83 protein-coding genes and 1 riboswitch (2 of these 84 cut by a window edge) are annotated in these 115,343 nt (G+C 42.5%); of the genes, 29 read left to right on the top strand and 54 right to left on the bottom strand.

Features of this window, described 5'->3' with window-relative positions; genetic code table 11:
- Positions 1-95: the end of an MCE family protein gene (locus J0L60_11780; protein ID MBN8546799.1), read on the top strand. 970 nt of this gene lie to the left of the window's left edge; only the last 95 of its 1,065 coding nucleotides appear in the window; its start codon lies off the left edge, out of view; its stop codon occupies positions 93-95.
- Positions 96-202: 107 nt separating this feature from the next.
- Here J0L60_11780 and J0L60_11785 read toward each other — a convergent pair whose 3' ends face one another.
- The 8 genes from J0L60_11785 to J0L60_11820 all read right to left on the bottom strand — a co-directional run bounded on the left by J0L60_11785 (position 203) and on the right by J0L60_11820 (position 16,524).
- Entirely contained in the window at positions 203-724 is a 522-nt protein-coding gene (locus J0L60_11785) for a hypothetical protein (protein ID MBN8546800.1), read from the bottom strand.
- Between the two features lie 84 nt (positions 725-808).
- Positions 809-1,876 (bottom strand): hypothetical protein, encoded by a 1,068-nt coding sequence (locus J0L60_11790; GenBank protein ID MBN8546801.1) that lies wholly within the window; start codon positions 1,874-1,876, stop codon positions 809-811.
- 1 nt (position 1,877) lies between these two features.
- Positions 1,878-4,028: a TonB-dependent receptor plug domain-containing protein gene (locus tag J0L60_11795; protein MBN8546802.1), complete on the bottom strand. Its 2,151-nt coding sequence runs from the start codon at positions 4,026-4,028 to the stop codon at positions 1,878-1,880.
- 103 nt (positions 4,029-4,131) lie between these two features.
- A riboswitch (cobalamin riboswitch) is annotated at positions 4,132-4,321 on the bottom strand.
- A gap of 131 nt (positions 4,322-4,452) precedes the next feature.
- Positions 4,453-4,644 (bottom strand): hypothetical protein, encoded by a 192-nt coding sequence (locus J0L60_11800; GenBank protein ID MBN8546803.1) that lies wholly within the window; start codon positions 4,642-4,644, stop codon positions 4,453-4,455.
- 13 nt (positions 4,645-4,657) lie between these two features.
- Complete coding sequence (locus tag J0L60_11805; protein ID MBN8546804.1) at positions 4,658-10,195, bottom strand: hypothetical protein; 5,538 nt, start codon at positions 10,193-10,195, stop codon at positions 4,658-4,660.
- Positions 10,196-10,786: 591 nt separating this feature from the next.
- Positions 10,787-10,981 carry a hypothetical protein gene (locus J0L60_11810; GenBank protein ID MBN8546805.1) on the bottom strand — a complete coding sequence of 65 codons (195 nt, stop codon included), beginning with the start codon at positions 10,979-10,981 and terminating at the stop codon, positions 10,787-10,789.
- A gap of 16 nt (positions 10,982-10,997) precedes the next feature.
- Positions 10,998-16,235 carry a hypothetical protein gene (locus J0L60_11815; protein ID MBN8546806.1) on the bottom strand — a complete coding sequence of 1,746 codons (5,238 nt, stop codon included), beginning with the start codon at positions 16,233-16,235 and terminating at the stop codon, positions 10,998-11,000.
- Positions 16,236-16,329: 94 nt separating this feature from the next.
- Positions 16,330-16,524 carry a hypothetical protein gene (locus J0L60_11820; protein MBN8546807.1) on the bottom strand — a complete coding sequence of 65 codons (195 nt, stop codon included), beginning with the start codon at positions 16,522-16,524 and terminating at the stop codon, positions 16,330-16,332.
- A 640-nt stretch (positions 16,525-17,164) separates the two neighbouring features.
- Here J0L60_11820 and ppk1 point away from each other — a divergent pair.
- The 8 genes from ppk1 (at position 17,165) to J0L60_11860 (ending at position 25,014) form a co-directional block, all read left to right on the top strand.
- On the top strand, positions 17,165-19,279 hold the full coding sequence (gene ppk1, locus J0L60_11825; GenBank protein ID MBN8546808.1) for a polyphosphate kinase 1: 2,115 nt from the start codon (positions 17,165-17,167) through the stop codon (positions 19,277-19,279).
- Between the two features lie 9 nt (positions 19,280-19,288).
- Positions 19,289-20,398, top strand: coding sequence for an Mrp/NBP35 family ATP-binding protein (locus tag J0L60_11830; GenBank protein ID MBN8546809.1), 1,110 nt, complete (start codon positions 19,289-19,291; stop codon positions 20,396-20,398).
- On the top strand, positions 20,388-20,624 hold the full coding sequence (locus tag J0L60_11835; protein ID MBN8546810.1) for a NifU family protein: 237 nt from the start codon (positions 20,388-20,390) through the stop codon (positions 20,622-20,624). Before J0L60_11830 ends, J0L60_11835 begins: the two co-directional genes overlap by 11 nt.
- A 60-nt stretch (positions 20,625-20,684) precedes the next feature.
- Positions 20,685-21,320, top strand: a complete 636-nt coding sequence (locus J0L60_11840; GenBank protein MBN8546811.1) for a cobalamin-dependent protein — start codon at positions 20,685-20,687, stop codon at positions 21,318-21,320.
- Between the two features lie 180 nt (positions 21,321-21,500).
- Complete coding sequence (locus J0L60_11845) at positions 21,501-22,262, top strand: ABC transporter permease (protein MBN8546812.1); 762 nt, start codon at positions 21,501-21,503, stop codon at positions 22,260-22,262.
- Positions 22,255-22,992 (top strand): hypothetical protein, encoded by a 738-nt coding sequence (locus tag J0L60_11850; protein MBN8546813.1) that lies wholly within the window; start codon positions 22,255-22,257, stop codon positions 22,990-22,992. The genes J0L60_11845 and J0L60_11850 overlap by 8 nt, the downstream gene beginning before the upstream one ends.
- 1 nt (position 22,993) lies before the next feature.
- Positions 22,994-24,055 (top strand): MCE family protein, encoded by a 1,062-nt coding sequence (locus J0L60_11855; protein ID MBN8546814.1) that lies wholly within the window; start codon positions 22,994-22,996, stop codon positions 24,053-24,055.
- On the top strand, positions 24,052-25,014 hold the full coding sequence (locus J0L60_11860) for a hypothetical protein (protein MBN8546815.1): 963 nt from the start codon (positions 24,052-24,054) through the stop codon (positions 25,012-25,014). Before J0L60_11855 ends, J0L60_11860 begins: the two co-directional genes overlap by 4 nt.
- Here J0L60_11860 and J0L60_11865 read toward each other — a convergent pair.
- From J0L60_11865 to metG, 8 genes are all read right to left on the bottom strand, one after another.
- The gene (locus J0L60_11865) at positions 25,004-26,464 is read right to left on the bottom strand and encodes a glutamate--tRNA ligase (protein MBN8546816.1); all 1,461 of its coding nucleotides are present in this window, start codon (positions 26,462-26,464) and stop codon (positions 25,004-25,006) included. The two genes, J0L60_11860 and J0L60_11865, sit on opposite strands and share 11 nt — an antisense overlap.
- Positions 26,465-26,494: 30 nt before the next feature.
- Positions 26,495-28,867, bottom strand: a complete 2,373-nt coding sequence (locus tag J0L60_11870; GenBank protein ID MBN8546817.1) for a response regulator — start codon at positions 28,865-28,867, stop codon at positions 26,495-26,497.
- 83 nt (positions 28,868-28,950) lie between these two features.
- Positions 28,951-29,928: a MoxR family ATPase gene (locus J0L60_11875; GenBank protein MBN8546818.1), complete on the bottom strand. Its 978-nt coding sequence runs from the start codon at positions 29,926-29,928 to the stop codon at positions 28,951-28,953.
- Between the two features lie 10 nt (positions 29,929-29,938).
- Positions 29,939-31,213 (bottom strand): peptidylprolyl isomerase, encoded by a 1,275-nt coding sequence (locus J0L60_11880; protein MBN8546819.1) that lies wholly within the window; start codon positions 31,211-31,213, stop codon positions 29,939-29,941.
- Between the two features lie 25 nt (positions 31,214-31,238).
- Positions 31,239-33,230, bottom strand: coding sequence for a peptidylprolyl isomerase (locus tag J0L60_11885; protein MBN8546820.1), 1,992 nt, complete (start codon positions 33,228-33,230; stop codon positions 31,239-31,241).
- Between the two features lie 151 nt (positions 33,231-33,381).
- The gene (locus tag J0L60_11890; protein ID MBN8546821.1) at positions 33,382-35,133 is read right to left on the bottom strand and encodes a S8 family peptidase; all 1,752 of its coding nucleotides are present in this window, start codon (positions 35,131-35,133) and stop codon (positions 33,382-33,384) included.
- The gene (locus J0L60_11895; protein ID MBN8546822.1) at positions 35,133-36,857 is read right to left on the bottom strand and encodes a S8 family peptidase; all 1,725 of its coding nucleotides are present in this window, start codon (positions 36,855-36,857) and stop codon (positions 35,133-35,135) included. The genes J0L60_11890 and J0L60_11895 overlap by 1 nt, the downstream gene beginning before the upstream one ends.
- Positions 36,858-36,865: 8 nt before the next feature.
- Complete coding sequence (gene metG / locus J0L60_11900) at positions 36,866-38,923, bottom strand: methionine--tRNA ligase (protein ID MBN8546823.1); 2,058 nt, start codon at positions 38,921-38,923, stop codon at positions 36,866-36,868.
- A gap of 352 nt (positions 38,924-39,275) precedes the next feature.
- Here metG and J0L60_11905 point away from each other — a divergent pair, with 352 nt between their 5' ends.
- The 5 genes from J0L60_11905 to J0L60_11925 all read left to right on the top strand — a co-directional run bounded on the left by J0L60_11905 (position 39,276) and on the right by J0L60_11925 (position 45,992).
- Entirely contained in the window at positions 39,276-40,145 is an 870-nt protein-coding gene (locus J0L60_11905; GenBank protein ID MBN8546824.1) for a hypothetical protein, read from the top strand.
- Entirely contained in the window at positions 40,142-41,071 is a 930-nt protein-coding gene (locus J0L60_11910) for an ABC transporter ATP-binding protein (GenBank protein MBN8546825.1), read from the top strand. The genes J0L60_11905 and J0L60_11910 overlap by 4 nt, the downstream gene beginning before the upstream one ends.
- Positions 41,071-41,907 carry an ABC transporter permease subunit gene (locus J0L60_11915; protein MBN8546826.1) on the top strand — a complete coding sequence of 279 codons (837 nt, stop codon included), beginning with the start codon at positions 41,071-41,073 and terminating at the stop codon, positions 41,905-41,907. The genes J0L60_11910 and J0L60_11915 overlap by 1 nt, the downstream gene beginning before the upstream one ends.
- 11 nt (positions 41,908-41,918) lie before the next feature.
- Positions 41,919-42,593, top strand: a complete 675-nt coding sequence (locus J0L60_11920) for a hypothetical protein (GenBank protein MBN8546827.1) — start codon at positions 41,919-41,921, stop codon at positions 42,591-42,593.
- A gap of 81 nt (positions 42,594-42,674) precedes the next feature.
- Positions 42,675-45,992 carry a CHAT domain-containing protein gene (locus J0L60_11925; GenBank protein MBN8546828.1) on the top strand — a complete coding sequence of 1,106 codons (3,318 nt, stop codon included), beginning with the start codon at positions 42,675-42,677 and terminating at the stop codon, positions 45,990-45,992.
- 15 nt (positions 45,993-46,007) lie between these two features.
- Here J0L60_11925 and glnA read toward each other — a convergent pair whose 3' ends face one another.
- The 10 genes from glnA to J0L60_11975 form a co-directional block, all read right to left on the bottom strand.
- Positions 46,008-47,435 (bottom strand): type I glutamate--ammonia ligase, encoded by a 1,428-nt coding sequence (glnA, locus tag J0L60_11930; GenBank protein MBN8546829.1) that lies wholly within the window; start codon positions 47,433-47,435, stop codon positions 46,008-46,010.
- Between the two features lie 37 nt (positions 47,436-47,472).
- On the bottom strand, positions 47,473-47,919 hold the full coding sequence (locus J0L60_11935) for an Lrp/AsnC family transcriptional regulator (GenBank protein ID MBN8546830.1): 447 nt from the start codon (positions 47,917-47,919) through the stop codon (positions 47,473-47,475).
- 156 nt (positions 47,920-48,075) lie between these two features.
- Entirely contained in the window at positions 48,076-48,885 is an 810-nt protein-coding gene (locus J0L60_11940; protein ID MBN8546831.1) for a glycosyltransferase, read from the bottom strand.
- Between the two features lie 6 nt (positions 48,886-48,891).
- The gene (locus J0L60_11945; protein MBN8546832.1) at positions 48,892-50,106 is read right to left on the bottom strand and encodes a peptidase C1; all 1,215 of its coding nucleotides are present in this window, start codon (positions 50,104-50,106) and stop codon (positions 48,892-48,894) included.
- A gap of 109 nt (positions 50,107-50,215) precedes the next feature.
- Complete coding sequence (locus J0L60_11950) at positions 50,216-50,515, bottom strand: 4Fe-4S dicluster domain-containing protein (GenBank protein MBN8546833.1); 300 nt, start codon at positions 50,513-50,515, stop codon at positions 50,216-50,218.
- Between the two features lie 248 nt (positions 50,516-50,763).
- The gene (locus J0L60_11955; GenBank protein ID MBN8546834.1) at positions 50,764-52,767 is read right to left on the bottom strand and encodes a TonB-dependent receptor; all 2,004 of its coding nucleotides are present in this window, start codon (positions 52,765-52,767) and stop codon (positions 50,764-50,766) included.
- A 39-nt stretch (positions 52,768-52,806) separates the two neighbouring features.
- On the bottom strand, positions 52,807-53,349 hold the full coding sequence (locus tag J0L60_11960; GenBank protein MBN8546835.1) for a hypothetical protein: 543 nt from the start codon (positions 53,347-53,349) through the stop codon (positions 52,807-52,809).
- A complete protein-coding gene (locus J0L60_11965; GenBank protein ID MBN8546836.1) occupies positions 53,349-53,945 on the bottom strand; it encodes a thymidine kinase in 597 nt (198 codons plus the stop codon). The genes J0L60_11960 and J0L60_11965 overlap by 1 nt, the downstream gene beginning before the upstream one ends.
- A 127-nt stretch (positions 53,946-54,072) precedes the next feature.
- Positions 54,073-54,468: a cytidine deaminase gene (gene cdd, locus J0L60_11970; GenBank protein ID MBN8546837.1), complete on the bottom strand. Its 396-nt coding sequence runs from the start codon at positions 54,466-54,468 to the stop codon at positions 54,073-54,075.
- Positions 54,469-55,875: a YfcC family protein gene (locus J0L60_11975; protein MBN8546838.1), complete on the bottom strand. Its 1,407-nt coding sequence runs from the start codon at positions 55,873-55,875 to the stop codon at positions 54,469-54,471.
- 93 nt (positions 55,876-55,968) lie between these two features.
- On the opposite strand from J0L60_11975, the gene J0L60_11980 reads away from it, so the two are divergent.
- From J0L60_11980 to ruvA, 3 genes are all read left to right on the top strand, one after another.
- Positions 55,969-58,035, top strand: a complete 2,067-nt coding sequence (locus J0L60_11980; GenBank protein ID MBN8546839.1) for a T9SS type A sorting domain-containing protein — start codon at positions 55,969-55,971, stop codon at positions 58,033-58,035.
- Positions 58,036-58,183: 148 nt separating this feature from the next.
- Complete coding sequence (ruvC, locus tag J0L60_11985; protein MBN8546840.1) at positions 58,184-58,717, top strand: crossover junction endodeoxyribonuclease RuvC; 534 nt, start codon at positions 58,184-58,186, stop codon at positions 58,715-58,717.
- Entirely contained in the window at positions 58,717-59,301 is a 585-nt protein-coding gene (gene ruvA / locus J0L60_11990; GenBank protein MBN8546841.1) for a Holliday junction branch migration protein RuvA, read from the top strand. Before ruvC ends, ruvA begins: the two co-directional genes overlap by 1 nt.
- On the opposite strand, the gene J0L60_11995 is transcribed toward ruvA, so the two are convergent.
- The 4 genes from J0L60_11995 to J0L60_12010 all read right to left on the bottom strand — a co-directional run bounded on the left by J0L60_11995 (position 59,302) and on the right by J0L60_12010 (position 66,174).
- Positions 59,302-59,958: a fumarylacetoacetate hydrolase family protein gene (locus tag J0L60_11995; protein ID MBN8546842.1), complete on the bottom strand. Its 657-nt coding sequence runs from the start codon at positions 59,956-59,958 to the stop codon at positions 59,302-59,304. It abuts the gene before it with no gap.
- Positions 59,959-59,966: 8 nt separating this feature from the next.
- Positions 59,967-62,396, bottom strand: a complete 2,430-nt coding sequence (locus J0L60_12000) for a carboxypeptidase-like regulatory domain-containing protein (protein MBN8546843.1) — start codon at positions 62,394-62,396, stop codon at positions 59,967-59,969.
- 6 nt (positions 62,397-62,402) lie between these two features.
- Entirely contained in the window at positions 62,403-64,448 is a 2,046-nt protein-coding gene (locus J0L60_12005) for an O-antigen ligase family protein (GenBank protein MBN8546844.1), read from the bottom strand.
- A 91-nt stretch (positions 64,449-64,539) separates the two neighbouring features.
- Positions 64,540-66,174 (bottom strand): alkaline phosphatase family protein, encoded by a 1,635-nt coding sequence (locus tag J0L60_12010; protein MBN8546845.1) that lies wholly within the window; start codon positions 66,172-66,174, stop codon positions 64,540-64,542.
- 92 nt (positions 66,175-66,266) lie between these two features.
- Here J0L60_12010 and J0L60_12015 point away from each other — a divergent pair, with 92 nt between their 5' ends.
- Together J0L60_12015 and J0L60_12020 are read left to right on the top strand one after the other, a co-directional pair.
- On the top strand, positions 66,267-67,031 hold the full coding sequence (locus J0L60_12015; protein ID MBN8546846.1) for an SDR family oxidoreductase: 765 nt from the start codon (positions 66,267-66,269) through the stop codon (positions 67,029-67,031).
- Positions 67,032-67,705: 674 nt separating this feature from the next.
- A complete protein-coding gene (locus J0L60_12020) occupies positions 67,706-69,052 on the top strand; it encodes a phosphomannomutase (GenBank protein ID MBN8546847.1) in 1,347 nt (448 codons plus the stop codon).
- 58 nt (positions 69,053-69,110) lie between these two features.
- Here the strand turns inward: J0L60_12020 and J0L60_12025 are convergent, their stop codons facing one another.
- The 15 genes from J0L60_12025 to J0L60_12095 all read right to left on the bottom strand — a co-directional run bounded on the left by J0L60_12025 (position 69,111) and on the right by J0L60_12095 (position 85,500).
- Positions 69,111-71,360, bottom strand: coding sequence for an FHA domain-containing protein (locus J0L60_12025; GenBank protein ID MBN8546848.1), 2,250 nt, complete (start codon positions 71,358-71,360; stop codon positions 69,111-69,113).
- On the bottom strand, positions 71,357-72,259 hold the full coding sequence (locus tag J0L60_12030; GenBank protein MBN8546849.1) for a hypothetical protein: 903 nt from the start codon (positions 72,257-72,259) through the stop codon (positions 71,357-71,359). Before J0L60_12030 ends, J0L60_12025 begins: the two co-directional genes overlap by 4 nt.
- Positions 72,260-72,272: 13 nt before the next feature.
- Complete coding sequence (locus tag J0L60_12035; protein ID MBN8546850.1) at positions 72,273-72,995, bottom strand: M48 family metallopeptidase; 723 nt, start codon at positions 72,993-72,995, stop codon at positions 72,273-72,275.
- Between the two features lie 10 nt (positions 72,996-73,005).
- Positions 73,006-73,368: a hypothetical protein gene (locus J0L60_12040; protein MBN8546851.1), complete on the bottom strand. Its 363-nt coding sequence runs from the start codon at positions 73,366-73,368 to the stop codon at positions 73,006-73,008.
- A 1-nt stretch (position 73,369) separates the two neighbouring features.
- Entirely contained in the window at positions 73,370-75,043 is a 1,674-nt protein-coding gene (lnt, locus tag J0L60_12045) for an apolipoprotein N-acyltransferase (protein MBN8546852.1), read from the bottom strand.
- Complete coding sequence (locus J0L60_12050; protein ID MBN8546853.1) at positions 75,030-75,524, bottom strand: 2-C-methyl-D-erythritol 2,4-cyclodiphosphate synthase; 495 nt, start codon at positions 75,522-75,524, stop codon at positions 75,030-75,032. Before J0L60_12050 ends, lnt begins: the two co-directional genes overlap by 14 nt.
- Positions 75,525-75,526: 2 nt before the next feature.
- The gene (locus J0L60_12055) at positions 75,527-75,799 is read right to left on the bottom strand and encodes an acylphosphatase (protein ID MBN8546854.1); all 273 of its coding nucleotides are present in this window, start codon (positions 75,797-75,799) and stop codon (positions 75,527-75,529) included.
- A complete protein-coding gene (locus tag J0L60_12060; protein MBN8546855.1) occupies positions 75,792-76,718 on the bottom strand; it encodes a DMT family transporter in 927 nt (308 codons plus the stop codon). Before J0L60_12060 ends, J0L60_12055 begins: the two co-directional genes overlap by 8 nt.
- 8 nt (positions 76,719-76,726) lie before the next feature.
- A complete protein-coding gene (gene era, locus J0L60_12065; protein MBN8546856.1) occupies positions 76,727-77,635 on the bottom strand; it encodes a GTPase Era in 909 nt (302 codons plus the stop codon).
- Between the two features lie 40 nt (positions 77,636-77,675).
- Complete coding sequence (locus J0L60_12070; GenBank protein ID MBN8546857.1) at positions 77,676-78,980, bottom strand: NCS2 family permease; 1,305 nt, start codon at positions 78,978-78,980, stop codon at positions 77,676-77,678.
- Between the two features lie 37 nt (positions 78,981-79,017).
- Positions 79,018-79,965 carry a hypothetical protein gene (locus J0L60_12075; GenBank protein MBN8546858.1) on the bottom strand — a complete coding sequence of 316 codons (948 nt, stop codon included), beginning with the start codon at positions 79,963-79,965 and terminating at the stop codon, positions 79,018-79,020.
- Between the two features lie 70 nt (positions 79,966-80,035).
- The gene (locus J0L60_12080) at positions 80,036-82,909 is read right to left on the bottom strand and encodes a serine hydrolase (GenBank protein ID MBN8546859.1); all 2,874 of its coding nucleotides are present in this window, start codon (positions 82,907-82,909) and stop codon (positions 80,036-80,038) included.
- 13 nt (positions 82,910-82,922) lie between these two features.
- Entirely contained in the window at positions 82,923-84,203 is a 1,281-nt protein-coding gene (locus J0L60_12085; protein ID MBN8546860.1) for an MFS transporter, read from the bottom strand.
- 98 nt (positions 84,204-84,301) lie between these two features.
- On the bottom strand, positions 84,302-85,222 hold the full coding sequence (locus J0L60_12090) for a hypothetical protein (protein MBN8546861.1): 921 nt from the start codon (positions 85,220-85,222) through the stop codon (positions 84,302-84,304).
- An 89-nt stretch (positions 85,223-85,311) separates the two neighbouring features.
- Positions 85,312-85,500 (bottom strand): hypothetical protein, encoded by a 189-nt coding sequence (locus tag J0L60_12095; GenBank protein ID MBN8546862.1) that lies wholly within the window; start codon positions 85,498-85,500, stop codon positions 85,312-85,314.
- Between the two features lie 105 nt (positions 85,501-85,605).
- Between J0L60_12095 and J0L60_12100 the strand changes: the two genes are divergently transcribed.
- A complete protein-coding gene (locus J0L60_12100) occupies positions 85,606-87,072 on the top strand; it encodes an aminotransferase class V-fold PLP-dependent enzyme (protein MBN8546863.1) in 1,467 nt (488 codons plus the stop codon).
- Between the two features lie 8 nt (positions 87,073-87,080).
- Here the strand turns inward: J0L60_12100 and J0L60_12105 are convergent, their stop codons facing one another.
- Complete coding sequence (locus J0L60_12105) at positions 87,081-89,228, bottom strand: S9 family peptidase (GenBank protein MBN8546864.1); 2,148 nt, start codon at positions 89,226-89,228, stop codon at positions 87,081-87,083.
- Between the two features lie 182 nt (positions 89,229-89,410).
- Here J0L60_12105 and J0L60_12110 point away from each other — a divergent pair, with 182 nt between their 5' ends.
- The gene (locus J0L60_12110) at positions 89,411-90,397 is read left to right on the top strand and encodes an SUMF1/EgtB/PvdO family nonheme iron enzyme (protein ID MBN8546865.1); all 987 of its coding nucleotides are present in this window, start codon (positions 89,411-89,413) and stop codon (positions 90,395-90,397) included.
- 121 nt (positions 90,398-90,518) lie between these two features.
- Positions 90,519-92,024 (top strand): PAS domain-containing sensor histidine kinase, encoded by a 1,506-nt coding sequence (locus J0L60_12115; protein ID MBN8546866.1) that lies wholly within the window; start codon positions 90,519-90,521, stop codon positions 92,022-92,024.
- 45 nt (positions 92,025-92,069) lie between these two features.
- Here J0L60_12115 and J0L60_12120 read toward each other — a convergent pair whose 3' ends face one another.
- Positions 92,070-93,938 carry a T9SS type A sorting domain-containing protein gene (locus J0L60_12120; protein ID MBN8546867.1) on the bottom strand — a complete coding sequence of 623 codons (1,869 nt, stop codon included), beginning with the start codon at positions 93,936-93,938 and terminating at the stop codon, positions 92,070-92,072.
- A 273-nt stretch (positions 93,939-94,211) separates the two neighbouring features.
- Here J0L60_12120 and J0L60_12125 point away from each other — a divergent pair, with 273 nt between their 5' ends.
- On the top strand, positions 94,212-95,612 hold the full coding sequence (locus tag J0L60_12125) for a T9SS type A sorting domain-containing protein (GenBank protein ID MBN8546868.1): 1,401 nt from the start codon (positions 94,212-94,214) through the stop codon (positions 95,610-95,612).
- Between the two features lie 119 nt (positions 95,613-95,731).
- Here J0L60_12125 and J0L60_12130 read toward each other — a convergent pair whose 3' ends face one another.
- Complete coding sequence (locus J0L60_12130) at positions 95,732-96,454, bottom strand: pyridoxine 5'-phosphate synthase (GenBank protein MBN8546869.1); 723 nt, start codon at positions 96,452-96,454, stop codon at positions 95,732-95,734.
- A gap of 247 nt (positions 96,455-96,701) precedes the next feature.
- On the opposite strand from J0L60_12130, the gene J0L60_12135 reads away from it, so the two are divergent.
- On the top strand, positions 96,702-97,565 hold the full coding sequence (locus J0L60_12135) for a hypothetical protein (protein MBN8546870.1): 864 nt from the start codon (positions 96,702-96,704) through the stop codon (positions 97,563-97,565).
- Positions 97,566-97,657: 92 nt separating this feature from the next.
- On the opposite strand, the gene J0L60_12140 is transcribed toward J0L60_12135, so the two are convergent.
- Both J0L60_12140 and J0L60_12145 read right to left on the bottom strand, forming a co-directional pair.
- Positions 97,658-98,608: a hypothetical protein gene (locus tag J0L60_12140; GenBank protein MBN8546871.1), complete on the bottom strand. Its 951-nt coding sequence runs from the start codon at positions 98,606-98,608 to the stop codon at positions 97,658-97,660.
- A gap of 86 nt (positions 98,609-98,694) precedes the next feature.
- A complete protein-coding gene (locus tag J0L60_12145; GenBank protein MBN8546872.1) occupies positions 98,695-99,405 on the bottom strand; it encodes an endonuclease III in 711 nt (236 codons plus the stop codon).
- A 226-nt stretch (positions 99,406-99,631) separates the two neighbouring features.
- On the opposite strand from J0L60_12145, the gene glmM reads away from it, so the two are divergent.
- The 3 genes from glmM (at position 99,632) to J0L60_12160 (ending at position 104,195) form a co-directional block, all read left to right on the top strand.
- The gene (glmM, locus tag J0L60_12150) at positions 99,632-100,981 is read left to right on the top strand and encodes a phosphoglucosamine mutase (protein ID MBN8546873.1); all 1,350 of its coding nucleotides are present in this window, start codon (positions 99,632-99,634) and stop codon (positions 100,979-100,981) included.
- 143 nt (positions 100,982-101,124) lie between these two features.
- On the top strand, positions 101,125-102,972 hold the full coding sequence (locus J0L60_12155; protein MBN8546874.1) for a M1 family metallopeptidase: 1,848 nt from the start codon (positions 101,125-101,127) through the stop codon (positions 102,970-102,972).
- An 80-nt stretch (positions 102,973-103,052) separates the two neighbouring features.
- Positions 103,053-104,195, top strand: a complete 1,143-nt coding sequence (locus tag J0L60_12160; protein MBN8546875.1) for an aminotransferase class I/II-fold pyridoxal phosphate-dependent enzyme — start codon at positions 103,053-103,055, stop codon at positions 104,193-104,195.
- 232 nt (positions 104,196-104,427) lie between these two features.
- Here the strand turns inward: J0L60_12160 and J0L60_12165 are convergent, their stop codons facing one another.
- Entirely contained in the window at positions 104,428-105,321 is an 894-nt protein-coding gene (locus J0L60_12165) for a hypothetical protein (GenBank protein MBN8546876.1), read from the bottom strand.
- Positions 105,321-106,949 carry a bacillithiol biosynthesis cysteine-adding enzyme BshC gene (gene bshC / locus J0L60_12170; protein ID MBN8546877.1) on the bottom strand — a complete coding sequence of 543 codons (1,629 nt, stop codon included), beginning with the start codon at positions 106,947-106,949 and terminating at the stop codon, positions 105,321-105,323. Before bshC ends, J0L60_12165 begins: the two co-directional genes overlap by 1 nt.
- Before the next feature lie 180 nt (positions 106,950-107,129).
- On the opposite strand from bshC, the gene J0L60_12175 reads away from it, so the two are divergent.
- Positions 107,130-110,900 (top strand): T9SS type A sorting domain-containing protein, encoded by a 3,771-nt coding sequence (locus J0L60_12175; GenBank protein MBN8546878.1) that lies wholly within the window; start codon positions 107,130-107,132, stop codon positions 110,898-110,900.
- Between the two features lie 348 nt (positions 110,901-111,248).
- Here the strand turns inward: J0L60_12175 and tnpA are convergent, their stop codons facing one another.
- On the bottom strand, positions 111,249-111,695 hold the full coding sequence (gene tnpA / locus J0L60_12180; protein MBN8546879.1) for an IS200/IS605 family transposase: 447 nt from the start codon (positions 111,693-111,695) through the stop codon (positions 111,249-111,251).
- Between the two features lie 594 nt (positions 111,696-112,289).
- Here tnpA and J0L60_12185 point away from each other — a divergent pair.
- Entirely contained in the window at positions 112,290-112,877 is a 588-nt protein-coding gene (locus J0L60_12185; GenBank protein ID MBN8546880.1) for a c-type cytochrome, read from the top strand.
- A 58-nt stretch (positions 112,878-112,935) separates the two neighbouring features.
- Here the strand turns inward: J0L60_12185 and J0L60_12190 are convergent, their stop codons facing one another.
- Positions 112,936-115,343 carry the 3' portion of a xanthan lyase gene (locus J0L60_12190; protein MBN8546881.1) on the bottom strand. 547 nt of this gene lie beyond the right edge of the window, so only the last 2,408 of its 2,955 coding nucleotides appear in the window; the start codon falls outside the window, past its right edge; the stop codon is at positions 112,936-112,938.

Below are 115,343 nucleotides of genomic sequence, written 5' to 3' on the forward strand. Positions count from 1 at the left end.
ACATCGAGCAGATCAACAACAAAATAAAAGACCTCGACGACAGAATCAAAACCCTCAAAGACCTGGAAAAGAAAACCAGCTCAGCGAAAAAGTAAATGACCGCTTAGCTGAATTATTGCATTATTGGATTACTGCATTATTGCATTAAAAAAAGGCCGCCCCTTCACAGTGACAGCCTTTTTTATTTAATATCTGTATGGTTTTATGCTTCTATAAAAGCAGGAACCTTTGCTTTTGCGAGTTCGAAAGCTCCGAACATCACGCCTGTGTAGAAAAGATCACCAATTACACTGTACTGGAAGAATGGTATCGCTGCTGTATAGCACTGAACCAGACCTGTCATGTCCATGGAGTAAAAACCGCCTGCAAGCCATACTGCAAAGTTGGTAACAACAAAGAAAAGTATGCTTGATGCAAGTGCTGCTCCCGCTGTTTTTACAACCGAGTTTTTGTCACGAAGCAGGAAGCCAATCCCAACTATCGCTGCAAAGCTCAAATAGACCGCCCACATTGTGCTGTGAAATCCAAGTACCAGATCAGAAAGAATCATGGCAAGAAACGGTACCGCAAATGAAAGCTTTTTATCGCTGAAATATGCCCCACCGAACAATGCCATCGCAGCAATTGGAGTAAAGTTTGGGAAGTGTGGTACCAGACGCATTCCGGCTGCCATCACTACCATTACAATCGCTAAAATCAATTTGTTTTTGTTTTCAATTTTCATTTTATCTCCGCTATCTCAATAAATTCTTTTATCGTAAAGATGTAATTTAAACTAATTTATTCTAAAAATAAAACTAAATTCAAATTATCTGTAATTAATTATGGCTATGCTTCCGGGATTCAGTCCCGTATCAAACCTTCTGATTTCATTTCCCTGCAAATCAAAAACCGCCACTTCACCATTTTGTGTAAAATCCTTCGGATTACCGAGATACAACAGCCTGTCGATCGGGTCGAAACTCATCGAATAGATGAAGCCATAAATCGTATTAACACGCATCCCTTCAATTATCAAAGAGGAACCTGCGGACAAATTGTTCAGATCAACTTTCAAAACACCCAAATTGTTCGTCACAAACATTATGTTTTCAGGAGCTACGACTGCATCCTCGGGGTTCTGAGTAATAACAAGGGAATCCATAACTTCGAAACCCGATGGATCAATTTTATAAAGAGCCCCGCCAATATTGCTGGAATCATACCTTCCTTTGCAAACGGTATAAATAAAATTGTTGTTGTCTTTCACAAGGTTTATCGGATTTGTTCCGACTTTTATCGTTTTTACTACAGCATCGGTAGCCATATCGATTACAGAAACAGAATTTCCGCCTCCAAGACCTGAATTGGCAACGAGAAGTTTACCATTGTGCTCAAGTATTCCTTCCGGGAAACTGCCGACTGGAATTTCCTTCTCAATCGAAAGAGATTGTGTATTTATTTTATATACTTTTCCTGAAAAACCTGTAATGTAGGCTATCACCGAATCTTTTGCGTAAATTCTGCGTGGTCCCGAAAACGCTCCCAAATCGATGCTCCCCTTTGATTTAAAGGTATTAACATCAATTATCTCAACTTTGTTCGAAACATTTACGGTAATAAATCCGGTCTTTCCGCTGATTATGATTTCATTTCCGGTATCACCGAGTGGTTTCCCGGTATTTGCAGTCTGGAATACATTCTGAAAAACCTTTTTCGATGTGAGTTCATAAAATGAGAGCGACGAGTTGTTCTGACTGTAGAGCCCCTCATTCAAAACATAAACCCCTTTGTTTACCTGCTCAACGGGCACAACGGGATTTGTCGAAGTGTCGCTGCAACCGGTAATGGTTAAAATCACCACGATTAAAAAAGGTATAAAAATTATTTTCCTCATGTTAGTCCTGTATTTTTGTTGTCAATGAAAAAACGATAGATCTTAGCGGCATCGGATACGACTGAATTATCTTGTAATTCTCGTTAAACAGATTGTAAAACGAAATACTTAATGCCTGCCGTGTATTTAATAAATTAAAAAATGTTGTGAAGTGGAAGTCGAACACACTGTGATTTTGAATAACGAAGTAAGGGTCGTTGTCGGAGGTGAAAAATGAACCCCCGATAAACCTGTGATCCACCACCACTTTAAAAATGTCCGAATGATAAGACAAGGAACTGATCAGTCTCTCCCTCGGAGTATAAACAAGCTGTTTTCCGTCGCTCTTGTCACCACTTCCAAAATTTGAGACATTTCGGGCAGACAGCCACGAAAAAGCGAATTCAGCCCTGAGAGCATCACCAAAAAAGGCAAGGGAAAGAGCCAGGTCGACCCCCTCGGACTTGACTTTCGAAATATTTCTCGGTATCTGCAGCGCAATTATCGAAGGCACCCAGATTATCTTGTCAGCAGTCTCAAGATTGTACCAGATCGCCGAAACACTCCTGACAAAGGGAATTAGATTCCGGATTTCAAAGCCTGCCTCAAATCCGTCTGTCTTTTCAGGATTCAGGCTCCCCGTCGAAAGAAGTGAAGAGTAGTAATATTCGTTGTAGGAGGGTATCCTGTTGGTCGAGAAGTAATTGAATTTCAATCTTAGGTGGTCATAACCTGCCGGAGCAAAACTGAGGCCCCCGTTCCAGTTGATGCCGTTTTCATTTCTCTCACCAATCCCCTCCTGACTAAAGAACTCCCCGTTTACACCTCCCGTGATGAAGAGACCGGCAAAAACTTCGGGCAGAATCGCAGGCTCCCAGTCAACCTTAGCGAGCAACCTGTTCACCCTTCTTTTCACAAATGATTCTTTTCTGTAGTTTGAGAGCACCGTCTTGATATCTGCGAGCTCACCCCCTTCGAACCCGTAACCACCGCTGAGGGTTACATTTCCAAGTTTTAACCAGCTTTTCGCATTGAAAGAGAGGTTGTTCAGGGTTGAATTGTCGGCACCATTTACCTTGTAGTAAGCCCTGTTCGGGTCATCAAAATTGAGGCGCTGGTGGCTGAATCCGAGTGAAGATTCCAGTCCCGCGTTTTCTGCAATCGCAGTGGATAATCTCAAAATTGTGAGCGTCCCTTCGGTGGTGTTCGTTGCCCCCGATGAGGAAGTGTTGTTCGAAACCACAAATCCGGGAACTCCAGCCTGATAAAATCCATAGTTTGAATAAAAATCGATTGCAGTACTTTTTTCTGTGTAACCGGCTAACACAGATATGAATGACCTGTTGTAATGGGCGTTTTCGCGGGTCAGTTTCATGCCGTTAAACTCATAGTCAAATCTGTTTGGTGACCAGACTCTTTCGGCTGAAATCCCCGCATAAAATTTGCCAAAAGCGACATTTCCACTCCCTGAAAAGGACACCATCCCGGCATCATCAATTTTTTCTGTTGAAATAAAGGAATAATCCCTCTTACCCCGTGTCTCGAGAGTAAGCACACCTCCCGCGGAAATTTCACCGTCTCCCGAAGTGGAAGTCGAAAACTCTGCAGCCCGCAACTCATCTGAGAATACACCCGAAAGATCGAATCCACCTGTTCTTATGTCATTCACTCGTACACCGTTGAACAAAACCAGACTGTTTTCGGCACTCATCCCCCTGAATGAAATCTGCTTCAACGAACCCGATCCGCCGTAATCTTTTATCGATATCCCAAAATTTCTGCTGATTATGTCTGCAAGTGTTCTGTATCCCTCCCCTTCCTTTATTTCCAAATCGATTTTTTTTGTGAAGCCTCCCCCCTTTTCACCGGCACCCGTTATCACTACCTCATCCATTACAGAGGAGGCAGCTACAAGTTTTACCACATGGAGTTTCTCCCCGGGAACGATTCTGAATACAGATTTGAGCCAGGATACATGCGTTACCGTCACTTCCAAAGAGGGATCGAAAGATGAAATGTCTGCAATTCCCTCTTCACCCGTCGCAACACTTTTTGCACCGTTGCTTACAACAGCACCTGCTACGGGAGCACCACTGACGGAATCAACCACCAGGACAGAGGTCTGGGCAAATAAAATATTCGCACAAATAAAAAAGAAAATCAGATATTTCATGTTTTTGGGGGTGGAACGGGGAGTATAAAGAGGTGTAAATAAGCAGGAGCCGTAACTGCATACAAGTATACAGCGAACCAATAACGACCTTTTACGCGAAGGTTGTTACCTGTTTATTTACGGCAGGTCTCCTGGCTCGAGGTAAATTGCCAAGCCTTCCCAATATATCATGGTGGCTTAAATGGCAAACTGGAAATGCTATATCCTCACACAGTTGCGCGACAGCGCCGGATTCTCACCGGCTTCCCTATTCTTTCTGCTCCCTGCAGAACACCGTAAATTGTTTTTAAGAACTTCACAAATGTACAACCTTTTTGGGAGAATACAATAAGTAGCCCAGAGCTTCAGAGATGCAGAACCTCAGTACCCCAGAGTTCCGAGGTTCCGGGGTTCCGGGGTTCCGAGGTTCCGAAGTTCTGAAGTTCTATTTACCTGCGGCATATGCAAGCACTTTGTAGAATACCTCATATGCCAGGAATGCGGCTCCAATCCATAACATGGTTTTGACTAACTTTTCCCTCCTTCTCCCTTTTCGATAGAGTTTGTTATAGTCGCTGTTGTTATGGTTATAATCACCACTTGTTATTGTCCAGTTTTGATAATCGTTATTTTGCATCTTTATCCCCTTTTTATCTGATCAATGAAAGTTTTTTCGTTGAAACGAAATTCTTACCCGATGCGTCAGTTGCTATCATTCTATAGAGATATACCCCTGATGACAAATGATTTGTCTGTGAATCTATCATCATCGAATAGTAGCCTGCCTCAAGTTCCTGACTGAGAAGTGTTGCCACTTTCTCACCCGTTATGCTGTAGAGTTCTATTGTAACCTTTGCATCCATTGCGAGTTGATAATCAACCTTGGTAGATGGATTAAACGGATTCGGATAGTTCTGGCTCAGTGCAAACTCAGTTGGTACATCGATTGTAACTTCCACTTCATCACTGTAGGAAGTGGTACCATCGTTGTCTATCTGTTTCAGTCTGTAGTTGTGTTTGCCTGATGAAAGTTTCTTATCCTCAAAGGCGTAATACTTTGGAGAGTTTGAAGAACCGAATCCCTCTACGAAACCGATCTTCTTCCAGTCGCCGTTTTTGTCTTTTCTCTCAACTTCGAAACCGGAGTTGTCAGTTTCTGTTTTGGTTTCCCAAGACAAGATTACATTTCTGTTTTTTGATTTAGCGCTGAAATTAACGAGTTCAACGGGCAGGGGTGCATCCAGATCATTCAGAACAAAATCAGAAAAAGAAGAAAGACCGGTTACAGTTACTGTGTTGTTTACTGTATCCACTGTAGCTGTAATAAACTGCCATGTGCTTCCATCCCATTTTGCAACATTGATCTTGTTTTCAGGAACATTTCCCAGGTCGGAATCTTCATAATTCAGGGTTAAGTCGTAAGTAAATGCTGTTCCTCCTGTTTTTGTTATTGTCCAATAACAATTTGAACCTCCTCCTGCATAGCCCATAGGATGTTGTTTGCCGCTGTAGAATTTGACTGTAACTGCAGATGGCAAACCGGCACCAAACCATGTAATGGCGGCTTTGTTCCTGCCATTCACAGAAATTGTGGTTGGGGTTGATGTTGACGGTGCACCCGAGAGAGTAGCATCAGGTGGAGCTGGCAGACCCGCCAGAGAGAACTCATGTGAACCGATACTCGTCTTTCCACCTGTGACAATCATACTTCTCGAATTGCCATTGTAATCAATATTGGTCAGCCCCGCTATTCCCAGTTGAACACCCTTACCTGCCACAAGCCAGGCTTCCTGATTTGTAGGGATGATATTAAGATTTCCTGTTGCAACATCCGTAAAGAGGTTTGCGACGGTTAGTGCTGATGAATTAAGGGAGTATGAATTTGCATCTTTTCCGCTACCCGTGAATGCAGCTTTATACTGGGCAAAGGTTTTGGCGGTATTACCGAGTACAAAGTTTGATCCAAGAGTGGCACCATTTCCGATAAAGACATTGTTGTCAGAAGTCATGTCCGTGATTGATGCAGTACCATTGTGTCGTGCAGCATAGTGACCACCCGTACCTCCCGTCCTCGCATTCACGAACAGATTGTTTTTCAATACATCAGTAGAGGCAACAGAGCCATCATCCCATCCATAGGTTGATGTTGTTCCTGAGCCTGTCCCACCGATATATACACTGTTGTAATAAACATAACTCGTAGTGCTGGTAGAATTTCCGTCCCTTATTCCATATACACCCTGGTCGTTTGTAAATCCCGGAATAATTGAAATCTGATTATTAACAATATAACTTGTCGAATTTGAGCCTCCGACATTATTAATTCCGTACAAATAGCCCGTCGACCCGCTTGTACTTGGGAAATTATAAATTCTGTTTCTTGCAACAGTAACCGTTCCGGTGCCCTCAATATAAATACCGTAAGCATAACTGCTGGTGTTAATATCCCTGATAATATTTTGAGAAATATTATTGGAATTACCGAGTGAATAAAACCTGATACCGAAAACAATTGCTGAAGAGGGAGAGGTTTGATAAATCGTATTTCCGGTTATGGTGCTGTTTTCATTTGCAGAATTGGTAAGGGCAAAGTGTATGGCTGTGTTTGTAAAATTAAACAGTTCATTGTTTGAAATAGTCGTGCCACTGTTTCTGACGGAGCTGCTGGAGCCGGAAACATAAATCAGGTTCGCCGGAACACTTCCCCCGCCGGTTGTGTCACGAATTTGATTCTCAGTGATGGTGTTATAATCATTACCAGTGACCGTTGTCGTACCGGGAGCAATGGTAAGAACACCGCCATTTGTTGTTGTGAAAGCACCCTCAATAATGCAGTTCCTGATGGTATTGTAAGAGGCATCTGATTGAATACTGATTGTCGCTCTGCCTGTATGAGATTGTCTAAAAAGAAGATATCTCCCTGATCCTCCGAATCTGCCATCTATTGTTAGCCGGTCGCATCCATCAAGTCTTATGAGTGTGGCACCGGAATAATTTCCTGTGATGTTTTTAACTGTAGCATCACTCGGTTGAATTGTCAGAGTGTAATTACCGGCACCATCTTCGAGAATCTGGTTAAGTCCGTTTGTGCCTGCCTCCGTAATGTCACTAAGAATATTGACAGTAATGTTACCTGAAACAGCGCCCGCATTGATGGCCGCGAAAAATCCTCCCGCTCCTGTCAGAGTCGGGTAATTCCCCCCGGTTCCAACAGTATATGTACCAGAGTAACCGGAAGTAATTTGATAGCTATAAGGAGCTGAAGGTGCAGTTGTCTGAGTATTTACATCTGTATGAGCCCCGCCGTTTGGTGAAGTCGATATGTTTGGGGTACCAACAACATCTTGTGCTACATAATAAATCTGATATGTCTCCCCCGCGGTTGCAGTGGCGTAGTTTGTTGTAAAACTCCAGATACCATTGGTTGCACTCCCTGATTGAAGTGTCCCCGCAGCACTCCCCCAGCCAGATGCAGAGGGTAGTAGTCTCCTGAACCAGATTCTCGGCACAAGTGAACCGGTCACCGGCAGACCCGTTGCATCACTTATTGTTGCAGTGAAAGTAAGGTTGCCCGTGGATGATGTTCTGCTGTTTGGAGCTGAAGAAGTAATTATTGGAGGAAAAACATCATTCATTGTAAAATTACCCGCGTCTGCCCCGATATCAACAGGTGTCAGTCCCGATCTGGTTTGTCCGTCAAAATCTTCAGTAACAGATGCAATTTCTGTACCGGCTCCCTCAGCGGCTGTTGGACTTTGGACATGAAGATCAACTGTCGAAGAGGTACCTATGGGGGCAACAAAATTTGGATCGCCAAATCCGGAGTTCCCGTCCTGAAGAGTCGCCACCCTCCACGCGGATAGATTTGCGCGATTTCCGGTAGCACCGTAACCAAACAGTGCACCAGATCCATTGTAGTAAAAAAGATTAAAATTGGAACTTACAGATGTAATTGACGATGATATATGCATAAGATAATGCGATCCGGAACCTGAGGAGTTTGATCTTGCGTTTACAACGATATTATTCTTAAATTCGACCAAACCGCTATTTGATCCCGCACTCCGGAAAGCGTATGTGGCCGTCGACGAAGAGACAATTCCAGCCCCACCAACATAAATCGAATTGAAGTAAAAGTTTGTGTTACGGTCTGATTGTTCATCGATACCGAAGACAGAATAGTTTCCGGTAATGGATGCACCTGTTTCATCAATACCGACCCGGATAATGTTATTAGCCACTGTTGCGACACCATCGTTAAGAAACAACCCTTTAATCACTGTGGTGCTTGAGCCGGCTGATGTGGATAATTTCAAACTGTGGATAAAATTGTTTGCCACAAGATTGGTCCCCGTCGTTGCGCCATTATAAGCAATACCAATTATCGAAGCAAAGGTCGCAGATGTGTTAAGCTGGCCAAGTGTATGAACCGTGTTCTTCGTAATTGTGTTTCCTGCGCCCAAGCCCGCTATCTGTATTCCGATCAATTGTGCCGGCCCTGCGGTGGCTGTACTCGAAGTGGATATATTGTTAACCTGGTTGTTTCGGACAGTGTGTGCCCCATAAAGCTGGGAGTAAATGCCGTAAGTTAAAATTGAAGTCCCTGTTCCGGCAGAAGTTATGTTGCGAACCGTGTTGGAATCGACTGTCGGGTTGATAGTCGTGACCCCCGTAGAAAAATGGATGCCATGTGTAGGAAGATTGGTTGAGTTGTAGAGACTGTTGGGAACCGAACCGCCCACAAAATTACTCGAGATGATAGGATATATCGCTGAACCGGGGTCACCTTGAATCCAAATACCTCTGAGAGTGATTGTTCCACTCGTCGCTGTCGAGCATCTGATTCCACCAATATTGTTATTTCTGACAATATATTCAAATGTCGTTCCATTACTGCCGAACTGAATCCCGGAGAATGCCCCGCCTGTCCCCGATGTAATGAAGACTATATTGTCAGTTGAGGAAAGATCACCAATTGTATTTCCTGAGGTGTAGCCAACATATGCGAGTCCTGCAGGTATCGAAATCCCGGAATTAACAGTTGAAGTGGTTGCTGAGCTGACAAAAATATTTTTGATCACATTCCCGTTAACTTTCGAAGCAGTCGTTGAGCCGACATACATGCTGATTCCAACGAAAGTATGTGTAAAATCTCCTGTTTGTTTCCATGCTGCACCACCCGCTCCTGATTGTTGCCCCCCAATATAATTGGAGTATACATTAAAATTATTTCCCTGCGTATTAAATATGCTTATCCCGATGAATCCGGTACCGGCCTGCGAGAATGTTCTGTCACTTGTCTGATAGATACTGTTTCCTTGAATGGTCCAGTCTGAATTGTTGGCAGAAACAAGGATTCCCGTACCTGTCCTGGAATAAATATTTGCGAAAAAATTATAGATGTTACAATTTGATATGGTAATGTACTCATTAATATTGCCCGAGGAACCTGCAGAGTAGATGCCCGTTGTGGGTGTTGTCACACCGTCCCCGATATCGCAGTTGTCAATCGTATTAAAATCATTTCCTGTTGACCCCGTTGAAGAAGAGAACAGTACGACACCAATGTTAACAGGAGTTGCAACTCCTTGAATCCTTAAGAATTTTAGCGTGTTGTTTGTTGCATCATTTATAAACCGAACTGTTGTCCCGTTGGTGTCCGTGTTCGAGATTGTCAATTCCTTTGCAGAACCCGTACCCCCTGGTCTGCCGTCAATAGTGATATAATCGCCGTTACTGATATTGATGATGGCAGTCGTATTGGAACCCGCTACAGATAAGCCGGTTACCCCGGTAGACGGATAAATCTTTAAGGTGTTGGTTGCACCAAGTCCTGTGAAGTTTGAGAAAGTTAAGGGAAAAGTTTCGGATGCTGATGTATATCCGCTTTGCAACTCCAGTACAACCGGTCCTGACAACCCTTGTGAGGAGAGGGCACTTAGTGCAAGAGTAAGTGTTGCGTAATCCTGAGGATTAGCTCCTGTACCAATGTATTTTGTGCCACTTAGTGCAGCTGTTGAATTGGGTGAAACCGAACCATTCGGAACGGAAACCGAGGACGAATTTGAAGAAATTTGTGAAACAATATTTGAGTTCAGAACAATAAGAATGAATAACAAAACAATCCCGAATGAACCGGATCCGGCAAGGATTGATTGCCTCTTTGAGTAGTGTAACCTTGATTTCATAAGATGCCTTATCTTTTAGTATGATCAGAAAACTTCCCTGTCCTCAGTCAAAAGCAGTTATAATGACTGAGGTGAGTCGGTTTTTAGAAAGGCCCTGTTAGATCAGGTTACGATTCGGTGGATTTGAAGATTGGAATAAAACGAACGAGCCCTCGAAAGGTGCAATTTTTGAATGGTTCGTTTTCCCTCGCTACACAGAAATGATTCGAAAGATCTTATTGCGATTAAAATAAAATAGTCAAAATTTTAGCGAATGTAGCTGTTCTCTTTCTTGCGTGATTAAATAAACAAAACTAAACCTTGGACAATCTTAATGCAAGTTACACAATATTCATTTTAAAGTCAAGTATTTTCTTTAGATTTTTTCCCGTAAGTAGCCAAATTATAAATAATACCCTGTAATTCTTATAATTCAACCCCGCGGAACCTGAGTGACTTGGGTACTCCATTACCTCTGAAGTTCCGTGGTTCCGGAGCTCTGAAGCTCCGGAGCTCCCATAAAAAAACCCGCCACTCTTGCGAATGACGGGTTCAACTGGTTAGGTTTTTTTCTTTTAGAGTAAATCAGGGATTTACTTTGTCACTGTATCTCTATTTACCTGCGGCATATGCGAGCACTTTGAAGAATACCTGATATGTCAGGAAGGCTGCTCCTATCCACAGGAGGGTTCTCACGATCTTGTCCCTCTTCTTTCCCTTGTGGTAGAGCTTGTCATAGTCTCCGTTCTGACGGTGATAGTCACCGCTCTTGATTGACCAGTTATATAAATGTTCATTGTTCATCATTTTGTTCTCCTGCTTCTTACTTTATTAATGAAAGTTTTTTGGTTGAAACGAAACTCTTGCCAAGTGCGTCAGTAGCTATCATTCTGTAAATATAGATTCCCGATGCCATGCCGTGTGTGTATGAATCTATCATCATCGAATAGTAGCCTGCTTCAAGTTCCTGACTCAGAAGTGTTGCCACTCTCTCACCCGTAATGCTGTAGAGTTCTATCGTAACCTTTGCATCCATTGCGAGCTGATAGTCAACCTTTGTGGATGGATTAAACGGATTCGGATAGTTCTGACTCAGCGCAAACTCGGTCGGTAAATCGATTGTAACTTCCACTTCATCACTGTAGGATGTGGTACCATCGTTGTCGATTTGTTTCAGTCTGTAGTTGTGTTTGCCTGATGAAAGTTTCTTGTCTTCAAAAGAGTAATACTTCGGTGAATTTGAAGAACCGAATCCCTCTACGAAACCGATTTTCTTCCAGTCGCCGTTTTTGTCTTTTCTCTCAATTTCAAAGCCGGAGTTGTCTGTTTCTGTTTTGGTTTCCCAAGTAAGATTGACATTGCGGCTCTTCGCCTTACCGGAGAAGTTTACAAGCTCAACTGGGAGGGGGATACTAGCCTCATCAGCACCCATGTAAGGAAATGTAGCACTTCTCGACTCGTTATCTATATCCTTATCTGAAATGGATATGATTGGTGTTCCAATCAAGTTTAAATCTCCAACAGAAGCTCCACCCAAATGAAGGTCTGTAGGGCTCAGAAACTGCGTTGCTCTGGTTACTGAATTATTATCCCCGGCGGATGAATTTTTCCACTCAGTAAAATCCTTTAAAACCGATACCCACTCTCCAATAGAAGCGGAATTGGAGGAATATAAATTGTTATAATTACTGGAAGTGGCAGTCCAGCCGGTTGCAGATGAAACACCAATTGCAAAATGGTAGTTACCGGTGCCTCCAGTTCTGGTATTTACTAAAATATTATTTCTAAGATTATCCGTAGATGGAGTCACTGTAACCGGTCGTCTGAATGAATAACTGTTGTTTGTTCCCGAGCCTGAATGAGATCCACTAATAACTACTGTGTTATAGTAGAAGCCATTTGTGCCTGAAGCAGAGGTATCTGCGATACCACTTATTCGTGCATCATTGGAAACTGTTTCACCAACGGTAACCATATTGTTGATGTAATTGGCAGTACCGGCCAATATTAACATACCCCAAACTCTTGATGAATTCAGGCCAACACCAGTTGCAACTGTAGTTATTGTATGCACTCTATTTCTTTGAACAATTGCATCGGTCGCAGCGGTTGGAATTGAGATTACAAATCCAGCAATTGTGTAAGCCCCAGATGTATTGTTGGTGTGCTGAATGTTATAGACTCGATTTGAATCCAAGATATTGCCTGTGGTGGCTGTAGGTGCAAAAACAATTCCGGCAGGGAAAAAGGAGGTAACCCCCGAGGCTGTACCTGTCGAGTTCGATTTTATGTCCCGAACAACATTATTCTTAACAATCCCAGTACCGGATGATACAATAATTCCGAATGCCCTGTCACCACCTGCATCCCAATAATTGATGTTCCCGATCTCATTATTCTCAATTCTGCAAACACCTGTCCCCGAATAACTAATCATCTCTGAGTCGTAGCCCAACCTTATCGTGTCTGGGCTGGAAGCATTTCCTCCTATGATATTACCGGCGGAAGATCCAATTTCCACATTCCCGGCAGAAACACGAATCATTCTGGCTACACCAGTAGAATTATCACAAAAGATATTCGATAAAGTATTACCATTGACCTTTGAAGCAGTTACGGCTCCGACACTTAGTTGGATCCCAACAAAAATACCTGTGGTGCTTAATGGCGAGCCACTTCTATCAATTGCCGCACCACCTATACTATTCCTGTTAACAGTGTGGTTGTTCCCGGTTCCAATATTTATGCAAGTTAACGCAGTTGTTTTTGAGCTAACTTGAAATATGTAGTTTGAATCAACATTCCAATTATCACCTGCTGATGATAAATTGACACCAGAGCCGGTAAAATTATAGAACTGATTATTTCTGATAATACCAGATGAATTTAATGTTGAGGATGAATAGATTAGATTAACAGGTAGAGCAGTTAAATCTGACCGGTCTCTGACCTTGTTATTTCTGATCTCATTGAAAGAATTACCAACGGTCCCTGCTCCAAACATCACAACACCATTCGTTGTAGTGGTATTTCCACCCTCAACAGTACAATACTTGATAGTGTTATAGGTTGCATCAGAAGCAAAATTGATGACAGGGGCTGTATTTAGTGAATTCCTAATTAGAAATGAAGAAGGAGACTCAGACCCGTCTATGGTCACATAGTCAGCACCGTTAAGGTTGAAGATAGCTGTCGAATTGCTTCCGTTGATGGTAACATTTGTACCTGTTTGCGGTTTAATCGTTACAGTATTTGTTGCAGAACTACCGGAAAATTGATTAATGGTCAGTGGGAAAGTCTCGGATGTAGAATAGCTGGCATCGGTTAAGATAAACCTCACAGAACTAGAGACACCTACTGCGTTTAACCGGTTAATGGCAGTTGACAGTTTATCGAATGGGGCGGTTTGTCCGGTTCCGACAAGGTAATCTCCTGAGAGAGGACCTGCAACTGAAAAAGTTGTGGTTAATGTGTCATTAGTTGGAAATTCATCTCCACTAAGTTCTGAAATAACTTGTAAAGTATATGCTCCTGCTGCAAGACCATCAGTTCCTGAAGAATTAAAGTCAACCGATAGAGATGCACCAGCTGTCAAACTCGATACAGTAATTACTTCATTATACACTTCGCTGACGGCCGGTAATGGACCTTTGATGATCATTCTGACATCAAAGCCGGATTGATCAATTAATCCATAATTCTTAAAAGTTGCTCGTGGGGTGAAAAGTTGACCTTCAATTTGAGTACCGCCGGCGGAAGGCGTAACGAAGGCAAGTGAACCTATGTCATTATTATAAATCGGTGTAAAGTTACCCTCGTAGGCACCGATATCAGGATTGGTAGCGTTCCTTGTTGTGTTGTTAAAATCTATTGTTATAGAGACTGGAGTACCACCGTTGGCAATAAAAGTGGGTACACCCAATTGAATATTCAAATCATATGTACCACTCGTACTGACAAATGGAACATCCTCTGTTTTTGCATTTGTTTCTCGTGGTGACACTAACCATGCTCGATAAGTCGTCAATGTTTGATACCCGGTGGTAGCATCATATGCGATTAAATTTTTTGAACTTGCTGTTCCAGCAAACAACAAATTGTTGTTAGTTGTAGTTGCAATCTGTGATCCGATTGTAGCTGTAGTTTTATAGAATGCTACCGCTCTGGTTGCCGTACCCGTAGGTGCTGTGGTACTTTTATTAACAAAAATGTTGTTCCTGGAATCAAGAATTGTCGATGTACTGGAAGCCATGTATAAACACGCTGTCTGAAAAGATGTTGTAGTCAATGTTGAGGTTGCATCAAGATATACAGTGTTATAGTATAAATTAACCGTAACTGCTGAATTAAGCTCTATACCTCGAATTCCGGGAGCCCCGGTGCACGCAGGATTATTCAACTGATATATGAGATTGTTATTGCAATTTATAACCCCGGATGCAGATGAAGCGAGCAGCATTCCACGAGTCGATCCAGAACCTGTTGAAGCACCTGTTATCTTAAAAATACGGTTCCTCGATATGTTAAAAGGTCCCACCCCAGCTGCTCCATTAGTCCATAACCCATAAACAACTTGAGTACCAGTAGAGGATGAAGTAAAATCGTGAAGTATGTTTTCACTGATAGTGGTTGTTAAGTTTGTAAAAGTACTGTTAATGACTATTCCTGCCAAATCATTAGTGGATGAAGTGCTTGTGTTAACGAGATTTCGAATTTCACACTTTTCCACTTTGACATTATCCTGACCCAGTAACTCAACACCCCTTAGCCCGGAACTCTGACTTACTGTTGCATTTCCAATGTCATTATAACCTGTTGCTGCACCACTAATAGGTGAGATGTACGAAGGATCGGCAGTAATAGTGTTATATCTGTCACGATTTGTTGAACTACCTCCTGACAACAAGATTCCTCGATATGCATTTTGAGACGACACATTTTTAACTGTGTTATAGCTGTTGTTTCCGTTCGTATCTGTTGGTGCTGTCCAAGCATGAATTCTAAACGCAATGGACGCGGTGTTTGAAGAGGATGCGGTATTTTTCAAGTTGACGTTGCAGTTTATCACATTATTGAATCTTGCACCGTTTGTTGAGGTTGCATTGACCATGTTCAGACCAAATTCGACAGTTGTTGATGTACTCCTCGTTATAAAGTCAAGACCGTTTATCGTTACGAAATCTGATCCGAATAACATAAAAAGTGCATCCCCTGCTGTACCTGATGCCCCTGAACCTTCATTAGTAATTACCGGATTAGCACCCACTCCTGATTTTTGAAAGGTAATTGTACTCGATGATGTTCCGGTTGCCTTCAGAGTATCAACATAATTGTCAAATGTTTGCCCCTCAGCAATGTTGAAAGTCACAGAACTGGAAATTCCATGTGCATTGAGTGCGGAAACAGCTTCACTCAAACTTTGAAAGTTGGAGGAAGATGTCGATGAGGTATTGTCAACGGTATATAAACCCGCAAGCGGAGTTACTGCCTTGGAAAGCAAAGTTATATTATCCACCGCTCCGGCCGGACTAGAGCCACCGGATGCGTCATTTTTCCAAGAAAATACCAACCTTTGAGTGGTTCCTGCAGCTGAAGCAGGTATTACAAAAGAGTAGGTAGTATATCCTGTTTGTAGATTAATATATTGATTTCCAAGTCTTACTTGAGTGAGCGAAGCAACCAATTGTGTCCCAGCGACTGGAGTGACGGTTGTGGGTATTAAAAACACCTGAACAAAATCAAAAGTGCTTTCACCAACCCCTTTATAATCAAATGTGAGAGTAATTGCCGATTCACCTACAGGGAAAGTCACATCTCTATAAAAATGACTTACGGCGGCTGTTGTTAAAGTATAATTGTTGTTCACTCCCAAATCATTGGAGATATAAGCCCCATTTGTACCACTTTTTTTTGTAGAAGTACCTACATACCATGGATTAACTGCTCCGTTTATTTCTGTCCACCCATTTGCAGCGAATGATGCACCGCTTTCAAAGCCACCATCACCTGAAGGATTAATCAAAACTGTTTGAGAGAATAGATTTGGACTTAAAGAGCCCATTAAAACTGTCACCCAAAATAAAAGGGAGCGACAATTAATTTTGTTACAATAAATGAATGTGTGTAACCTTTTTTTCATAAGATAACCTAACCTGTTAATGATGAGAAAACTTTTCTAGAGTCAGTTGAACCGCTTTGATTGGGCTGTAGAGAAGTAAAACAAGACCGATCGTGACAAGGACCGGTATGAGAACCACTGTAGCGAGCCAACTCCTCTTCCCTGCTTTAGCCTTCGCAGGGACAAGGGGTCTGTCGTAAACTTCGTCAATCGAGTATTTGTAAGTAAGCATTTATATATACTTTTTGTTATTAAACATAATTCTTCGCTTCAACCGGGGGAACCGGTTTACGCATAAGCATACAGTTATTGGAAAATTATCAGGCAGAAATCGGGGTCGAAAAACTCCGGTTAAAGCATAACAATTGGAAAATCAAATTTTGATTGAGAGTTGGATTTGTAGAATGGCTCTTTGTAGATCAGGTTACGATTACGGGGATTTGTATATTAAAAAGGAAAGCGAACCACGCCTCGAAAGGCGATTTAGAAGCTTTGGTGCGATTTTTCCCTCACGACACTAAACTTGACTCGTAAGATCGCTTTCCAAATTAAAATAAACAGGTGACATTTTTATCTAAAAGAATCGGACTCCTTTGTTGGTGATTGTATCCAGTTAACTAAACCTCACATAACCTGAATGCAAGTTACCAAATTTTTATTTTAAAGTCAATAGGTTGGGAAAATATTTTTTGTAAGAACCCCAGAACCTCAGAGTTTCAGTACCTCAGAGGCTCCGAAGTTCCGAGGTTCTGAGGTTCCGTAGTTCCGAGGTTCTGAGGTTCCGGGGTTCCGAGGTTCTGAAGTTCCGGGGTTCCGAGGTTCTCATTCTCCCCTTTTCTTTGTATATTTAGGGTTAAAATTTTAAAAAGCCCATGAAAAGAAAAGACCGTCTGAAAGATCAGATAAAAAAGTATCTTGTACCGGAAAACTTTATAAACAGAGACCTTAGCTGGATTGAATTCAACAAGCGGGTTCTGGAGGAAGCTTTACATCCGGGACTTCCTTTGCTCGAGAGAATAAAGTTCATTTCGATCTTTTGTTCCAATCTCGACGAATTTTATATGATCCGTGTTTCGGGCATAAAAGAGCAGATTGCTGCGAACATAGCCGAGATCACAATTGACGGTTTGACACCCCAAAAAGCGCTTTATGAGATCGACAAGGAAGTGCGTCCCCTCGTGGATGACCTCCTGGAATACTGGAATCACACCATTGTCCCCGAACTCGAGTCGAATGGTGTCGAAATTACCACTTACAGTAAATTAACCGGACAGGAAAAAACAAAACTTAACTCATATTTTGAGGATCAGATTTTCCCTGTGCTCACTCCCCTTGCACTCGATCCGGGAAGACCGTTCCCCTACATTTCAAACCTTTCACTCAGTCTTGCTGTTACAATTAAAGATCCTGATGGTGAACTGCAGTTTGCGAGGGTAAAAGTGCCCGCGATACTTCCGCGTTTACTGAGGATAGATACAATTCTGGCGGGTCCCGAAGGAAACGGAAATGCAGGCGAGATTCGATTTGTTTGGCTCGAAGACCTGATCAAGGCAAATATCGGCAGACTTTTCCCTAAAATGAAAATTTTGGATTCCTGTTGTTTCAGGATTACGCGTGATACAGATATCGAAATTCAGGAGGATGAAGCTGATGATCTGCTCGAGTTGATCGAGGAAAACATTAAACAGAGGATGTTTGGAAATGTCGTCAGACTCGAAGTTGAGAAGGATATGCCCGCATATATCCTCGAGACTCTTGTATCCAATTTGGAGATAAGCAATTCCGATGTACATCCGCTGCAGCCCCCACTTGGTTTGAGCGATGTAATGAAATTGTACAGTCTCCCTCTTCACCAGTTGAAAGAGAAACCTTTTATTCCAAGAGTGCCAAAGGTTTTTGAAGAAGAGAAAAACATTTTTTCAGTGATCAAACAACGGGATGTGCTGATGCACCACCCGTATGATTCATTTAAACCTGTCATAGATTTTATTAAACAGGCGTCACAGGATCCCGATGTTCTTGCAATCAAACAGACACTCTACAGAGTCGGCAAAAACTCACCCGTTATCGATGCACTGATTGAGGCAGCGGAAAACAGGAAGCAGGTTGCGGTTCTCGTGGAGCTAAAAGCCCGTTTTGATGAAGAAAACAATATCTACTGGGCAAAACAGCTCGAAAGTGTCGGTGTACATGTCGTCTACGGTCTTGTAGGACTTAAAACACACGCCAAGATGACGCTTGTGGTACGAAGAGAACAGAACCAGCTTAGCCGTTATGTGCATGTTGCAACCGGCAACTACAACGCCAGCACGGCAAAACTTTATACTGATATCGGTCTGTTTACATGTAATGAGGGAATTTGCAACGATATCAGCGACATCTTCAATATCCTGACGGGTTACAGTGCCCAAAAGGATTTCAGGGATGTAAGTGTTGCCCCGATAAACCTCAGACAAAACATTGAAGGACTGATTTGCCGCGAAATTGCCAATGCAAGGGAGGGCAAAAAGGGACGGATTATAATAAAAGTAAATTCCCTCGTCGATCCCGACATCATCGGCTACCTTTACGAAGCTTCGCAGGCGGGTGTGGAAATCGATCTGATTGTCAGGGGGATATGCTGCCTCGTCCCCGGAATTGCCGGAATTTCTGAGAATATCAGGGTAAGAAGTGTAGTTGGCAAGTTCCTTGAGCATTCAAGAATTTTCTTCTTCCACAATAATGGTGATGAGGAAATCTTCATCAGCAGTGCCGATATAATGCAAAGGAACCTCGACAGAAGAGTTGAGCTGATGACACCGATTTACGACAAGTCGATCAAAAATTATTTAAGAAATACAATTCTTGAAGTGTATCTGCACGATAATGTGAAAGCAAGGATACTTTCGAGTGATAAAAAATATTCGTATGCCCCTCAACAAAGTATTGAGGAGCTTTGTGCACAGGAATGGCTGATGAACCAGCAATTCGAATACTCAAATTACTAAAGGACAAAAATGGCTGTAAATAAAGAACAGATACTTAAAGCTCTCGGAACTGTAAATGATCCCGATCTGAAAAAAGATCTCGTAACCCTGAATATGATTGAAAAGCTCACCGTAGAGGGAAATAATGTCTCTTTTGATGTTGTTCTAACCACTCCGGCGTGCCCCCTGAAAGAAAAAATAAAAAACGACTGTGTTTCCGCAATTAAAAGCAGCGTGCCGGATGTCGGTGAACTGAATATTAACATGACCTCGAATGTGACTTCGTTTGCTTTCAAAAAGAACGCAACTGGCTTCCTCTCGAATGTTAAAAACACCATCGCTGTTGCAAGCGGCAAAGGCGGGGTGGGAAAAAGCACAGTGGCTGTAAATCTGGCCGTTTCACTCGCTCTCGACGGTGCAAAAGTGGGACTGATAGACGCTGACATCTACGGACCTTCAATTCCTCTCATGCTCGGCATCAATGAAAAACCCCTCGTAAGACAGGTTGACGGTAAGGTGAGAATACTTCCGTTGCAGAAATTCGGTATCCAGTTGATGTCAATCGGTTTCCTTGTGGAAGACAATGCCCCCGTCATCTGGCGCGGACCAATGGCCTCGGGTGCCGTAAGACAGTTTATGACCGATGTTGACTGGGATGACCTCGATTACCTCTTTTTTGACATGCCTCCCGGAACAGGTGACATACAACTTACGCTTTGCCAGACCATTCCACTGACAGGTGCCGTGATAGTTACAACTCCTCAGGAAGTTTCACTCGCAGATGCAAGAAAAGCCGCTTCGATGTTTGAAAGAGTAAATGTCCCCATTCTCGGCATCGTGGAAAATATGAGTTATTTTATTGCCCCTGATACAAACATAAAATATGATATCTTTGGAAGTGGCGGTGGTGAAAAACTTGCTGCAGAATGCAATTCGGAATTTCTCGGTTCCATCCCCATCGATCCAAGGATCAGAGTGGGTGGCGACAAAGGAATCCCTGTGGTTTACGATATCCCCGACTCTTCCGAGGCGAGCATCGTTACCGGCATTTCAAGAAATCTCGCAGCACAGATTTCGATCGCCAACTCAAACTCAGCAACACAGAAACTCGAAATAATTTTAAGTGACGATGACCAATAACCTGAATCAGAGAATCCTCGAGGCACTCGATAAGATCAGACCTTACCTTAAGGCTGACGGCGGCGATATCGAACTGGTAAATGTTACTCCCGACGGAATTGTAGAAGTGAGACTGACAGGGGCGTGCAGCTCCTGTCCCATGTCTCAGATGACTCTTCGCGCCGGTGTGGAAAGAGCTATCATTAGAGAAGTACCCGGAATAAGACGAGTTGAGGCTGTCGCATAATTTTGTGGAACTGATTTGATCTTTTTATGGTTACTACATTAAATCAACTATTGTGGTAAAATGATCAAAGATGTACACTACTGGGACTACTTCAATTCCCTCACCCAAGGTAACAAACATCGGTGTAGAGAAATTGTAGTATCCCTCGCTGAAGAAAAAACTGATATCAAAGATATCTACATTAACCTCCTGCAAAAATCCCTCTACAAAATCGGGAAAATGTGGGAAGAAGGCAAAATCTCCATTGCCGAAGAGCATATAGCCACCAAAATAACAGAATATCTGGTGGATATTTCCTGCGAACTTTACCCTAAATCACCATCGAACGGTAGAACCATTCTTCTTACCGGTGTGGACAAAGATTTCCACGACATAGGTGCCAGAATGGTTGCAAACATCTTCGAACTTCAGGGATGGACTGCGGTTTTCCTTGGCGGAAACACCCCCAAACGGGAAGTCCTTAACATGATCGAAACTACAAAACCTGAAATTGTCGGCATCACCTACAGCCTTTACATAAACTTTTTAAGATTTGTTGAACTGCTCGATGCCATTAGCACACAATTTCCAAACCAGAAAATCCTCATCGGCGGGCAGGGTCTCTCATCCGACACAAACAACACCCTCGCCAAATATCCGAATGCGGAATACATCTGCTCCCTCACCGAGCTGGAGGAAAAACTGGTTAAGTATTAGTTATGATTTATGAATTATGAATTGATAGTAAATCAAGGCGGGAGGTTCCCACTTTGATTTACGGAAACTAATAACTCATAAGTCATAACTCATAACTAAAAATGGTTTTTTCTCTCCCAAATTATTCTTAAATTGGGTTTTCAATAATTGATCATATTGTAAAAATACCGAGTCAATTAAATGATACCCGGACTTCAAAGCCAGTCATTTTTTAATTTCATGGTGACAGTAGTGAGTGAGTTTATTTCCAAAAGGGAAATAAAGCACATCACTTACGCTGTCGTTTACCGGCAGATACTGTTTACCGGATTTGAAGCTTTGTCAATCATTACTCTTGCAGCCGTCGCTGTGGGTGCTGTGATCATCATTCAGGGGAACTCTGTCCTCTCTAATTTCTCACAAAGTCCGATGTATTACACTATTCTTGTGGCGATTATACCGCGGGAATTAAGTACACTTCTTACAGCTCTTATCGTTATTGCCCGATCAGGTACTGCCATTTCGACCGAACTCGGGAACATGAACATTAACAACGAAACGCTCGCAATCTACTCATTTGGCATTTCACCGGTGGCCTATCTCGCTGTTCCCCGTGTCATAGGGATGGTCATATCTGTGGTATGCCTCACGATTTATTTTAATGTAGCTGCTTTCGCCACGAGCGGATTTGTGAGTTTTCTTTCGGCCGCCGTGATTCCCACACAGTTTCTCTACGATCTTTTTACTGCTTTAAGTGTGACCGATCTGCTAATCAGTGTGGTTAAATCGGCTTTCTTCGGATTTTTTATCGGTGTGATAGCTTGTTATAACGGATTCAAGGTGCAAAAGGCAATTACAGAAGTGCCGCAGCGAACAATTAAAACGGTAGTTAACTCGGTGGCGACACTCGTAATCCTGGATATTACCGTAACTGCATTATTCTATCTTTTTCTCTATGATTAGTCTTAAGCTCGAAAATGTGACCTGTACCCGTGAGGGACAAACCATAGTAAGTTCATTTTCAGCCGATTTGACGGGATCAAAACTTACCGCCATTCTGTCGGATTCCGAGGAATCTGCCGTTGCATTTCTTCGACTTGTTGCAGGTCTGCAAAAACCTCCCGTCGGGACCCTGGTATATAACGGCGAGAATTTCTACGAAAAAAGCCCGGAAGATCAATCTAAAATTTTACGCCACAACAGCTACATTTTCGACTCAGGGGGGGTCGTTTCAAACCTTTCGGTTTCCGAGAATATTCTTCTTCCCTTCGATTTCATCAATCATTCGGTACCTGAAAAGGAAAAACTTGCGAAGGTTGAGGAATTGTTAAAATTTTTCGAACTCGATTCAGAACTTCTTCAGAAACGGCCCTCGATGCTGACAAAGGGAGAGATAAAACTTATCAATTATATCAGGGCATATCTTATCAGTCCCGAAATGGTTTTTATTGAATCTCCTTTTGCAAGGATGATGAAACAAACAGCCGGTTTAATCGAAAAAATAATTGTGGAGACAGCCTTCGAAAAGGGAATCCCCCATTTCTTCTCGAAAAACAACAATTCCAGTCTCGTCGAGAAGGCGGACACAATAATTTTAATAAAAAAAGGTGAAGCTACACTTCACAAAAGAGGTGTCGACTTCACCGATAAGTTTGACTACCCGAAATTTTACGATCAAAAAGAGATCAAATAATATGTCAAAATTACGATATACAAAGATCCTTGTGATCTCATTCATTGCACTCGCGGTTTTTGCCGTGGCAAGTCTCACGCTTTCGATCCTGATCAGTGAGAAGGTTTTTTCCACCAAGCTTAACTTTCGCGCAAAGTTCTCCGATGCAACGGGCTTGAAAGGGAATGTCCCTGTAATCTTCAAAGGTTTTAAGATTGGCTACCTCAATAATCTTACTCTTGGTGCCGACAACAATATTTATGCCGATCTGAACATCTATGAAGACTATAGAAATCTCATCAGAGACAACTGCATTCTCTACAAAAATGTGAATTTCATTACCTCGGTAACAAATATCCTTCTTCTTACAGGAACGGGAAAAAGCAAACTCCTTGAGCAGGGCTCCATGATTCCGGGATTCGATACACGGGAGGGGAAAGCGATGCAAAGGCTCCACAATGTGGAATATCAGGGGGAGGTGATAAATGCCTTCATGTTTAAAATCGAAGCGTTCCTCGATGAGGTGAATCCGCAGATTTCCCCGGGTGCAGGTGAAGCTAATTCCGGCATAATGAATTCCCTTAAATCGATCGATTCAACCTTCGGAAAGATCAATTCCATTATCACGAATGTCGACAAAACTGTTGCGATGGTGAAAGATGGACTCTCCGGAAGCAAGTCGGGTGTTTTTGGAGGTATGGCACAACTCGACAACCTTATGAGCGAACTTGTGGCCACGACAAAGAATGCCCGGGGTCTGATGGGGAGGCTCGATGCCACTCTCGTCAATTATCAGAGACCTGACAGCCTTGCAATCAAGATGATTGATCCTACCGGAGATAATTTCCTGAAGCCCGTAAAGACCTCCCTCAACTCGATTAACGAGTTACTTCCTGAAATCAATAAACTTCTTGTTTACTCAAATGACCAGACGACAAATTTATCGCTTATTCAGGAAAAAATAAAAAAAGTACTCGATGATCTGCAGGTCACCCTCCAGATTATTAACAAAAACCCGATCATCAATTTTGGCACCAACATCAACAACAAAAAAGTTGAACAGGGAAAGAAGAGGCCAAGATGAAAAATTTTATACTCTTATTAGCTCTGATTACTCCCCTCTTTCTTTCGGGTTGCTTCTCTTCAACAGTGATTGATGAGCAGAAGACAGCATCGCAAAGCGACGGTGACGATTTCTTTAACCTCGCAAACGACCTCATAAACCGGAACAAAACGGGTCCCGCCCTCATTTCCCTTGATGAGGCTTTCAACAGTTATTCACTTCTCGACGATGTCTCCGGGAAAACAAAAGTTCTGCTTAAAAAGGCAAACATCTACGCTTCCATGGGAGATTTCAAAAAAGGTGACAGCCTTCTCTCTGCTGAATTTCTACTGCTGCCCGGAAGGAATGACTCAATAAATTATCTGAATTCCCTCTCGGAATACTACTACACTTCGCAAAGGTATGACAGCGTTATAGCCCTTTCGAAGAAATTCAAGGAGCAGTATTTCTCATCCTCTCTCGCTCTTATTTCGACGGCTTATTTGGCTCTCTCCAAATTTGCATTAAAAGCTGATTACGAAATCGAACTCACGAATCTCAACAGTGCTTTTGTTGCTTTTGACCGTGACTCCCGCTACCCGGGTGACCAGCTCGCCTTTGCATACTACACGCGGGCGTTTATTGCTTTGGCGGACGGTAAAACAGATGAGGCTGCGTTTTGGGGTGGCAAGGCATATGATCAGGACTTAAAAAATGAGGACTATCTTGCCATAGCCTATGATCTTGAATTTTTGGGAAAAGTAGCTGAAAAGAAGGGTAATCCCGAGAAGGCATCCGGTTATTTCAAACGGGCATCCGATTCATACTTCGCACTCGGTATTGAGGAACCGGCAATAATCTGTGAGGTGAAAAGCCTCATTCACCGGTTAAATACAAAAGGCGATAATCCATTTCTGAAAAATCGCCTCAAATTTCTAAAGGACAAAATAAAAGATCCGACCCTGCTGGGCGAGATCGAAAAAATCGTCCCTAAACAGTAAGCTTTTTTATTCCTGTTTCGATCCGGTAAAGAACCTCATCTTTGCCTAGGGCATCGAGTATCTCGAAGAGTCCCGGACCGGATGACACTCCGGATACCACAAGTCTCACAGGGTGAATCAGTTTTCCTGCTCCGACTCCGTTTTCTTCCGCAGCACTTCTGAGAGCTGTTTCCCAGTCTTCCTTCGAAGGTGATTCCATTGCATCTATTTTGGCTGAATAAGCCTCCAGCAATTTTGGAGTGTCTTCCTTCCAACCCTTCTGTACACCTTTTTCTTCATAGGTTTCAGGACGGGAGAAGAAATATGGTGCGTTTACAGGAATTTCCTTTATAAACTTCACTCTTTCCTTCATGCATGAAACGACCTTGGTCAGGTATTCTTCAGTAATTTTTTCTGTCAGGGGAATCTCCTGAGCGATCAGTTCTTCGCGAAGCAGACGGGCAAGTTCGCTGTCAGTCTTTGATCTCAGGTGTTCGGCGTTCAACCAGTCGAGTTTCTCGAAATTGAAAACGGCACCCGATTTGTTGATCCTTTCGAGCGAAAATGAAGCAATCAGTTCGTCCATATTATAGAATTCCCTGTCGTCACCGGCGTTCCAGCCCAAAAGGGAGATAAAATTGATCAATGCCTCTTTCAAATATCCTTTCGCTCTGTAGTCTTCAACCGCCACATCACCCTGTCTCTTGCTCAGTTTTGAGCGATCAGGATTCAGTAGAAGCGGCAGGTGAGCAAAAACAGGCACTTCCCAACCGAATGCTTCATAGAGGAGCACATGCTTTGGAGTCGAGGGGAGCCACTCTTCACCACGAATGGTGTGTGTAATTTTCATCAGATGGTCATCCACCACATTTGCGAGGTGGTATGTAGGAAATCCGTCACTTTTTATCAGAACCTGATCATCGATTATCGATGTATCAAAATCGATATTTCCTCTTATGATATCCTTAACGAGTACCTTGCTTCCGTGCCTTACATTCATACGAACGACATAAGGAATGCCCGAAGCCAGTTTTTCTGTCACTTCCTCTTTTGAAAGTTTCAGGCAGTGCTTGTCGTAAACAGTCTGTTCATTCCTGGCTTTTTGAGCTTCTCTCAGACTGTCCAGTCTCTCTTTGGAGCAGAAACAGTAATAGGCATGTCCCGACTCGAGAAGCCTGTCTGTGTGCTCTTTATAAATGTGAAGGCGTTCTGACTGAGTGTATGGGCCATACTCTCCCTCGATTCCCGGACCTTCATCGTAATGAAGTCCCGACCACTCGAGAGTTGAAATAAGATTTTCAACAGCTCCCGGAACATACCTGGTGCGGTCGGTGTCCTCAATTCTGAGGATGAACTTTCCACCCGATTGTCGGGCAAAAAGGTAGTTGTAAAGTGCGGTTCTTAGTCCCCCTATGTGTAGATAACCGGTAGGGCTGGGGGCAAACCTTACCCGTGGGTATTCTGATATCATTTAACGCTGTTTTCCTGTAGAATTTACCGGTTATGCCGGATTGGTTGTATATTTCTTTACTTTTTCAATAAACTCAACGCTGTCTATCGGTTTTGGGATATAGTCAGTTGCACCGGCATCAATACATTTTTCGCGGTCACCTTTCATGGCAAATGCTGTAAGGGCTATGATCGGAGTATCCTTGTACTCGGGCATCTGTCTTACCCGTTCTGTAGCTTCAAATCCGTTCATGACAGGCATCTGCATATCCATCAGGATGATGTCATATTTCATCTTCTTGGCCTGTTCCACGGCCTCGGCACCATTTTCACAAACCGTTACATTATTGAAACCGTTTTTTCTGAGAAGACGGGTAACAATAATTTGTGAGTGTTTGTAGTCTTCCACGAGAAGAATTACGGGACCTGAAGGTTCAGGAGCTGCTGCTGCCTGACCCGTGCCACCCGCAGCGGCACCACCGGTGCTTGTGACAGGTTCGGTTCTGTTAACCATTCTGCTGATTGTATCAGCGAGGTCTTCAATTTTAGTGCTCTTTTTGTCGAGTAGCTCTGTGAAAAGTCCGTTAATCTTTGCGAGGTCTTCCTCGTAGTTCTCCTTGCCGGTGTAAATTATGATCGGCAGACTTGCAAAACGGGAGTTTGATTTAATCTCTTTTATCAGTTCAAAACCGTTCATCTGAGGCATGTCGAGATCGACAATAGCCAGATCGAGATCCATGTTGGCAATTTTTGCCGGCACCTCGTATGAGAAGTTTTCAGCGACAGGATTGAAACCTGCCGACTGTATCGCCTCTTTCACAAGATTTAGAGTGTTCAGGTCATCATCCACACAAAGGACATTGGCATCGCGCCTCAATTTGTAGCTGGTCAGCACTTCCACAAGGTCTTTATAGCTGATCGGTTTTACAAAATACTCGACCGATCCCATCAAAAACGCCTTTTGCTGTTCGGCTTCAACTGAACAGACTATCACAGGAGTATGCCTGTGAAGCTTGTTTTCCCTGATTTTTCGGAGGAGCTCGAGTCCATTGATATCGGGAAGTGTGACATTCGTGATAATTGAAAGGAAACTTTCATTCTCAAGTATCTGCAATGCCTTCAAGCCGGCGTTCACAATTGTGGGTTCATATCCCCATTTGTTCAGATAATTACTTAGAAGTTTCGAAGTGGCGTAATCATCTTCTATTACAAGAACCCGGTTGTTCTGGCTTGCAGGTTTAGGAAGTGATTCCATTTGGCTCGCAAACATCGAACTGCCCGTAAGGAGAAGATTTATTGAAATACTGACTCCCTGTCCACTCTCCTTGCCAATTATGAGTTCGCCTTTCAGGCTCTCTATGTATCTTTTTGCAAGATTAAGTGAGAGAGCTGAAACGCTGGTCAGTTTTCCTCTGCCGTCATGAATCTGGCTTATGCGGAATGCATCCTTCAATTTCTCGGGAGGCATCATGAGTCCAGAATGATATACCTTTATGGTCAGAATTCCACTCAATGATTCGGTAGCTGTTACTTCGATCCTGCCGTAAGGATTTTCATTCAGCAGAAATGCAAGAATGGATGAAATTGCGGTTTTAAGTTTCTGCTGATCAGATTCTATTTCCTTAGGAACTGCTTCACCGATTGCGAACTGCAGTGAGGTGACATTGGCATCTGTCTTTTCTTTGAAACTTTTCTCGATTTCATCCAAAAGTCCCTTTAGTTCAAAAGGTGCAGTTTGAACTGCTGCACTTCCACCGGCAACCTTGGAAATATCGATCAAATCGTTTAACAGACTGGATATCTTCTGAGCGTTATCCTTAATTAGCTTAACATACTCTGTTTGAACAGAGCTTAATTTGTCATCATAAAGAAGTGAGGCGAAACCAAGAATGCTGTTTGCGGGTGTACGAAGATCATTCGAAACATCGAGAAGCAATTTGTTTATGGATGAATCGGAAGTGTAGGTGACGAATTTTGCGGAGCTTAACACTACCAGCAAAAATTTTCCAAGAACTTCGATATTATCGATATCACTTTGACTGAAAGGCGACTTCCGGGTAAGTTTTAAAACGAACTGTTCCTCTGTATTCCCCTTCATTTTCAGGCAACCCTCATACACCAGGAAATCGGTCGACTGAATCTGACATTTTTTATCAGTATCAAAAGATGTTACACCGGATGAAGTGTCGTGCAGCTTGCATACACTGCAAACTGATTCACTTCCTATGGCAAGGCTCTTTTTTACATTATCAGACTTGCCAATAAGTACCAGTTTCTCGTTTACAGGTTTGAAAAGGGCAGCGGAGTAGAACTCAAATTCAGCAGAGATGAAGTTGCATAACTGATTCAGGAGGTTTTCCCCTGTGCTGTCAGACTGAAACAACTGATTTACTGATTTAAACAAGGATATGATATTCGATTGCATCAGGCATACCGGGGTTCATTAATGAATAACATTAAGACCACAAATTAAACAGAAATTTAGAGAAAAAAAAGTACACTATGAAATTAAACTGTTTCAATCAGTTTTTTTACAATATCCACAGATGTTATACCCTCTGCTTCGGCACTGAAATTTGGAATAATCCTGTGCCGCAATATCGGATTGAGAACCGACTTTACATCATCTTTGTTTGGGGTAAATCTTCCGTACAATACAGCTCTGGTTTTTGCTGCGAGTATAAGATATTGTGAGGCTCTCGGGCCTGCTCCCCATCTTACCCATTCCTTGATGAACTGAGGTGAATCAGGAGTTCCCGGTCTGGTACTGTGAACTATTTTTGCTGCGTACTCGATAATGTTATCAGCCACAGGCACCGAACGAATCAGCGTCTGATAAGAGAGCAATTCAGAAGCAGTAATAACAGGATTGACCACGGGCATAAACGCTCCTGTGGTCGATTTAATAATCTCAACTTCTTCATCGTAAGAAGGATAATCGAGCCACAAATTGAACATAAACCTGTCAAGCTGTGCTTCAGGAAGAGGATATGTACCCTCCTGTTCAATCGGGTTTTGTGTGGCAAGTACAAAAAACGGTGTTTCAAGAGAATAAGTCTTCCCGGCAACCGTCACTTTATACTCCTGCATAGCTTCGAGAAGTGCAGCCTGAGTTTTAGGCGGAGTTCTGTTTATCTCATCTGCCAGAATCACATTCGAAAAGATTGGTCCGGGAATGAAACGGAATTCACGCCGTCTGGTAATCGGATCTTCCTCAATGATGTCAGTACCTGTAATATCAGAAGGCATAAGATCAGGTGTGAACTGAATCCTGCCAAATTTCAAGTCAGTTGCTTCAGCCACCGTTTTGATCAGGAGAGTTTTTGCCAGCCCGGGTACACCCACCAACAGGCAGTGTCCGCGGGAAAGGAGCGAAATAAGAAGTTGCTCTACAATGTCAGTCTGTCCGACAATAACCTTGCCGATTTCAGCCTTAACTGTGTTAAATTTCTCATTAATCTCCCGTACGAGTGTTACTTCGTCCAATTCAACCCCTTTATTTGATCTCCCAAAAGATTTTTGTTTTCAAATCATTCAACCATTCCTGTTCAAGTCTCTTCTGTTTGTACATCACAGCAAGTTCTTTGATTTCATCGTAATCTATTTCGAGGTTTGGTTCGTGTCTTGGAATTCTTGAATCAAGCTTTACAATGTGATATCCATATTCATCCTGACCGTAATCGATTCTTTTTGGGAAGCTGATTTCGCCCTCTTTGATTCTCGCTACGGTCTCTTTTAGAGCTGCATCCAGTTTATCTATGAAGAATGTGCCGAGCACACCACCCGATTTAGAGGTTCTCTGATCCTGGCTGTATTTTTTGGCGTAAAACTTAAAATCACCTTTGTCTCGCACCAGGGTGTCGCGAAGATCGGTGAGAAAATTGATCAGCTCATAATCTGTTTGCTCATCAGGTTTTACCCTCACAAGGATGTGACGGGTCTTAATCTGCTCGCCTCTTCGGTCGAGTAACTGTATAATGTGGTAACCTGCAGGAGATTCAATCACTCCTGACATTTCACCCACTCTTAGTCTGAATGCCACTGATTCATACTCGGGGAAAAGCATGCCTCTGGCTGTAAATCCGATGTCACCACCATTGACGGCACTTCCCGGGTCATCTGAATATCTCTTTGCAAGCTCTCCAAAGTCAGCACCGTTTTTCAACGAATCGAGGAGTTTATTTGCAAAATCGATAGCAATTTTCATGATTCGTTCCGACTTGGAGGGGGAACGAAAGATATGTGAAATTTTTACTTTTTCAGGGGTTGTGCCGAGACTGTCACGATATTTCGTAAAAAACTCTTCCACTTCCCTTCTACTTACTTCGATTGTGCCAAACTTTTTGTCCTGGGCTTTTTTCATCAGGAGATTCTTCTCGATCTCGGGCTCAAGTTCTTTTTTGATCTGTGCCATCGACTTGTTGTATGTTTTCTCTACCGCTTCTTCGGAACCGAACTGCTTTACAAGTTGAGAAACCTGATAGGTCATATACTGATCAATTTCGGGTTTGGTTACGATAATCGAATCGAGAATGGCGTAAGCATAGAGAAGTTTTTCCTCAATCATACTGTTAAGCACAGCAGCAAGAAAAGCGGGATTGTCAGGATTGTCACCTGTCCTCTTGGCTTCAATGGCAGCACGGAGCGAAACTTCACTCTGGAGAATAACATCATTATCAACAATTGCTGCAATTTTTTCTGCAACTTCTTGTGAAAAAAGTGTTCCTCCTCCGAAAAGGAGAAGGAACACCAGTAAAGCTTTTTTAAGCATTAATAGTCTCTTTGTAAAATAATTGTTAGTTCTTGAAGGCTTCTTTCAATGCATCAAAGAAATAGACCGGTTTATATTTCGCTTTTAACGAGTTGATATAAACATTCTCAAGATTTTTCTGTTCCTGCTCATTATAACCGCTTAATACTTCGGGTTTTGCTTCCTCATAAGTTTTCATGCGGCTTTTGTCTTTTTTGTATACTTTTATAATCGAGAACCCGCCGTCGATGCTGAAAGGAGCGGTAATGAATCCCTCAGGATGCTTATTTGCTTCCTGATAGAGGTTGTTGAAGTTTACATCCTGAAGTGGATGTTTCCCCATTTTGCCTCTCATGTTGCTTCTTTCTGTGTATTTGCCGGCGAGTGACTCGAAGTCTGCTCCGGAAATCGCCTCTTTGTAGATTGATTTTGCAAGTGAATCGTTTTTAACAAAAATTTCACCAAATTCAACTCTGTCGGGCCAGTTGTATCCGGCTTTGTGAGCATCGTAGTACTGAACGAGGTATGTGCTGTCGCTTTTTATTTTGTTCCACACTTCAAGTTCCTGAAGTTTGAAGATGTAGATACCGTTTCTGTAGTCTTCCATCAGTCGTGCAAAATCTTCATTTCTCTTTGTGAGATATTTTGCGTCTATTTCGAGAACTCTGTCATTCGCCATCTTAACAGCACCTTCACTCAACATACTGAAAGTGAATGGTTTGTTGATGAATTCGAATCTTTTGTTCATATTGGCAATGAGTGAATCAAGAGAGTAGGAAACATTTTCCATTGTGAAGGCAACTGAATCTTTGTAATCGTTTCTCCACTCTGCATTAAAATATCCCTTGGTTATGTCAACTGTGTCACCAATTGATTCAAGAAGTGCAAACAACTGCTCATTTTCAGTGAAATTGTATCTCTCTCTGGTTTTCTTCAGGAGTTCAGCGTATTCGTTGTTATACCTGATCTGACGGTACATTTTCTTCAGGTTTTCCTTGTCTTCGTCAAATGAAGGATAAGGTTTTATCTCGGTAACCAAGATTAAATGGAGACCGTAACCTGTCTTTACCACAGGGGAAACCTGACCAAGTTTCAAATTGAATGCTGCTTCATCAAACTCGGGAACCATCATTCTTCTCTCAAAAAACCCGAGATCACCACCCGATGATTTTGAGCCTGGATCATCCGAATAGACTCTCGCCAGATCGCTGAAATTCTCACCGTTTTTCAATCTCTGAACAACGGTATCCATTCTGGCAGTTGCATATGCAGTATCCTGATTACCGTTCGGATCAAGATAATTGATGAGGATATGGCTTGCTCTGATCTGTGGAACCCTGTCCCTGATCTCGGTAACTTTGATCAGATGGTAGCCAAACCGTGTAGTCACCACTTCAGGATATACCTGACCCGGTGCGAGTGTATAGGCTGCATCTTCAAATTCAGGTACGATCATACCTGAAGTGATATAATAAATATCTCCGCCATTTTTGGCACTGTATTCGTCTTTTGAAAATTCGGCAGCCAGTTTCTCGAAACTTTCACCTGCCTTTATTCTCTTTAAGATTCCCTCAAGCATTAGCTTGGGTTCCTCTGAATCCAAAGAATCAGGTCTGGTCATTATGTGACTTACTCTGAGCTCTTTTTTTCTTCTCTCCCACATCTGTTTAACAGCAGGTTCAATCAACTCTTTTTCCACAATATAGGTTTGACCAACCTGTTTGAGGTAATCATCAAGTTCCTGATTCATTGCCTGATCTTTATCGAATCCCCTTTCGACACCATCCAGAAGCTTCATTTTGAAATTAGTGTAAACCTCAAGAAAGTTTTTCAGTTTTTCCTGATCATCTTTCCTGGCGTTTTCAACCCCGCCAACTGTCTTGGCATATGCTCTTTCAAATTCAGAAAGTGTAACTTTATTGTTTTGTTTGTTCGCTCCGGTGAATTCAGCCACTGCGGTCTGTCCACCACCTGAACATGCTGAAAGGAAAAATCCGGCAAGTAATGTCAAGCTAATAAACAATGTTTTTTTCAACATTAACGGCTCCCGATTATTTACAGATCACCCGGAACTCTCTCCGGGTTTGTTCTATTTATGGTTTATAAATGATTGTTTTATTTAATAATTATAAAAAATCGTGACAACAATGTTACCGAATTGCAGGCTCAAAATCAAGGTTAATAAAAAGTTACTTTGAAAGAACAATCTTGACAACTTTTGAGCTTTTCGAGCTTTTTAATTTTACAAAATAGACTCCCGAATTCAGTCCGCCGGCTTCAACATCAATAGTATGCCGGCCGGGTTCGAAAAATCCTCTGCCGAGTCTTTTTACCTTCTCTCCCGTCGCATTGTACAGATCGATAGTCAGTTCGGATATGGACGACAGTTCAAAATCGATTTTGGTTGAGGGGTTGAAAGGATTCGGATAGTTGCCGTAAACTCTTATGTCCGAAGGAGTTTGTGCAGCATCTTCGATGTTCATTGCAGGAATTGAGTTCAATGCTGCAAGTCCGTTTATTATCCCCCAGCCATACTCCCTGTTTGGATTCGATGCGTTGTCTGCTGTCGAGCGAAGCGAGTTCGCAAGTTCCACGGGAGAGATGTTAGGTCTTTGGGAAAGGATGAGTGCCCCCACTCCGGCAGCCAAAGGACACGAAAACGAGGTACCTGAAGACTGTGAATATCCATTCAGAGTATACGAACTCGCAACCCTTACTCCCTGACCCATCGCCATGATATCGGGTTTTATGCGACCATCAACCGTTAAACCGACACTTGAGAAATAAGCTCTTGCACGCGATGCATCAACAGCGCCGACAGAAATGACACTGTCACCATCTGCAGGTGCACCAAGAGTATTGTGAGTTGCGTCCATACCTTCATTGCCTGCAGAAACAAAAACTGCTATCCCTTTTGAAACCGCAAGGTCTGCTGCTCTCGTAATTCTTGCAGTGTTGCCATCCATATCCTGCCATGTGTAACTCTGAAACGGAGGGTCATACTCAAGATAACCTAGAGATGATGTAGCGAGGTCGGCACCGAGGCTGTCTGCCCATTCGATACCCGCTATCCAGTTGTCCTCCTCTATCGGAGTTTCACTATCGGTATTTTCAGTCTTGGCCAGAAGATAGGAAGCACCATATGCGGGACCGATCAGTTTCCCCGGTTTGTAACCGCCAATTGCCGAAAGTACATTCGTACCGTGACTGCCACTTCCCATGTCAAGACTGTCACCAACACCACCGTCGTTGTTTACAAAATCCCATTTGTCCAAAATTGTGATTTGCGAAAACGATTCATGCTGCAAATTGTTAAAACCGGCATCGAGAACACAGACTGTCACACCTGCACCGGTGATACCGAGGTTATGCATCGCCGGCACTGACATCATCTGATTTTGTGTCAGGCTCTGACCGTAATCAAGATCAAATTTATCTTTATTATCAAGAATCATTTTTGTCTGATCGGTTGAGGGAGCCTCTACTAAATCACTTGAATATTTCTTTGAAAATCGCACAACAAGATCAAGATGACTTACAAAAGGAAGTTTTTCAATTTTTAGGACCTCCGACTTCGCAACATACATGCTGACGCTGTTCAGCCATTTTGACTTTCCTTTTACCTGCAACCCCATCTTTTGAAACTCTTCGATGTAACCGGCATAAATCGGCAGGTCAGTTTCATCAATTAAATTTTGCTCGCTCCTGAACTTTCGTCTTCTTTCTATCGATTTTTGCGTAACCACAAGAGAAGGGTTTTTAAGGTACTTTTCAGTGGAAGGCCCTTTGTCTTTAAAAAATACCCAACAGAGAACGGAGTCAGTGTCAGACATCCTTCCAACGACTGTCTCCATTGATCTGGACAGTTTCGTAGTGGAATAATTTCCCTGGAATGTGATGAGAACCAGGAAAAGGAAAGGGATAAGTGCAAGTTTTTTCATTATTTCAGTAAACTTAATTTTTGTGTGTAAATTCTATTGCCGTCATTCAATAAAAGAAAATAATTTCCTGAAGGAAGTCCGGAAGCGTCCAACACTATTTTACCCGTACCGGCAGAATATGTTCCCTCAGCTACAATTTTTACCAGTTCACCGGAAGAATTATAGAGCTTCAGCGATAAGAATCTTTCAGTGGGAAGTGTAAATTGAACGGTTGTCACCGGGTTAAAGGGATTTGGATAATTTCCGAGAAGAATGATGTCTGACGGAACCGTCGTGTTACCATCCTCAACACCGGATGGGACATTATCTATAGCAGCAACAGCATTCATTATTCCCCATCCCATCAATCTGTCGGGTGAGTTTGGCTGTGAAGCAGTATTCCTTAAAATCTGTCTGATCTCGATTGGGTTCAGATTCGGGTTCTTTTGAAGCATGAGAGCAGCTATTCCTGCCGCAATCGGACATGCAAGCGAAGTTCCTGAAGTGTAGGTGTATGAGGTTCTACCCCCGGGTGCAGCGGCATAAACCGAAGATCCAACCGCCATCATATCAGGTTTTATTCTTCCGTCAAAAGTCAATCCAACGCTGCTGAAACCTGACCGGGCTCCCTGAGCTGTTATCGAACCGATCGAAATTACAGAATCACCGTCAGCGGGTGCAGCAAGAGTATTCTGCGTTGCATGAAAACCATTATTCCCGGCACTGTTGAAGACGACAATTCCCTTTGCAACGGCAAGATCAGCTCCCTTTGTGATCCTTGCAGTATTTCCGTTCATATCCTGCCAGGTATAGCTTGTAAACGGAGGGTCAAAATCGAGGTAAACAAGTGAAGTGGATGTAACATCAACACCAATGGAATCAGCCCATTCGGCAGCGGCAATCCAGAAATCCTCTTCGGCAGGTGTTTCTGAATCGGTATTCTCCGTTTTTGCAAGAAGGTAATTGGCTCTGTATGCAGTTCCGATCAGCTTGCCCGGTTTGAAGCCGCCAATAACGGAAAGTGTGGAGGTGCCGTGTGAACCGTTTCCCATTCCGCCATCACCAACATCGGGGTCGTTGTTCACAAAATCCCAGGTGGAGACTATGCGGAGTGAATCATAAACCTCATGAGCAAGGTTGTTGAATCCCGCATCCATCAGACAGATAAAAATACCTGATCCATCGTATCCCATATTATGTGCTGCAGGTATCTGCTGAGGAGCAAGCTGAGCAAGTGATTCACCGTAATCAAGAGCATTCGTCGCTTCAATAAAGGAATTTCCAGTAACAAAAGAATTATCATTTTCTTTGTAAACCTTGGAAGCGGTGCGTCCCTTGGCAACTGGACTGATTTTCTTGACAAAATTCTTTTCTGCAAGTTGAATCAGCATATTCCTGTCAGCATTCACGGTAACCGAATTAAACCATTTTGATCTGCTGATTATTCTAATTCCTGATCCTTCCAATTCCTGCAGGTATCCCCTCCATAGCGGAAGATCGGTCTCATTGATGGCATCACCTCTGAGAGCCCGTCTCTCTATCGATCTTTTGCTCAGAAAGGATTCCGGGTTCGAAAGCATACTCAGGTTTTCACCCTTGTCAACAAGATCAACCCATACCTTAACGAAGCCGGTGTTGCTACGGTTTGCAAGCCAGCCGTTCAGGTCAGGGGAAAACTTTCCGGCAACGCTGCCTTGAGAGTAAACCAGAACTGGAAAAATAACGATCAGAAAAAGTTTTTTCATCTTGGTTTTTACTTTACTTTAGTGCTGTTTTTAATTGTACCCGCCACTTCAACAACATTCAAACCACCATCAGGAGTTTCAACCGCAAGGATCATCCCCTGAGATTCGAGACCCATCAGCTTTGCAGGCTTAAGATTGGCGACCACAATCACTTTTTTACCAATCAAATCTTCCGGATTGTAAGCCTTTCCGATTCCCGCAATTACCTGTCTCTTCTCTCTGCCAAAAGAAACCTGCACCTTGATCAGTTTTTCACTTTTCTTCACTCTCTCTGCTTCAACAATCTCGGCAACACGGAGATCGGTTTTGAAAAAGTCATCTATCGAAATCGATTCAATTTTTTCAAAATCTTCCTCTTCCACCGGGTCCGGAGCGGTTCTCTGTTTTATCTCTTCAATCTCGCTGTCTTCAATCTTCTTAAAGAGAATTTCGGGGGTTCCCAACTCTTCGCCTTCAACGAGATTGAGCTTTCCGGCATTCAGCCATTCAACAGATCTTTTGTTGAGCATTTTAAGAATTTTCGCTGAAGTATTTGGAATTACAGGCATAAAAAGTTCCGCCAGAGTGTATATCGTCTGAACACAAAGGTGAAGTGTTGTGGAACATCTTTCCCTGTCACTTTTCAGTGTTTTCCATGGTTCGGAATCGTTGAAGTATTTGTTTCCGGCTCTAGCAAGATTCATCACTTCAAGAGTCGCATCCTTGAATCTGTATTGCTCCATCAGTTCAGCTATTTTAGACGGGTGGTCCTCAAGCATGTTCAAAAGCTCGTTATCCCTCTCGTCAAGCGTATACAACGGTGGCACTTTACCATCGAAATTTTTATGGATAAAAGTCAATGTCCGGTTCACAAAATTTCCGAGGATATCGGCAAGTTCATTGTTGTGTTTAGCCTGAAAATCTTTCCACGAAAAATCGGTATCACGATACTCGGGTGCATTCATAGTAAGAGTATAGCGCAAGGAATCAGCTTCAAATTTTGCGAGGAAGTCGATAACATCGATACCCCACTTCCTGCTCTTGGAGAATTTTTTCCCTTCAAAGTTCAGGAACTCATTCGCAGGCACATTCTGGGGGAGAATAAATTTTTCGGAATGCCTGTCGTTCCATGCCATCAGTAAAGCAGGGAAAATTATAGTATGAAAAACAATGTTGTCTTTCCCGATGAAAGCCACATATTTGGTATCTGGATCCTGCCAGTAATCACGCCAGCCATCTTCTTCACCACGAAGCTTAAACAACTCTTTTGTGGCGGAAATGTAGCCGAGAACTGCTTCAAACCAGACATACAATACTTTATTGTCAACGCCTGCTATCGGAAGTTTCACTCCCCAGTCAAGATCGCGGGTGATCGCTCTGTCCTGCAAACCGGCAGTAAACCACCCCTTACAGTACTGAAGGACATTCTCCTTCCATCCGTATGTCACATCCATTTCGTTGACATATTTTTCAAGTCTCTCCTGAAACTTTCCGAAAGGGAAAAACCAGTGGGAAGTCTCCCTTAGCTCAGGTCTTTCTCCCGTAATTTTGCTTACGGGATTGATAAGTTCAGAAGGATCATACAGCGAACCGCAGTTTTCACATTCATCACTTCTTGCACTCTCATTGCCACACTTCGGACAGGTTCCCTCAACATATCTGTCAGGGAGGAACATCTTTCGGGAATTGTCATAAAACTGCATCGACTTCTTTTCAACAAGAAGCCCGCTGTTGTAATAATCCAGAAAAAACTCGGTAGCTGTTTTGTGGTGTTCAGGTATGCTTGTCCGGCTGTAAATGTCGAAACTCATCCCGAATTTATCGAAAGATTCTTTGTTTATTGTATGAAAACGGTCAATAATTACATTCGGTGAAACCTTTTCATTATCCGCCGTTATTGTTATCGGTACTCCATGTTCATCAGATCCGCAGACAAATATAATGTCTCTTCCTCTAAGACGCTGATATCTTACATATGTGTCCGCAGGAAGGTATGCTCCTGCAAGGTGCCCAAGATGTATTGGCCCGTTTGCGTAGGGAAGTGCGGCGGTTACCAATATCTTTTCGTGACTCAAATTCTTATCCATAAAATTGTTTTTAAAAACATTAAATATAGTGAATTTTCATGCAACTATATCAAGGCGGAAATTTCTCAAGGCTGGGTTGAGAAGGCTGAATAACGAAGGCTGGGTTGAGAAGGCTGAATAACGAAGGCTGAGGGATGAATGTTTGAAGTTTGAATTTTGAGGCTTGAGATTTGAAAGCATCTAACGGAACGAATTTCCGGAAATCTGAAGAGGAGCGACAATCCAGATTCTATTAAGCTAATAGCTCATAGATCACACTTCATAGCTTTCTTAGTTGCAAAATTTCAAATATTACTCTATTTATCGCTATTTTTGACACCGCAAATAATTTTAATACCAAAACAATTTACAGATGCCAAGACTCGTTTTTTCCATATTCCTTTTGTCCATTTTGTCTTACGCAACAATATTCCCTCAATCCGTTGAATTCCTGCCGGGGAAACGGCTCTTTAACATGCTGAAAGCTGCAGATACCGAGCCGAAATTCGGTCTAACTTTCTTCCCGGATGACCGTTCGATGAAAGTGGATGTAGGGAACGCATTCGATGCCATTTCATTTAAAATTGATTCCACCTCCACAATTAATGCAGGCACCGAGTTCTTCGCTTATGCCAAGGTTATAGAATATCGTGAATACCGATTGCAGGTTGCGGCGATTGACGGATATTTTGGAGGCAACATCTCCTGGCTCAAACAGATATCCGGTACACCTCACTTCATAAATGCCCGCCTACGGTTTATCCACCGTAGTGCCCATTTGGTCGATGGTGCGTGGGATCCATCAAAAAATTCATGGAAGGATGCCGCGGGTCCCGTACCTTTCGCCGATGATTTTTTTGAATTAAATCCGGGTATCCAGTTCAGGTTTCCCAGCGTGGATCTAAGAGTTTACGGAGGAGTTACTTATTCCATTTTGATACGGCCGGTCGACCAGAAAAGAACAAGTTTTTCCGTCGGAAGTGAATTATTTATTAACGATGTGTTGTTTACCCTTTTGAGCAAGCCCGCTAGACTCTATGCAGCTTATGACTTTAAAATGCGGGGACGACCGGAGTATTCCCCCTCTCATTCACTAATGGCAGGGATTAAACTTGGAGAAAAAGCAGGAACCGGCCTTTCGATTTATGCTTTTTATTACTCCGGATTCGACTGGTTTAGTTCTTACTACAAAAACCGTCTGACAAAATTTGGACTTGGTTTTTTTATTGATTTTAACCCCTGACAGGAGTTGTTACGGAAAAAATAATTGAAATTAATGGTCTCCATAAAAAATACAAGGATGTATATGCCGTAAACGGACTCGACATCACAGTGTATGAAGGAGATGTTTTTGGATTCCTGGGACCAAACGGAGCAGGTAAAAGCACTACTATAAGAATGCTGATGACTCTGATTTTCCCTACCGCGGGTGACATCAAATTATTCGGCAGAGACATCTACAAAGAAAGAAAATATATTCTCAGCAGAGTTGGCGCAATTGTTGAGAAACCCGATTTTTATGGTTATCTCACCGCCTACAAAAATCTTGAGATTCTCGCCCGCACATCCGGATATCCCGTCACAAAAAAGAGAATAATGGAAATTCTTGAAATGGTGGGACTCGAGAAACGCTACTCGTCGAAAGTAAAAACATTTTCCCACGGCATGAAACAACGCCTTGGAATCGCCCAAGCTCTCATTCACGACCCCAAACTCATCATCCTTGATGAACCAACCACGGGACTCGATCCTCAGGGGATGAAGGAGATTCGTGAACTCGTGGTCTCACTAAGCAAAGATCATCAAAAAACAATCTTTCTCTCCTCCCATATTCTATATGAAGTGGAACTCATCGCCAACAGGATGGTTATCATCGACAAAGGGAAGACCGTCATTGAAGGATATGTGGAGGATCTGCTCAATGCCGCCGAGACCAGAGTAAATATTGAAGTGAACAACCCTGAAAAAGCGGTGCAGCTAATAAATGAAAGCAATTTCAAAGGAAGAATTGATGATGTTTCGAATTCAACAATCATTATGTTCATGAAAAAAGATGAAATTGCCCCGCTCAACAAGAAACTCGTTGAGAATGGAATCGAAGTCAGCTCATTAATCCCTACAAGATCACTTGAGGAATATTTCTTAAATCTGACAGGAAAGGGAGAATAATGATCGATCTCGTAAGAATTGAACTTTATAAAATTTTCAGGAAGTGGAGAACTTACATCGGCTTCATAACCATTGCCATTATAGTTTCAATTATCGAAATAGCAATGCTTGTTGAGGGTGAAAACTACCTGAAATTTCTGACTCAGAATCTGCAAAACATTTTTGTGTTCGAAGGAAATTTCCTGAACGGTTACCTGATGTCGTTTCTTGTGCTCGGAGCACTTGCCATACATATCCCTTTTCTGATTACTCTTGTTGCCGGAGATCTCCTTGCAGGTGAAGCAACTTCGGGAACATACAGAATGCTGATAACACGACCGATAACGAGAAACCAGCTTCTTACCGCGAAGCTTATCGCAGCTACCATCTATACAAATCTGATGGTACTTTTTCTCGGCGTTATGTCGCTGGGTTTGGGAGTTATCCTCTTCGGAACAGGCGAGCTGATCGTTATCAAGGATATACTGATTATATTCGCAAAGGATGACATTTTGTGGCGGTTTGCAATTGCCTATGGAATCGCAGCTTTAAGCATGATGGTGGTTACATCGATGGCATTTTTCTTTTCCTCCATGGTCGAAAATGCTATAGGACCAATCGTCAGCACAATGGCAGTTATTATCGTGTTCTATATTCTCTCAGCCATTAATATTGAATTGTTGCAAGATCTGAAGCCATATATGTTTACTACTTATATGCAATCGTGGAACATTATTTTTACAACTCCCGTAGAAATGGATGAGCTCTATCAAGCTATGGGAATCCTCTCGTTTCACATCGTTTTGTTCCTCGGCTTGACTTATTATTATTTTAACAAAAAAGATATCACTTCTTAAGAAGGTTTACAATGACCAATAAAATTCTGTTATTATTTACTCTGTTGCTTTTTACTGCATTCCCGCAGACAGAAGCGGAAAAGATTCTCAATTCTGTAAAGAAAAAATTTGATGTCGTTAAGGATTATCAGGTTAATGTCAGGATAAAAATTGATGTGGAGTTTCTCAAGGTTCCTGACAACGATGCTAAGATATTTTTCAAGGCTCCTGATAAAATTAAACTTCAAACAGGCGATGATTTTGCATTAATTCCTAAAGAAGGACTCAATTTTAATCCCGCCAATTTACTGAACGGGAAATATACCGCTGTTTATGAGGGAGAAACCAGAGTAAATGGAGCTGCCCATCACATAGTAAAGGTTATTCCAACCGGAGGCACCGGAGATGTGGTTCTTTCAACGCTTTGGATAAATAAATCTACTTTCTTCATCTCAAAAGTTGAAAGTACTACAAAAAATAACGGCACTTTTCAAATAGACATGGTTTATCCAAAGGATAGTAAATACCCTCTTCCATCCAACATGACTTTTAGTTTTGAAGTAGGGAAGTTTAATCTTCCCAAAGGTTTTGGTGGCAAGAAGAAAAGGGAAACTACTGATTTGCGAGCTCCCGGAAAAGTTTTCATCACATATAAAAATTATATTGTGAACAAAGGGGTTCCCGACAGCGTGTTTAAAAAGAAATAACGGCTTTGGTGCGGCCGGTTGCTCCCTTGCGCCGGTCTGATAAAATTCATAAATTGCCGTTTCCAAACTGGAATTACTGCGATGAAAAAATATTTGACCCTCATCTCTCTTTGTATCCTTTTGTCTTCAGCGACACTTGTTGCTCAGAATGACTCGCTCAAAGCTGTCGAAACTTTTGCAAGAGGTGTCGAGGCTTACGATGCTCAAAAATTTGACACTGTGATCGCCCTGATGAATGAAACCCTGAGCCTGATGAAAAACTATAACTTCGGTTCAGATGAAGGGCTGGTAAAATATTTCATTGCAGAAAGCTACAAATCCCTTGGTCTGTATGATACAGCCAAATCATATCTCGACTCCGCTCTGAAAATTTTTCAATCGTGGGAGAATGAAGCAGGTTTTGGATATATATATAAATGCTATGGCGACATAGAAACCCTCCTCGGTAATTATTCACAAGCCGTCGACCACTATTACACTTCTCTTCAACACCTCATTGTGGTAGAAGACCCTTACACGAAGGGATATATCTATACATCACTCGCCAATCTAATACTGAACCGTGGAGACAATCAGGAGGCTGCGGGACTGTTCGAGAGCGGGGAAAAGTTGTACAAGGCTGCCGGTTACGAACCGGGACTCGGTGACATTTATTACGGCTATGGACTAATCGCAACCAATACAGGTAAAAATGTCGCAGCCGACTCCCTGTTTGATATCTCACTCAAGATTTTCTCGAAATACAATATTCCACTCGGTGTTGCAAACGCCTATTATGGTAAGGGAATTGTAACCATGAACCTTGGTAAAAACAGCGAAAGTATCGGTTACAGTTCGAAAGCACTCAATCTTTATCTCTCCTCTAATTATCCTCTCGGTATTGGCAACTGTTTCACCAACATTGGAATGGTGAATATAAACATCGGTAAATATGAAGTGGCGGACAGCAATCTTAGAGCCGCAATTCCATGGCTCACCAAAATCAATCACCAGATTGGACTCGGAAATGTCCATTACGGCCTTGCTGTTATTGCGCTGAATCTAGGTAATAACAAAGATTCGTACGACAATTACTCGCAAGCACTGAAATATTATGAATTCACCGGCTACTCCCTTGGACTTGGCAGAATCTATCACGGACTCAGCACTCTCGCCCTGAATACAGGCGACAACAAAACTGCCGAAGAAAATGCAAAGAAAGCGGTTGAGTACTATGGTAAAGCCGGCTTCCCCGTGGGAATCGGTCAGGTCTATGAAAACCTTGGTAATATTTTCATGAACGCCGGGAATACTCCAAAATCGGAGGAGAATTTCAAAAAGGCTTTGGAATACTACGAAAAAGCGAACTACCCGATCGGAATGGGGACCATCTGGTACAGCCTCTCCCAAATAAATTTTATGAAGGGAGACTTTGTCGAAACCCGGAAGAATGCCGGACTCGCAATAAAATACTTCGAACTGGCAGAGTACCCACTTGGTCTTGGAAACGCAAATTTTATCCTTTCACAAATAGCCCAGCAACAAGGAAATTATGCTGAGGGAATAGATTATGACCTGAAAGCACTCGATTTTTATGACAAAGTTGATTATCCGCTTGGTATTGGAAGAGTTTGCTACTCAATCGGAACCGCCGCTTACCTTCTCGGAGAATATGAGGAAGCGGAAAAACAATATAAAAATGCTCTTGCTGTTTTTGAAGAATCGGAATATAATTTCTTTAATGTCATAGTCTCGTTTGCACTTGCAGATCTCTATCTTGGTTGGGATGCACGGGAAGGTCTTACTCTCCCCTACCTGGAAAAAGCAATGAGCTACCTCGAAAACTTTCGCTCGAATCTCGTCAGAGAGGAAGACAGGACAAATCTCTTCGAGAAGTTCTCTGTTTATCTCGATTTTGCTGTTCGGGCAGCAATTTCGATCAACAACAAGGAAGCTGCTTTCAAATATCTGGAAAATGTAAAGGGCCGGTCTCTAGCAGATATCCTCTCGGAAAGAAAGGTTGACCTTTCAGCTAAAATTGATCAGAGCCTGCTTCAAAAAAGAAATGTCCTGGAAAAACAGATATCTGCAATTAAAACGGCTCTGAACACAAACGCAGCCTCCGATGCTGCGACTCTTAAAGAGGAACTGAAAAAACTAAATGATCAACTCGATGATTTAATCTTCAAGATCAAATCAGGCAGTCCCGATCTCGCTGCTCTCGAATACCCCAAACCTGCAGACACAAAAGAGATACAATCCAAACTTCATAAAAATGAAGTGCTCCTGCAATACTTTAATGCCGAATCAGGTTGCTGGGTTTTTGTTATTACTCCAAATGATTTCCAGCTTGTAAAGCTCGACTCGACAGATGCTGCAGTAAAGGAAAATGCTCTCGCTCTCCTTGACGGACTCAAAAGGGACAAATTTAATGCAAAAAAATCGAAGTCAGATATGGATGCGGAAGAAGAGCTTTCGCTTGAGGCATCTCATAAACTCTACAATCTGTTAATTCAACCGGTCGAAAATTTTCTGACATCTGAATCAGACTTGACTATCGTTCCCGACGGGATTTTGAATCTGATTCCTTTTGAAACCTTGTGCAAGGATACCACATATCTGATCGAAAAGTACCCCGTCAAATACTATCAGTCGGGTACACTTCTTAGCCTTATGAGAGGAGCTCTCAAAAAAGAGCGAAAGAGTTCAGGATTTGCCGGTTTCGGTGATCCCGTTTATGACCTCGAGAACTATGAAAAAGGAATGGAAGAAAGAGGAGTAAAAGCCGGAGAAACCGGACGGGGAGCAGGTGATTCCAAGGTGACCGACGACCTTAGCAGAGCGGGACTTTCTCTATTCAGGCTCAGAGGTACAGGTGAGGAAATTACTGCAATATCGGAACTGTTTGTAAACGCCGGACAACCGGTCGATATCAAGCTAAGAACCAGTGCCACTGAGGAAAACGCAAAAGACCCGAATTTGAGAAATTTCAGGTACATCTCATTTGCCTGCCATGGAATCGTTTATCCCGGATTTCAAAGTCTGGCTCTTTGCACCGTAAAAGATTCCACAAAAAGTTTACAGGATGGTTTTCTCACTTTCGAGGAAATCCTGTCGCTAAATTGGGATGCCAAAATGGTGGTTCTTTCAGCCTGTGAAACCGGCACGGGTGACATGAAAAAGACGGAGGGAATTATCGGACTCACACGCGCTGTGATGTATGCCGGGTCTGATGCAGTCCTTGTCAGCCTTTGGACAGTCTCCGACAAAGGAACACGGGATCTCATGATCAACTTTTTCGGAAATATCGTTTCAGAAACCATTCTCTCGGATGAGTGTCTCCGTCTCGCCAAGCTTGAGCTAATAAAAAAAGGTGCCACACCTTATGTGTGGTCACCTTTCATAATGTTTGGAGAGTGAAGAATTACTCAGCCACTAACAGTCATAATACATATCGTATTCATACGGATGAGGTCTCAGGGCCATTGGTTTCACTTCCCTGTCCATCTTGTAGTTAATCCATGTCTCGATAACATCTGAAGTGAAGACATCGCCTCTTGTGAGGTAATCATGATCTTCAGCGAGAGCCTGAAGTGCTGCCTCGAGAGACGGTGGCGTCGAAGGCACATCCTTCAACTCCTCAGGTGACATGTCATAGATATCTTTGTCAAGCGGATCACCCGGATCGATACGGTTCATTATTCCATCGAGTCCTGCCATCAATATTGCAGCGAATCCAAGATACGGGTTACCTGAAGGATCAGGGCATCTGAACTCAACTCTTTTGGCTTTTGGTGACATGTTGTACATCGGAATTCTAATCGATGCACTTCTGTTTCTCTGTGAATATGCAAGATTAACGGGTGCTTCGAATCCGGGTACGAGTCTCTTGTAGCTGTTGGTAGTCGGATTTGTAAATGCAAGAAGTGAAGGAGCATGTTTCAGCAGACCGCCAATAAAGTAAAGAGCCATCTCACTCAAACCGGCGTAACCGTTTCCTGCAAAAAGAGGTTCGTTGTTCTTCCAAAGACTTACATGCACATGCATACCGCTTCCATTATCACCATAAATTGGTTTTGGCATGTAGGTTACAGTCTTGTTGTTTTTCGTGGCAGTGTTTTTTACAACATACTTAAAGAGCAACAACTGATCCGCAGCTTTCAACAGTGGTTTGAATTTCATGTCAATTTCGCACTGACCACCGCTCGCAACCTCGTGATGCTGAGCTTCAACTTCAATACCGACATTGATAAGGTTCTGAACCATTTCATTCCTGAGGTCCATCAACATGTCTGTAGGAGGAACCGGGAAATATCCTTCCTTATATCTTGTCTTGTATCCAAGATTTGGATTCTCCTGTCTACCTGAATTCCACCTTCCCTCTATCGAATCCACTTCAAAATAGCTGAAATTGTTGCCAACCTCGAATCTCACATCATCGAACACAAAAAACTCTGCTTCAGGTCCATAGTAGGCGGTATCAGCAATTCCGGTCGATTTCAAAAAGTCTACTGCCTTGTTCGCGATATATCTTGGGCAACGGGAATATTTTTCTCTCGTGGCAGGTTCATAAACATCGCAAATAAGACTTATTGTTGGTGCTTTAACAAAAGGATCAACAAACATTGTTGCAGGATCAGGAAGGATAAGCATGTCCGATTCATTGATCCTCTTCCACCCTCTCAAAGAAGAGCCATCGAATCCGAAACCGTTATCAAATGACTTCGCGTCAAACTCCTGTATCGGGATGGTGACATGCTGCCACTGTCCGGGGAAATCCATAAATTTAAGATCCACAAACTCAATGTGGTTATCCTTCGCAAATGAAAGGATATTTTCGATCTGAGATGATCTGTCGCTCATATAAAATGTACCTTATTAATTGGGAAAAAATGAATGATTACAAGTTTATTTTTGTGGTTTCTTTTAGAGTCGATAAAACAAAGGAAGTGCGGGTCGAGAGCACTCCGGGCCACTGCTGAATCTCTGCAAGCAGTTTTTCCAATGATTCGGAATTTTTTACAACAGCTTTCAGGATATGGCTTCCCTCTCCGAGTATCGAATGACATTCGAGTATATTGTTGTGCTTCGAGGCATTTTCGATCAAGTGGCTGTACTGGGATGATGATTCCGAGATTACCGTAATAAATACCATTATGTCGTAGCCGAATTTCTTCCGGTCTATCTTGGTGTAGTATCCCTGAATTATCCCTTTATCCTCCAGTTTGTGAAGGCGGTCACTTATTGATGGAATGGACATCCCAAAAACCTCGGCGAGCTGGCTCCGACTCGTCTTTGCATTGTCCTGAAGGATGTTCAGAGCCTTAATATCTATTTCGTCAAGCATGTTCAATAATCATTTAGTAAAATAAATTTTCATATCCTTAAATATAAAGGATGATTTACCTATTTACCAAATAATTTTAGGTATAAAGTGAAAAATGTTTAAATAATTTTAACAAATCTGATCAAAAGACCAAACACTCTGGTACTCAAGTATTTCTCAGGTTCTTGCAATCCCAAATGGTGTGAAAGCTTTTCCCTCTCTCTTTACCTGTTCAAAGAGATCCAGGTTTTCCTGTGGGCGGGGCTGGAGTTTGTGATCGAGGTGGTATTGCACAGCGATGTGATTTAATGATTTGACCTTTATCCCCAAAAGTTCGAGCCGGTATTGGATGTCCGAGTCTTCACCTACAGATGCGGCCTCGTAGCGCTCGTCAAATCCATTCACTCGAAGAAGGTCTTCCCGGCTGAGACCAAAGTTGCAGCCGACAATTCCCCTTTTCTTCTTGTTAAAGAATTTAAGAATCGACCTGTTTTCAGAATAAAAACCTTTCTCGACATCGAAAGAGTCTCCAAAAAGTCCGTCGAGTACTACCTTACCGAAATTACTTTCAAGCCAGCCCGCTTTAACATTTTCGGGCGTCAGTTGCCTTGTAATCTTTTCTGAAAGATTAACCCTTCTTCCCGTTAAAGCGACACCATCTGATCTGTGGTTGAGATAACCCGATACAAATTTAGAATGTGGAATACAATCGCCATCCACAAAGATTATATAGTCTGATCTGGCTGCAGAAATCGATTTGTTGAGTATTTTATTTTTTCGAAACCCTATGTCGGGATGCCACAGATGAAGCAGAGGGAAAGAAGTGTTACCTCCCAGTTTTTCTACTTGTGCAACCACTTCTGCGGGGGAACCATCGTCGGCAATTATTACTTCAAAGTCTTTGTTGTCCTGCCTCTCAAAACCGGCAAGCACCAGCTCGAGATATTTCAGATTTTTGTAAAAAGAGATAATTACCGACGATGATATTTTCAACTATTTTAATCCTTTTACAGCACTTTTATGAATCATGTAACTCATCATTTTCAGTTTCACATAGTCTTCCCTGTACATCATGTAACCGGGATTTGGCGAGTTGAATGAGCCGGCAGCAGATTCCCTGATCAGGAACCAGGTGTATCCGTCTTTCTCGGTGGAACCGACACAATGAATACCATGATCATCGGTGGTCTGTCCATTCAGAAAACGGAAAATTTTCGAATCTTCGTTAATATCAGCAGGTTTAATATCAAAATCGGGGATTATTCCCACTCCCTCAAATCCGTTTATTCCCGGTTCTGATACATCACCTGCGAGTGCAACTGTATAGCCTTTTTTAACGGCATCTTTCAGAGTTTGCATAAATTCATCGAGGGGAATGTTGTAGTAGTCGCTGTTCCTCCACCAGTTGTCGGGTACATCATAAATAATATAGGAACCATAAGGCTGGTTTTTTACAGAAATAAGAGCGACATAATCATCAGGATTGATTTGGAGATAATTCTTTAGAAAGGTTTCGGGAGTGTAGCTTTTCCCTTCATATTCAAATTTGTCAGGAGGAGTCCCCATATATTTATTGAGAATCGCTTTGACATTGTTTTCGATAAACCCTTCCGCAAAAGTATTGTTTTCCTTTGCTTTGGTCAGGAATGCATAAAATTCTTCAAACAGTTTTTGATGATCAATGAATTTTTGTCCCGGCAACATACCCGAATAAGCCGAATACGGGACTGCACCATATTTTTTGAAATTCTTCTGAACAGCATTCCCCTGTGAGCCCTCTCCCAATGCAGAGTTGCCTCTCTCCTGTGCATAGCGGAGAGCTTTTTCCACATATTCCCAATAAACAGTATAGAGTTCAGAAATCTGCACTTCTTTACCTGTCAGCCGTTTTACTTCCGATTCAAAAAAGGATGTGGTTGAGAAACACCAGCAGGTACCGGTCCTTCCCTGAGACTCGGGCTTGTTATGCCAAGCATACTTAAAGTCTGCGGGGCCCGAAGGTTTACTAATTCCGGAAAAATCAGCTTTCCAAGCCGGTTTTTTGAGTTTAGGATTAACCGACTCAAGCCAGGTATCTATTCCCTTTTGAATCGTATCCCAATAACCCCCTTTGGATTCATAAAAAGTAACTTTTGTGGAATTGTTTTGTGCGAAACTTGAAGAAACACAACACAAAATTGCTGCTGCAAAAACGAAAAACTTTTTCATCTGTTTACTGCCATAATAATTGAAAATTATACCCAAAAATAACGATATTTTAAATAAAAAAAGCCGGACCCGCTTCCGGATCCGGCTTCAACCATCATCAATAAGGGGATTATCTTCCTATCTCATCCAATTTTGCTTTTTTAGCAAGAAGTTCTTCTTCACTTTCCTGTCTGTCAGGATCAGGAACGATTGCATCGGATGGGCAAGCAGGAATACATTGTGGTTCATCGTGGAAACCAACGCATTCGGTACATTTATCAAAAGCGATATATGTGTGATCATCACTAAGAGCAGGATGGGATTCGCCACCGAGGTTCCATTCGTCGCCTGCTGCATATATTGCGTTATTTGGACATTCAACTTCACATGCCTGGCATGATATGCAATCGTCAGTAATTAAAACTGCCATGATACAATTCCTTTAGTTAATTTTATTTGTTCGTGTGTGTTTAATAATCAATCCAAAACCAGTCGCAATAAATTAAGCAAGTTTCGTGCCAAAGGTGACGAATAGATTCAATCAGTCCTGATTTATCGGATAATGCAGGTTTTTGCTACGGAAATTTGTATAAAAAGAAAAAACAGGAACTGTTTTGCGCTCCTGTTTTTTCAAAATGTAGAATAATTCCCAAAAATAAAAACCGATTTTCTCGTTTTTTATAATCTGAGAGAAATCCCGCCTGTGATATTTCTGCCGGGCTCGATCAGTCCAAGTTGATATACTCTGTAGTGATCAAAGAGATTGTTCACCCTGAAAAAGATATCAGCCGAATAACCTGCCGTGACTAAAGCATACGAGAGCCTGATGTTGAAGACTGCAGAACCTGCAATTTCAAGTTTCTCCGCAGGTTTTGCAGGATTTGTTTCAACCTGTTTGCCGGTGAACTCTGATTCCAGTGTTATACCGCCTCTATGAAATGGCTTTACATTGATGTTTATGCCACCTAGCAATTCAGGTTTGTTGTCAATTTTATCCTCATTTACGCCATCAGCCTTACCGGTAGCTTTCATCCAGGTGAGATTTCCTTCAATTCCGAGAAATTGGGAAATTCTATAATCGAAGACAAACTCAGTTCCAAGAATGGTTGCGTCTGCAAGATTGACTCTCATTCTTCTTCTTTGCGGGTCTTCTGCGGCGGTCAGTCTTATCTGAGTCACAAGGTCTTTATATGAGTTGTAGAAGCCTGATAACTTCAGTGTGATTGACTCTCTTCTGAAAAGTACTCCGAAATCAGTAAGTGTTCCTTTTTCCGGTTTAAGGTCGGGGTTTGCCTTAAATCTGTTCAGGGCACCTGAAAATGACTCCCGAAGTGACGGGAAACGATTCCTGATTGTCACTCCCGCAAAAATTTCCCATTCGTGAGAAAAGCTGTATGAACCGGAGAAGAAGAATCCGGGAGCATTTGCAGAAGTGTTGCCATACTGAGTAAAAGCACCGGTCTTGTTGATCATACTCACATCCAAGAGACCGCCTGCCAAGAGTGAAAAATTCTCCTCCCTGAAGGCATATTCAATTCCTGTGCTTAAGAAACTCTGGGAGTAATCGTATTCAGAAGTCTGAACGCCTGAAGAATTGGTTATTTTTTCATTATGACCGGTTGCTGAAAAATTCAAAACACCCGTAAATGAGTGATTCTCATTAACCCTGAAAGTGGATGACATTCTTCCTCCGAGAGTCAGGTCTTTGTCCTTTTGGGTTTCATTCACTTTGTTATAATTCAAATCAGAGAAGGTCTCAATGGTCTGTCCAAAATTATCGAGCCATAAAACAGCCGTCAGGTCCCACTTTCCGGAAATTTTAAACCTGGAGTTGGAGGAAACGGTCAGTCTCTGCCAGTCAGGGTATTGCCACAATCTTGCATCAGCAGTAGCAATATGAGTTTCAGGTGCAACACCTTTGGAGCCGGAGACAAAGTTGACAGACAACCCTGTCTTGATTTGCTCATTAAAGTGTAACTCACCTCTCGTATAGAATGAGAACCTCTTCCGCTGGGTATTGGTTATGAATTTAGCATCTCTGTCCTGATTGCGAATATCCGCGGGCGAACCGGAAGGCATAATACTCCCTTTCGAGTCGAGATATGATGCCGAAGCCAGAAAATTAAAATTCCTGTACCTCAAATCATAAGATGCCGATCCCGACCAGGTCTCGGAATTTGAACCACTCAAAGAAAAAGTACCGGTACTGCCGTCAGAACTTCTTTCATAGGTATTTACATTTACGGCACCACCCATTACATTCGCACCATAAAGTACTGACCCGGCATTCTGGCTGACTGTTATCTCCCCGATTACATCAAGAGGAAGAAATGTAAGATCAAACCTGTTGTCCCAAGGGACATTATACGGTACCCCGTCAAAAAAGAGTCCAAGTTGTCTCTCACCTGCGCCCCGCAGGAAGAGGATCGACTCCCCGCGGGAGTTTGTTCTGATCCTTCCCGAGGGGATGTTTTTTTGCAATTGAGAGAGATCAAGGGCATCAGCATTCCGCAACTGTCTGAAGTCTATTTTTGTATTTTGAGGTAGTGGGACTTCCTCAATCTTGAAACCTGTTATTTCTATTTCGCCAAGATTATAGGTTTTTACAATGGTATCCTGCGGCGATTGGGCATAAATCGCCAGTACCGGCATTAAGATTATTAATGCGGTCAATTTTTTCATAAAATCTCCGGTTGTTTACTTAATTGTTAAACGGTAGTTTCAGGAAAAATGTCTTGGCGGGTGCTCGGGAAGGTTTTTGATACCCGCCAAAATTGCGGGTACGGTTGAAGTATGGAAACAAATGTCGGATTCAGTAACGCATTTCACCTCAATTATCGAACCCGTACTGATAAATATGTTCGACAATAATTTAAAAGCAGCAAAATTGAAGGGTTTGTTGGATTTATTGTGCCGTGCAAATGCAGCGATCAATTCCTCTTCCTGCTTGTCGTTCACGCAATAATATTTGATTGAATCTCCCTGTTTCTCACTTCTCACCACATCAAACATCATCCCGTTGTACCGGAATTCCTTTTCATGAATGAACTCCACTCCGGCCTTCTCACAGGAAAATTTGTCAGCCGGAAATGTAAACGAGTAGAGTTTTGAAGTATCCACCTGAGAAAAAATGAGATTTTTCATCTCCTTTTTTATCTTTTTTTGCATGAATACAAACAGAACGGGAGCTCCGAAAAGGTTCAGACATATTATGGTGAGTAACAGTATGGCAAGAGACTTTCTCTTGCTTCTGTATTTATTCATCAAAAAAGTGTCGGATCCTCTTCATCACCGGGGATGTAATGACATTTTCTGCAACGGGCTTCATAGCTGTCGGAAGCACCTATCAAGACCCGGTCACCCGAAGCGGTTTTCCGCTGAGTCCTCGAGGCAGGACTTCCGCAAACGACACAAATCGCCAGAGGTTTTGTAACAAATTCAGCTATAGCCATCAGTTCAGGCATCGGGTCAAATGGAATGCCTTTATAGTCCTGATCCAACCCGGCAACAACCACACGCTTGCCACTGTTTGCCAGATCGGTACAAACTTTCACCAGATCTCCACTGAAAAACTGAGCTTCATCAATTCCGACAACCTGAGCATCCTCCACCAGATTATATACTTCGTTTATATCGTTAATGTTGATTGAGGGGAGAGACAGCTCACTGTGGGAAACAATTGATTCCTCCGAATATCTGTTGTCGATCACCGGCTTAAAAACCAATACCCGCTGTTTCGCGATTTTTGCTCTCCGCAATCTTTTTATCAGTTCTTCGGTCTTTCCGCTAAACATACAACCTGCAACCACTTCTATCCATCCGGATTCTCTTGGTTGCATGTGGGGGAATTCATTCATCATAAGCTATATAACTGTTTCTTTCCGGGTGATTGAATTTCGGAACTTCAGAACCTCAGAACTTCAGTGCTTCGGAACCTCTGTAGTTCCGTTGTTCTGAGGTTCCAGAGCTCTGAAGTTCCGGAGTTCTTTAGATTAGGTGCTCCCCGCCGAACGAGTATGGTAAAATCTCATCCATCGAAAGGATTTTTATTTCATCCTTCGAATTTATCAAAACTATTTCGAAATCTTTGGGGCAAAATTCCGCGAGGAATTGCCGGCATGCTCCGCAGGGAGTACAGAAGTCATCCATGTCACCAACCACGGCGATGGCTTTGAAATTCTTTTTCCCTTCAGTAACAGCCTTTACGAGGGCGGTTCGTTCCGCACAGATGCTCAATCCATAGGAAGCATTTTCAACATTGGCGCCAAGCACCACTTCACCCTCTTTTGTAAGAAGAGCTGCTCCCACCCTGAATTTTGAATAGGGTGAATAACTGCTGTTCTGTGCATCACGGGCTTTTAGGGCAAGTTCTTTGTGATTCATTTATTGCCAGATAAAATATGGAGGAATCATTAAAATACATGCCAAAATTATGAAAATTATTTCAAGTGGCAACACCCAAACTGCCCATTTTTCGTAAGGAATTTTTGCAAGGGTCAAAATACCCATTGTAACCGCGGAAGTAGGTATGATCATATTTGCAAATCCCTCCCCAAACTGGAATGCAAGAACTGCCGTTTGCCGCGAAACTCCAAGGATATCACTTAACGGAGCCATTACAGGCATGGTAAGAGCAGCCTGCCCCGAACCCGAAGGCACAAAGAAAACAATCACCTTTTGAACAAAAAGCATCACTATCGAAGATCCTATCGGGTGTAAGCCATCAAGTGGTGCTGAAAATGCGTACAGAATCGTGTCGATTATTTTTCCGTCCGATGCGACAATCAAAAGAGCTTTTGAAAGTGCAACCACAAAAGCGGTTGAGATCAGGTCCTTGGCCCCGGCAACAAACGCTCCTGAAATTTCATCAGCCGAGAGTCCGCCGACTATTCCTGTAATTATGCCTGTTGCCAGAAAAACAGCACAGATTTCCTTTATATACCAACCATAATTCAACACACCGAACACAACAGTAATTATGCCAAGAAGAAAGGTTATCAGCACTGCGGTATGTCTTTTGTCTATTCCTTTGAAATTATCGAGCTCACCAAAATGAAGGTCTTTTTTCTTTTCAATATCCTGTTCGTATGTTATACTTAGTTTTGGCTCATTTTTGATCTTTGCTGCATATCTCATCACAAAAAATATTGAAACAGAAGTGCATATCACCCAGATTATCAGGCGGTAGCCAATCCCCGACATGGGAGGCAGTCCCGCAATCCCCTGTGCAACCCCGATGGTAAAAGGATTCATGAATGCAGCAGCAAATCCTGTCGAAGCAGCTACAAAAGGTATTGCCACTCCGGTAACCGTATCGTAACCCAACACAAGTGCGAGGGGGATAAATATCATGATAAAGGGAATTGTCTCCTCACTCATGCCAAAAGTGGCACCTCCCAACGAAAAGATCACCATAAAAATGGGGATCAGCATCTTCCTCACAAAATTCGATCGCTTGTGTGCCTTTGCCAGTGCCATTATGCCGGCGTCGATCGCCTGCGTCTTCTGAAAAACATAAAAAGCCCCCCCTACAAACAAAATAAACACAATAATCTCTGATGCCGCCATAAATCCTTTTATGGGTGCAAGGAGGATATTCAAATTGAATTGTGACACCGGGGTTATTTCCTTGTAGGAGCCCGGCACTACCAAATTTACCGACTGACCGTTTATTTCTTTTACAAGTCTGTCGTATTCACCGGCAGGGATGACGAGAGTGAGTGCTGCTGTAATCACAAGAAGTGAAGTCAGAAGAACAAGGGTGTTTGGGACTTTTACTTTTAGCTTCATTTTGACGCTTTTTTTATTAATTACTTGACATTTAGAGAGGGAATAGTTAAGTTATTTTTTCGACCTTTAAAATTATTAAATAAAGATGATAAAATGAAAACATTTGTTACATTTTTTCTCATGACTGTAAAATTTTTTTCACAATCATTGCCTTTCCCCATAGATACTCTGGTGGCTGACGATAAATTTAACAACCGACAGACCATGATTCTTGATTCCGAAGGGAAAATCAGACTGGTTTACTCTGGTCAGTCCGGAACACAAAGTAACACGCGGGAAATTTACTTCCTCGAGGAAAGAGCCAACGGGCAGTTCAGCAGGGAGCAGATAACAAATAATAATGTTGATGAAAATTACCCGACTGTTTCTCTCGATGCGGATGGTAAAGTGCATATTGGAATGATCGGGAGGGATGCCTCATCGAATTATCAGGTTCTCTATTCAAACAATAGAAACGGAACATTTTTCCCGCCAAGGTTTATCACAATTGGCGGTGATAATAAAGCCACTCCTGCATCATGTGTCGGTCCGGATGGTAAAGTTCATTTCTTATACTATACCTTCACCTCAAATCCTGACAAAGTCTATTACAAGTGGTTCAACCCCGCAGACTCTTCTTCATCCACTGATATTTATCTTGCTGATGGTGAAACCTCAGGTGACCTCGATGGACAAATCCTTTTCGATCGAAACGGGAAAATGCATCTCGTATTTAAGGGAGGTAATGTAAGTACCGGGATATTGAGATACTTTAATGATATAAGCGGGACACTTACCGAGTATTCGACCGGAGTGAGTGTGAGCATCGCAAATCCGAAGTTAGTGATCGACAAAAACAACAAAGTCCATATCATTTTCAGAAATGAGTCACAAAGGGCTCTCCAATATATTAACAATGTGGCAGGTGCTTTTTCAACTCCTGTCAGTTTTACACCCGCAGGGCAACTTCCTTCAGGATATGCAAATTTTGCCATCGATGATGAGGGCACCCTGTTCTTTGTATATCAGTCATCACAGTCAGCTTCAGGGAAAGGCTTTTTCCTCAAATATCTCAAAAACGGCACTTTTTCTGATACGCTTCGGATTTATGATTTGACTCCGGAGTATGTTACCAGAAATACAAGTGCGGTCGTTGCCAAGGGAAATGGAGAAATCGCCGTCACATTTTCACCTGCCGGGGTTCGAAATTCTGTCGTATTTTGCGATATTCTGATGAAAAGAGGAAAACTCTTTAAGGAACCGCACATTTTAGTAAGAGATTCTGTAATAAATTTCGGAACCACCCCCGTCCTGCAAAACAGTGAACGGGAATTAATAATTCGAAACACGGGAGATACAACACTCGCGATAAACAGCTTCCGCTGGAACAGCAATGAGTTTGCAATAAGACTCGATTATCCCGAAAACATTGCTCCCGGTGACTCTGATATCGCAACCTTCGCTTTCATCCCTCGTACACCCGGACCAAAACTTGACACACTTTTTATCAGGTCCAATGATCCCCGCGACTCGGTGATCAAGGTTGTCCTGAAAGGATACGGTTCAGCACCACCACAAATTTCACTATCAAAAGACTCCCTCTTTTTGGTCTATTCCTCAGGCTGGCATACCAGAGATTCATTTTATGTAAGAAATACAGGATTTGACACCTTGAGTGTTGATACCTTAACAGCAACCGGCTGGTTTGATTTTTTTAAAAATTTTGAACCCTTGAGTGCGGTCGTTCCTCCGGGTGATTCGGCAGTAATTTATGTTGAACTGTTGATTCCGGTATTCATGACTCCACCCGTCTTTACGGATACAATCTTTGTCCATTCCAATGACCCCTTAAGACCAAGAGCCTCTTTAATTGTAAGATGGGAACAGCCACAATCTGCCAAAGATGAACCCCTGCCGACAGAATACTCGCTGAAACAGAACTACCCAAATCCCTTTAATCCTGAAACAGTTATTGCATTCACGCTCAAAGAATCCTCTCCTGTCAGGCTGGAAATCTTTAATACTTCGGGCGAACTGGTTAAAACTCTTGTGAATAAACAGCTGAATCCCGGGAAATATTCTATCGGCTTCAATGCCCGGAATTTACCCTCTGGAACATATTTTTACAGAATAACTGCAGGCAGTTTCACCAACACTAAAAAGATGATCCTTTTGCGGTGATCAATTTGGTGCATCTAAATATTGCTGTTATGGTTAAATTTGAATGGTTGATGCGTGAAAATAATGACACCACAATTTGCAACAAACTAAAAGCAAAATCTGCTGACTGAATAAATTTGGATGGACTCTAAAAAGTGAGCTTAAATTCTTGATAATCCTCGGAATTGATCCCGGCACAGTGAAGTGCGGGTACGGCATAATATCAAAGGATGAAAACCGGAGAGAGTGTCTCGGCTACGGCATCATCAATGTTCCGTCAACACTAAAAATGCCCGATAAACTTGCATATATTTACAATGAGATTGATAATCTTATCAGGCAATACCGCCCCGCAGAGTGTGCCGTGGAAACAGCATTCTACGGGAAAAATATTCAATCGGCGCTAAAACTTGGATACGCGCGAGGAACAGCAATTATCGCCGCAGTTCGTGCCGGTCTGAAGATTTCGGAATTTTCCCCCAAAGAAGTGAAGAAATCGGTAACAGGAAAAGGTTCGGCTTCAAAGGAGCAGGTGGGATTTATGATTAAAACTCTCTTAAACCTTGGAACGGTGGATATCCCTCTTGATGCATCCGATGCTCTTGCCATCGCCCTTTGTGCTTCTTTTCAAGAGAGCGGACAGGCGACCAAACCCAAATCGTGGTCAGATTTTATTAAAAACAATCCGGATAAAGTTTTATAATGATAGGATACCTGAGCGGAAAATTACTGATTAAAAAACCGACCCAGCTTCTAATTGATGTGAACGGAGTCGGTTATGAAGTTGCAATTTCTCTCATGACTTTCGAGAGAATTGGTGACTCTGCCGAAGCTTCCCTCTTCATACATACGAATGTAAGTCAGGATGCAATTACTCTCTTCGGTTTTATTTCAGAGGATGAAAGAGAGATGTTTCGGCTGCTGATATCCGTCTCGGGTGTTGGGCCCAAAACAGCACTTGCACTTCTTTCAGGTATAAGAGTCGATGAACTCCGTTTTGCTATCGAAACAGGAGACACCCACAGAATTCACGCAGCTCCCGGAATCGGTAAGAAGACGGCAGACAGACTCGTCCTGGAATTGAAAGGAAAAGTGTCCTCGATCCAGTCCTCATCCACAACAATGTTCTCACAAAGAGGGGCGAGAGCCGAAGCCCTCACCGCATTAATAACTTTGGGTTTCAATCAAAAAACTGCCGAAAAGGTAGTCGGAGCGCTCTGCGATGAAAACCCGGCTGCAACAGTCGAAGAAGTCGTGAAACAGGCGCTGAAAAAACTGACAGGCTGATTATTTTACAGTAGCCTTGACTCTGGGAACACCTTCCACATAACCTTCAAGTACTGCGCCGGATGTTACCCTGCCGACACCTGCAGGAGTTCCGGTAAACACAAGATCACCTTTCTCGATGGTCATCATTTTGGAGATCTCAGAGACAATCTCTGCAGGTTTGAAAATCATCAGATTTAATGGTGCGTTCTGTCTTAATTCACCGTTCACATGGAGCACTATTTTTGCATCCAACGATAAATCAAGATCTTCCTTAAGAATAAACTCAGACACTATCGCCGCATTATCGAAACATTTGGCTTTCTCCCATGGATGCCCCTTCCCCTTTAAAATATTCTGCTGATCACGGAGAGTCATATCGAGTCCTGTCGCATACCCAATAATAGCCTCTTCCGCCTCTGCCGGGGAAACATTTTTGATATCCTTTCCAATAAGGAGCACCAGTTCAGTCTCATAATTCATATCATCAGAGTAGGGCGGAACTTCGATTTCCGCACCCGACCATGCGAGGTTCGATGAAGGCTTCATGAAAAAGAGGGGGAAATCAGGGACTTCATTTCCCAGCTCTTTTGCGTGTTCTTCATAATTTCTTCCAACACAAAGAACTTTGCCCGGGAAAAAACTACCTGCTTTTGTTTTAATTTCGATTGTTGACATGTTGTATCCTATAAAATAATTACTGAGTTGATACCAACCCTGAACGACCGTTCTTCGGTGTGATTCAGCCTGAAACCAAAATCGAACCTGACGGGAAAGAGTTGATGAAAAATTCCAAATCCAACCTCATACAATGGTGAGGTGAGTCTTTTAAAGTCTCCCGGCATAAGAGCAGCCGACTGACTGTTATACTCGATCATGCCCGCATTCAAAAATGCCGTAAACTGCAGATTAAGCTTCTTCAAGAATGATATTCCGATCAATCTGAGCGGCAAATCCGACAGATTTTGATCGATAAAAACCATCCAGCCTCTGTCTCCGATGTACTCACCGAGGTCAAGAGTCCGGAATGTCTGATTCTGTGCCGTTGCGTTTATGTTTCCTGGAAGCGAGTTTAACATCTGAACGGGAATTCCACCATCTGTTGTAAAAGCAGATGCCCGGAGGGTCATGGTAGTGTTAAGTGATGTCCGCAAAAACATCCTGCCCCAGACCGAGTAATTTTTATATTCCACACCTGATGAAAGGTCGCCCGGAGCATATTTTATCCCGACTCCCCCTGTGATATGGAAATTTCCCCAAAGCCGCCTTCTGTACATGCCATCTTCGATATATCTTCTGGAATCAAATCTTATTCCGGCAGAAAGTTCATTCAACCTCATCTCTGTTACAGGCAAATTAGGCCTGTAGAGTTTATCACCATTGAAGATTGACGCATTTGAGTTGACGATACCGGAATTATCGGTTCTGTTCAGGAATCCGACCTCAACATTTAATTCGGGCAGCACTTCACCCGAGTAGTCAAATTCGAATCCTTTTGAATAGTAATAATCGTTAAAATCGTACTTGGAGAGAAGTGTACTCAGGGAAGTGAAAATTTTTCCATAGTCGTTGTTACTCCTGAAAAGAGTGTTCACTTTGTTAAATGCGTCAAAGTTAAATCGATGAGTTCTGTAATCACCGAGGAGCCATGTGACATTCAATCTCTGTTTGAATTTTTCATCATTTATTCCATACGCCAGATTAAGTTCAGCCGTAAGTCTGCTGTCGTACAAATTTGCAGCCGTTGCTCTGAAATCTACCGTATGTCCCTCCACCGGATTAAAATGATACATCGCGAGCGGGGCACTAACAGAGAAATTATCATTCAACTGAAATTTTTCCGACAGGAGCGAGAAGTTATCCCAAAAACCTGTAGGCTGGTTCTGCAACGAATCTATTCTCCGATAGGCACTTATTTCCTCCTGAGTGTTCGGAATCCCTTGGTAGACACTCCAGAATGAGGAATCTTTTTTGTCGGCATCAGGAACGACAGTAATTAGAGCTTTATCAAACAGCTCATCACTCAGGGGCAAATTAATTTCATAATTGGTAAGTGAAGTATTCAGATCAAATCCGGCTTTCAGGAGACCAAGATAATTTACTTTTGCGTTGATCCTGTAATCGGACGGCATAAAAATCTGCTCTGAACCATATTCAAAATACTGTTGATAAAAGTTAAGTGTATCAAAAAAATTTGCGACAGTCCCCGTCCTGTTTGCTGTCAACTCCACTTTTATCAGGTCGAATGACTTGTCCAGAATGTAGAGATTCCCGATAAACCCGGGATCTGCGGGATCGTCGGGTTCGATATGTATCTTAAAGACATTTTTATGGTCGATGGAGAGTGTGTCTTTTATGTAATAATAGTAGTGTTTTGTGGCGTTGTCGGCAATGGGACCTATAAAATTATTGTTGCCAAAAAAGATAATCTGATCCTCATAGAAGTTGGCAATAAATCTGCCACCAGTCAGTATGTTTGCAAAAGGAGGGATATTGGCTGACTGCCTTCTCCCGAGAATTATCTCCTTGTAACTTGAAGGCGCCTTAAAATAGGATTCGGAAACATTTTCGATTATGCCACTGATCTTTAATGCAGAAGTGTCGGAGGCGGTTCCGAGAGACAATGCGGTGCCCGCACGATTGCCCGATACATTTATGTCCTCGGTTGTTTTTACCGAAACTTTCGTATACGCTGAGAATTTATAGCTCTTTAAAAATTCTTTTCGCTTGTTCTTCCTGTCTATTGCCTGCCTTATTATACCGAACGCAGGATTCTCGCCCGGAAAAACGGTTATTTCCTTTAGCTCAACAAGCGAACTCTCCAAAGCAAAATTGACATTCGAAAGATTACCAGTAGCCTCCACTTCTATCGTTTGGGTCAGGTAACCGACAAATGAAGCGGCAATTTTATACTTCCCTCTTTTTATAAGGAGTTCATAGATTCCATCTTTGTTAGAGGTTGCACCCTCCTTTGATCCCAATACTCTGATCGTTGCGAAAGAGAGCGGATCACCGGTCTTTGCGTCAACTATTGTTCCTTTAATCGAAACCGACTGAGGAAAAATATACGATACCAATCCAAGGAATAAAAAAATATAAAATCCGGTTCTGATCATCTGTTTCTACTTTTGTTCATCATTTTTTATTAAAATCTGTTTTACGGTAAACACAAGTCCCGTCGAAAACCACATCATGGTAATAATCTCATGGTCACCAAAGTTGAACTCGGTTAAACCTGCCCCAATGAATGCGGCGATACACGCAAGACTTCCCATCACTACAGCCCTCTCAAATGTTTTTGAAGAGGTCATATGGAAAACCCGGAAACCCGTCCTTATAATCATATAGAACAAAATTAAAATGGAAATTATTCCAAATCCGCCCAGCGTTGCCAGAATATGGAAAAAGTTGTTGTGAAGGTGTCCCTTTATCTCTTTTTCGTGCGGTCTGTTATATTGTTTGAAAATTTTGGCGAGGTCGATATCTCCTACACCAAAGAAAGGGTGATCGAGGAAAATCTCCCAGCCGATTCTCCACATCGAAAGCCGGTTCCTGTTTGATTCACCCGTCAAATCAAAGAAGCTTAAAATTCTGCTCTTTTTGATATCGGTCATGCAGATATATTTTTCGGAAGCGGTCAGTGAGAAGGGATAAAATCCTGCCGCTGAAATTTTACGAAGATAGACTGATGTGTCGCCTGAGACAGATAGATTATACAAATTCCTGTCGTTCCCAACCAGATAAATTGAATCAGTGCCTGAAGCAACAGTCGAGTAGGCTATTCCTCGACAATCAGTGTTCGGCGGCAGATATTTAAACTTCCCTGTCTGCGGATCACCCCAATAAAACCCTTTATTAAAATAATAAAGTGGTTTCCCCTTTATAAAACCGAGGAAATTTGTGCCCGACGGAATTTTTTTATCGTATGCTACAGTATCAACAGGCATACCGTTGCTGTCCAATCTAATGGTAGTGTGGATATAATCGGAATAGATGATGTTGATATAATTTGTATCCGTTACCATGCTAATCCCTCTTGCGAACTGTGGAAACCGCAGAGGTTTGCCGATATCCGCGGTAGACCTGAAAACCGAAATCCCACTGTCGCTGTCGACTGTATAGAGCATCCCTTTATTCACTGCCAATCTGCCGAGATAACCGGGAGAAATGAACTCCTTTTTTATTACGAAACCGGAATCCTTTTTACCCAGCAAAAGGATGCGATAATCACTCAAAAATGCGGCATAATCATCCCCCCATTTCACAATCTCATAAACAGGACCGGGTGTCTCAAGATGCGAAACGAGAGAATCCTTTTTGTAGATTTTTAACCCGTCAACATGATCCGATACAACAAGTTCATCCCCGATTGGCTGTACTTTGTAGGCAAACCCTGTTGTGCTAAATTCCGTTATTTTCTTCCCTTCAAGATCAAAAATATAGACTTTCGATTCATTTTTGGCGAAATATATCATAACAATAAAGACTGCGAGACTCAGGGCAATTATGATGTAGTTACGGTTGAGAATCAGCATAACCAGTAATCCGAGGCCCAGACCGATCCACGCCGTTCTCTTAAAAGTGGCAAGAAGTGAAGCAAATGAGATCAGGGAAAGAATCAGCCAGCCGGCTTTCCATTTTAATCTTTTTTCATTTAAAAACAATGAAAACAAAAAGAGCGCGGTGAATGAGGTCAGCTCACCCGTGGTGATCGGGTGCAAAAGTACACTGGGCCCCTCAGAGGTATATTTATATAGATCCCTGATAAAATACTCGATCGAAAATCCGATATACAATAAATCGGACCCCAAGGCAAAAACAAGATAGGTATAGAAAAATATCCTCAATTGCCTGAGATCGCTGATCCCCGAGGCAATGGTGTAGATTATGGGTAAAAGAATCACTCTCTTAAATCCAAACTCCAGAGCCTGCGCCTTATTCTCAGTAAAGATGAGAGACATTATTTCAGCAGCAACAAACAAAAGAAGCCAGGGTTCAAGACCTGTTCGCTTAAAAAGTATTTTTTCTCCCCTAAAATATGCCACTGAAAGGAGAACCAATGCAATGTAGTATCCCAACTGATTGAAGAAGAGGGCATTCGTCAGCGTTCCTGCAAACATCAGAAGAGAGAAAAAGGCTGTCTTTTTAAGTGTTGAGTTTAGCGGCATCAAAAAAATTAAAGGGTTAAATAAAAGAAAACCTGAATGCAAAATCTTTGGCATTCAGGTTTCAAAATTACTTTAATAATTGCAATTTGGGTTACTTTTTAAAGACTCCTTCAATCACATTTCCAAAACTGCCGTTGGGGGCCATTATTCTAAGGAAGTTTGTAACTGTCGGAGCCACATCGGTGATCTCGACATATCCTCTGTGTTCCCCTTTGTTAACATTCATTCCGTAAAAAATGAGTGGAACATGGTTGTCATATTCATAGGGCGCTCCGTGCGATGTTCCCTTGTTGTCGTGGTGAACCCATCCGGGGTTGAAGACAATCCAGGCATCACCGCCTCTTTTTTTGTTATACCCGAAAAACATTCTCTTTCTGAGTGGATCGTTTGAATTTGTGCCATTTTCCAACCCTGTCACCGGAAAAACATCCCTTATCTCGGGGAATTTCATAAGCTCGGGAGTGATGATTTTTGTCAACTCTTCAACAGTCGTTTTGTATTTTGTAACAACTTTGTAATCAAAGTAAACCTGGAAATTTTTAATATCCAGAATAAATTTTGTCTCGGGATCGGGATTAAACCTTGAAGCAAGTACTTTTTCAGCAGCTTTTTGGTACGCAGAAAGGTCGATCAATCCGCAGTCAATGTGATTCTGTCTGACATAACCCGGTACTTCAGCTCCTCCATGGTCCGCAGTCAGAAAAACCAGATAATCCCCTTTCGGGAACTGTTTTTTCAGGAATTCCAAAAACTCCTTAATCTCTTTATCAAGTTTCACATAACAGTCAGCAGTCTCAATCGCCTGGGGACCGTAACGGTGTCCGATGTAATCGGGTGAAGAAAAACTAAGTGTAAGGATGTCAGTGTACTCACCCGATCCCAGTTTTTCACCTTTTATTGCCTCAATTGCAAACTCCTTTGTGAGGGTGCTTCCGTGGGGAGTCCCCTCTGCTGCGCTGAAATTTCCGAGTTTTATCGTTATTGCCGGAATATCATGAGGAAATACAGGTTTTTCCTCTCCCGGAAACAAACCTTCAAACGGGGTGTCATCTTCAGAACACATTGTGTACCTCGAGAGCGGGTAAGTCGTCTCCCATTTGCTTTTCAAAAGTGTTTCGGGTCGTCTCTTTGCATTGAAATCAGCTACCCACTTCGGCACCTCTTTCAAATAATATGTACTGGTTATCCAGTTACCAAGTATCTCATCAAACCAGTAAGCTGCATTGGCTGACTGCCCGGCAGGAAGGATGGAACTACGCTCTTTGATCGCTATTCCAATTGTCTTTGATTTGAACGAATTCGAAATCCTCATTTCATCAGCTATTGTATTCACAAGAAGTCGCCTGGGTGAATATTTTCCCTGTTCAGGCGTACCACCAACTGCAGTCTCATTGTTATCTTCTGCACAATAGACCGACTTCCCCGTCTCCCTCTCATACCAGTAATTGCCTATTATTCCGTGCATCCATGGCGTAGTGCCTGTAAAAATTGACGCATGACCCGGTCCGGTGTAGGTCGGCATATAATTGTAATGTGTATTTGTGCAACTGTATCCGTTTTTAACGAGTTCTTTGAATCCTCCCTCGCCAAACAGATCCCAGAACCGGTATAAATAATCGTACCTCATCTGGTCGATCACTATCCCGACTACAAGTTTTGGTCTTTCTGATTGCTGCGCATTTACTGACAAAACCAAAACCAAAATAAATAAAGCTAATTTTTTCATCTCATTCCGTATGTTTTATTTACCAAAATTGGTAAATACCATTTAAAATTAATATTTTATACCAAAACTAATTAAATTTTATGGCAAAAACTATGAAAAAATGGAGCCTTAAAGGCAAAAACGCGTTTATTACCGGTGGCAGCAAGGGAATCGGGCTTGCAGTCGTCGAGGAGTTCCTTACTCTGGGTGCAAATGTTTTCACAGTCGCCCGTAATGATGAAGATCTGAATGCTCTCAAAGAAGAACTAAAAACAGACAAACTTGAGACAATGGTCTGCGATATTTCCATCAAGGAAGACAGAACGAAGGTAATTAAATACCTCGGGAAAAAACTGGATTCATTGGACATCCTGGTTAATAATGCGGGTTCCAACATCCGGAAAAAAGTTCATGAGTATTCCGACGAAGAAATTAAATATCTTTTTGAACTCAATTATTTCAGTTGCGTCGATTTCTGCAGAGGTCTTTTCCCGTTGTTCAGACTTTCGAAGTCGGCTTCCATTATCAACATCACCTCGGTTGCATCTGTTTTCGATGATTCCACAGGATTTCCTTACGCTTCTTCAAAATCCGCTGTAAATCAGTTTACCAAATCCCTTGCTTCTGAATGGGGAAAACACAAAATCAGAGTGAATGCAGTGCTCCCCTGGTTTATTAAAACCCCGCTAACTGAAGGCTACCTGGCGAATGAAGAGAATTACAAAAAAATCATTGAACGAACTCCCCTGAACAGGGTCGGAAATGCTGATGAAGTCGCATCTTTGGTTGCCTTCCTGTCGATGGATATTTCATCATATATCACCGGACAGACAATCTTTGTGGACGGTGGTGTTAGCGGAAGTATGTTCGGGAAGTAGTGGTTGATGAATAGCAAAAGCTAAAAAAAGAGGCTGCCTGATATCCCAATATATCTCGACAGCCTCAAACATTTAGATAAAGTGGTCTGTGGCGTAAACCGGATGGATCATACATTCATCCTCTTCCGTCCCGTAACAATGGCTGCATTTTTCTACCGTAAACACAAACTTGTCTTCCTTTTCCGATGCACCAATGAAATTAAGAACGGCTTTGCAGCTTGAGCATTGAACTATATGATACCTCTGAGATCTGCCCGAACACTCCGGACACAAATAACCAAGTTCTTCGTCGTGTAAGCCCGGCTCCAGTACGAAGAAGCTTCCACATTTCACATTATTACATTTAGCAAAATGTTTAGCATTTGTAGCTCTTTTCGCGATAGCTCCTCCATTTATTTTCAAGTCTCAACTTAACTGATTTGCCTCACATAAAAATATATAAAAATTTATACCTGTATATCGATTTTGTGCTTGCAAGTATTAATTTGTTCAATTAGAGGTGCAGGAGACAAATTTTGGTCTCATTTCTGATCTCAGAATAAATGAACCACTTTTAATAAAACTCTGAATTTAATTTACCGATTCGAAGACCTCAACGGGCAGATAAATTCAACAAGTATGATTATTTTAAACGATTAAATTTTTTAATTATTTTCAAGATACCCGGAGATTCAATGTCGAAAATAGCATGTTTTAAAGCTTATGATATCAGAGGAGTGGTTCCTTCTGAATTGAATGTTGAACTGGCATACAATATTGCCAGAGGATATAAAAAATTTACCGGCTGCAAGTCGGTTGTGATCGGGCGGGATATAAGAAAATCGTCTGAAGAACTGAGCACAGCATTAGTAAACGGGTTTCTCGATTCAGGCGTGAATGTTATCGATATCGGTTTGTGTGGCACTGAAATGGTGTATTTCGGAACATCGTATCTGAATGCCGATGGCGGTATTATGATTACAGCTTCTCACAATCCCCCTGAATATAACGGTATGAAATTTGTCCGTGAAAGATCAATCCCAATCAGCTACGATTCCGGTCTAAACACAATCGAGGAGATTATCGGGAACGGTGGTTTCGACCCTCTCCCTGCAACAAAAGGCAATTACTCCCAAAAGGACATCGCTGAAGAATTTGTCATACATCTCGGCAGTTTCTTTGATGTGAATAAAGTTAAAAAAATGAAAGTTGTGGTTAATGCCGGTAATGGTTGTGTCGGACCGATGCTGGACAGGCTTGAGAAAATTCTCCCAATTGAAATGATAAAACTCTTCAATGACCCAAATCCTGATTTTCCAAATGGTGTTCCTAACCCAATGATTGAAGAAAATCGCAAACCAACCATTGATGCAATCATTTCAAACAAAGCTGACCTCGGCGTTGCATGGGACGGTGACTACGACCGTTGCTTCTTCTTCGATGAGTCCGGTGAATTTATTGAAGGATATTACATCGTCGGAATGCTCGCAAAATCGATATTGAAAATGAATCCCGGTGAGAAGATTATCCATGACCCAAGACTTGTGTGGAATACTGTCGAAGTCTGCAAAGAGGCCGGTGGCGAAGCTGTTCAGTCAAAAAGCGGACACGCCTTCATCAAAGAGAAAATGAGAGAAGTAAACGCAATTTACGGCGGTGAAATGTCGGCTCACCACTACTTCCGTGATAACGCCTATTCCGATTCCGGGCTGATCCCGTTCCTGTTAGTTATCCAGTTGATGTCGGAAGAGGGAAAATCGCTGTCTCAACTCGTAAATGAAATGATCGAAAAATATCCCTGCTCAGGTGAAATCAATTCCAAGATAGCTGATGCTGCCGGAAAGCTTGAAGAGATAAAGGCTAAGTACAGCGATGGTATTTTCGATTATACCGATGGAGTAAGCGTTGACTATGGCTCATGGAGATTCAACCTCAGAATGTCAAACACCGAGCCGATCATCAGACTAAATGTGGAAACAGTCGGCGATATCCCCCTGATGAAACAAAAAACAGATGAACTGCTGGCAATAATCAGAGGATAGGATAATCACACATTATATTTTTACAAAATCCCCTAAAGCTTCTACTTTCGGGGATTTTTCATTTCTTTTTGTCGAGGCTTTTCAACATCCAAACCAGTCCGCCCAGAAACAGAAACAACATAGTCGTCATTATTCCGTAAGCGACAACTGAACCATCGGAGTTGAAACCAATTATACCAACACCGTCACTGAACGAATTGGAGAGGGATAATTCGTATGCCCATCTGCTGAGCCAGATTCCTGAGAATCCCTGAATCCAGCCGGCCATTTCTTTGTAAACTTGAACAAGCCCGGCAAAGATTACCATTGGAATCAATACAAGCGGAAGTACCGTGAGAGCAAATGCTTCTGTTCGGGACACGGCAGAGATAAGCAGTCCAAGAATCGTCGCAATTATTGAGGTATAAAAAAGGATCAGAAAAAGACCAACCTGATTGGAATAATCAAATTTCATACTGGTGATTCCCACCAGACAAAAAATTTGATAAAGTGAGAACAAAAGCAGTACCGCCATCTTCGATGACAGATATGCCGGTATGGAAAGATTCACCATCCGTTCCCGCTTGTATATACTTCGCTCGTTCACAATCTCGCGAACTGCATTGGAGCATCCGAGCCAGATTGTTGATATAACCAGAATAAAGATCGCCTTCACTTCCGCGCCATCGCCTGAAAAAAGCATGTTAATAAGCAAGGCGATCACCGGCGCGATGAATAGCATTAGACCCAGTCTTTCATAATCCCGGATTGTAACTGTAAAATACCTTGAGACAAGGGTGGTGAACTGATTAAAGAAATCGGTGTTCAACGAAGGGGATTTCATCGACGAATATGATTTAGAAGATGCATCGTTATTCGAAAAATTCTGGAAATATTTCGATTTTCTGTACGCGGCTTTCCACTCTTCGGGAGTTTTTTTCTTCAAGGCATCAAAGATGTAAACGGGATCATCCACACCAAAATAGCTGCATGCCTCGTCGGCGGGACCGTAATAAGCAAGTTTTCCCTCCTGAGCCAACACTATGACATGGGTAAGGAATTTAAAATTAGTGACAGAGATATTGTGCGTTGTGAGGAGTACTGTCTGCCCGTTGTCGGCACTTTTTCTCAGAATCTGCATAACCTCCCTGTCAGAGAGAGGGTCCAAACCGCTCGTAGGCTCATCCAAAACGAGAAATCCGGGGTCAGTCATCAATTCCTGCCCGAGGTTTACTCTTTTTCTCTGCCCGCCGCTAGCCCCTTTTTTCTCGGGTGAGCCGATTGTAACATCCTCTTTCCCTTTCAGATTAAGTTTTTTAAGGACATCGTATGCCTTGTCAGAAATGTCGCCGGAGTCGAGCTTGTGTCCCAACCGCAGTCTTCCTGTATATTCAAGAGATTCGATAATCTTCAACTCCCGGTGAAGTATGTCATCCTGCGGTACATATCCAAACTGTCCTTTGAAAAGGTCGGGGTAGGCAATTATCGATTCACCGTTGATCTTCACATCACCACTGTAGGGCCGGTTTATCCCGCAAAGAAGGTACATAAGTGTCGTTTTACCTGCACCCGAATCCCCAATAAGTCCGACAAACTGCCCAGGAGCGATGTTTAAACTGATGTCATCGATGAGTTTTCTTTCTCCACCATAATAAACAAGATGATGTGCGGAAATGGCGGTTTCGCCGAGCGAGACTCTTGAACCTGAAACAATCGACTCAAGCGAAAGAGGGATGCCGCCAACTGTAAGTGTATCTGAGGCGTTGACAGGAGATTTTTGGATTTTCTGACCGTTCAGAAATGTGCCATTGCTGCTGCCAAGATCTTCAACGAACCAGGAATCACCCTCCTGATAAAGCCGGCAATGCCTTCTGCTCACCTTGATATTATCGATCACTCTGTCACAGTCGGGATTTCGACCAATGAAATATTCCTTTTTACCGCTGTTACCCAAGGCCGATTTTGCTGGTGGAATATAACCACCCGAATTGACGAAATTTTGCCAGTCCAGTATATGTGATTTCCCAAGTGTTACAACATCCCCCTTTTGAAGTGTCGCCGTACTAACTCTTTTTCCGTTGATATAGATTCCGTTTGTCGAATTTTTATCCCTGATGGTACAGGTTCCACCGTTGATCTCCAGTTCACAATGGAAATTTGAAATTCCCGATCCCTCCAGCTTAAGGGTGTTCTGAGGATTCCTGCCAATCGTAATTAATTTTGACCCGCTTGATGGCATTGAACCTCCTGCCTGCATGGGAGCGCCGCAATCTGCACAGAATTTTGCCTGATCGTTGTTGTTGCCGCGACATTTTGGACATTGTTTCATGGTTTTAGAATCTCCTTAAGATCAAATTTCCCGTTATAATTTAAGGGAATGGTAGCTACCTGATCAAATATTTTAATCTTTAATTTTCCTTTTACGGTGTACGCAACTCTACCTGCAGAAGTAAAAAGCCCGAATAGGGTTGATGGACCCGATGACAGCAGGTCACCGATATAGCAGGATGCGTTGATAATTCCTGTGGCATTTTTTTTCAGTTTCCCGACCACCAGTGATTCATCAAGTGAAATTTTCCCGGCGGGCTTGTTACCGAGCAGTACCATTCCGCTGTCGATTCCCGATATTTCAAAATCCACATTGTAGGGATTATTTACCTGAACGGTTAAATCAAATTTAATTGAATCACCTTCCAGGGAAATGTCGCTTATTTTTTTAATCGAAACAATGGAATCGTTTACGGGGGAACCGGTAGATTTGAAGAGGGAATCTTTGATGTTTAGAGGGACGGGAATGTCAAAATCGACAGGGAGGGAAAAGAAAGAGAGTCCGGCTACCGCATAACCGCTCACACTCAGGCGGGCCGGGTCACCGGTGCCGTCAAACAGTTTTAATGCCTGGTTGATATTCAGGGTAAGATTTACCCTCATATCTGCAACCGAATCTCCCGGAAGCACCACCTTCTGATCCACGATGATATTTCCGATTTTTTTCGACAGATCAACAAGGTCAGCCCGCAGCTTTTCGAGAGTGATATCGAAGAACACCTTGTTTCTGATACCAATTGTTATTTCCGCCTTAAGTGTCGAGTCCTCAATCGAAATCACCCGGAAGGAACGAAAACCGGCATACTCAGGTTTGCCAAATGTCAGCAATGCAAAGACACCACCGGCAATTAATAATAAAACCACACCACCTGTTATCAGGAAAATCTTTTTCCTGCTCATAGCTGCTCCCTTTTTATTGCATGTTTTCTATTCGCTTTGCTCTTTCTAATGACAATGGATGCGATGCGACAAAATCGTTCACCGGGTCTCTGTCGGTTTCCTTGAAGTGCTCCGCGAGTCGTTTAAAGAATGCTATGGCTCCAAACTTTTTGTAACCCGCTTTTTTGAGAAGTGTTACTCCATATTCATCGGCTTCATATTCATCATATTTGCTGAAAGGAACATCATAAACCGATTTCATAGCATCCACGAGCATTGCAAGATTTACATCGAACTTACCGGCGAGATAGGTCAGTTTTATTTTATTGATGCAATGTTTCTTCTCGATATGTCCGAGTTCATGGGCTATCACAAAAGCAAGCTCATCCTCACTCTTTACGAAATTCAGAATTCCGGTGTTCAGGTAGATTCTGCCACCGGCAATAGCAAAGGCATTAACTTCTTTGTCATTCACAATTTTGTAATTGTAATTTATCCCTTTTCTGTCGACAAACTTCATGATTTTTTTGAATACTTTGTCGACATCCCATCTCTTTGTAGATCCGGCAGTAAGGTTTTTATCGATGTCGGCAGCGAGTCCGGCACCAATATCATTTTCTTCGGAATCACTGATATCCACAATGTTCAGAGTAATTTTTGTGAGGTCATTTATCGTTCCTGTGATCTCATCAAAAATACTCCCCTGTGAAAAAGCGATACCCGACCCCATAATAAGGAGAAATAATAACTTTCTCATTTGACTTCCCCTATTTCAACAGATTAAAAAATCCGGAAGTGTTGCCTGTGTTTAGTGTACACTCCCACTTTGACTCTTTCTTTTCAAATTTCAGAGTACCGGGTATATCCTTTTGTATCCCGACTATCGGAACCGGTTTGTTAAGGTCAAACTTGAATTCAACTTCAAATTCTGTTTTTTGGTCGTTTGTGTACCCCTCCTTGATTTCACGGAAGTTGATCGCGTCATATTCCTGTCCTAGCAGACCTTTCACAGAATTCCGGACTTTCTCATATTCTTCTTTGTAGAGTGAATTTGAAGGAACATCCTTGCATCCCGAAAGTGTAAGAATCATTAGAACCGGGAGAAAAAATTTCACGAATCTGGTTTTCATACTAACCTCGTTTTTCTGTTTTATTCTTTTTCTCAATAATTACCTGATATATCCAAAGAAGGACTGCAATTACTGACAATAAAATCGTTAGATACGGCACAACAAATGCACTGTTCATAAACAAAGTGCTTCTCTTTAACAGCGGAACATCTACCGTGATCACAGCAGTCTCATACATTCTTGTCGCAGTTTGCGAAGTGCCCGACTGATCAATCAAACAGGAAATGCCGCCGTTTGCAGCCCGAACGAATGCCCTGTGATTTTCAAGTGCACGGAGAGTTGAAAATTCTTTATGCTGATATGGACCGGATGTGTTGCCGTACCAACTGTCATTTGTGACAACCGCAAAGAATTCGGCCCCCTTCAGAGAAAACTCGGTCACAAAATTAGGAAAAACCGATTCAAAACAAACAAGAGCGCCAAATTTCACCTCCCGCTTGCCGGTCGATGTCTTTACATTAGCAGAAAACACCATCGATTCCTGACCCACATTCCAACTGCTAAGTCCAACTCCCCATTGCAAAACATTTCCCAAAAACGGGAGCTGATCAATATAAGGGGTTCGCTCCCCGAAAGGAACGAGCTTTACCTTTCCATACTGTTGGACGGTTCGGTCACCCGGGGCAAACAGCAGAACTGAATTATAAGTCGCATATTTTATGTCGCTCCCCTTGTAAGATTTCACATCAGGGGGGAGCTTCTCACCGGGTTGGAACATTTTAATGTGTGGCATACCGGTGAGAATATACACTTTGTTACGGTCGGCATAACTGTAAATTCTCTGCACCTGGGCGTCATATTGTCCGTTCATCAAATAGACTGGTAATGCCGTTTCGGGCCAGATGATAATTTGAGCACCCTCTTTAACCGCCTTGTCTGAAAGAGTAAAATATTTATTCAGAATATCGTCAAGATTGCCACCTGCCCACTTTTCGTAGGGATCAAGATTTGGCTGTACAAGTCCGGTTCTAAGAGTTTCCTGCGCCGGCTGATCATCACGGGTGATGATTCCGTAAAAGAGGGGAACGAGGATGAGGACATTCAAAATCCTGAGCGCCATTCTGTCGGTTTTCTTTTCGGTACGCCACTTTTCCCATATCCTGAAGAGGAAGATATTTATATAAAGAAGTAGCATCGTAACCCCGAGGGCTCCGATGATATCACTTATTTTGTAGAAAACCGGAAAATTTGCCATGGAATTCGACAGGGTAATCCAAGGAAAATTAAGGTCGATATTCATGTAAAAATATTCGTAGAATGCCCAAAACGGGGGAAGAAACCAGATTGCCTTCTCCTTCCCGATAAATTTCGACCGTGACAGGGCATAGTAGAGAGAGGTCGGTATGATGAAGAAAATCGGATTGGCAAAAAGCATCAGTCCCCCTCCGATCATCAGAAATGGATCTTTGCCTACCGTGTAAGCCCCGACCCAATAGAGGGAAACCAGTCCAGTGACAAAGCCAAAAAGATATGCCGCCCTGTTTAAATCAATCAGTTTCTCCCGTCTTGTCACGACATATAGAAGAGGAACAAGTGCAATGAATGCAGTAATGGGAAATGGAAACGGAGGATAGGCAAACCCCATCAAAACACCCGATAGAACGATCATAAACCGTTCGGAGCGGAGTTTTTGCTTCTCTTCGGGAGTTCGCGGGATCCGTTTAAACAGGTTCATTACCTGCCTCTGTCTTCTCCAGCAACACGACAGCATATGCCACAGCACCATCTCCCCTCCCGACAAAACCCATCTGTTCTGAAGTGGTGGCTTTGATCGAGATGTCATCCGGGCTACATTCAAGGATATCCGATATCATCTCTTTCATGGCAGGTATATACTTCGCAATCTTTGGTCTCTCAAGCACAACAACAGAGTCACAATTAACCAGTCTGTAACCCCTCTCCTTAATCAGGCTGTACGAATGCTTCAAAAGAAGTTTGCTATCGATATCTTTGAACACAATACATGTATCCGGGAAGTGCTTCCCGATATCCCCAAGTGCAAGCGCACCCAAAAGGGCATCCATGATTGCGTGTAATAACACATCCGCATCAGAGTGTCCGAGCAGACCAATTTCAGAAGGTATTTCTACTCCTCCGAGAGTCAGTTTCCTACCCTCCACAAGCTGATGGACATCATATCCGTTTCCAATTCTAATTTTCAATGTCTAATCTCAAATTTAGTAAATTCATTAATTGCTTTTTCTTTAAAGACTGTCACAGATTTTACACTCGATCTTGAGGGACCTTCTTTTGCTTTCTGATACAGTGCCTCAATCTGCCATTCCTCTCCCTCTGCCACTATCTCGACATCACCAGACCACAGATTTCTCACGAATCCGGTCACACCAATATCCACGGCTTCGCGGCGAATAAAATATCGAAAACCGACTCCCTGGACAAATCCCTTCACAACCATGATCGCCCTAACCATCCACAACCTCGTCTTTCTTGAAAACTTCTGTAAACAAAAGCCCAAAAAAGATTATTCCTGCTCCAATCAAGCCCAGTTTCGTGAACTGCTCACCGAGCAACAAAAATGCGATGACCGCAGCGAATATCGGCTCAAACGCATAAATAATCGCTGCCTTCACGGGTGGCACTTCCTTCTGATATTTTGTCATCATCGTAATGTTAAACAATGTAGCAAATAGCGTTGTGTAAATCAATGCCAGAACTACATCTGAATCCAACGAAAATTTTATTACCTCCACCCCTGTAAAATGGAAAACAGGCATAAGCAGAATGGAAACCACTGCTGTGAATGCAAGTTGTGAAAAGGTTGTGTAGAGATAATTATTCCTCTTCGTAACAACATCCAAATACACTATATAAATCCCGAATGACATAGCACAAAGAAGAGTAAGGAAATCACCAAAATTAAATGTACTGCCGAGTTCAGTCAACACACTGATCACATCACCGTCACCGCTTGAGAGAAAGATGATCCCGACTGCCACAATCCCGATTCCGATGGAATTCACGAGTGACGGCGGCCTCCTCTCGATTATTGTTTGAGCAAGAGGTGTAAATATCACAAATGTGCCTGTAATAAATGCCGACTTTGAAGCCGTTGTATATTGCAGACCCACCGTCTGAAGAATGAACCCGAGAAAAAACCAGAATCCAATCCAAAAACCGTCAAGAAGTTTCCCCCTGTCAAGTCCCTTCAAGTGTTTATAAACAAAAGGAAGAAACACAAGGGACGCAAATCCAAATCGGAGCGAAACAAATACAAACGGTGAGACATGATCGAGTGCATTTTTAATAAGAGAAAATGTCCCGCCCCATATCACAGTAAGCAGAAGAAGAATAAGTTCTGCCTTAAACTCTCGAATTCTTGAACTGTTCATCCGCCGGGTCAATCCCCGTCATCAGTTGAGTATCCGAAATACTTCAGATATCTGTCGTCACTCCGCCAGTTTGATCTTACTTTCACACGGATATCGAGATACACCTCCCTGTCGAGGAATGATTCAATGCCGGCTCGCGACTTTTCACCAAGTTTTTTGATCATCGAACCTTTTTTCCCGATAATAATTCCTGCCTGAGAATCCCTCTCGACATAAATCATTGCGGCGATAAAATCCTTTCGTCCCTCCCGTTCCTTGAACTCCTCAATCACCACTTCACAACTGTAGGGAATCTCCTTCTCATACAATTCAAAGATGTTTTCCCTTATAATCTCGGAAACAAAAAACCGTTCGTTTTCATCTGAGAGGTCGTCCTCGGGATAATATTTCGGATGCTCGGGAAGGTGCTCAATAAAAAACTCTTTGATCATCTGAAGATTGACACTTGCCAAGGCAGAAATCGGCACCACTTTGTCGAATTTCTTTGTCCCCTCGAAATATTCGATGCTTTCGATGGTTTTTTTCTCATCGATGTCTATTTTATTTACGCATGCGATTTTGGGGACATTCACTTTTTTTACGAGTTTAAATATCTGACCAATCGCAGAATCCTCCTCCTCGAGAGGTGGGGCCTGAGCATCATGGAGCCATACAATTATGTCCGCATCCTGAAGGGAAATATTCACATAATCCATCATTTTTTCCTGCAATTTATACCTCGGCTCAAGAATACCGGGAGTATCAAGAAAAATGATTTGGTAGTTTTCCTCTGAAAGAATACCAAGAACTCTTTTGCGTGTTGTCTGGGGTTTTGAAGTGGTGATTGAGATTTTCTCACCGAGTAAAGCATTCATAAGGGTACTCTTACCCGCATTTGGTGCTCCCAGAATCGTAACATATCCCGCTTTCGTTGTCATGACATCTTCCTTTCTGTAATTTGCCTGAAGCTGATCACTCTTAGTATGGGTAAATTATGAACAGTATCAAAGAGATAATGCCCAGTGCCCACATACCTGTTGATATTTCGGAACTCCGTTTTGCTGCAAGCTTAAAAATGATGTAAACAATGAATCCGCCTGTCATCCCTATGCCGATATTATAACTGAATGCCATCAGAACAATGGTAACAAATACGGGTACCGCTTCACTAAAATCTGTAAAATTGAGATGTGTAACCATGCCAATCATCAGCAGACCCACAACCATCAATGCCGGTGCATAAGCATAAGCCGGAATCGCCGCCACAAATGGTGAAATAAAGAGCGTCAATAAAAATAAAAACGATGTAACCACCGCAGTAAGGCCCGTTCTTCCCCCGGCTTCAATTCCGGTTGCCGAGTCGATGTAAGCTCCCGCTGTTGTGGTTCCGAGAATACCGGCGAGCGTGGTTGCAATCGCATCACTTAGCATAGGTCTTTCCACTTGCGGCAGTTCACCCTTCTCATCAAGTAATTTACCCACCATCGAAAGTGCCATCAGGGTTCCAATCGTATCTACAATATCCATAACAACGATTGTAAGAATTATCGATGCAAAACTCCATTGAAGTGCCCCTATCAGATCAAACTGCCATACTATAGGCGAAATATCAGGGGGCATGCTGACCCATTTCTTTGGAAGTTCCGCCAGTCCTGTAACGAACCCCAAAAATGTAATCGCAAGGATACCAAGAAGTATCGCACCCTTCACCTTCTTCATCATCAGAAGAGCAATGACAATAAACCCAAGAATTGCCAGATAGACCTCCGGGTTGTTCAGGTGGCCGATTCTTACAGGAGGACCACCCGCACTCTCAATTATTCCCGATTTGATCAGTCCGATAAATGTCAGGAAAAAGCCGATTCCCACAGTACAGGCAAGTTTGAGTGAAGTTGGTATCGATTTTGCCAGCCAGCCTCTTAAACCGGTAACGGTAAGAACAATCAGGATAATTCCGCTGATTAATATTGCACCTATCGCGGTTTGCCAGGTGTGCCCCATGATTTTCACAACAGTATATGCGATAAAAGCATTCATACCCATGTATGGAGCAATTGCAAAGGGCCTTTTTGCATAAACACCCATCAAAAAAGTGCCTAAAAAAGCAACAAGAATCGTCGCGACCATTGTCGGTTCCTCAGGAATTCCTGCAACAGCCAGCACCTTCGGATTAACGATAATGATATAGGAAATGGTAAAAAATGTTGTGATACCGGCCAATATTTCGGTTTTTATCGAGGAGCCGTGTTTTTCAATTTCAAAGAACGATAAAAGGAATTTCATTTACTCTATTTTTTCAATCAGTTATTGGGAAATGGCATTATTCTGAGAAAAATTTCCCGATCACCTCGGTTGTTTCTTCATCACTTAAAAGGAGAATTCTTGAGATCTCTCTAGCTTTTGCTTTAATTTTTTCTCTGTCTGTCAGCCCGGCAGACAAATGTTCGAGATATTTTACAAGTACAAATTTCCCGGCAATTTCACAAAGATTCATCACAAGAACCTCATCAAGTTTCATCTTGCTCCCCAGTTCCATAATAAAATCCGCTTCCCGCCTGTCCAGCTCCCTGTCGGTAAGGGCTATTGCCCATGCGAACAAAATCACAGCCTTTTTGAATTCGAAGCGGGTTTGTTCTTCGCACTCTTCGAGGGTTATCTCATGCGGCACTCTTATGTCATTCAAATCACGGGGGACAGGGAAAATGAAGTCAAAAAGGAAAAGTTTTTCGATTTCCCTTAAAGTTTCGTCCGCTCCGGCAACCATCAACAGAACTCTGGAAAGGAATTTCTTCTCTGAATCTACCAGTGGTTTTCCCTCATGCAGGATTTTCTCGAACCCGTACTTCTTCAAGTCCTGCGGTATCCGGTTCGCCGTCCACGATTGTGACTCTTCGTCCCATCTGAAATGGGAACTAATGGAAGTGAAAGCGAGAACTATTCCATTATTAATGGCATCTTCAGAGGGTTGACTCACTCGATTATGGAGAATAGCCTTTGCATCGAAAAACTTTTCATCATCATAAATTCTGCTTCCAAACCTGCCATTTATGATTTTCTGAAATATACGGGACATCGAGTGCCGTACATTGTTTAGTGCGCTCTCTTCACTTCCTCTAAAAACAGGTTCATTAATAGTGGTGGGAATATGGGACATGGCTGCAAACTTCTGTCCCGTGGAAGCACATTGAAAAATGCAAAGAATTAAGTCGCCATCGAGTGTGTAACTCTGAAGGAGGGGTTTTACATTGGTAATATTTGCCTGTTGCAAAGATTGTTCTCCAATAATTCAAAATCGTTTAAGCAAATATTTGAAAAAATATCGGGAAAATCAATTAAATCTACATCAGAAGTGTGGCTAATGCCTCATGAAGTCTGATTCTGAAGTTTTTTATTCCCTCTTTTTTCCTTGTCGGATAGACCCTGTTTGTAAAAAGGATGACAGCAAATTTTTTCCGGTAATCAGCCCAAATGGATGTGCCGGTAAAACCTGTATGTCCGAATGAGTTCTCAGCAAACGATTTTCCCCCTACACCGGCATGTTTGAAGTTGGTATCCCATCCGAGTGCTCTTGATGAATTGTTGCTTTGACGGGTAATAAATTGAGTGATTGTCTCCTGTTTCAGATATCTAACACCGTCAAAAACTCCTCCGGAGAGAAACATTATCATAAATTTTCTGATGTCTTCAACGGTCGAAAAGAGGCCGGCATGCCCGGTCATTCCACCAAGTGCAAAACAGTTCTCATCGTGCACCGATCCTTGTATCAACCTGTTTCGCCAGAAATCATCTATTTCTGTCGGTACGCAATATGGAATGTCGACCTGCTCGGGATTATATTTTGTGCTCAACATCCCTATCGGGCTCCACAATATCTCCCTCATAAATTGATCGAGATTCTTTCCCGCAACTTTCTCGATCAGTCTCCCAAGCACAATCATTCCAAGATCAGAATAAACAGTCTTTGTACCTGTCTTATAATCCAGATTCAGTTCGCAAATTTCATTAAATATTTCGTCGGGACCCTTCCCCGACCTGAAAAACTTACCCGAAGCAGGCAGACCGGAAGTATGGGTAAGAATGGTTTTTATCGTAACTTTTTTTTTATTTACAAATTCTGGAATATATTTTTCAACGGGATCATCGAGTGATATTTTCCCCTCCTCGAGCAGTTTCATCACTGCAAAAGTGGTAGCTGTCACTTTTGTCAGGGATGCGATATCATACATCGAATTTGTTTTTACAGAAAAGGAGGCCGGGTCATAGGTGAATCTTCCATATGAATTTTCATAAAACAATTTCCCATCCTTAATTATGGAAATTGCCGCTCCGGGAAAGATGGAATCCTTTATTCCGCCGTTTACCAGCTCATCAATTCTCTTGTACTTGTCAGAAAGTCCCTGGGTTCTCCCCTGTTCTTTCAACAGGTCGATTCCACTCCCTCTTTTAAATTCGGTGCCTGGAATTGAAACCGGCAGTCTGCCCGAGATATTGTTTTCGCCAAAAACAGCCACTGCCAGTGCCTTCTCACCCGAAATCTCAGCTCCATAGTTTGTCACAAATACATCAACCTGGGGGAAATTCAACAGAATGTAGGGATGACAATGCGCCAACAGTATTACTTTTTTCCCTTTTTTAAGGAGATCCTGCACAACTTTTACTGTCGATTTCTCCATGTTAATCTTCCCCGTCGCATTCCGGATCTGAAGATAAACAGAAACTATTACCTCTTTGGTATCGGCAAGTTTCTCCGAGAGAATTTCAAGATCAGTATCGTCGGGTTTTAGCGGTAATTCCCAGGTATCAATATTTTTATTTCTCGAATTCAACTCTCTGAGAAATGATTTATAATTAGGGAAATCACGACCGTCTTTTATCACAAGATGGAAATATTTTTTCTTTTTGTCCAACGGGAAAATACCCGGACTTGACTTCAACAGTGTAATTGACCTGATTGCAAGGTCCATAGCAATTTCATCCACCTCCCGTTCGGCATCAAGTTTCGATACTTCTGAAATCGAAGCGGGCTTGCTGTCGAAAAGTCCGGTCCATCTTTTCGCCTGCAACACTTTTCTGACAGACAAGTCAATTCTGGATTCCTTGATCTCTCCCCTCCTGACGGCTGCAACTATGGCAATGAATGCTTCCTTGGAATCAAGTGATGCCATAATTACATCCATTCCCGCCTTTATCGTCCTTACTGCGGCCTCTCCCGGTTTGTGATACTTGGAGACAGCCTTCATGCTCATCGCATCAGTATTTGCGATACCTTTGAAGCCAAGCTGCTCCCTGAGCAACTTAGTTACAATGTTGTAGGAGAGTGTTGCAGGTGTATCCGGTGTATTTTGTGATTCCACACCAAGATGCCCAACCATGACGCTGTAAGCCCCTTTTTCGATGCATTTTCTGAAAGGAAAAAGTTCGATGGAGCGAAACTGTTCATCAGTCCCTCTTATTACTGCGAGATCTGTGTGAGAATCGGTGGAAGTGTTGCCATGTCCGGGGAAGTGTTTTAAAGATGAAAGTACACCCCCTGCATGAAGACCCTTCATCATCATTATGCTAAGCTCAGCCACCTGTTCAGGGTCCTCACCAAACGAACGGACATTAATGATCGGATTTGAGATATTGTTGTTGATATCTGCAACAGGACTGAGATTCCAGTTGACGCCGAGAATTTTTGAATCACGGGCAATCCTCTTCCCCATTTCATAAACAAGGAGAGGTGAGTTTGCTGCTGCCAGTGCCATGTTGAAAGGATACGATTTTGCACCGGGAATTCGCATTGCCACTCCCCTTTCAAAATCTTCGGCAAAGAGTAAAGGAATTTTGGAATACTGCTGTAATTCCCTTATCAATTGAGCTGTTTTCATCATACTCGAACCGAAAAGGACAAAGCCACCCGGTTTATAGCTCTCGAAGTGCTTGTTTTCGAGATACTCCTTTGTCATTCTGCCCGGTTGAACTGCAGGAAACAGTAACTGCCCGACTTTCTCCTCCAGGGTCATCCTGGTAAGGATTGAATCAATAAAGGGGTCAGGCTCTGTCGAGAATATTTCATCGGGATCGGGTGTCTCTTCCAGTTTGCTGTAGATATCATCCGCTGCCACGGTTATTTCAGGATCTTTTACATCAACCTCTTTTTTGCCACAACCTGTGATCGAAAGAAAAAGGAGCAAAACAAGCGTCGCCAGCCTGATCAATTTATTGTCCATTGTCCGGGGCGGGTTATTTTTTCCCATAATCTGCATCAAGCGGAATCAGCCAGGTTGCAAAGAGACTTGGGATTGCCGTCAGTAACACAATCATGAAAAAGTTGGAATAGCCCACCGTCTCCTCCAGCCAGCCGGACCACATTCCCGGAATCATCATACCCAATGCCATAAAACCGGTGCATACAGCGTAGGAGGAAGTTTTATACTTGTTGTCGGAAACATACATCATATAGACCATGTAGGCTGCAAAGCCAAAACCGTAACCAAACTGCTCGACAACTACCGCCACTCCGATGATCAAAATATCGTGAGGAGGTGTCGCTGCCAGATACCAGAAAGCAAGAATCGGGAGGTGCATTGCAACGAGCATGGGCCAAATCCACCTCTTAAGTCCATGTTTCGATATCGCTATACCACCAAGAATACCACCGATGGTGAGGGCGATTATACCGGCAGTTCCATACACAACCGCGAACTGCTCGTTACTCAATCCCATTCCACTTTTCGAAACAGGGTCTTTCAGAAACGGAGCAACCATTTTCACAAGTTGAGCTTCAGGCAGACGATAAACAAGAAGGAAGAAGAGTATCAAACCAATTTTCTTCTGTTTGAAAAATCCGGAGAATGCCAGAAAAAATTCTTTAAGTTTATTTTTCCCTTCCTCGATTCTCGGTGAATCATCAGCGGGATAAGGAAGCATAAATTTGTGGTAAACAAAGAACAGAAGGAAAAGTCCGGCTGCAATTCCGAAAACTATCATCCATGCAGGTTCAGCTTCACCTTTGAAATAATTTTTGGTGAAATAACCGGCAAAGAACACCAGAACGCCATTTCCGAATAGAGTGGCAGCCCTGTAAAAGGTGCTTCTGATTCCGACAAAAAACGACTGTTTGTCCTTGTCCAATGCCAGCAAATAAAAACCATCTGCGGCAATATCGTGAGTTGCCGATGCAAGTGCCATCAGGGAAAGAAAAATCATCGAGGGCCAGAAGAAATCCTCAATCGGTAGCGTAAGTGTGAAAGCCACTCCGACAAACCCGGCAGCAAGCAATCCCTGCATCGCAACCGTCCACAACCTCTTCGTTTTTACGATATCAACAATGGGACTCCAGAGTGGTTTGATAACCCACGGAAGATAAAGCCAGCTTGTAAACAGTGCTATATCAGTATTTGAGACCCCTAAATCCTTGTACATTACGACCGAAACTGTCATCACAATCACATATGGGATGCCCTCTGCAAAATAGAGAGTGGGTATCCATGACCAGGGGTGCCTGTGTTCTTTTTTACGCATATTATTATTATTCCGGGTTTATATAAATTGTTAACAAATCACAAAAGGATGAAACTGAAACCGGTTCCGGGATTTTTCATCCGTGAGAAAATACTTTTCTAAAGTTTGCCACTTTGAGCCAGCCAGACGGCTCCCATTACAGGCGGAAAGTCCGTTTGTTTCAATTCCACCTGCGGCAGTCTTTCGGCGAGTTTTGCTTTGAACATCTCTGAAAACCTGTTTGATTTAACCAGAACACTTCCGACGAACGAGAGTCTCAAAGGCTCATCACCAAATTTAGTCATCATAGCTCTTACATGGTCAATCAATCCGTCAGATTCTTCATCCAGAATTTTGAGGGCGATGGCATCCCCCTGACCGGCAGCTTCAACTACCAGGGGAGCAACTGATGCGATATCAAAATTATTGGTATAAACTGCCGTGATTAAATCATTCGGTTCCCTGAATCCGAATTTTTCTTCCACGAGAGTTCTTATCAGGGTATCTTCACCTCTTCCGTCAATCGCTCTTCCGGTAGCCGTAAGACCCCTTTGCCCGAGTTTGAAGCCGCTTCCTTCGTCACCGAGAAATCTGCCAAGCCCGCCAACCCTGTAAATATCTCCACTTTGATTTTTGCCAAACATGATGGAGCCTGTACCGGCTATCAGTATGGCTCCGCTGACACCGGGAAATGCCGTTTCGAGTGCAATTCTTGCGTCAGATACGATGGAAAATTTTTTGAGGTTGATATTGTTGGAAAGGAATTTTTCAGTTACTGCTTCCTCGAGTCGCTTTGCATCCGCAACCCTGCCGGCACCTGTGGTTCCGAGTACCGTGGCAACGAGGTCGTTGTAATTAAGCTTGTTTGTCGAAATGAAATCGTTGATAAGATTGAAAAGTGTCTCTGATACGGCTTCTACACCGTTCATCAGGAAGTTGGAGTTTCCGCCGAAACTCTCTCCAATCTTGTTATTTTGGTCGTCAAGACAAAAAAGATGTGTCTTGGTACCGCCTCCGTCTATTCCTATATAAAACTGCATCGTCTATTTTCTTATTTTTGGACAATTGTTTTTTAAATTCTTGTCTGAAAAATAAGAAATGATGGTCTCATAAAGAAATAAAGAGACAATTATTCTGACATCAAATAAAAGATTCCGTATAGTGCGCTGAATAACAGGGATACCGAGATCGTTACAAGCAGAATTTGCTTGGTTTTTTTCTTCCGTTCCTGTGCAAGGAGAAACCGGTTTGTCTCAGTGTAATCGCGCTTGTAGTCACCTTTATTTATGTCCCAGTTTTTATGATTTGGGTCTAACATAATATATCAATCAAAATTTGAGTGAATCAGTAGTTAATTTAACCTAAAAATCCTGATTCAGATTTAAAAGATTTTCTCGAACCCAAAATAACATACAGATTAAAAATGACCAAACTTGAAGAACATTTTCTCTCTTTTCGCCGCAATACTTCCGGAAACGATGTGACCATCGACACGATTCAGGGGAAAAAGAAGCTCATCTATGCTGACTGGATAGCGAGCGGAAGACTCTACCTGCCGATCGAAGAGGCAATTGCCGGCCGGTTTGGTCCTCTCGTGGGGAACACCCATTCCGAGTCTAACTATACAGGTTCGGTAATGACAAGGGCATATCACCATGCTCATAAAAAAATCAAAGAGCATGTGAACGCCTCGAAGAAAGATATTATTATAACAGCCGGTTCAGGCATGACGGGCGTGATCAATAAATTTCAAAGAATTCTCGGATTAAGGGTACCTGAGTTATTGAGGAAATTTATCCACATGGAGGAGACTGTAAAGCCTGTCGTTTTTCTCACCCATATGGAGCACCATTCAAATCAGACTTCATGGCTCGAAACAATCTGCGATGTGGTGGTGGTTCCACCCGCTGAGAACGGCCTCGTTTCTGAAGAGAACCTGATAATAGAACTCGAGAAATACCAGGACCGCCCTGTGAAATTTGGAGCTTTCAGCGCCTGTTCGAATGTAACAGGAATTGTGACTCCATATCACAAACTCGCAAAAATCATGCATGAAGCAGGCGGATATGCTTTTATCGATTTCGCGTGTTCCGCCCCTTATGTGGATATAGACATGCACCCGGCAGACCCCGCAGAAAAACTGGATGCCATCTTCTTTTCACCCCATAAATTTCTCGGCGGACCGGGAACACCCGGCGTACTCGTTTTTGATTCGGAACTTTATCATAATACTGTGCCCGATGATCCGGGTGGAGGCACAGTCGACTGGACAAACCCCTGGGGTGAATACAGATTTGTGGATGATATTGAAGCCAGAGAAGATGGCGGAACTCCTCCGTTTCTCCAGACAATAAAGGCTGCAATGGCGATCATGCTGAAGGAAGAGATGGGAACTGAAAACATCCTTTCCCGTGAGCATGAGATGCTTCCGGGATTCATGGAAAAACTCGAAAGAATACCCGGACTCCATATCCTTGCAGGCAACCACAGGGACAGGCTCGGTTGTGTATCATTCTATATGGATAACATCCACTATAATCTGGTTGTGAAAATTCTTAACGACAGGTATGGAATTCAGGTCAGAGGTGGTTGTTCATGCGCAGGCACTTACGGACACTATTTGTTAAATGTGGATCCCTGGATGTCCAAAAGGATCACCGAAAAAATCAGCCATGGCGACCTTTCAGAAAAGCCCGGATGGGTCCGTGTCTCGATTCATCCAACAATGACCAATGATGAAATTGATCTGATTGCCGAGGCGGTTTCCGAAATAAGGAAAAATATAGACCGGTGGTCGTCAGATTATAAATATGACAACCACCGTAATGAATTTGTTGGTACCGGAGGCGACCCTGTCCTCGAGGTTGGTGACCTCTTCAGGTTTCGCTGACCGTCAATCTATTTAGTGTAGCCCATTCTGTCAAGAATAAAAGCGTACTGGTAAGCCACTTCCTTCAATCTGGCATATCTTCCCGAGGCTCCACCATGACCGGATTCCATGTTCATTTTCAGAATGGTTATATTGTCATCCTTCTTGAGCTCTCTTAGTTTCGCAACGAATTTTGTCGGCTCATGAAAACTTACCTGTGAGTCGTTCAACCCGCCGGTTGCCAGAATGTTGGGATATTTAACCGCTTTTACATTGTCGTAAGGCGAGTAGGACAACATGTATTTATAATACTTCTCTTCCTTTGGATTCCCCCACTGCTCCCATTCCTGTGTGGTAAGGGGAAGTGTCTCGTCAAGCATTGTATTTATTACATCCACAAACGGGACGATAGCCAGCACAACATGGAAGAGGTCAGGACGCATGTTAACACAGGCACCCACGAGCAGTCCGCCTGCACTTCCACCCATTATTGCAAGTTTCTCCGGCTTTGTGTATTTATTGTCTACCAGATATTCTGCACAGGCGATGAAATCGGTGAATGTATTCTTTTTATTCAGCAATTTGCCATCCTCATACCACTCTTCACCGAGTTCGCTTCCGCCCCTTATCTGGGCGATGCCATAAACGAATCCACGGTCAACAAGGCTGAAAACCGACGAGTTGAAGTTTGCTTCGGTTGAAGCACCATAGGATCCGTATGAATATAAGAGTGCTGGATTACTTCCGTCTTTCTTCAAGCCCTTTTTGTAAACCACAGCCATCGGTACTTTTTTCCCGTCGGGAGCTTTTGCCCACAATCTTTCAACCGTATAATCATCAGGATTGAATCCACTCGGAATCTCCTGAACTTTCAATTTCTTCGTCTGACCGGAAAAAACATCATACTCGAAAGTAGTCCACGGTCTGTTGAGTGATGTGTAGGTGTACCGGATTGTTTTCGAAGTATACTCAGGTGTACCGCTCAGATTGAGAGAATAAACAGCTTCAGGGAAGTCGAGCCATCTTGAAACATAGGTGTCGAAAGTGATGGTTCTCAGCTTCCGCAATCCTTCGGTTCTCTCCTGAACCACCATAAAATTGCTAAAGACATCAAGGTTTTCAATCTTCACCTTTGGGTCATGAGCAATAAGGATATTCCATTTTGACATCGATTCGTAGCCCTTCAGTGGAGCTTCATAAATCATGGAATTCTTCGAATTGTCATCTTTGTAAAGAACAAAGAATTTAGACTTGTGTGGATAAACAGAATACTCAACATCCTTTTTACGCGGCATGAACGGTTTGAAAGTTCCTGTCGGATTGTTTGCATCGAGTAATGAAATCTCGCTTGTGGTAAAACTTCCGGAATAAAGCATCAGATAATCGTTTGTTTTGCTCTTGTAAACCGATATATTGAAAAGTTCATCCTTCTCCTCGTAAACAAGTGTTCCGTTCCCTTTTCCGAAAGCATCAGCTCTGTACAACTGGTAAGGTCTCAGAGCCTCGTTCCCTTTTACATAAAAAACGGTTTTACTGTCGTTCGCCCAGGCAAATGACTGAGTGCCCGGAACAAAAAACTCGAGGTCTTTCCCCGTCTGAAGGTCTCTGATTCTAAGATCATCCTCGGCGAAGGAACCGGTCGTGTTGCTCGAATAAATCGCATAACGGTTGTCACTGCTTAATTCATATCCTGAAAACAGAAATGTCGGTTTTCCCTCTGCCATCTTATTTACATCAAAAATCACTTCCTCGGGAGCATCGAGGTTCCCTTTTTTACGGCAGTGAATGTTGTATTGTTTTCCTGTTTCTGTACGGGAATAGTACCAGTAGCCATTGTCGAGGTATGGTACACTGTTGTCCTGTTCCTTTATTCTTCCCTTCATTTCATTGTATAGTGTCTCCTGCAGGACTTTAGTGTGTCCCATTACCTCATCAGCATAGGCATTTTCTGCTTCGAGATACTTTATAACCTCGGGATCCTTTTTATCCTTCATCCAGAAGTAGTTGTCGACTCTTTTATTTCCGAATTCTGTAAAAGTAACAGGTTGTTTTTTTGCCACGGGAGGTGCCGGGTAGTCTTTTTGTGTTTTGATCATTTTGGGATCGTCCTTCTTTTGGGCAGTGGTAATTCCCGTCATCAGCAGAATGACAGAAACCATCAGGATAAGATTTTTCATGTATCTTCTCGGTTAGTAAAAAAATGATGAGAAAAATAAGCATAAATTTAAATTTTGAACCTGTAAATATGCAGGAACGGATTTAAATAATTATAAACAGAAGGTGAAACCATTTTGGACTTTCTGATAATGCAACTTCCCTTAAATTGCGGCTTTTATTTTAATTATTGATGGAACAACCGATGTCCCTTTTTTCTTTAAGATTTCTCCTCCTCCCCGTTTCAATTTTATTATTGCAATCAGTCACCCTCGCACAGAAAGACTCGGGATATTTCGCTTCCGATGGTGAGTTCATGCGGCTTGTTGATGGCGGCACATTCAAAATGGGAGCCACTGAGAAAGAAAAATATCTTATTTCTGCATCAGTTCCTCAGCATACAGTAACCGTCTCTGACTATTACATCTCCACCACCGAAGTGTCGCTGGCAAATTTTAAAAAATTTATTGACGAAACGGGATATAAAACCGTGGCAGAGATAATTGACTCAAGCTATATAAAAACAAAGGATGATTTTGCGTTTACTAAAGGGATTAACTGGAGACACAACGAGTGGGGGTATCTCAGAGACAGCATGTTCAACGACTTCCCTGTCTTTCATGTAAGCTGGTACGACGCCATAGAATTTTGCAACTGGTTGAGCAAAAGAGAGGGTTTAAATCCTGTTTACACAATCGACAGATCCACTATCGACACTTGCAATAAAAGCGAATATGACAAGCTAAAATGGAGCGTAACCTGGAACGATAATCTCCCAAACCCCGGCTACAGGCTCCCCACTGAATCAGAGTGGGAATTCGCTGCAAGAGGCGGAAATCTGAGCAAAGGCTATTTTTACAGCGGAAGTGATGAAATGAGTGATGTAGCCGTATCAGAAAACGAACATCTTATCTATAAAGGTTCATACCCGGTCGCAGGAAACACCCCCAACGAACTGGGTATCTACAACATGAGTTTTAATGTGATGGAATGGTGCTGGGACTGGTATGCAGATTATAGCTCTTCACCAAAAACCAACCCAAAAGGTGCCCCCTCAGGTAACTGGCGGGTTAAGAGAGGCGGCGCATGGTACGGCCTCGGTTTCGAAGGAAAACCAGCCTACAGAAATGGCTATTCCTCAGACACCACATTTTTCTGTCAGGGCTTCAGAATAGCGAGGAGTAAAAAGTAGTTTCGGAGGGAAAGCTCGTCAAGCAGGGTGATTTTCAAGATTTTTTCGATATTTTTTGCGAAAACCTCTTTTTATTTCGTATGTTTAGCCGGTTGTTGCGTTAATTTACGAAAGCCTTGAAATGGCAACTTTTTTTTACCCCGACGGTGAAACATTTGAGAAACCGGAAATCACCCGAATCTACGAATTTACTGTCAAAGATTTGCCCGATGCCGTTTACTGGGTTGACAAGGATGGCAAATTCGTCTTCGTGAATCCTGCAGCATCTCTGATGTATGGCTATTCTGAAGATGAATTCTCCGCCATCAATGTTTGCGACCTGGCATCGTGCTCAATCGAGAAGTGGGCAGAAGAATTTCTTACTCTGAAAGAAGCCGGCTCCACTACCCGTGAAACCGAACAGAAGAGCAAGTCAGGATCATCAATCCCTGTTGAGGTTAAATCAAGTTATTTCGAACTCAACGGAGAAGGATACGCCTGTAATGTAGCCAAGGATCTTTCAATCCGAAAAAGGGCATTGAAGGAACTCGAAAGAAGTGAACTGAAGATGCGACAACTTCTTTTGAACAGCATTGACGCAATTCTTCTTACAAAACCCGACGGTACAATTGAATCTGCAAATCCCAGCGCCTGCAAAATGTTTCAAAGGAGCGAGGAAGAAATTTGCAGAGTCGGAAGATCAGGCATTGTTGACATCATAGACCCCAGGTTGCCCCTCGCTCTCGAGGAAAGGGCAAAGACGGGGAAATTTTTTGGTGAACTCACGGGCCTTTTACCTGACGGAACAAAATTTCCAATCGAGGTTGCAACCGCCTTTTATCACATCGACGGACAGCCTCATAGCAGTATGATAGTCAGGGATATCACCTTACGAAAAAAAGTTGAAGCCGAAATACAGCTAAACTCCGAAAAACTCGCTGCAATCAATTCAACGAAAGATAAATTCTTCTCGATGATTTCTCACGACCTCCGCAGCCCTTTTCATATTCTCTTAAATTTCTCTCAGATGCTCCTGGAAGATGCTGATAATTTATCCAGAGAGCAGATTAAGCACTACGCTGATACTCTTTACAAATCGATATCGAATTTATATGGACTTCTCGAAAATCTTTTAAACTGGTCTTTGGTACAAAGAGATAAAATCTCTTTCGAACCGCAGGAGTTAAATCTTACTTTCGTTATAGATCAGGCATTCGAAATAGTCTCTACAACGGCTCTTAAAAAAGAGATAGTTTTAGTGAATGGAGTTTTGCAGGATACGCTGGTTTTTGCTGACAAAAACATGCTCACGACAATCATTCAAAATCTCGTTTCGAACGGGATAAAGTTTAGTCACCGGGGTGGATCGATTCTGGTGACGGCTGTAAAAAGCGAAGACGAACTGGTTTTGATTGTCAGCGATAAGGGTGTCGGGATAAAAGAGTCTGACTTACAGGCATTGTTTGAACAAAACGGGAATCTTCAGACTTCCGGAACTGAACGAGAAAAGGGATCGGGTTTAGGACTCGCCCTTTGCAGGGAATTTGCAAAAAGACACGGCGGATCACTCGAGGTAATCAGTCACCCGGGAGAAGGCAGCCGGTTCTTTGTTTCATTCCCCGTGTCAAAGAATGGAAATGGTATTTGAAGCCCTGCCTCCGTTAACAGGGCTTTCAATCTTGAATCTGTTCGATTATTTAATTACTATCATTTTCCGCGAAGCAACAAACCCGTCGGTCTCCATCCTGTAAACATAAACACCTGATGAGAAACTTGATTTTGCAGAAATGATATCAAAATCAACCTCATGTACTCCCGCATTTTTGTATCCGTTCACTAGAGTGGACACAAGGTTTCCGGTAATATCATAAACTTTCAATGATACCCAACCAGGTTTCGGTAATTCGTATGAAATAACCGTGGACGGATTAAATGGATTGGGGTAGTTCTGGAAAAGTGCATAAGCGTAGGGATTGGCTAAATCGATGAGTAATTCATTTGAATATGAGAAATCACCGTTCAGATCTATTTGTTTAAGTCTGTATTTGTAAAATCCGGGAGATTGTCTCTCATCCTCAAAATAATACCTCGATGGAAACAGTGAAGTCCCTTTGCCCTTAACAAATCCCACTGTCGACCAGGTCAGGTTTTTATCAAAAGCCGTTGCCATTTTTGCCCTTTCCACTTCGAAACCACGATTATTCACTTCCGTTGCAGTCTGCCATTCGAGAAAAATCTTGCTCTCTTCCACAGATGCAGAAAAACCGGTAAGCTCAACAGGGAGAACCGCTGCAGAATCAAAGAATGGGGCCGTCCAAATTGACATGGTGGTGTTGTCGGCTCTCATCCAAATTGGATAGACTCTCCCTTGAAATGCTGATATTCCGGTATAATCACCGAAAAACACGGCCGGTGAGGGGTTAAAGGAGGTTTCACTAACCTTAAAATTCTCCCAGGTAAGCCCGCCATCAACAGATTTGGCAACAAAAACATCAGTAAGATTGCTGGTGGTGTTTCTTCTGTCATAAAAAATTGAATACAGGACTCCGGTCGCCTGATCCACAGTAAGCCAGCAGAAAAATTGATGCCTTGTTGTGTTGTCGTTGTTTACTTTGATCGGAGCACTCCAGGTGTTTCCTCCGTCTGTGGATCTTGCGATGAAGACATCCGTGTTTGTCGACCCTGCTCCCTGATCAGACCAGTTGATGTAAATATTACCACGATGAATTCCCCGGGAAGTGTCGCAAACTGTTACTGTCAACCCGTTGGCACGGTAGATTCCGGGAACAGAGTAATCCCATCCACCTGGGTGGGTGGCTACAAATCTGTCATTTCCAAAGGTCAGGCCACCATCAAGTGACTTGTCAAACATTATCCCGTGTGGACCCGTCCAAGAGACATAAACTTCTCCATTTGGACCGACTGCAGGTACCGCGCCCTCCACTGTATTGTCTTCATCGACACAATCACCACTTCTGTCACTAAGTTTTACCGGTGTGCTCCAGGTAATTCCCGCATCTGTGCTTCTACTGAACAGAATCCTCGAACTGTCGGAGACTGAACCGCTCCCGTAATTATCGAATTCTGTCCATGACATGTAAATATTCCCTTTGTAGAGAGGACTGTGATAATCTGCTGCCAGCCATTCTTTGTCCTGCTCTTTAGGCGGAGTAAGTCCGACACCTGCACCGTCATTCCAGGTTGTTCCGTTGTTTGTAGATCTTTGAACGACTATCCTGTCGATCCAGTATCCCACGGTAGGATTCGAGAGGTGACCGTAGTAGAGATACCCGCGGTGATCGTATAAAAGGCAGGGATCACCCCATACACCGAGTGTGGAAGTCATCTGTTTCTGCGTCCATGTGGCTCCCCTGTTTGTAGAAACATAAAAATAACTGATGTTCGCTCCACCAACAATGATGTCTGGATTGGTCGGATTGATCGCTATCGACACCTCGTTCGGGCTCGATGCTGTCGTTGTTGACATCCTGATATTCTGGAATTGCGGAAGTACCTGTGTCGAAAAAACTATTAAAAAGAGCAATATCTTGCACGATTTCATGATGCTTAACTTTCTTTATCTTAAGATTCTTCTCGGAGAATTGATTCAATCTGATATTTAAAATAATCAATTCTGTTGACTTGATAATGAACCGTAACTTTTTTTACCGATGTAAACAAAATCTCTTTTGAAATTTGTTATTCTAAAAATAATTACTTACTTTTCGAAGTGTCTTGTATTTTGTATGTGAATTATATATGAATTTAACATTGATATATTCAGGCATCGACTTACGATTTCTTAAAATTATGTTAATCCCGAAAGGATTAAAAGATGAAAACCTTCACAAGAATCCTCCCTTTTTTCCTGTTTATTACATTATTCTGTTTTACTGATCAGTTATTTTCCCAAAATCATGAAACCTCCATTGGCAGGGCTCCGGCTACAAAGGGTCCTGTAAAAGAGATCTCCAAAAACGATAATTTGGCAACAACAATCGCCTATGGCAGCGATGGAATTGGTAATCTGTGGTTTAGTGCCGCAATTCCAGCAGGTACTCTTACACAGATTGGACCCAACGGTGGATTTCTGCATATGGGTGGAGATTTTGACGGGCAGGGAGTCTTCTACGCGATAAATGGTAACCTCAACGCACTTATAACCGTAAATTATTTGACCGGAGCTGAAACTGTGGTTGGTGTAATTACAGGCGTTACCGCAGGACTAACGGTCACCTCCATTAGTTGGAATCCTGCGGACTCCAAAATGTACCTAAGTGCCTCAAATTTAACGACTTCATTTCTGTACACAATAAATTTAACCACTGCTGCTGCAACTCTTGTCGGCGAAATTACAAACGCTCCGTGTATTATCGCAATTGGAATAAATTGCACCGGTGAGATTTATGGGGTTGATATAGTGACAGACAGTCTGGTGTCAATAAATCCCGGAACAGGTGCCGGAACAGTATTGGGAGCGTTGAACTTTGATGCGAATTATGCTCAGGATGTTGACTTTGACTTCGCTACAAACACTCTTTACCTTGCTGCCTACAACAATACTGCAATGTCTGGTGAACTGCGTACAGCAAATTTAACCAATGGCTCAACCGCCTTGGTACTGGGCTGGCCCGGCGTTGAACTGACTTCATTTGGAATTCAGGGAAGCTGCGGTCCTGTCCCCGTTGAATTAAACCGTTTCGAGGCTGTTCCTAAAGACGGTCAGGTTGAACTGCAATGGGCAACTTCCACCGAAACCAACAATAAAGGCTTCAGCATCGAAAGAAAATCTGCCGATGTTTTTATCGAAGTTGGCTTTGTTCAGGGAGCCGGAACCACTACTGAAATGAAGCAATACAGTTTTACTGACAGAAATTTTCCGGCAGGAACTCAGATTTACAGACTTCGTCAAATCGATCTCGACGGTACTGTTGCTCTAAGTTCAGAAGTGACTGTCGAAGTTGGAGCTCCCACAACTTTCAGTCTCGATCAAAATTATCCCAATCCTTTCAATCCGTCAACCACAATTGAATACAAGATCGCAAGAAGCGGGAAAGTAATGATCACCGTTTATGACCTGCTCGGAAGGGAATTGGAGGTACTTGTGGATGAAATGATGACTCCTGGTAGTTACTCTGTGAAATTTGATGCCTCAGGTTATTCAAGCGGAATCTATCTCTACAAACTGGAATCTTCAGGATTTGTACAGACCCGCAAATTAATAATTATGAAGTAACCCTTTAAAATATCAAAAGCTGTCATCCGAGCCCGGGTGACAGCTTTTAATTTATTCGCAAGAAAAGCTTCCTCTTTCCCGGTAACAATTCTTCACGGGAAAATATTTCGCTGAATCCCTTATTGAACACCAATCTTGATAAGGTTTATCATTTCTCTTACCGCATTATCAATGCCGACAAACATTGCTCTTGCAACTACGGCATGCCCGATACTCACTTCATCTATCGTATGGATTGATCTGAAAAGTTTGATGTTGTGATAATCCAGTCCATGTCCTGCGTTTACAACAAGTCCGTTTTTATGAGCGTAAAGGGCTGCCGCCTCAATCTTGTCGAGTTCTTCTACAATCTTTTCCTCCGTTTTTGCTTCGGAATAAACTCCTGTATGAATTTCAATCATGTCCGCACCCGACTCGAGTGCTGCATCAATCTGCTCATTCAACGGTTCAATAAAGAGTGAAACCTTTATTCCGGCATCTTTCAATCTCGCATTACAATCTTTCAATGACTGAAGATTTGCGATCACATCAAGTCCTCCTTCAGTGGTCAGTTCCTGCCTCTTTTCAGGAACAATGGTCGCCATCTCCGGTTTGATATCGCAGGCAATTTTGATAATCTCATCATTTGCTGCCATTTCAAGGTCAAGCTTTGTTTTTACTAATTGTCTCAACAAAATAACATCTCTGTCCTTGATATGCCGCCTGTCTTCACGCAGATGTACAACAATTCCATCTGCTCCTGCCTGCTCTGCGATTAGTGCAGCCAAAACAGGGTCGGGCTGGCTGCCACCCCTGGCATTTCTAATGGTTGCAAAATGATCTATATTTAAGCAAAAACGCATTTCAATTTCCTTAATAATTTATTCTAACTCGAACCGTAAAGTTACAAAGGTAAAAGGTTGAATCAAAATTCAATTTTATTCACCCATCCACACAGCGAATCGCAGCTTAGGTGTAATTTTTTCAGGGAGTTTCAGTTTTACAAAATTTTGTTTGATTCGGGAACAAACGGCATTAAGTTGTTTGTATAATGAACTATAAACACTAATTTTGCAGTAATCATCAATAATAATTTAATTGGAGTATAATTTGAGAAGAACGATTTTAATCTTCATTATTATGGCAAGTGTTGGCTTTGCACAACACTTCATACCTCACCTCGATAAACAGACACCAGAGTTTAAGAGTTTTTTGAAAGAGTATGGCATCAAAAATTTGCTTGAAAAACTGATACCGACAGATTCAACCTTTATTGATAACTTCGACCCGGCTTCCCAAACAATGTTTACATTTGATAAAAACGGAAACATCCTGACTGCAAAATCAAAAGGATTTAGTTATGTCAGTTCAACCGTCGACAGTTTTGTTTACAATAAATCCGGAAAACTTGAAAAAATAATTTCTTCCATGATCGAGGGACACGCTTCAGAAGGAGCCGGCATCATCAGCGTAAGAGAGTTTGTGTATTCCAAAGACAATGGCCTCATTACCAAAGTCCTTTATAAAGAGATCGAAAACGGAAAAACGAGAGACTATGGCTCTTATGATTACGAATATGATAAAAAGTCGGTTCTGAAAAAAATTACCGATAACACAAAAATCGTTTTCATGGGAGAAGAGATGCCCAGGTGCGACTACATTTTCGATGCAAAAGGAAAAATGGTAAAAGAGGTTTCCGCTGCCCGTATAGCCGAGCACAAATATGATGCTGCAGGCAGAATTCTGGAGACCATTGAGAGCGTTGAAGGACTCGACCCCTACACCATCACATATACTTATGACAATGATGGCAAATTGTTAAGCAAAAAAAGCAGGAGTGAGACTTCTTTCGGTGATGTTGAGTATCTCTATGCAGCGACAGGAGTTCTTTCAGCACTTCAGGAGAAATGGGTTTATGGATACGACATCCCCTCAACATATTTTGTAACTCAATACTGGTTTAATGTAGATTAAATCTGTTTTAATACTCTTCATATAATTGTTCAAGGGTGTCCGGAAGGCAATTCGCTACAGCAGTGAATGCAAACCAGCTTTCTGTACACCCTTCATTGTTTCAAAAGTCTTTCCACGAATGCATCCGAGTTGAATTTATCTGAAAGTTCTGTCATATACTCATTCAGTCTCTTTTCGGATTCGAGCATGGCAAGAAATTCTTTGAGTTCATCAAACTCCCTTACCTGTTTTGGTTTATCAATCTTTCTTGCACCAAGTTCCCGAACAAACGCTGTATATTCCGCAAATATTTCATGTCCTTTGTGCAGTTCCTTAAAATCCAGCACATCCTCGGCCACAACATCCAAGATATGTTTGAAGAATTCATGATTTCCAAGTTTTATCATTCTTTCAAGAAGCCAGTGATCAAGTTTGAACAACCGGGAGACATGAAAGTCGGATATCCCTGAAACCATTGGGTCATTTCTTCTCGTATCCGGCTTTATACAAATTGAAGCTGCGGTAAAAAATCCGAGATAGGTCAGCATCCAGCTCTTTTCTTTTTCATCTTTTTCATAGAGTTTTACGAGCCCCATCTCCTTTAATGCAGAGATTGCAAATCTGAGATTGGTTTTACAGCGGGTGGCACCGGAAGCAGTTATAGCAATATCGGCGAAAGTAAGACTCTTCTCCTTGTGGAAATCGATAAACCTGTCAATTATCTCGAAAAGGTTGCACTGCTGTTTGTAGAGTTCATTGAAATGGGTGAGAAGATAAACAAGTAGCCAGTATTGATAATCCATCTCGCTTATCGACCGTTCAAGCTCGGAGTCCTCGTTATTGAAGATATCTCTGTTTACCCAGAAAAAACTTTTGGATATTCTCTCTGAAAAGATTTTAGCATTGTATGAAGTGAGGTGGTGCTTTGCTTTTATCTGTTCAAGCTCTCCTTCAATCAGATAAATGAGATGTTTTACATAAGTCTCCTCACCGGGGTGAAGTTTTTCCTTCTGCACAGCTATCAGAAGGTCTTCAAGTTTGTTTAAGAGATCGAAAGCAGGCATATAATTTCCAAAAGTATTCGATTAAATTTAGAAATATTTTTTCTTTTCCTGACAGCAATTCCGATTTTCCAATAAAAAGTATTTTACTACAACCTGTCCAAAAGCAAAAAATCGTTGTGAGAATATTTTTTCTCATCAGAATGAAGGTTTTTGTCCTCAAACTTGCAAACATTAAGAAGGGGACAATGGATGCAATCAGGATTCTGCGGTCTGCAAAACTCCCTTCCGAGTAAAATCAGATTGCTGTGAAAACTGTGAGCCAGCCCGTCAGGTATTTTTCCAAACAGAAGTCTGAAAGTCTTTTCCGGCTGATTGCTTTTTACAAGTCCAACACGGTTAACTATTCTGTTCACATGTGTATCCACCGGACAAACATTCCTCCTCAACGAAAAAAGCAAAACACACGAGGCAGTTTTTACACCGACCCCTTTGTAAGAGGTGAGCTCATCAAGTATTTCAGTATCCCCCATTCGTCTGGTGTGCTCTAGATTGAGAGTTCCCCGTTTTTCCTGTAAATCATTCAAAACTTCAAGAATTGCCGCAGATTTCTGCCTCCCCAATCCCGCAACTTTTATCTGCTCTTCCAAATCCTCCCGGCTCAAATTTCTTATTTCTTCCCAATCCCTGAAATTTTCCTTCAGATTTTTATACGCCTTCCAGGAATTTTTGTCATTTGTGTTTTGCGACAAAATCGTACCAATCAGCACATCCAACGGATCCTGAAAATGGTCACTTCTCTGTGGCTCCCCGTAATATTCACGGAGCAGACTGTCAATCTTTTTTATTTTCGCTTTCATATCTGCCTAAGTTGAGTACCTGAGTACTTGAGTACTTGAGTACTGAGATTCCGAAGTTCCGAAGTTCTGTGGTTCCGAAGTTCTGTGGTTCCGAAGCACTCATGATTCATATAAGTTTGTTATTTTTCATGATCAAAATTACAAAAATAATTCACTTGTAAAATAATTAACACTCAAGTCACTCAGGTACTCCGGTACTCAAGTTTCTCAACCAAAAGGAGTTTTCATGCCCACATTGATGGTCAGCATATCAGGAATCAGGGGAATTGTAGGCGATGGTCTCGATCCCGAAATACTGGTAAAATTTACATCCGCTTATGCCAAATGGATAGGAAGCGGAACAGTTGTAATCGGTCGCGATTCAAGAATAACAGGAGCGATGGTTAGTGCAATTACTGCCGGTGCCCTCAATGCTCTCGGAATTAATGTAGTAGATATCGGGATAGTTCCAACTCCGACCGTTCAGTTTGCAGTTAAAACTCTGGGAGCTCAGGGTGGAATTGCGATCTCGGCGAGTCACAATCCGAATGAGTGGAATGCTCTAAAACTTCTCAATTCAACAGGTCAGTTTATGTCGCCTGAAGAACACAATGAAATGAAAAAATACCTCGGGCAACCCGCTGAATACAAACCATGGGACAAAATCGGTCATACCACATTTAATCACGAAATGCTCAAAAACCATAAAGAGAAGGCGCTTTTGCTTCCCTTTATCGATGTGGAATTGATCAGATCAAAGAAATTTAAAGTTGTTGCCGATTGTGTGAATGGCGCAGGTGTTTATGTGATCCCCGAGTTGCTCCGTGACCTTGGTTGCGAAGTGATCGAATTAAATTGTGAAAAGACAGGCATCTTCCCGAGATTACCCGAACCACTTCCTGAGAACCTCGTTGAAACGATGGCAAAGGTGAAAGAAACGGGTGCAGATCTCGCTGTGGTTGTTGATCCCGATGCCGACCGCCTCGTTCTTATCACAGATGAAGGCGAACCTTTTAGTGAGGAAAACACCATTTCACATGTGGTTAAATGGGTACTTTCAAAAAATCCGGGAAATGTTGTTGTTAATCTCTCAACCACCAGAACCGTGGATGATGTTGCCAAAGCTGCAGGTTGCGAAGTGTTCCGCTCCCCCGTCGGAGAGGCAAATGTCGTACAAAAGATGAAAGAGACCGGTGCAGTTATAGGTGGAGAAGGAAGTGGAGGCGTTATTTATCCTGCACTTCACTACGGCAGAGACTCCCTGGTTGGTGTTATCATTACACTCCAGCATCTTGCTGAGTTTGGCGGAAAACTATCCGATCTGAAACGGGCTTTACCTCAATATAGCATTGCCAAAAAGAAAATTGATATCTCCGGTAAATCACCCGACGAAGTTCTGGCTGCCATGGTGGAAAAATATAAACACGAAAAAGTTAATACCGATGACGGTTTAAGAATCGACTTCCCGGATCACTGGGTCCATTTCAGAAAGTCAAATACTGAGCCAATCATTCGTGTCATAGCAGAAACCACTTCCTATGATGAAGCAGTGAAACTTTGTGAAAAATATTTCGCGGAAATAATCTCCCTTTTATAGAACTCCGGAGTTCTGAGGTTCTGAGGTTCTGAGGTTCTGAGATTCTGAGGTTCCGTAAAGTTTTTTAACCGCTCGTCAAGTATTATTGTTGAAATTGCGGGTCTGTGCATAATTTGGAATTCGATTAAATTAAGGATTTCAAGATGCCAAGACCCGTTTTTTCATTACTGTTATTTTTACTCCTCTATATACCCTCTTTGGTTGCCCAAAATTCAGATCTCTTCATTTTCCGTGAATTTCAAAATGCGGTTAAGAAGGGAACGCGCACTTTTGACGGTGTGCCCGGTGAAAAATACTGGACCAATTCCGCGAAGTATAACATCAAAGCCGCTCTGGAACCGGTAACGGGGAAAATAAGCGGGAGCGAAATAATAGAGTATTCAAACAACAGTCCCGATGACCTTAAATCCCTTGTTTTCAATTTCTATCCCGATGTCTATAAAAAAGGGGCACAGCGAAATGTAAAATTCCAACCCGAAGATATCACCGAGGGGATGGTCATCCATGAATTAAAAATAAACGGAACTGATGTGCCCGCTGCCAAAATCCAACGAAACAAAGCACTCGGGCTCGTCAAACTGTCCGAACCTCTTAAGAAAGGTACTACTGCGAAAATAGAAGTGAAATGGGAATTTACCATGCCTAAAAATCCCGATGACAGAATAGGTACCTATGGCGATTCATCTTATTTCGTTGCCTACTGGTACCCTCAGGTGGCAGTTTACGATGATATTTCAGGTTGGGATATGGTCGGATACGAAGGTGAACACGAGTTTTACACCGATAACTGCAGTTTTGAAGTGGAATTGAATGTACCAAACGGGATACTCGTTTGGGCTACCGGTGACCTTAAAAATGGTTCGGAAATCTATTCCAAAGAATGCCTCAAGAAACTGGAAGACCTCAAAAACCACGACAATGTAACAGTCATCTGCCAACCGGAAGAAGTAAAAAATATTCTGTTGCCCGGTAAAACACATACTTGGAAATTTACAGCAAAAGATGTACCCGATTTCAGTTTTACAGTGGCAAATGCCGTCAGATGGGAAGCTGTAAATCTGAAACTTGAAAACGGAAAAAGGAATGTCCTTATTAACTCTGTTTATTCACCCGGCGATACACTCACTCCCGAAGTAATAAATCTGTCGAAGCACATAATAAAATATTTTTCCGAAGTCTTTCCGGCCGTCCCTTATCCATACGATTACATGACTGTCTTCAACGGAAGTGGCGGGATGGAATTTCCTATGATGGTGAATCAGGACACCGAGAATGACCGTTGGCTGACTACCTATGTTACCACTCATGAAATCGCACACATGTATTTTCCATTCCTTACGGGCACAAATGAAAAACGGTTTTCATGGCTCGACGAAGGGATGGCTGTTTACCTCCCGCTGAGCGAACAGACAAATATTTTCCCCGGATTGAAATATGACGAAATCAGTGCTGCAAACCTCAGCAGGAACATGGGAACTCAGAGTGATGTCCCTCTGATGGTGCCTTCCACATTTGTATACGGTCCGGCCCACATGATGGGTGCCTATTCAAAATCAGGTATCGCATTTCTGATTCTCGAAGATATCATCGGAAAAGATGCCATGCGTACAGCATTGCAAACTTTTATCAAAACATGGACACATAAACACCCGACACCCTACGATTTTTTCTTCTCAATAAACAAATCAACAGGTAAAAACCTCGACTGGTTTTGGAAACCATGGTTCTTCGAGTTCGGTTATCCGTCCCTGATCTTAAACGACAGCGAAGCAAACTCCAAACGAAAATTTGAAGTGGTTAAAAAAGGTAACTGCCCTGTGCCGATCCATCTTGAAATTGAATATGCCGATGGTTCAAAAGAAACTGTAACCAGAACCGCTGAAGTTTGGAAGAATGGTGAGAAATCAGTAACTTTCGACCTCAAAGGAAATAAAGAAGTCAAGAAAATTTCCCTTGGATCACCTAAGATTCCTAATGCAGTAATCCAATAATGCAGTAATGCAGTAATATTTCACGATTATTGCATTATTGGATTATTGCATTATTGGATTATTGCATTATTGGATTAAAAATGAAAAGTAAACTTCCCGGCGCACCCGTGTCAATTTTTGCAGTAATGTCAGCTTTGGCACGAGAGCACAATGCTATCAATTTATCGCAGGGTTTCCCTGATTTTGATCTCGATCCTGAGCTTATCGAGTTGATGGATATGAATATGCGCGCCGGGAACAATCAGTATGCACCTATGACAGGGGTGCAGCAATTGCGGGAAGTGATCTCGGAAAAGATATTCAGGGACTATGGCCGGCAATACGACCCCAATAACGAGATAAACATCACCTCAGGTGCCACTCAGGCGCTTTTTACTGCTTTTAATTCTTTCGTTTTTCCGGGAGATGAGGTTATTGTCATCGAACCGGCATACGATTCATACATCCCGTCAATAGTTTTGAATGGAGGAATCCCGGTTGCGGTTCCCCTTGAGGAAAATTTCAGATATGACTGGGACAGAATAAAATCAGCAGTTTCATCAAAAACCGCAATGATTGTGCTAAACTCTCCCCACAATCCTCTGGGCACTGTTTTTCACGATGACGACATCTCTGCGCTTGTAGAAATCACAAAGGATACTGACATCATTATTCTCTCCGATGAGGTTTATGAGCACATAATTTTCGACAGACGGACACACTTAAGCATGGCACGGTATTCGGAACTTGCGGAGAGATCAATTGTTATTTCGTCATTCGGCAAAACTTTCCACGCTACAGGGTGGAAGGTGGGCTATGTTGCCGCTCCCGCGAAATATATTGCGGAATTCAGAAAGATTCATCAGTTTACGGTTTTTGCGGTAAATACTCCGGCACAGATATCATACGCGGAATTCTTGAAAGACCCCGAACATTACCTCCATTTGAACGAATTTTATCAAAAAAAGCGGGATTATCTGAATGGCTTTTTCCGGAATTCCGGATTGAAATTCACACCTGCTGAAGGTACATATTTTCAGATTTATGACTATTCCGAATATTCAGATGATGACGATTTCACTTTTGCGAAGAAATTAACAGCGGATGCAGGTACTGCGGTGATTCCACTTTCACCGTTTTATTCAACTAGAAGTGATGCAAAAAAAATCAGAGTCTGCTTTGCAAAAAAAGACGAGATCCTCGAGGAAGGTGCAACAAGAATTCTAAAGTATCTGAACAAATAAGCTACATCTGCTTTCGATGCCATTTTGGGTTTGTCGGCAAGACAATCGGGACGATTGCCGCTCCTTTTAAAAATTTCAAACTTCAGCCCTCAGCCTTCATTGATTCATCCTTCAAATTTCAGCCCTCAGCCTTCATTTATTCAGCCTTCAATTTTCTGCCCTCAGCCTTCATTTATTCAGCCTTCAAATTTCAGCCCTCAGCCTTCGTTTACTCAGCCTTCAATTTTCTGCCTTATTTAATTTCAAGCAGATCCAGCATACTTGTTTTGAGGAATTTTGTGAAGTTGCCGGTGAGAAAGACAAGATCACTATGGGTAAGAGGTGTTTTAATTACCACAATGCGGTTGTAAATCAGGTCATCCTTCGTGAGATTTTCCTCATCGGTATTCAAATGAGGGATCTGAGCATCCTGAAGCCGTTGCAGCATTCTCATCGTTCCGTCACGGGTGCCTGACCCTTCGGTCCAAATACTTATCAGCTTGCCGTCGAAAGTCATCAACCAGTCCAGATATTCATCAACATAACCATAGGTTGCATCAAAAAGGTACACATCCCTTATCTGGTGGGTTATCCCCCCCTGACGGAGAATTTTTGAAAGGACTCTAACACCACCCGAATGACAGGCGATCACAATTTTGCCGGGGATTGTCTCTTCGATTTCTTTTCTCCCCTTCAGAGAATCCATAATTTCTGTCACAAGGCTCAAAAAGCCGTTTTCCCGCTCGAGTTTCCCATAATAGGAATCGGCTGCATTCTTCGGTCCTTCGGGTATCACAAAAATCGCATTTTTTCTTGCTTCCAAAAACTGGTCAAGCATTCTGAAACTGCCCAAAACACCATCAACAGTATTGTACCAGCCGTGAAAATAGAAAACAAAATCGACACTGTTCGTGAACTTATAGCCTGGCGGAACATATACCGCCACAGTATTGTCATCATAATGCCCCGAATACGGAAGTCCATTGTAACCATTGGCTCTTCCTTCTTCGGGAAATGGTGCGTTTTCCAGCCGGAACTTGTACAATCTCCCCGGCTCGCTCTGTGCAAAAAACGGGCTCGATGCAAGGGTAAAGAGGGCAAACAACAAATAAAGTGTAACAGTTATGGCAGATCTTTTTCTTATCACTATAGCAATACCACCTGGTGATCGAATGATTCGCCGTCCAGTTTTTCCATGAGATATTCGTAAAAACCGAGACCATATTTGTTTGCAAAATAGAAGTAGTTAATCTCCCTTTCCTGCAAATTGTCATTCGGCAGTATCATGGAATAACTTTTTTGTAACTGGTTCATCGTACTCTCATGCTTCCGTAATCTGGCAGCTTCAGCTTTACCTTTTAGCTCAACCAGGTATTGCAGGGTCCTTTGCTTGTTCTTCTCGACAGGATCACCCAGAGTCTTTTCGATTTCCGAAAGATAGTCCTTCAGATCATCAAAAATATTGCTCATCCTGTTTTCGGCGACTTCAAATTTTCCTTCTATGTCATACTCAGAAATCATCGAAGCAACCTTGTTAAAAATCTCTCCTTTTAATTCGAAATAATCATTAATGGTTAAATCAAATTTCTGTGAAAGAGTTTGGACACTTTTTTCCACTATTGTCGCACTTATTCTTGGCCACGCGATCGGTGTTGCCAGATTGAATGCCTTGTAAAGTTGTACAATCTGTGCAAAGTACGATATCTCGGCAGGTCCGCCAACATAAAAAGCCGTCGGAAAGAGCCAGTCCTGACAAACAGGTCTTAAAATCACATTTGCACTAAACATCTCAGGTGAACTTTCAAGGAGTTGCAATAACTCATCTTTCGAAAATTTGACCTTTTTTCTTTTTAATCTGAACTCGTTGTTTTCAAGCGGATCGAGGAGGTAACGCCCGTTTTCATTATTCACAAAAAGATTGATCGGACGGATTTTAACCTGTGCATGATATTCTTCATCGAGTCCCGCACTTATGGTTATAAGTTTGGTGGCATGTGCCCTGTAGTTTTCGAGTTCGTGCTTGAAGACGGGAATCAAAAGTTTCTTTACATCATTTGCCTGAGGATTAAATATCACAAGCCCGTACTTATCAAAAAACTTGAACATCATTTCACTGAACGCTTCAGCTACAGTTTTACCGGGACGGTAAATTGATGATAAGTAGTGAATAACATCCTGGGTAAATTCGGTTGGTCGCAGTGCCCCTTCCATACCGGAGATAAAGTCCTCTATCTCCTGCTCAAGGCGAATTCCACCAACACTTCCCGCTTCTTTTTCACCCTCTTCCTCGACCTTGTATGTAACGGTTTCAACTTTGTTCTCGTTGTTCAGAAGGTTTATAGAACTGATTTCTTCCAGGTCGTGATCGTCTCCGGCAAGCCAGAAAACAGGGACAAAATTGAAATCAGGATATTTTGCTGTGAGGTGTGCAGCCAGTTTGATTGCTGTAATGGTTTTGTATATAGTGTAGAGTGGACCACCGGCAAGTCCCAGTTGCTGCCCGGTGACTATTGCAAGTGTATTACGCTCTTCTAAAAGTTTAATATTTTGCGAAGTTTTGGCGGATATTCTCTTGCTGATATACTGATTTTTTATCGTCTGAGTGACCTGTTTACGGTCAGAAGGATACTTGGAGAGAACATCTCTAAAATGTGGCTCATATATTGCTTCGTTTCTGAAGTCCTTGATGTAATATTTGGCAACTTTTTTGAAGTTGTACAGATAATCAAGGTACAGAGGCGATTGCCCGGGTATCTCTTTAAAATTGATTTTCATTTTAAAAACTTTAAATTTTATGATTACTAAAATAGCTATTTAAGTGGTAAATGTTTCCTTTCCCGAAATATGTGCATTTAATCACCTCCACGGGTTCATTTATTTTTGCTCACAATCTGAAAAATGCTTAATTTAGGTTAACATTTCACTTCAATTATTAACGGAAGGAGCCAACTAAACATGGCCTTTTTACGCACTTCTCTGCTGTCCATTCTACTCACGGGCATGATTCTTGCCCAGGGTACGGGTGGAGAGACAGAAAGAGACTTGTCAAAATACTGGACGAGATTAACTCTTGACCAGAATTTTGCAACGGCTGCAGGAGATAACTCGTTTATTTATGTACCTGCTCCAAACATCAACCGCTATGTCCGTGTAACCGGTGCAGAAGCGACTTTATACCCCAATTTCAGACCTTTTCCTACTACCAATTCAACTCAATCCGAGCTGAGTATTGATGTTCATCCTCTTAATATGAATATCCTGCTCCTTTCTGCGAACTCAACTTCATGGTCGGGTTCCTCAGTTGGTACATTATATGGTACAGGTACCTACCTTACAACCAATGGTGGAACAAACTGGCAGGGCTGGGATGATCCTCCATACGGTAGAAACTCTGGCGATCCTGTTTCTGTTATCGCTCCTAATGGTTACATGCATGTTGGCTACATCCACAACAGTGGCGGCCAGGGTGTTGCCACTTCATCAAACAACGGTGTTAACTGGACAACCTCACAGGCCGGTGCAAACCCATCAAGCTCAGCAGATCTTCTTGATAAAAACCACATGACTGCTGACAAAGTGCCGGGAAGCCCCTATGCAAACAGACTTTATGATGCATGGACTGCCTTCCTGACCGGAAGCCCTAACAATAACAACATCGAACTTGTTTACTCAAGCAACAACGGTACAAGCTGGAGCACTCCAAAAAACATCTCCGGAAACCTTAACGCAGGCAGTCACTGCCAGGGTGTTAATCTTTCCACAGGTCCTAACGGCGAAGTATACGCAACTTTCGCAGTTTACGATCAATGGGGTGCCGGTGTTTATGGTGAGGATGCAATCGGTTTTGCAAAATCAACCGATGGCGGCGTTACATGGACTCCTGCTACCAAAGCTTACCAGGCTGCCAATTTTGGTATCCGTGGTAACCTGAAACCAACTTCAATAAGAGTTTCATCTTTCCCGTCCATGGCTGTTGACAGAAGCAACGGACCGGGAAGAGGAAACATCTATATCGTTTGGCCACAAAAAGGTGTAGCACCTGCCGGTAGTGATCCTGATATCGTGATGATCAAATCGACTGATGGCGGAACTACATGGTCAACACCTGTTCGTGTGAACAACGACCCTATAAACAATGCCAGAGATCAATATTATCCATGGGCTACTGTTGATCAGACCACGGGACATGTTTATTCAGTATGGTATGACAGCCGTGACATGAGCAATGACTCCGCAACTGTTTACATGGGAAGATCGATGGATTTCGGATCAACTTTCGAAAACATTAAAATCTCAGACTCAAAATTCAAACCTAAAGCCATTAGCGGTCTCGCAGGCGGATACCAGGGTGACTATATCGGTATCGCTGCAAAAGACAATACCGTTTGGGCTTACTGGGCTGACGACAGAACCAATGTTTATCAGGGATGGGTTGGTAAAGCCACTTTTGGTCCAACAATCAACCATACTGCTCTCGGTAACACAGAAAATCTTGCCGGTCCTTATGTTGTCAACGCAGTAATCGAATCAACCATCCCTCTCGCAGCCAATGGTGTTAAAGTCTATTGGGGAAGAGGAACCGGCGGTGAAATCACAGATTCATTGATAATGACCAACCCTTCAGGTAACAACTGGACAGCTTCCATCCCCGGAAACGGCCAGCCTGCTACCTATAACTACTACATCAAAGCAGAAGACAACACCGGTGGAGTTTCCACATTTCCAGCAGGTGCTCCATCAAATAAATTAAGCTTTGTTGTTGCAACTGATACCGAAGCCCCTGTTATTACACACTCGGTTATCGGTGACCAGTATAGAGAAACCTGGCCGGTCACTTTGAATGCCACCATCACTGATAATATCGGAATCGACAGTGCATATGTTGTTTACAAGATAAACACTGCAGGCACAATGAGGAGATTTAACCTCACAGCCGGAACCGGTAACGCATATTCAGGTGCTTTCAATGTAGACACTTCACTGATTGCTCTTGGCGATACTCTCTACTACAGAATTGTAGCCAAAGATGCCGGTGCTGCTCATACAGCAGGTTACCATCCGTCATCAACAACTTTCAATTCATTCAAATTTGTTCCTGACAACACTCTTCCTGTAGTTAATCATACTCCTCTTAGAGATGTTGCAAAGGTAAGATGGCCTGCGAAGGTTTCTGCTTCAGCTACCGACAACCTGGGTATCTATTCAGTGACTGTTCTCTACACCAAAAATAACGGTGCCCCAAATCAGTTCACATTGACCAACACTTCAGGCAGTCTGTATGAAGGATTCTTCAATCTCGACAGTACACAAATTGCAGTTGGTGACAGTATCCAGTACAGAATTAAGGTTGTTGATAATTCGACAAACCGCAACACTGTTTACTTCCCTGCTTCAGGTACCTCACAGTTCAAGGTAATCAACACACTTGGTGTGGTTCTTGTTCTTGATGATGATGTTGTAATGGCTGAGAGATCTACCGCTTCAAAAGGAAAGGGTGATGAGATTACTCCTCTTGGTGCATCAGGAAACATTATCAGCACTACCCTTACAAGTGAAGGTTACCTCGTCGACAAGATCAATTTTGCATCGCTCGATACTACAACATTGAATAATTACGATGTTGTGATCCTGTCTTCAGGCGCAAAAACGGGTACTATGTTCGATGATCTCGCCAAGAGAACCGCAATCGTTAACTACACACTCCGTGGCGGAAAAACCCTGGTTGAAGGTGGTGAAGTTGGCTGGATTTATCGCTACTCAAGTGCAACCTCAGACAAAGATCCTTACTTCAGAACCAATGTTCTCCAGTGTTCATCCTGGGTATCTGACATGTCGGGTACTGGTCTTCTTCGCAAGATCGTCCCCGGACATCAGATGTTCACTATTCCAAATCTGATCAGTGACTCTCTTGCTTTCACCGGTACCTCATACGGCGACCGCGATGCAATGAGAATCATCGCCGGCAAATCCGGTATCTATAAAATTGGCGGCTGGTATCCAACTTATCTTGATACCGCCGGTATCATACTTTATTCACCGAATAATAACCCTGCCAACATCAGAAATGTATTCTTCACCTTCTCTCTTGGCACGATGGTCAATCAGACCATGGCTGCCAAGCTGATCGTGAATACCATGAATTTCATGATGAGTGGTGGTTCAAACATCCCTGTGGAACTTACATCATTTAATGCAAATGCTGATGCAAATTCTGTACTTCTGACCTGGACAACAGCTACCGAGCTCAATAACCAGGGCTTTAGTGTTGAAAGGAAAAAAGAAGGCGGTTCATATACCAGTGCCGGATTTATTGCCGGTAGAGGAAATACCCTTGAACCAAGTGCTTATTCATTCGTTGATAAATCACTCGAATCAGGTAAATATACCTACAGATTGAAACAAGTGGATTTCGACGGTACATTCAAGTATTCAAACGAAGTTGAAGTGGAAGTTGGTTCTCCTTCAGTATTCGCTTTGGAACAGAATTATCCTAATCCATTCAACCCTTCAACCGTAATCAAATATTCGATCCCTGTTGACGGATTTGTAAATCTCACAATCTACAACACCATCGGTGAGAAGATCAAAACAATCGTTTCCTCTGTACAGAAAGCCGGAAGTTATGAAGTTTCATTTGATGCTTCAAAACTCGCTTCAGGTGTTTATATCTACAGACTTGAATCAGGTTCCTTCTCATCAGTAAAGAAAATGATTCTCAACAAATAATTCTGAGAATGAATTTATAATTCATAACTCATAAATTATAATTGAAAAAGGCTGCCCCAAAAGGCAGCCTTTTTTGTATTAAGTCCTTGACATAAGTTTTAACCAACCCCTGCGGCGAAATATGGGTGTGGCAGCTATGAGCTCTGATCTATGAACTATGAGCTGATCGCTAATACTCCGATGAATTGACAAAAATAACACCTCATATCTAAAAAAAAAGCCCTTTAGGGCGACATATGGATAGAATTCCGGCGCCCAAACTTCAAAAAAGCCCTTTAGGGCGACATATGGGTAGAATCCCGGTACCCAAACTTCATAAAAGCCCTTTAGGGCGACATATGGGTAGTACTATAGCAACTCTTCCCTATCATAACCGTAGGCTTTGTAAAATCTTTTCCTCTCCGACATCGTACTCTCTTCCAAATGATGCACTTCCTGATTACGAATATAATTGTGAATTCTGTCCAATTCAGAATGACCAATTGAGAATGCAGCATAACCTTCTTGCCAGGAAAAATGCCCGTACAGAAACTTCTTTTCATTGATGAACTTCGCAGAATTTGCCTTTATGTCTCTAATCAGTTCTGATACACTTTGAGACGGATTTAAACCAAGCAGGATATGAAGGTGATCTTCTACTCCATTGATTTCCAGCATCTTATGTCCCTTGTTCGAAACAATTCCGGTGATATATTTTAAGACTTCCTGCCGAAAGATTGATTTTAGAACCTTTTCCCGTTCTCTAACACTAAATACAATGTGAATATACATTTGTGAGAATGTTTTGCTCTGCATAAAATTCCCAAAATTATTGATTACAAAATATCAATATATTTTCTTCCTATCATATAATTTACACATATGCCACCCTAAAGGGCTCTTTTGGAATTGGGTGTCTCGGTGCTACACTCATGTCGCCCTTACGGGCTTTTGTTATGTTGGTTGCCGGGAATCTGCCCACATATCGCCCTAAAGGGCTTTTTTGGAATTGGGTGCCACGGTTCTACACATATGTCGCCCTGAAGGGCTCCAATCCCCCCTCACTGCGAAAATCTGCCTGATCCGCGTGTATCTCTGCGTCCCCTGCCCACATATCGCCACAAAGCCTCATTAAACTTGACAACTCATTCTGCTTCAAAATATTCTTCGCAATTATTCACTCATCATTTAATACTTTCGTTTAATTATTAATAATGCTGCTGGTCAAGATCTTTGCGGACTAAATGATAATTTTTCATAATTTTGTACTCGAAAAACGATGTACCCGGAGAAAGGCAATAATCAGTTTTAATACAGCATTTCATCCACCCCTCCCCGGTTTACAAGTTAGTTTAATCATCATTACATCATCAACTTTCTTTTCAAAGAAAAATTTCAGGAGAGATTCTTATGAAGAAAAGTCTTTATTCACTCCTTGCCGTTGCCGTTTTGACTACAGTAGTCATAACAGGATGCAAAGCCAAGGATGAAAAAACACCGGCAGCCCCAACACCAACATCTCAGGAAGACCTCGTAAAAAGAGGAAAATACCTCGTAGCCATCGCAGGTTGCGACGACTGCCACAGTCCCAAGGTTTTTGGTCCTAAAGGTCCATCACCCGATCCAAACCTTCTGCTCTCAGGACACCCCGAAAATGTACCTCTCGATGCAATCGACAAGAATGCTTTAAAATCATGGGTACTGTTCAACGGAATGAACACGGCAGCGGTCGGACCATGGGGAGTTTCATTTGCAGCTAACATTACTTCGGATGAGACAGGTATTGGAACCTGGACAGAACAGCAGTTCATCAAAGCGATGAGAGAAGGAAAATACAAAGGACTTGACAACACAAGACCTCTCCTTCCTCCAATGCCATGGCCATCATATGCCAACATGACAGATGAAGACTTAAAAGCGGTTTTTGCATATCTGAAGACAACAAAACCCGTCAGAAATTCTGTACCTGCACCAATTGCAATGAAGGATATAAAATAAACTAAAAAGGGCTGCCTGATAACCCGGCAGCCCTTTTTCCTATCTTTAAATCAACCCGCTACATCCCAAGATATTCCAAAACGAGCTTCATGAATTTGTCCCTCTGCTCCGGAACAATAATTGTTTCAAAAGGGAAACCGGACACAATAGATTTACGCAATCCTCTATATCCCACTACCGCACTATTCGTATTCTCTGAATAACGAAGGAGTGTTTCCCCTTCCTTTTCAGGATTGATTGCTTCAGGGGCTTCCACCCTGTAAATTTTATCTGAATGAATTGTATTAAATTCGAACTTCTCACCCGTAAAAATGCCTGCATTACTCACACCGAACACCCTGCCTGAAGTCGATGCGAAATGAGTACCGAGTTTTGATTTGAGCACTCCCGATCCGAATTTAGCGGTCATTGAATCCGTCTCAAGTTCTGAACCGGTATATGATCCGCTTATAAAAAGCGATTTCCCCCCTGCAAGGTAAGCGGTCAAAAGATTCATCATATTTGGTGTAAACAATCTGAAATTCTCAGATTTTACCGGTTCCAATCCAACTGAAATCTCCGATCTTTTCTCTTCTCCTGCAATTATATCCACCAGATCGAATCCTTGCAGATCCACCCTACCTGTTTCCACAGATTCATCACTCGAGCTGCTAAATGAAAATCCTGCATTCAGAATTGATTCACCATGTATTGCGGGATAATCAAATGTATTTCCGGCAATCACTTTGCATTCCATATTCGATTTGGAAGCTCCGAATCCGGGTGCATCATTCGACTTGAAATCTGAAGCCCTGTCAAAATCGACCTGCTCTCCGGTAAAGGCAACATCTTTGTTAAGTTGAACTCCCTCATCAAAATTAAACTGGAATCCCTCAAAACCCGGTTTTTCAATTGTCTTTGGCGCATCAAGCCTGTCAAATGAGTTGACCACAAGAATTTTTCGGGATCTGTTTTTCCCTATACCTGCAGCAAGAATTTCTGAAGGAAAACTTTCCCCGCCACTGTTGACGGCACATACCTTGTAACTGACAACCTGACCAACCGGGATCTGCTGGTCCACGAATTGTGGTTCATAAGTAAACCTGCCATTGTCAAATCCACCGTTACCCGTTCTGCGGTAAACTACATATCCTGTCGGTGTTGCAGTTGGTTCAAGCGGATCTTCCACCGGTTTCCAGCTCAACTTCACATCTTCACCGTCAGGTATAGCTGAAAAATTATTGACGGGAAGTGGTTGAACAGCAAATCGGCCTGAATTTGATGAGCTGATAAACCTTAACATTCCTTTATAAATCGCTCTGGCGACCGCAAACTTGAATGAAGGCTGCCAGAAAAATTTCATTTCTGCAAAATTCTGATGTGACAGAAGTTCGAGAAGAATACCGGGTACATTTCCTCTTACTGCCTCCGCATAGTTGGCATCCATAAGCTCTCTGCGAGTCCACTTCCGGTCAAACAGCAATTTAATGTCATCAACAATCTGACTTTGCACAATATCTGCCAGGTCGCGGTTTGCCATCCTCGATCTTCCACCGGGGAAATATGTCGTATCCATCCCTACGGAACTGTAAATCATCAGGGTGCCAACAACCGAGTCACCTCCGAGAACACCCGCATCGGTATGCCAGGCAAGAGACAAATCAACAGGTATTTTTAATCCCTCTTCGTTCCGGTTTTTGTTTGGTCCCGCAGGACTTCCGTTAAGCCAGTTGACATATTCACTTCTGGCTCTGTAATCATCGGTATAATCATCAATGTTCTTGTGGAGATTATACACGAGTGTATCGTTCACACCGAGGTACTGAAGATAATACCTCGCAGCCTCAGCAAATTTGGGTCTGCCACTAGTTTTTCCATTCCTTTTAATGACTCCCGTTCCGCCACCAAACCGTACTGCATCGGAAGTTACTACACCTTTGTTGTTGCTCTTGTCAGAAACTTTTACGCACGCACCGCTTTTGTCTCTCCCCTGCCTAAATTTGAATGTGCCCAGATAAATCCAGGTTCCCCATCCTGCAGTCTGGTTGACTTTAAAGGAAGTGCTGCCTCCGGCATGATTGACTGTATATGTGGCATCCGAAACATTTTTGCCGTCAGAATCTTTTCCATAAGAAACATAAACCGCATATTCACCTGTTTCTGGAATTGACGGTACATAATACAGGGGCTTTGATTCTTCATTTTTTGCCTCTGTTCTTAGATAACTCCCAAGGCTGAATGGATTAACATTAGCTTCGTATCCCTCCTTTTGAAAGAGAAATCCCTTGCCGGTCTTTTCCCATTCAGAACTGTTTTCAATGATTAAATCACCGGTGCCGCCATCAGCATCAACCACCACTTCATTTGTCTGGATATCCCGTTCACGCGGTAAAAAGACTCCCGCACCGGCATTCTCAAGCATCGGAACAAGATACGGTATCACTATGGAAGTTGTAAGCAGGTCTTCCACAGTCCCCCAAAGCCTTG

It is taken from the genome of Ignavibacteria bacterium (genome assembly GCA_017302895.1).
Taxonomy (GTDB): Bacteria; Bacteroidota; Ignavibacteria; order Ignavibacteriales; family Ignavibacteriaceae; genus UTCHB3.

Bases quoted from the DNA above. Each gene is read 5' to 3' on its own strand.
- J0L60_11785 (MBN8546800.1), bottom strand. From the start codon at position 724: ATGAAAATTGAAAACAAAAACAAATTGATTTTAGCGATTGTAATGGTA.
- J0L60_11790 (MBN8546801.1), bottom strand. From the start codon at position 1,876: ATGAGGAAAATAATTTTTATACCTTTTTTAATCGTGGTGATTTTAACC.
- J0L60_11795 (MBN8546802.1), bottom strand. From the start codon at position 4,028: ATGAAATATCTGATTTTCTTTTTTATTTGTGCGAATATTTTATTTGCC.
- J0L60_11800 (MBN8546803.1), bottom strand. From the start codon at position 4,644: ATGCAAAATAACGATTATCAAAACTGGACAATAACAAGTGGTGATTAT.
- J0L60_11805 (MBN8546804.1), bottom strand. From the start codon at position 10,195: ATGAAATCAAGGTTACACTACTCAAAGAGGCAATCAATCCTTGCCGGA.
- J0L60_11810 (MBN8546805.1), bottom strand. From the start codon at position 10,981: ATGATGAACAATGAACATTTATATAACTGGTCAATCAAGAGCGGTGAC.
- J0L60_11815 (MBN8546806.1), bottom strand. From the start codon at position 16,235: ATGGGCTCTTTAAGTCCAAATCTATTCTCTCAAACAGTTTTGATTAAT.
- J0L60_11820 (MBN8546807.1), bottom strand. From the start codon at position 16,524: ATGCTTACTTACAAATACTCGATTGACGAAGTTTACGACAGACCCCTT.
- ppk1 (MBN8546808.1), top strand. From the start codon at position 17,165: ATGAAAAGAAAAGACCGTCTGAAAGATCAGATAAAAAAGTATCTTGTA.
- J0L60_11830 (MBN8546809.1), top strand. From the start codon at position 19,289: ATGGCTGTAAATAAAGAACAGATACTTAAAGCTCTCGGAACTGTAAAT.
- J0L60_11835 (MBN8546810.1), top strand. From the start codon at position 20,388: ATGACCAATAACCTGAATCAGAGAATCCTCGAGGCACTCGATAAGATC.
- J0L60_11840 (MBN8546811.1), top strand. From the start codon at position 20,685: ATGATCAAAGATGTACACTACTGGGACTACTTCAATTCCCTCACCCAA.
- J0L60_11845 (MBN8546812.1), top strand. From the start codon at position 21,501: ATGATACCCGGACTTCAAAGCCAGTCATTTTTTAATTTCATGGTGACA.
- J0L60_11850 (MBN8546813.1), top strand. From the start codon at position 22,255: ATGATTAGTCTTAAGCTCGAAAATGTGACCTGTACCCGTGAGGGACAA.
- J0L60_11855 (MBN8546814.1), top strand. From the start codon at position 22,994: ATGTCAAAATTACGATATACAAAGATCCTTGTGATCTCATTCATTGCA.
- J0L60_11860 (MBN8546815.1), top strand. From the start codon at position 24,052: ATGAAAAATTTTATACTCTTATTAGCTCTGATTACTCCCCTCTTTCTT.
- J0L60_11865 (MBN8546816.1), bottom strand. From the start codon at position 26,464: ATGATATCAGAATACCCACGGGTAAGGTTTGCCCCCAGCCCTACCGGT.
- J0L60_11870 (MBN8546817.1), bottom strand. From the start codon at position 28,867: ATGCAATCGAATATCATATCCTTGTTTAAATCAGTAAATCAGTTGTTT.
- J0L60_11880 (MBN8546819.1), bottom strand. From the start codon at position 31,213: ATGCTTAAAAAAGCTTTACTGGTGTTCCTTCTCCTTTTCGGAGGAGGA.
- J0L60_11885 (MBN8546820.1), bottom strand. From the start codon at position 33,230: ATGTTGAAAAAAACATTGTTTATTAGCTTGACATTACTTGCCGGATTT.
- J0L60_11890 (MBN8546821.1), bottom strand. From the start codon at position 35,133: ATGAAAAAACTTGCACTTATCCCTTTCCTTTTCCTGGTTCTCATCACA.
- J0L60_11895 (MBN8546822.1), bottom strand. From the start codon at position 36,857: ATGAAAAAACTTTTTCTGATCGTTATTTTTCCAGTTCTGGTTTACTCT.
- metG (MBN8546823.1), bottom strand. From the start codon at position 38,923: ATGGATAAGAATTTGAGTCACGAAAAGATATTGGTAACCGCCGCACTT.
- J0L60_11905 (MBN8546824.1), top strand. From the start codon at position 39,276: ATGCCAAGACTCGTTTTTTCCATATTCCTTTTGTCCATTTTGTCTTAC.
- J0L60_11915 (MBN8546826.1), top strand. From the start codon at position 41,071: ATGATCGATCTCGTAAGAATTGAACTTTATAAAATTTTCAGGAAGTGG.
- J0L60_11920 (MBN8546827.1), top strand. From the start codon at position 41,919: ATGACCAATAAAATTCTGTTATTATTTACTCTGTTGCTTTTTACTGCA.
- J0L60_11925 (MBN8546828.1), top strand. From the start codon at position 42,675: ATGAAAAAATATTTGACCCTCATCTCTCTTTGTATCCTTTTGTCTTCA.
- glnA (MBN8546829.1), bottom strand. From the start codon at position 47,435: ATGAGCGACAGATCATCTCAGATCGAAAATATCCTTTCATTTGCGAAG.
- J0L60_11935 (MBN8546830.1), bottom strand. From the start codon at position 47,919: ATGCTTGACGAAATAGATATTAAGGCTCTGAACATCCTTCAGGACAAT.
- J0L60_11945 (MBN8546832.1), bottom strand. From the start codon at position 50,106: ATGAAAAAGTTTTTCGTTTTTGCAGCAGCAATTTTGTGTTGTGTTTCT.
- J0L60_11950 (MBN8546833.1), bottom strand. From the start codon at position 50,515: ATGGCAGTTTTAATTACTGACGATTGCATATCATGCCAGGCATGTGAA.
- J0L60_11955 (MBN8546834.1), bottom strand. From the start codon at position 52,767: ATGAAAAAATTGACCGCATTAATAATCTTAATGCCGGTACTGGCGATT.
- J0L60_11960 (MBN8546835.1), bottom strand. From the start codon at position 53,349: ATGAATAAATACAGAAGCAAGAGAAAGTCTCTTGCCATACTGTTACTC.
- J0L60_11965 (MBN8546836.1), bottom strand. From the start codon at position 53,945: ATGATGAATGAATTCCCCCACATGCAACCAAGAGAATCCGGATGGATA.
- cdd (MBN8546837.1), bottom strand. From the start codon at position 54,468: ATGAATCACAAAGAACTTGCCCTAAAAGCCCGTGATGCACAGAACAGC.
- J0L60_11975 (MBN8546838.1), bottom strand. From the start codon at position 55,875: ATGAAGCTAAAAGTAAAAGTCCCAAACACCCTTGTTCTTCTGACTTCA.
- J0L60_11980 (MBN8546839.1), top strand. From the start codon at position 55,969: ATGAAAACATTTGTTACATTTTTTCTCATGACTGTAAAATTTTTTTCA.
- ruvA (MBN8546841.1), top strand. From the start codon at position 58,717: ATGATAGGATACCTGAGCGGAAAATTACTGATTAAAAAACCGACCCAG.
- J0L60_11995 (MBN8546842.1), bottom strand. From the start codon at position 59,958: ATGTCAACAATCGAAATTAAAACAAAAGCAGGTAGTTTTTTCCCGGGC.
- J0L60_12000 (MBN8546843.1), bottom strand. From the start codon at position 62,396: ATGATCAGAACCGGATTTTATATTTTTTTATTCCTTGGATTGGTATCG.
- J0L60_12005 (MBN8546844.1), bottom strand. From the start codon at position 64,448: ATGCCGCTAAACTCAACACTTAAAAAGACAGCCTTTTTCTCTCTTCTG.
- J0L60_12010 (MBN8546845.1), bottom strand. From the start codon at position 66,174: ATGAAAAAATTAGCTTTATTTATTTTGGTTTTGGTTTTGTCAGTAAAT.
- J0L60_12015 (MBN8546846.1), top strand. From the start codon at position 66,267: ATGAAAAAATGGAGCCTTAAAGGCAAAAACGCGTTTATTACCGGTGGC.
- J0L60_12020 (MBN8546847.1), top strand. From the start codon at position 67,706: ATGTCGAAAATAGCATGTTTTAAAGCTTATGATATCAGAGGAGTGGTT.
- J0L60_12025 (MBN8546848.1), bottom strand. From the start codon at position 71,360: ATGAAACAATGTCCAAAATGTCGCGGCAACAACAACGATCAGGCAAAA.
- J0L60_12030 (MBN8546849.1), bottom strand. From the start codon at position 72,259: ATGAGCAGGAAAAAGATTTTCCTGATAACAGGTGGTGTGGTTTTATTA.
- J0L60_12035 (MBN8546850.1), bottom strand. From the start codon at position 72,995: ATGAGAAAGTTATTATTTCTCCTTATTATGGGGTCGGGTATCGCTTTT.
- J0L60_12040 (MBN8546851.1), bottom strand. From the start codon at position 73,368: ATGAAAACCAGATTCGTGAAATTTTTTCTCCCGGTTCTAATGATTCTT.
- lnt (MBN8546852.1), bottom strand. From the start codon at position 75,043: ATGAACCTGTTTAAACGGATCCCGCGAACTCCCGAAGAGAAGCAAAAA.
- J0L60_12055 (MBN8546854.1), bottom strand. From the start codon at position 75,799: ATGGTTAGGGCGATCATGGTTGTGAAGGGATTTGTCCAGGGAGTCGGT.
- J0L60_12060 (MBN8546855.1), bottom strand. From the start codon at position 76,718: ATGAACAGTTCAAGAATTCGAGAGTTTAAGGCAGAACTTATTCTTCTT.
- era (MBN8546856.1), bottom strand. From the start codon at position 77,635: ATGACAACGAAAGCGGGATATGTTACGATTCTGGGAGCACCAAATGCG.
- J0L60_12070 (MBN8546857.1), bottom strand. From the start codon at position 78,980: ATGAAATTCCTTTTATCGTTCTTTGAAATTGAAAAACACGGCTCCTCG.
- J0L60_12080 (MBN8546859.1), bottom strand. From the start codon at position 82,909: ATGGACAATAAATTGATCAGGCTGGCGACGCTTGTTTTGCTCCTTTTT.
- J0L60_12085 (MBN8546860.1), bottom strand. From the start codon at position 84,203: ATGCGTAAAAAAGAACACAGGCACCCCTGGTCATGGATACCCACTCTC.
- J0L60_12090 (MBN8546861.1), bottom strand. From the start codon at position 85,222: ATGCAGTTTTATATAGGAATAGACGGAGGCGGTACCAAGACACATCTT.
- J0L60_12095 (MBN8546862.1), bottom strand. From the start codon at position 85,500: ATGTTAGACCCAAATCATAAAAACTGGGACATAAATAAAGGTGACTAC.
- J0L60_12100 (MBN8546863.1), top strand. From the start codon at position 85,606: ATGACCAAACTTGAAGAACATTTTCTCTCTTTTCGCCGCAATACTTCC.
- J0L60_12105 (MBN8546864.1), bottom strand. From the start codon at position 89,228: ATGAAAAATCTTATCCTGATGGTTTCTGTCATTCTGCTGATGACGGGA.
- J0L60_12110 (MBN8546865.1), top strand. From the start codon at position 89,411: ATGTCCCTTTTTTCTTTAAGATTTCTCCTCCTCCCCGTTTCAATTTTA.
- J0L60_12115 (MBN8546866.1), top strand. From the start codon at position 90,519: ATGGCAACTTTTTTTTACCCCGACGGTGAAACATTTGAGAAACCGGAA.
- J0L60_12120 (MBN8546867.1), bottom strand. From the start codon at position 93,938: ATGAAATCGTGCAAGATATTGCTCTTTTTAATAGTTTTTTCGACACAG.
- J0L60_12125 (MBN8546868.1), top strand. From the start codon at position 94,212: ATGAAAACCTTCACAAGAATCCTCCCTTTTTTCCTGTTTATTACATTA.
- J0L60_12130 (MBN8546869.1), bottom strand. From the start codon at position 96,454: ATGCGTTTTTGCTTAAATATAGATCATTTTGCAACCATTAGAAATGCC.
- J0L60_12140 (MBN8546871.1), bottom strand. From the start codon at position 98,608: ATGCCTGCTTTCGATCTCTTAAACAAACTTGAAGACCTTCTGATAGCT.
- J0L60_12145 (MBN8546872.1), bottom strand. From the start codon at position 99,405: ATGAAAGCGAAAATAAAAAAGATTGACAGTCTGCTCCGTGAATATTAC.
- glmM (MBN8546873.1), top strand. From the start codon at position 99,632: ATGCCCACATTGATGGTCAGCATATCAGGAATCAGGGGAATTGTAGGC.
- J0L60_12155 (MBN8546874.1), top strand. From the start codon at position 101,125: ATGCCAAGACCCGTTTTTTCATTACTGTTATTTTTACTCCTCTATATA.
- J0L60_12160 (MBN8546875.1), top strand. From the start codon at position 103,053: ATGAAAAGTAAACTTCCCGGCGCACCCGTGTCAATTTTTGCAGTAATG.
- bshC (MBN8546877.1), bottom strand. From the start codon at position 106,949: ATGAAAATCAATTTTAAAGAGATACCCGGGCAATCGCCTCTGTACCTT.
- J0L60_12175 (MBN8546878.1), top strand. From the start codon at position 107,130: ATGGCCTTTTTACGCACTTCTCTGCTGTCCATTCTACTCACGGGCATG.
- tnpA (MBN8546879.1), bottom strand. From the start codon at position 111,695: ATGCAGAGCAAAACATTCTCACAAATGTATATTCACATTGTATTTAGT.
- J0L60_12185 (MBN8546880.1), top strand. From the start codon at position 112,290: ATGAAGAAAAGTCTTTATTCACTCCTTGCCGTTGCCGTTTTGACTACA.